110 protein-coding genes and 1 tRNA gene (2 of these 111 only partly in view) are annotated in these 115,343 nt (G+C 43.7%); 28 read left to right on the forward strand and 83 right to left on the reverse strand.

Annotation, left to right across the window (positions count from 1 at the left end; translation table 11 throughout):
* Nucleotides 1-1,005, reverse strand: partial view of a ComEC/Rec2 family competence protein gene (locus ACHUFM_RS02685; protein ID WP_394179307.1) — the 5' portion only. The gene continues 906 nt to the left of window position 1, outside the view; 1,005 of the gene's 1,911 nt are visible here — the first part of the coding sequence; the start codon lies at nucleotides 1,003-1,005; its stop codon lies off the left edge, out of view.
* Nucleotides 1,006-1,048: 43 nt separating this feature from the next.
* On the opposite strand from ACHUFM_RS02685, the gene ACHUFM_RS02690 reads away from it, so the two are divergent.
* A complete protein-coding gene (locus tag ACHUFM_RS02690; protein ID WP_394179309.1) occupies nucleotides 1,049-1,558 on the forward strand; it encodes a DUF2062 domain-containing protein in 510 nt (169 codons plus the stop codon).
* 154 nt (nucleotides 1,559-1,712) lie between these two features.
* On the opposite strand, the gene ACHUFM_RS02695 is transcribed toward ACHUFM_RS02690, so the two are convergent.
* From ACHUFM_RS02695 to dapA, 6 genes are all read right to left on the reverse strand, one after another.
* Nucleotides 1,713-2,696: a sugar phosphate isomerase/epimerase family protein gene (locus ACHUFM_RS02695; RefSeq protein ID WP_394179311.1), complete on the reverse strand. Its 984-nt coding sequence runs from the start codon at nucleotides 2,694-2,696 to the stop codon at nucleotides 1,713-1,715.
* Between the two features lie 328 nt (nucleotides 2,697-3,024).
* Entirely contained in the window at nucleotides 3,025-3,717 is a 693-nt protein-coding gene (locus ACHUFM_RS02700) for an ABC transporter ATP-binding protein (protein ID WP_394179313.1), read from the reverse strand.
* Complete coding sequence (locus ACHUFM_RS02705) at nucleotides 3,710-4,954, reverse strand: lipoprotein-releasing ABC transporter permease subunit (protein WP_394179315.1); 1,245 nt, start codon at nucleotides 4,952-4,954, stop codon at nucleotides 3,710-3,712. The genes ACHUFM_RS02700 and ACHUFM_RS02705 overlap by 8 nt, the downstream gene beginning before the upstream one ends.
* 63 nt (nucleotides 4,955-5,017) lie before the next feature.
* Nucleotides 5,018-5,734 (reverse strand): phosphoribosylaminoimidazolesuccinocarboxamide synthase, encoded by a 717-nt coding sequence (purC, locus tag ACHUFM_RS02710; protein WP_394179317.1) that lies wholly within the window; start codon nucleotides 5,732-5,734, stop codon nucleotides 5,018-5,020.
* A 39-nt stretch (nucleotides 5,735-5,773) separates the two neighbouring features.
* Nucleotides 5,774-6,856 carry a hypothetical protein gene (locus ACHUFM_RS02715; protein WP_394179319.1) on the reverse strand — a complete coding sequence of 361 codons (1,083 nt, stop codon included), beginning with the start codon at nucleotides 6,854-6,856 and terminating at the stop codon, nucleotides 5,774-5,776.
* Entirely contained in the window at nucleotides 6,853-7,734 is an 882-nt protein-coding gene (gene dapA / locus ACHUFM_RS02720; protein WP_394179321.1) for a 4-hydroxy-tetrahydrodipicolinate synthase, read from the reverse strand. Before dapA ends, ACHUFM_RS02715 begins: the two co-directional genes overlap by 4 nt.
* 183 nt (nucleotides 7,735-7,917) lie before the next feature.
* Here dapA and bcp point away from each other — a divergent pair, with 183 nt between their 5' ends.
* On the forward strand, nucleotides 7,918-8,367 hold the full coding sequence (gene bcp, locus ACHUFM_RS02725) for a thioredoxin-dependent thiol peroxidase (RefSeq protein ID WP_394179323.1): 450 nt from the start codon (nucleotides 7,918-7,920) through the stop codon (nucleotides 8,365-8,367).
* Nucleotides 8,368-8,422: 55 nt separating this feature from the next.
* On the opposite strand, the gene ACHUFM_RS02730 is transcribed toward bcp, so the two are convergent.
* Complete coding sequence (locus tag ACHUFM_RS02730; protein ID WP_394179325.1) at nucleotides 8,423-9,403, reverse strand: aldo/keto reductase; 981 nt, start codon at nucleotides 9,401-9,403, stop codon at nucleotides 8,423-8,425.
* Nucleotides 9,404-9,451: 48 nt separating this feature from the next.
* Between ACHUFM_RS02730 and ACHUFM_RS02735 the strand changes: the two genes are divergently transcribed.
* Nucleotides 9,452-10,333, forward strand: a complete 882-nt coding sequence (locus tag ACHUFM_RS02735) for an AEC family transporter (RefSeq protein WP_394179327.1) — start codon at nucleotides 9,452-9,454, stop codon at nucleotides 10,331-10,333.
* Between the two features lie 70 nt (nucleotides 10,334-10,403).
* On the opposite strand, the gene queF is transcribed toward ACHUFM_RS02735, so the two are convergent.
* Genes queF through ACHUFM_RS02750 form a run of 3 tightly spaced genes read right to left on the reverse strand, consistent with a single transcriptional unit; the run spans nucleotide 10,404 to nucleotide 12,923 of the window.
* Nucleotides 10,404-11,222 (reverse strand): NADPH-dependent 7-cyano-7-deazaguanine reductase QueF, encoded by an 819-nt coding sequence (gene queF / locus ACHUFM_RS02740; RefSeq protein ID WP_394179329.1) that lies wholly within the window; start codon nucleotides 11,220-11,222, stop codon nucleotides 10,404-10,406.
* Nucleotides 11,223-11,230: 8 nt separating this feature from the next.
* A complete protein-coding gene (locus ACHUFM_RS02745) occupies nucleotides 11,231-12,004 on the reverse strand; it encodes an ABC transporter permease (RefSeq protein WP_394179331.1) in 774 nt (257 codons plus the stop codon).
* Between the two features lie 4 nt (nucleotides 12,005-12,008).
* The gene (locus tag ACHUFM_RS02750; protein WP_394179333.1) at nucleotides 12,009-12,923 is read right to left on the reverse strand and encodes an ABC transporter ATP-binding protein; all 915 of its coding nucleotides are present in this window, start codon (nucleotides 12,921-12,923) and stop codon (nucleotides 12,009-12,011) included.
* Between the two features lie 60 nt (nucleotides 12,924-12,983).
* On the opposite strand from ACHUFM_RS02750, the gene ACHUFM_RS02755 reads away from it, so the two are divergent.
* Entirely contained in the window at nucleotides 12,984-13,391 is a 408-nt protein-coding gene (locus ACHUFM_RS02755; RefSeq protein WP_394179335.1) for a PA2817 family protein, read from the forward strand.
* 35 nt (nucleotides 13,392-13,426) lie between these two features.
* On the opposite strand, the gene fabF is transcribed toward ACHUFM_RS02755, so the two are convergent.
* The 7 genes from fabF to ACHUFM_RS02790 form a co-directional block, all read right to left on the reverse strand.
* Nucleotides 13,427-14,665: a beta-ketoacyl-ACP synthase II gene (fabF, locus tag ACHUFM_RS02760; RefSeq protein WP_394179337.1), complete on the reverse strand. Its 1,239-nt coding sequence runs from the start codon at nucleotides 14,663-14,665 to the stop codon at nucleotides 13,427-13,429.
* Nucleotides 14,666-14,771: 106 nt separating this feature from the next.
* Nucleotides 14,772-15,005: an acyl carrier protein gene (gene acpP / locus ACHUFM_RS02765; RefSeq protein WP_013796367.1), complete on the reverse strand. Its 234-nt coding sequence runs from the start codon at nucleotides 15,003-15,005 to the stop codon at nucleotides 14,772-14,774.
* Between the two features lie 130 nt (nucleotides 15,006-15,135).
* Nucleotides 15,136-15,870 (reverse strand): 3-oxoacyl-ACP reductase FabG, encoded by a 735-nt coding sequence (gene fabG / locus ACHUFM_RS02770; RefSeq protein ID WP_063334304.1) that lies wholly within the window; start codon nucleotides 15,868-15,870, stop codon nucleotides 15,136-15,138.
* Nucleotides 15,871-15,905: 35 nt separating this feature from the next.
* Entirely contained in the window at nucleotides 15,906-16,829 is a 924-nt protein-coding gene (fabD, locus tag ACHUFM_RS02775; protein ID WP_394179340.1) for an ACP S-malonyltransferase, read from the reverse strand.
* Nucleotides 16,829-17,773, reverse strand: coding sequence for a fatty acid synthesis protein (locus ACHUFM_RS02780; RefSeq protein WP_394179342.1), 945 nt, complete (start codon nucleotides 17,771-17,773; stop codon nucleotides 16,829-16,831). Before ACHUFM_RS02780 ends, fabD begins: the two co-directional genes overlap by 1 nt.
* 11 nt (nucleotides 17,774-17,784) lie before the next feature.
* Nucleotides 17,785-17,964, reverse strand: coding sequence for a 50S ribosomal protein L32 (gene rpmF, locus ACHUFM_RS02785; RefSeq protein WP_013796371.1), 180 nt, complete (start codon nucleotides 17,962-17,964; stop codon nucleotides 17,785-17,787).
* Nucleotides 17,965-17,981: 17 nt separating this feature from the next.
* Nucleotides 17,982-18,524 (reverse strand): YceD family protein, encoded by a 543-nt coding sequence (locus tag ACHUFM_RS02790; protein ID WP_394179345.1) that lies wholly within the window; start codon nucleotides 18,522-18,524, stop codon nucleotides 17,982-17,984.
* A gap of 117 nt (nucleotides 18,525-18,641) precedes the next feature.
* Between ACHUFM_RS02790 and ACHUFM_RS02795 the strand changes: the two genes are divergently transcribed.
* Nucleotides 18,642-19,274: a Maf family protein gene (locus tag ACHUFM_RS02795; protein ID WP_394179347.1), complete on the forward strand. Its 633-nt coding sequence runs from the start codon at nucleotides 18,642-18,644 to the stop codon at nucleotides 19,272-19,274.
* Here the strand turns inward: ACHUFM_RS02795 and ACHUFM_RS02800 are convergent.
* The 9 genes from ACHUFM_RS02800 to dinG all read right to left on the reverse strand — a co-directional run bounded on the left by ACHUFM_RS02800 (nucleotide 19,237) and on the right by dinG (nucleotide 28,752).
* A complete protein-coding gene (locus tag ACHUFM_RS02800) occupies nucleotides 19,237-20,169 on the reverse strand; it encodes a patatin-like phospholipase family protein (protein WP_394179349.1) in 933 nt (310 codons plus the stop codon). The genes ACHUFM_RS02795 and ACHUFM_RS02800 overlap by 38 nt on opposite strands.
* A 14-nt stretch (nucleotides 20,170-20,183) precedes the next feature.
* Nucleotides 20,184-20,978, reverse strand: a complete 795-nt coding sequence (locus ACHUFM_RS02805; RefSeq protein ID WP_394179351.1) for a DUF4892 domain-containing protein — start codon at nucleotides 20,976-20,978, stop codon at nucleotides 20,184-20,186.
* A 37-nt stretch (nucleotides 20,979-21,015) separates the two neighbouring features.
* Complete coding sequence (locus ACHUFM_RS02810; RefSeq protein ID WP_394179353.1) at nucleotides 21,016-21,879, reverse strand: alpha/beta fold hydrolase; 864 nt, start codon at nucleotides 21,877-21,879, stop codon at nucleotides 21,016-21,018.
* Nucleotides 21,880-21,913: 34 nt separating this feature from the next.
* Nucleotides 21,914-22,393: a phosphohistidine phosphatase SixA gene (gene sixA, locus ACHUFM_RS02815; protein WP_394179355.1), complete on the reverse strand. Its 480-nt coding sequence runs from the start codon at nucleotides 22,391-22,393 to the stop codon at nucleotides 21,914-21,916.
* On the reverse strand, nucleotides 22,380-22,664 hold the full coding sequence (locus tag ACHUFM_RS02820) for a DUF4389 domain-containing protein (protein WP_394179357.1): 285 nt from the start codon (nucleotides 22,662-22,664) through the stop codon (nucleotides 22,380-22,382). The genes sixA and ACHUFM_RS02820 overlap by 14 nt, the downstream gene beginning before the upstream one ends.
* Nucleotides 22,657-23,688: an NAD(P)H-dependent glycerol-3-phosphate dehydrogenase gene (locus tag ACHUFM_RS02825; RefSeq protein WP_394179359.1), complete on the reverse strand. Its 1,032-nt coding sequence runs from the start codon at nucleotides 23,686-23,688 to the stop codon at nucleotides 22,657-22,659. The genes ACHUFM_RS02820 and ACHUFM_RS02825 overlap by 8 nt, the downstream gene beginning before the upstream one ends.
* A 28-nt stretch (nucleotides 23,689-23,716) precedes the next feature.
* Nucleotides 23,717-25,138 carry a protein adenylyltransferase SelO gene (locus tag ACHUFM_RS02830; RefSeq protein WP_394179361.1) on the reverse strand — a complete coding sequence of 474 codons (1,422 nt, stop codon included), beginning with the start codon at nucleotides 25,136-25,138 and terminating at the stop codon, nucleotides 23,717-23,719.
* 23 nt (nucleotides 25,139-25,161) lie between these two features.
* Complete coding sequence (locus ACHUFM_RS02835; RefSeq protein ID WP_394179363.1) at nucleotides 25,162-26,493, reverse strand: DEAD/DEAH box helicase; 1,332 nt, start codon at nucleotides 26,491-26,493, stop codon at nucleotides 25,162-25,164.
* Between the two features lie 135 nt (nucleotides 26,494-26,628).
* A complete protein-coding gene (gene dinG, locus ACHUFM_RS02840) occupies nucleotides 26,629-28,752 on the reverse strand; it encodes an ATP-dependent DNA helicase DinG (RefSeq protein ID WP_394179365.1) in 2,124 nt (707 codons plus the stop codon).
* Between the two features lie 70 nt (nucleotides 28,753-28,822).
* Between dinG and lexA the strand changes: the two genes are divergently transcribed.
* On the forward strand, nucleotides 28,823-29,446 hold the full coding sequence (lexA, locus tag ACHUFM_RS02845; protein WP_394179367.1) for a transcriptional repressor LexA: 624 nt from the start codon (nucleotides 28,823-28,825) through the stop codon (nucleotides 29,444-29,446).
* A gap of 59 nt (nucleotides 29,447-29,505) precedes the next feature.
* On the opposite strand, the gene ACHUFM_RS02850 is transcribed toward lexA, so the two are convergent.
* Genes ACHUFM_RS02850 through topA form a run of 3 tightly spaced genes read right to left on the reverse strand, consistent with a single transcriptional unit; the run spans nucleotide 29,506 to nucleotide 32,862 of the window.
* Nucleotides 29,506-29,769 (reverse strand): hypothetical protein, encoded by a 264-nt coding sequence (locus ACHUFM_RS02850; RefSeq protein WP_394179369.1) that lies wholly within the window; start codon nucleotides 29,767-29,769, stop codon nucleotides 29,506-29,508.
* 1 nt (nucleotide 29,770) lies between these two features.
* Nucleotides 29,771-30,238 carry a DUF6586 family protein gene (locus ACHUFM_RS02855; RefSeq protein ID WP_394179371.1) on the reverse strand — a complete coding sequence of 156 codons (468 nt, stop codon included), beginning with the start codon at nucleotides 30,236-30,238 and terminating at the stop codon, nucleotides 29,771-29,773.
* Nucleotides 30,235-32,862: a type I DNA topoisomerase gene (gene topA, locus ACHUFM_RS02860; protein WP_394179373.1), complete on the reverse strand. Its 2,628-nt coding sequence runs from the start codon at nucleotides 32,860-32,862 to the stop codon at nucleotides 30,235-30,237. Before topA ends, ACHUFM_RS02855 begins: the two co-directional genes overlap by 4 nt.
* A 188-nt stretch (nucleotides 32,863-33,050) precedes the next feature.
* Between topA and ACHUFM_RS02865 the strand changes: the two genes are divergently transcribed.
* On the forward strand, nucleotides 33,051-33,815 hold the full coding sequence (locus ACHUFM_RS02865; RefSeq protein ID WP_394179375.1) for a DNA topoisomerase I: 765 nt from the start codon (nucleotides 33,051-33,053) through the stop codon (nucleotides 33,813-33,815).
* A 44-nt stretch (nucleotides 33,816-33,859) separates the two neighbouring features.
* Here ACHUFM_RS02865 and ACHUFM_RS02870 read toward each other — a convergent pair whose 3' ends face one another.
* Complete coding sequence (locus tag ACHUFM_RS02870; protein ID WP_394179377.1) at nucleotides 33,860-34,342, reverse strand: hypothetical protein; 483 nt, start codon at nucleotides 34,340-34,342, stop codon at nucleotides 33,860-33,862.
* A gap of 63 nt (nucleotides 34,343-34,405) precedes the next feature.
* Between ACHUFM_RS02870 and ACHUFM_RS02875 the strand changes: the two genes are divergently transcribed.
* Nucleotides 34,406-34,837, forward strand: coding sequence for a universal stress protein (locus ACHUFM_RS02875; RefSeq protein ID WP_063334285.1), 432 nt, complete (start codon nucleotides 34,406-34,408; stop codon nucleotides 34,835-34,837).
* Nucleotides 34,838-34,911: 74 nt separating this feature from the next.
* On the opposite strand, the gene cysS is transcribed toward ACHUFM_RS02875, so the two are convergent.
* The 5 genes from cysS to ACHUFM_RS02900 form a co-directional block, all read right to left on the reverse strand.
* Nucleotides 34,912-36,294, reverse strand: a complete 1,383-nt coding sequence (cysS, locus tag ACHUFM_RS02880; protein ID WP_394179775.1) for a cysteine--tRNA ligase — start codon at nucleotides 36,292-36,294, stop codon at nucleotides 34,912-34,914.
* Between the two features lie 5 nt (nucleotides 36,295-36,299).
* On the reverse strand, nucleotides 36,300-37,973 hold the full coding sequence (locus tag ACHUFM_RS02885; RefSeq protein WP_394179379.1) for a glutamine--tRNA ligase/YqeY domain fusion protein: 1,674 nt from the start codon (nucleotides 37,971-37,973) through the stop codon (nucleotides 36,300-36,302).
* A gap of 129 nt (nucleotides 37,974-38,102) precedes the next feature.
* Entirely contained in the window at nucleotides 38,103-38,426 is a 324-nt protein-coding gene (locus tag ACHUFM_RS02890; protein WP_394179381.1) for an AzlD domain-containing protein, read from the reverse strand.
* On the reverse strand, nucleotides 38,423-39,154 hold the full coding sequence (locus ACHUFM_RS02895) for an AzlC family ABC transporter permease (RefSeq protein ID WP_394179383.1): 732 nt from the start codon (nucleotides 39,152-39,154) through the stop codon (nucleotides 38,423-38,425). The genes ACHUFM_RS02890 and ACHUFM_RS02895 overlap by 4 nt, the downstream gene beginning before the upstream one ends.
* The gene (locus ACHUFM_RS02900; RefSeq protein WP_394179384.1) at nucleotides 39,151-40,107 is read right to left on the reverse strand and encodes a bifunctional helix-turn-helix transcriptional regulator/GNAT family N-acetyltransferase; all 957 of its coding nucleotides are present in this window, start codon (nucleotides 40,105-40,107) and stop codon (nucleotides 39,151-39,153) included. Before ACHUFM_RS02900 ends, ACHUFM_RS02895 begins: the two co-directional genes overlap by 4 nt.
* Before the next feature lie 183 nt (nucleotides 40,108-40,290).
* Between ACHUFM_RS02900 and queC the strand changes: the two genes are divergently transcribed.
* From queC to ACHUFM_RS02920, 4 genes are all read left to right on the forward strand, one after another.
* Nucleotides 40,291-40,953, forward strand: coding sequence for a 7-cyano-7-deazaguanine synthase QueC (gene queC / locus ACHUFM_RS02905; protein ID WP_394179386.1), 663 nt, complete (start codon nucleotides 40,291-40,293; stop codon nucleotides 40,951-40,953).
* A gap of 95 nt (nucleotides 40,954-41,048) precedes the next feature.
* The gene (gene queE, locus ACHUFM_RS02910) at nucleotides 41,049-41,699 is read left to right on the forward strand and encodes a 7-carboxy-7-deazaguanine synthase (RefSeq protein ID WP_394179388.1); all 651 of its coding nucleotides are present in this window, start codon (nucleotides 41,049-41,051) and stop codon (nucleotides 41,697-41,699) included.
* A gap of 39 nt (nucleotides 41,700-41,738) precedes the next feature.
* Nucleotides 41,739-42,242 (forward strand): peptidylprolyl isomerase, encoded by a 504-nt coding sequence (locus ACHUFM_RS02915; protein ID WP_394179390.1) that lies wholly within the window; start codon nucleotides 41,739-41,741, stop codon nucleotides 42,240-42,242.
* Nucleotides 42,242-43,021 carry a UDP-2,3-diacylglucosamine diphosphatase gene (locus ACHUFM_RS02920; RefSeq protein ID WP_394179392.1) on the forward strand — a complete coding sequence of 260 codons (780 nt, stop codon included), beginning with the start codon at nucleotides 42,242-42,244 and terminating at the stop codon, nucleotides 43,019-43,021. Before ACHUFM_RS02915 ends, ACHUFM_RS02920 begins: the two co-directional genes overlap by 1 nt.
* Nucleotides 43,022-43,076: 55 nt before the next feature.
* Here ACHUFM_RS02920 and ACHUFM_RS02925 read toward each other — a convergent pair whose 3' ends face one another.
* Both ACHUFM_RS02925 and ACHUFM_RS02930 read right to left on the reverse strand, forming a co-directional pair.
* Complete coding sequence (locus ACHUFM_RS02925) at nucleotides 43,077-43,388, reverse strand: hypothetical protein (RefSeq protein WP_394179394.1); 312 nt, start codon at nucleotides 43,386-43,388, stop codon at nucleotides 43,077-43,079.
* A 93-nt stretch (nucleotides 43,389-43,481) separates the two neighbouring features.
* A complete protein-coding gene (locus ACHUFM_RS02930; protein WP_394179396.1) occupies nucleotides 43,482-44,093 on the reverse strand; it encodes a MiaE family protein in 612 nt (203 codons plus the stop codon).
* 88 nt (nucleotides 44,094-44,181) lie between these two features.
* Here ACHUFM_RS02930 and ACHUFM_RS02935 point away from each other — a divergent pair, with 88 nt between their 5' ends.
* Entirely contained in the window at nucleotides 44,182-45,912 is a 1,731-nt protein-coding gene (locus ACHUFM_RS02935; protein WP_394179398.1) for an SUMF1/EgtB/PvdO family nonheme iron enzyme, read from the forward strand.
* Nucleotides 45,913-46,111: 199 nt separating this feature from the next.
* Nucleotides 46,112-48,913 (forward strand): bifunctional aconitate hydratase 2/2-methylisocitrate dehydratase, encoded by a 2,802-nt coding sequence (locus ACHUFM_RS02940; RefSeq protein WP_394179400.1) that lies wholly within the window; start codon nucleotides 46,112-46,114, stop codon nucleotides 48,911-48,913.
* A 285-nt stretch (nucleotides 48,914-49,198) separates the two neighbouring features.
* Here the strand turns inward: ACHUFM_RS02940 and hpf are convergent, their stop codons facing one another.
* From hpf to leuC, 5 genes are all read right to left on the reverse strand, one after another.
* On the reverse strand, nucleotides 49,199-49,591 hold the full coding sequence (hpf, locus tag ACHUFM_RS02945; protein ID WP_063334530.1) for a ribosome hibernation-promoting factor, HPF/YfiA family: 393 nt from the start codon (nucleotides 49,589-49,591) through the stop codon (nucleotides 49,199-49,201).
* 343 nt (nucleotides 49,592-49,934) lie between these two features.
* Nucleotides 49,935-51,053, reverse strand: a complete 1,119-nt coding sequence (asd, locus tag ACHUFM_RS02950; protein ID WP_394179405.1) for an aspartate-semialdehyde dehydrogenase — start codon at nucleotides 51,051-51,053, stop codon at nucleotides 49,935-49,937.
* A gap of 74 nt (nucleotides 51,054-51,127) precedes the next feature.
* Nucleotides 51,128-52,207, reverse strand: a complete 1,080-nt coding sequence (gene leuB / locus ACHUFM_RS02955; protein ID WP_394179406.1) for a 3-isopropylmalate dehydrogenase — start codon at nucleotides 52,205-52,207, stop codon at nucleotides 51,128-51,130.
* 21 nt (nucleotides 52,208-52,228) lie between these two features.
* The gene (gene leuD / locus ACHUFM_RS02960; RefSeq protein WP_394179408.1) at nucleotides 52,229-52,879 is read right to left on the reverse strand and encodes a 3-isopropylmalate dehydratase small subunit; all 651 of its coding nucleotides are present in this window, start codon (nucleotides 52,877-52,879) and stop codon (nucleotides 52,229-52,231) included.
* A gap of 8 nt (nucleotides 52,880-52,887) precedes the next feature.
* Nucleotides 52,888-54,315: a 3-isopropylmalate dehydratase large subunit gene (gene leuC, locus ACHUFM_RS02965; protein WP_394179410.1), complete on the reverse strand. Its 1,428-nt coding sequence runs from the start codon at nucleotides 54,313-54,315 to the stop codon at nucleotides 52,888-52,890.
* 93 nt (nucleotides 54,316-54,408) lie between these two features.
* Between leuC and ACHUFM_RS02970 the strand changes: the two genes are divergently transcribed.
* The gene (locus ACHUFM_RS02970; protein WP_394179412.1) at nucleotides 54,409-55,284 is read left to right on the forward strand and encodes a LysR family transcriptional regulator; all 876 of its coding nucleotides are present in this window, start codon (nucleotides 54,409-54,411) and stop codon (nucleotides 55,282-55,284) included.
* Between the two features lie 21 nt (nucleotides 55,285-55,305).
* Here the strand turns inward: ACHUFM_RS02970 and ACHUFM_RS02975 are convergent, their stop codons facing one another.
* Nucleotides 55,306-56,463, reverse strand: coding sequence for an MFS transporter (locus ACHUFM_RS02975; RefSeq protein ID WP_394179414.1), 1,158 nt, complete (start codon nucleotides 56,461-56,463; stop codon nucleotides 55,306-55,308).
* A 156-nt stretch (nucleotides 56,464-56,619) separates the two neighbouring features.
* Between ACHUFM_RS02975 and ACHUFM_RS02980 the strand changes: the two genes are divergently transcribed.
* On the forward strand, nucleotides 56,620-58,245 hold the full coding sequence (locus tag ACHUFM_RS02980; protein ID WP_394179416.1) for an alpha-glucosidase: 1,626 nt from the start codon (nucleotides 56,620-56,622) through the stop codon (nucleotides 58,243-58,245).
* A gap of 26 nt (nucleotides 58,246-58,271) precedes the next feature.
* Here the strand turns inward: ACHUFM_RS02980 and ACHUFM_RS02985 are convergent, their stop codons facing one another.
* Nucleotides 58,272-59,348 carry an AI-2E family transporter gene (locus tag ACHUFM_RS02985; protein WP_394179418.1) on the reverse strand — a complete coding sequence of 359 codons (1,077 nt, stop codon included), beginning with the start codon at nucleotides 59,346-59,348 and terminating at the stop codon, nucleotides 58,272-58,274.
* The gene (locus ACHUFM_RS02990) at nucleotides 59,342-59,602 is read right to left on the reverse strand and encodes a sulfurtransferase TusA family protein (RefSeq protein WP_394179420.1); all 261 of its coding nucleotides are present in this window, start codon (nucleotides 59,600-59,602) and stop codon (nucleotides 59,342-59,344) included. Before ACHUFM_RS02990 ends, ACHUFM_RS02985 begins: the two co-directional genes overlap by 7 nt.
* Before the next feature lie 33 nt (nucleotides 59,603-59,635).
* On the opposite strand from ACHUFM_RS02990, the gene ACHUFM_RS02995 reads away from it, so the two are divergent.
* A complete protein-coding gene (locus ACHUFM_RS02995) occupies nucleotides 59,636-61,054 on the forward strand; it encodes a M48 family metalloprotease (RefSeq protein ID WP_394179422.1) in 1,419 nt (472 codons plus the stop codon).
* A gap of 69 nt (nucleotides 61,055-61,123) precedes the next feature.
* On the opposite strand, the gene ACHUFM_RS03000 is transcribed toward ACHUFM_RS02995, so the two are convergent.
* Both ACHUFM_RS03000 and ACHUFM_RS03005 read right to left on the reverse strand, forming a co-directional pair.
* The gene (locus tag ACHUFM_RS03000) at nucleotides 61,124-61,396 is read right to left on the reverse strand and encodes a hypothetical protein (protein WP_394179424.1); all 273 of its coding nucleotides are present in this window, start codon (nucleotides 61,394-61,396) and stop codon (nucleotides 61,124-61,126) included.
* Nucleotides 61,397-61,452: 56 nt separating this feature from the next.
* Complete coding sequence (locus ACHUFM_RS03005) at nucleotides 61,453-61,731, reverse strand: hypothetical protein (protein WP_394179426.1); 279 nt, start codon at nucleotides 61,729-61,731, stop codon at nucleotides 61,453-61,455.
* 375 nt (nucleotides 61,732-62,106) lie between these two features.
* On the opposite strand from ACHUFM_RS03005, the gene ACHUFM_RS03010 reads away from it, so the two are divergent.
* Nucleotides 62,107-63,354: a tyrosine-type recombinase/integrase gene (locus ACHUFM_RS03010; protein WP_394179428.1), complete on the forward strand. Its 1,248-nt coding sequence runs from the start codon at nucleotides 62,107-62,109 to the stop codon at nucleotides 63,352-63,354.
* A 20-nt stretch (nucleotides 63,355-63,374) separates the two neighbouring features.
* Here ACHUFM_RS03010 and ACHUFM_RS03015 read toward each other — a convergent pair whose 3' ends face one another.
* Genes ACHUFM_RS03015 through moaC form a run of 3 tightly spaced genes read right to left on the reverse strand, consistent with a single transcriptional unit; the run spans nucleotide 63,375 to nucleotide 64,551 of the window.
* A complete protein-coding gene (locus ACHUFM_RS03015; protein ID WP_394179430.1) occupies nucleotides 63,375-63,821 on the reverse strand; it encodes a molybdenum cofactor biosynthesis protein MoaE in 447 nt (148 codons plus the stop codon).
* The gene (locus tag ACHUFM_RS03020; RefSeq protein ID WP_394179432.1) at nucleotides 63,822-64,076 is read right to left on the reverse strand and encodes a MoaD/ThiS family protein; all 255 of its coding nucleotides are present in this window, start codon (nucleotides 64,074-64,076) and stop codon (nucleotides 63,822-63,824) included.
* Entirely contained in the window at nucleotides 64,063-64,551 is a 489-nt protein-coding gene (gene moaC, locus ACHUFM_RS03025; RefSeq protein WP_394179434.1) for a cyclic pyranopterin monophosphate synthase MoaC, read from the reverse strand. Before moaC ends, ACHUFM_RS03020 begins: the two co-directional genes overlap by 14 nt.
* A gap of 114 nt (nucleotides 64,552-64,665) precedes the next feature.
* Here moaC and ACHUFM_RS03030 point away from each other — a divergent pair, with 114 nt between their 5' ends.
* The 3 genes from ACHUFM_RS03030 to trmJ all read left to right on the forward strand — a co-directional run bounded on the left by ACHUFM_RS03030 (nucleotide 64,666) and on the right by trmJ (nucleotide 69,311).
* Nucleotides 64,666-67,137: an EAL domain-containing protein gene (locus ACHUFM_RS03030; protein WP_394179437.1), complete on the forward strand. Its 2,472-nt coding sequence runs from the start codon at nucleotides 64,666-64,668 to the stop codon at nucleotides 67,135-67,137.
* A gap of 69 nt (nucleotides 67,138-67,206) precedes the next feature.
* Entirely contained in the window at nucleotides 67,207-68,493 is a 1,287-nt protein-coding gene (locus ACHUFM_RS03035; protein ID WP_394179439.1) for a DnaJ domain-containing protein, read from the forward strand.
* A gap of 38 nt (nucleotides 68,494-68,531) precedes the next feature.
* Nucleotides 68,532-69,311 carry a tRNA (cytosine(32)/uridine(32)-2'-O)-methyltransferase TrmJ gene (gene trmJ / locus ACHUFM_RS03040; protein ID WP_394179441.1) on the forward strand — a complete coding sequence of 260 codons (780 nt, stop codon included), beginning with the start codon at nucleotides 68,532-68,534 and terminating at the stop codon, nucleotides 69,309-69,311.
* A 150-nt stretch (nucleotides 69,312-69,461) separates the two neighbouring features.
* Here trmJ and efpL read toward each other — a convergent pair whose 3' ends face one another.
* On the reverse strand, nucleotides 69,462-70,034 hold the full coding sequence (gene efpL / locus ACHUFM_RS03045; protein ID WP_394179443.1) for an elongation factor P-like protein EfpL: 573 nt from the start codon (nucleotides 70,032-70,034) through the stop codon (nucleotides 69,462-69,464).
* A 36-nt stretch (nucleotides 70,035-70,070) separates the two neighbouring features.
* On the reverse strand, nucleotides 70,071-71,219 hold the full coding sequence (locus tag ACHUFM_RS03050) for a M14 family metallopeptidase (protein WP_394179445.1): 1,149 nt from the start codon (nucleotides 71,217-71,219) through the stop codon (nucleotides 70,071-70,073).
* 35 nt (nucleotides 71,220-71,254) lie between these two features.
* On the opposite strand from ACHUFM_RS03050, the gene ACHUFM_RS03055 reads away from it, so the two are divergent.
* Nucleotides 71,255-71,767, forward strand: coding sequence for a hypothetical protein (locus tag ACHUFM_RS03055; RefSeq protein WP_394179447.1), 513 nt, complete (start codon nucleotides 71,255-71,257; stop codon nucleotides 71,765-71,767).
* A 113-nt stretch (nucleotides 71,768-71,880) separates the two neighbouring features.
* Complete coding sequence (locus tag ACHUFM_RS03060; protein WP_394179449.1) at nucleotides 71,881-72,369, forward strand: putative 4-hydroxy-4-methyl-2-oxoglutarate aldolase; 489 nt, start codon at nucleotides 71,881-71,883, stop codon at nucleotides 72,367-72,369.
* Nucleotides 72,370-72,400: 31 nt separating this feature from the next.
* On the opposite strand, the gene ACHUFM_RS03065 is transcribed toward ACHUFM_RS03060, so the two are convergent.
* The 18 genes from ACHUFM_RS03065 to ACHUFM_RS03150 form a co-directional block, all read right to left on the reverse strand.
* Entirely contained in the window at nucleotides 72,401-73,012 is a 612-nt protein-coding gene (locus tag ACHUFM_RS03065) for a MarC family protein (protein WP_394179451.1), read from the reverse strand.
* Between the two features lie 56 nt (nucleotides 73,013-73,068).
* The gene (locus ACHUFM_RS03070) at nucleotides 73,069-73,989 is read right to left on the reverse strand and encodes a GGDEF domain-containing response regulator (protein ID WP_394179453.1); all 921 of its coding nucleotides are present in this window, start codon (nucleotides 73,987-73,989) and stop codon (nucleotides 73,069-73,071) included.
* Nucleotides 73,986-78,431: a PAS domain S-box protein gene (locus ACHUFM_RS03075; protein ID WP_394179455.1), complete on the reverse strand. Its 4,446-nt coding sequence runs from the start codon at nucleotides 78,429-78,431 to the stop codon at nucleotides 73,986-73,988. The genes ACHUFM_RS03070 and ACHUFM_RS03075 overlap by 4 nt, the downstream gene beginning before the upstream one ends.
* Before the next feature lie 191 nt (nucleotides 78,432-78,622).
* Nucleotides 78,623-78,874: a hypothetical protein gene (locus ACHUFM_RS03080; RefSeq protein ID WP_394179457.1), complete on the reverse strand. Its 252-nt coding sequence runs from the start codon at nucleotides 78,872-78,874 to the stop codon at nucleotides 78,623-78,625.
* Between the two features lie 151 nt (nucleotides 78,875-79,025).
* Nucleotides 79,026-80,402 carry an ABC transporter ATP-binding protein gene (locus ACHUFM_RS03085; protein ID WP_394179459.1) on the reverse strand — a complete coding sequence of 459 codons (1,377 nt, stop codon included), beginning with the start codon at nucleotides 80,400-80,402 and terminating at the stop codon, nucleotides 79,026-79,028.
* A gap of 5 nt (nucleotides 80,403-80,407) precedes the next feature.
* The gene (locus tag ACHUFM_RS03090) at nucleotides 80,408-81,190 is read right to left on the reverse strand and encodes an ABC transporter permease (RefSeq protein WP_394179461.1); all 783 of its coding nucleotides are present in this window, start codon (nucleotides 81,188-81,190) and stop codon (nucleotides 80,408-80,410) included.
* Nucleotides 81,187-82,119: an ABC transporter permease gene (locus ACHUFM_RS03095; RefSeq protein ID WP_394179463.1), complete on the reverse strand. Its 933-nt coding sequence runs from the start codon at nucleotides 82,117-82,119 to the stop codon at nucleotides 81,187-81,189. Before ACHUFM_RS03095 ends, ACHUFM_RS03090 begins: the two co-directional genes overlap by 4 nt.
* On the reverse strand, nucleotides 82,119-83,660 hold the full coding sequence (locus ACHUFM_RS03100; protein ID WP_394179465.1) for an ABC transporter substrate-binding protein: 1,542 nt from the start codon (nucleotides 83,658-83,660) through the stop codon (nucleotides 82,119-82,121). Before ACHUFM_RS03100 ends, ACHUFM_RS03095 begins: the two co-directional genes overlap by 1 nt.
* A gap of 205 nt (nucleotides 83,661-83,865) precedes the next feature.
* On the reverse strand, nucleotides 83,866-85,089 hold the full coding sequence (locus ACHUFM_RS03105; protein WP_394179467.1) for an ABC transporter substrate-binding protein: 1,224 nt from the start codon (nucleotides 85,087-85,089) through the stop codon (nucleotides 83,866-83,868).
* 112 nt (nucleotides 85,090-85,201) lie between these two features.
* The gene (locus ACHUFM_RS03110) at nucleotides 85,202-87,172 is read right to left on the reverse strand and encodes a beta-galactosidase (RefSeq protein WP_394179469.1); all 1,971 of its coding nucleotides are present in this window, start codon (nucleotides 87,170-87,172) and stop codon (nucleotides 85,202-85,204) included.
* A 1-nt stretch (nucleotide 87,173) separates the two neighbouring features.
* On the reverse strand, nucleotides 87,174-88,052 hold the full coding sequence (locus ACHUFM_RS03115) for an SMP-30/gluconolactonase/LRE family protein (RefSeq protein ID WP_394179470.1): 879 nt from the start codon (nucleotides 88,050-88,052) through the stop codon (nucleotides 87,174-87,176).
* A 1-nt stretch (nucleotide 88,053) separates the two neighbouring features.
* The gene (locus ACHUFM_RS03120; RefSeq protein WP_394179472.1) at nucleotides 88,054-88,695 is read right to left on the reverse strand and encodes a 2-dehydro-3-deoxy-6-phosphogalactonate aldolase; all 642 of its coding nucleotides are present in this window, start codon (nucleotides 88,693-88,695) and stop codon (nucleotides 88,054-88,056) included.
* Nucleotides 88,695-89,681 (reverse strand): 2-dehydro-3-deoxygalactonokinase, encoded by a 987-nt coding sequence (locus ACHUFM_RS03125; protein WP_394179474.1) that lies wholly within the window; start codon nucleotides 89,679-89,681, stop codon nucleotides 88,695-88,697. Before ACHUFM_RS03125 ends, ACHUFM_RS03120 begins: the two co-directional genes overlap by 1 nt.
* Complete coding sequence (locus ACHUFM_RS03130) at nucleotides 89,681-90,454, reverse strand: SDR family NAD(P)-dependent oxidoreductase (protein WP_394179476.1); 774 nt, start codon at nucleotides 90,452-90,454, stop codon at nucleotides 89,681-89,683. The genes ACHUFM_RS03125 and ACHUFM_RS03130 overlap by 1 nt, the downstream gene beginning before the upstream one ends.
* A complete protein-coding gene (locus tag ACHUFM_RS03135; protein ID WP_394179478.1) occupies nucleotides 90,454-92,187 on the reverse strand; it encodes an IlvD/Edd family dehydratase in 1,734 nt (577 codons plus the stop codon). Before ACHUFM_RS03135 ends, ACHUFM_RS03130 begins: the two co-directional genes overlap by 1 nt.
* On the reverse strand, nucleotides 92,184-94,328 hold the full coding sequence (locus tag ACHUFM_RS03140; protein ID WP_394179480.1) for an alpha-galactosidase: 2,145 nt from the start codon (nucleotides 94,326-94,328) through the stop codon (nucleotides 92,184-92,186). The genes ACHUFM_RS03135 and ACHUFM_RS03140 overlap by 4 nt, the downstream gene beginning before the upstream one ends.
* 5 nt (nucleotides 94,329-94,333) lie before the next feature.
* Nucleotides 94,334-95,185: a carbohydrate ABC transporter permease gene (locus ACHUFM_RS03145; RefSeq protein ID WP_063334011.1), complete on the reverse strand. Its 852-nt coding sequence runs from the start codon at nucleotides 95,183-95,185 to the stop codon at nucleotides 94,334-94,336.
* Nucleotides 95,185-96,060: a carbohydrate ABC transporter permease gene (locus ACHUFM_RS03150; protein ID WP_113874667.1), complete on the reverse strand. Its 876-nt coding sequence runs from the start codon at nucleotides 96,058-96,060 to the stop codon at nucleotides 95,185-95,187. The genes ACHUFM_RS03145 and ACHUFM_RS03150 overlap by 1 nt, the downstream gene beginning before the upstream one ends.
* A 174-nt stretch (nucleotides 96,061-96,234) precedes the next feature.
* Between ACHUFM_RS03150 and ACHUFM_RS03155 the strand changes: the two genes are divergently transcribed.
* Together ACHUFM_RS03155 and ACHUFM_RS03160 are read left to right on the forward strand one after the other, a co-directional pair.
* Nucleotides 96,235-97,017, forward strand: coding sequence for an IclR family transcriptional regulator (locus ACHUFM_RS03155; RefSeq protein WP_394179483.1), 783 nt, complete (start codon nucleotides 96,235-96,237; stop codon nucleotides 97,015-97,017).
* Nucleotides 97,018-97,034: 17 nt separating this feature from the next.
* Nucleotides 97,035-98,138 carry an ABC transporter ATP-binding protein gene (locus ACHUFM_RS03160; RefSeq protein ID WP_394179485.1) on the forward strand — a complete coding sequence of 368 codons (1,104 nt, stop codon included), beginning with the start codon at nucleotides 97,035-97,037 and terminating at the stop codon, nucleotides 98,136-98,138.
* Between the two features lie 98 nt (nucleotides 98,139-98,236).
* On the opposite strand, the gene ACHUFM_RS03165 is transcribed toward ACHUFM_RS03160, so the two are convergent.
* From ACHUFM_RS03165 to ACHUFM_RS03180, 4 genes are all read right to left on the reverse strand, one after another.
* Nucleotides 98,237-98,938 (reverse strand): dienelactone hydrolase family protein, encoded by a 702-nt coding sequence (locus ACHUFM_RS03165; protein ID WP_394179487.1) that lies wholly within the window; start codon nucleotides 98,936-98,938, stop codon nucleotides 98,237-98,239.
* Between the two features lie 175 nt (nucleotides 98,939-99,113).
* A complete protein-coding gene (gene htpG, locus ACHUFM_RS03170) occupies nucleotides 99,114-101,042 on the reverse strand; it encodes a molecular chaperone HtpG (RefSeq protein WP_394179489.1) in 1,929 nt (642 codons plus the stop codon).
* 164 nt (nucleotides 101,043-101,206) lie between these two features.
* The gene (locus ACHUFM_RS03175) at nucleotides 101,207-101,908 is read right to left on the reverse strand and encodes an O-methyltransferase (protein ID WP_394179491.1); all 702 of its coding nucleotides are present in this window, start codon (nucleotides 101,906-101,908) and stop codon (nucleotides 101,207-101,209) included.
* Complete coding sequence (locus tag ACHUFM_RS03180; protein WP_394179493.1) at nucleotides 101,898-102,629, reverse strand: DUF599 domain-containing protein; 732 nt, start codon at nucleotides 102,627-102,629, stop codon at nucleotides 101,898-101,900. The genes ACHUFM_RS03175 and ACHUFM_RS03180 overlap by 11 nt, the downstream gene beginning before the upstream one ends.
* Nucleotides 102,630-102,813: 184 nt before the next feature.
* On the opposite strand from ACHUFM_RS03180, the gene ACHUFM_RS03185 reads away from it, so the two are divergent.
* Nucleotides 102,814-102,898 (forward strand) — tRNA-Leu (locus tag ACHUFM_RS03185).
* A gap of 84 nt (nucleotides 102,899-102,982) precedes the next feature.
* On the opposite strand, the gene pyrC is transcribed toward ACHUFM_RS03185, so the two are convergent.
* The 4 genes from pyrC to sbcB form a co-directional block, all read right to left on the reverse strand.
* Entirely contained in the window at nucleotides 102,983-104,017 is a 1,035-nt protein-coding gene (pyrC, locus tag ACHUFM_RS03190) for a dihydroorotase (protein ID WP_394179495.1), read from the reverse strand.
* A 92-nt stretch (nucleotides 104,018-104,109) separates the two neighbouring features.
* Nucleotides 104,110-105,960, reverse strand: a complete 1,851-nt coding sequence (locus ACHUFM_RS03195) for a DEAD/DEAH box helicase (protein WP_113874659.1) — start codon at nucleotides 105,958-105,960, stop codon at nucleotides 104,110-104,112.
* A gap of 164 nt (nucleotides 105,961-106,124) precedes the next feature.
* Nucleotides 106,125-107,165 carry an AI-2E family transporter gene (locus tag ACHUFM_RS03200; protein WP_394179497.1) on the reverse strand — a complete coding sequence of 347 codons (1,041 nt, stop codon included), beginning with the start codon at nucleotides 107,163-107,165 and terminating at the stop codon, nucleotides 106,125-106,127.
* Between the two features lie 9 nt (nucleotides 107,166-107,174).
* Complete coding sequence (gene sbcB / locus ACHUFM_RS03205; RefSeq protein ID WP_394179499.1) at nucleotides 107,175-108,629, reverse strand: exodeoxyribonuclease I; 1,455 nt, start codon at nucleotides 108,627-108,629, stop codon at nucleotides 107,175-107,177.
* A gap of 80 nt (nucleotides 108,630-108,709) precedes the next feature.
* Here sbcB and ACHUFM_RS03210 point away from each other — a divergent pair, with 80 nt between their 5' ends.
* Nucleotides 108,710-109,219: a YchJ family protein gene (locus ACHUFM_RS03210; RefSeq protein WP_394179501.1), complete on the forward strand. Its 510-nt coding sequence runs from the start codon at nucleotides 108,710-108,712 to the stop codon at nucleotides 109,217-109,219.
* Nucleotides 109,220-109,270: 51 nt separating this feature from the next.
* Here ACHUFM_RS03210 and ACHUFM_RS03215 read toward each other — a convergent pair whose 3' ends face one another.
* The 4 genes from ACHUFM_RS03215 to ACHUFM_RS03230 form a co-directional block, all read right to left on the reverse strand.
* On the reverse strand, nucleotides 109,271-110,362 hold the full coding sequence (locus tag ACHUFM_RS03215) for a response regulator (RefSeq protein ID WP_394179503.1): 1,092 nt from the start codon (nucleotides 110,360-110,362) through the stop codon (nucleotides 109,271-109,273).
* The gene (locus ACHUFM_RS03220; RefSeq protein ID WP_394179505.1) at nucleotides 110,359-112,788 is read right to left on the reverse strand and encodes an ATP-binding protein; all 2,430 of its coding nucleotides are present in this window, start codon (nucleotides 112,786-112,788) and stop codon (nucleotides 110,359-110,361) included. Before ACHUFM_RS03220 ends, ACHUFM_RS03215 begins: the two co-directional genes overlap by 4 nt.
* Before the next feature lie 7 nt (nucleotides 112,789-112,795).
* The gene (locus tag ACHUFM_RS03225) at nucleotides 112,796-113,311 is read right to left on the reverse strand and encodes a putative pterin-binding protein (RefSeq protein ID WP_394179507.1); all 516 of its coding nucleotides are present in this window, start codon (nucleotides 113,309-113,311) and stop codon (nucleotides 112,796-112,798) included.
* Nucleotides 113,312-113,481: 170 nt separating this feature from the next.
* On the reverse strand, nucleotides 113,482-114,381 hold the full coding sequence (locus tag ACHUFM_RS03230) for an aldo/keto reductase (RefSeq protein ID WP_394179509.1): 900 nt from the start codon (nucleotides 114,379-114,381) through the stop codon (nucleotides 113,482-113,484).
* Nucleotides 114,382-114,531: 150 nt separating this feature from the next.
* On the opposite strand from ACHUFM_RS03230, the gene ACHUFM_RS03235 reads away from it, so the two are divergent.
* Nucleotides 114,532-115,343: the 5' portion of a heme/hemin ABC transporter substrate-binding protein gene (locus ACHUFM_RS03235; protein WP_394179511.1), read on the forward strand. The gene runs 103 nt beyond the window's last position; only the first 812 of its 915 coding nucleotides appear in the window; its start codon is at nucleotides 114,532-114,534; its stop codon lies beyond the right edge, outside the window.

Here is a 115,343-nt window from a genome sequence, read left to right on the forward strand (position 1 = left end):
AGGACTTAATATGCTTCTTGGGTTTACAAACAACACCAACCACAAGGTAAAACCAATCACCTGAAAAGCACTTAGCTTTACCATCAATACTCGGCTAATTAAGTACACACTGAGCATAATGGACGCCCTAACCACCGGCTCCCCCCAATCCGTCATAAAGCCATAAAGCATTAATAAGGGCACCACCAAAACACACTCTAACTGCCAACGAGTTAAACCGACTAATAAAAGCTTGGCGGGTAACAACCACCAAATCACACGAGCAAGAACGAAACCGATCACCGCCATAAATCCCGTGTGCAAACCCGATACTACGAATAAGTGTGCGAGCCCCAACGTCCTCACTATCCAAGTATCTCTTTGACTCCACAAATCATCCGCCCCGAGTAATAACGCTTTTGAAAAACGCCAGGACTCAAATGTATGAAAGCTTTCATCAAGCCGTTTCAATACTTCGTGTCGCCCCCCCATCGGTAATTGCTTTAGCCATTCACCTTGAACGTTAAATACCAGCTGAGCAGCTTGCCTTTGAATGTATAAATTCTTCAACCACCAAGGCCCCTCTTTATCCGCCAAAGCATATCGAACTAACTCAACTTTGTTAAAATGAGGTGGGATTTGACTGGCTTGCAACAACCGGAAGTCATTAAATTCGACAAAATTTGAACGAATTGATTGTTGATCTGGTAATCGCTGAAAGATCACTTTAACCTGCTTAGCTAGGCTTACAGGGCCCTCTTTGGGTAAAGCACTCAGCAATAAGATTTGCTTGTCCTCAACACTAATAAAATACGCATCCTCTTGACTTAGCAAGATAGTCAGTTCGTCTTCCACCTCTGAAAGCACCACTGACAATAGTGAAATAAAAGTTAAAAACAAAACTAATACGCGCTTTGTGTACATTAGGTAGAGACAGAGAAAGGTGATATGCGTAGAATACAGCCACAAATAATCACTCGGCACCAGAATGGCGCCCATCAAAGTGGACAAACTACTTAGTAACATAAGACCTCCATGTCTTAGATTGCTAAATGACTTTTATCTGATTATGCCTAAGAATTATCTAAAGAAGTACATCCCTGATCCAGAGAAGCTAAAGAAAAATAAAGCGCTCGCGATTCTTGGATCACAAATTTATGAAGCAAACTTATGGCATCTTAACCGTCGTTCTGTTGCGCGTGCTTTTTTTAATGGCTTGTTTTGGGCTTTCATTCCAATGCCATTTCAAATGCTGGCAGCAGCCCTGCTGTCCATTCCTCTAAGAGCCAACATCCCACTTTCTATTGCGCTTGTGTGGATAACCAATCCGATCACCATGCCGTTTGTCTTTTATTTCAATTACAAAGTTGGCACCCACATATTAGGCACACACCATACTAAAGAGTTCAAACTCTCTGTTGAATGGATTTGGGATAAGATGGAGCATATCTGGCTACCCTTATATACAGGTTCTATCGTTACGGGGCTCTTAGTTGGTGCGATAAGCTACATCGCCATCACCATCTTATGGCGTTTACACGTCGTCAAACGCTGGAAAGAACGCAAACAGCGCAAATAAACTTGCTTAGCCCGTTATCTTAAACAAGATAAACACCTTGTACTGAATCATATTTCCCTATGATTTAAACTAAAAAAACCACTGCTGGGTCAATCAAACAGTGGTTTATTGAACAAAACGATCCTAGTTGCTCCATTAAAGACTAAAACGCCGCTTATTTGAAGCCAAACAAGGCTTCTCGCGCAACGTTTAAAGCCGTCACAGCATCTTGTTTTTTCTGCGCGTTTTTTAGCGCCTCCCAATCCATTCGATCCAAGGCGGTATCAATGTGTTTTAGAAAAGAAATCGCACTATTGGCCGCAGCAACACAATCCTCTCTGAAAGGAAATTGATCAAGCTGCCAGACACCTTGCCAATTATTTTTCCTTAAAACATAAAAGAATTCCATCAACTCAATCGGATGAACTGAACCCGCAATCATGTCATCATCCCAGTTTCGCAGATTATCATTCACATCCATACCAAATAGACGCCCGTAATCAATCGCGAGTTGCGCTGAGTCCGCTGGTGATTCACCGCCATAAAGTGCATGACCAAAATCCAACAATACGCCAATATTGGGCAAGTTGATTTTCTCCAATGCTAGCAGTGTACGAGTCATGCTGTCATAACTCATATGATTTCTTGGTTCGCGAGGTTTGTATTCAACAACAAACTTTAAATCCGCATTTTTCTTAGCAACGTTTGTGAGACCTTCCATTGAAAGGTGCCACAATTCATGATGATCAACTTGAAATGGGTAATCCCAACCATCTTGGCCCGGCCAAAGTTTCACATACTCTGCACCTAACTCCCTTACCATCTCGGCCGCTTCATTAATCAGATGCTCAGCCAATTTACGAATTTCAGGATCAGGGTTGGTAAAAGCGCCTTTGGAAAATTGACGAGTATAAATCTCTGGCGTGATACCAATCACACTTAGGTTATTTTTCGCAAGCGCTGCTTTTACCTCTGCGACAGACACGTTACCACCGGGAAAGGGATAATTAATATCGACGACTGAGAGATCATCCACTTGACCCGCCAAATCAATCATTTCCAGTAAAGATCGTTTCGGTCCATAACCATCCGTTGCGTAACGATCTACGTAAGTTGCAAAGTGCCAAATACCAGCACCAAACTTTAGATTGCTAGACATATCCTACCTCATTGCTTTATTAATTTTATTTTTTACAAATTGAGTAAAAGAAACTTGTCACCAAGATTTATTGCTACCTCGAACAGATAATCACCATGGAAACTCATCTATTTATAAAGCGCATAGGATATATTGTCAATCAAGAATATTTATTCATACACTATCAAAACCATGACTTAGTAGATGACATTACCGCACTAAAAAGAAACATAGCTCAAGCTGAGCCATTGAACTTACTGTCATTTAACAATAAATGATGGTGAATGTACTTTGAATCTAGAAGAAGAGATTGCACTAATCTAATTTAGATTAGTGCAAGGATATTGGATCAACTATTGCCTTTAATCAGGCTCAGCTTTCCTTGTGACAACCGATAAGCTGAATCCATCCAACTCAGCATTTTCTCATCATGAGTCACGATGAGAAACGCCATATCGTATTTCACTTTCAGCTCATTGATGAGGTTTTGCACTTCCAAAGAGGTGGTTTCGTCGAGATTGCCAGTTGGCTCATCCATTAACACACAAGCTGGACGGTTAGCCAAAGCACGAGCGATGGCAACACGTTGACGCTCACCACCGGATAGCTGTGATGGCTTGTGATTCAATCGCTCACCAAGACCAACTTGAGTTAATAGTTCAGTACCTCTTGAGATCGCTTGGGATTTATTCATGCCAGCAATCCACATTGGCATCAACACATTTTCCAAGGCTGAGAACTCAGGCAATAAATGGTGAAACTGGTACACAAAGCCCATTTCTTGATTACGGATTTTGGCACGCTTGGCATCACTGAGACTGGACCAAGAAACTTGCGTCAGCTTTACATCACCTGAGCTGGCTAAATCCAGCCCAGCGAGTAGATTCAAAAGCGTTGTTTTACCCGAGCCGGATGCGCCGACAATGGCACAGGCTTGACCTTTATTGAGTGTAAAATCAATAGCCTGAAACACATCTACGGTTTGCTTTCCGTCTTGATATTGCTTTGACAGTGCCTGGCACTCTAATACTAGATCACTCATATCTTAATGCCTCCGCTGGCTCCACTCTTGAAGCTCGCCACGCTGGGTATATCGTCGCGACCACCGTCATAATAAAGGCCGATGTGACGATTAATTCCACATCCGACCACTCTAATTGCGAAGGCAAATAATTAATAAAATACACATCGGCACTGAGGAATTGGACCCCCAACAAAGTTTGTATACCAGCAATAATATCGCTTACGTTCAACGCCAAACTGACACCCAAAATGACACCAATGAGCGTTCCTAACATGCCAATAAACATGCCTTGAACAATAAACACCCACATAACTTGAGTGGAAGTCAGCCCCATTGTTCTTAAAATAGCAATGTCATTGCGTTTATCAGTCACCACCATGACTAAGGTAGAGACAATGTTAAACGCTGCCACTGCCACAATCAGCAGCAGCAACAAACCTATCATGGTTTTTTCCATCTTAATCGCTTGGAACAGATTACCATGAGTACGCGTCCAATCACTCACACGGTTCTGACCTGGCACCGCTCTTGCGATGTCCCAAATCTCGGTTGGTGCAACAAAGAGATCATTAAAAGAAATTCGCAATGCTTCGACACTACCAGGTTGATAGCGCTTTAGTTTTGCCGCATCCGTTATATTGATGTACGCCAAACTACTGTCTAATTCCGCCCCAACCTCAAAGGTTCCCACCAAGGTAAAACGCTTTAAAACAGGCGCGACACCGGCAATAGAGACGCTTGCTTTAGGCAAGATGGCCGTGACTTTATCGCCAATAGAAACTCGTAGTTGTCTTGCTAGCTGAGCGCCTAAAACAATGCCAAAGCGCTGATCTTTGAGTGCATCAAGCGAGCCGGACGCCATATTATCGTCAATAATCGATACTTTCTTTTCCATATCAGGGTTGATGCCATTCAGAATGGCACCGTGGACACTGTCCCCCGACTGAAACATTACTTGTGCTTGAATATGAGGGGCGACGGCGACCACATTTGGCATTGTTTCAACTAACTTCGCCGTTTCCTGCCAATCATCCAATATTGGGTTTCCCCATAGCGTTGCATGAGGCACCATCCCTAATATTCGCTCTCTGAGCTCACGATCAAAGCCATTCATCACAGAAAGAACGGTAATTAGCACCATTACACCAAGCGCTAAACCGGCAATCGATGAAAAGCTGATAAATGAAATGAAATGATTGGAACGCTTTGCTCTAGCGTAGCGTAGCCCAATGGTAACCGGAAGGAAGTTAATCAAAATATACCCTTACATGGCAAAATGGAGGACAAAGCCTCCATTAGTAAACATTGCCAAGACGAATTAAGCGTCGAAGTCGATGCCAATACGACGGCCAATGTCTTCGTATGACTCAATCACGTTACCTAAACCCTGACGGAAACGGTCTTTATCCAGTTTTTCTTTGGTTTCAGCGTCCCACAAGCGACAACCATCAGGTGAAAATTCGTCGCCTAACACAACCTCACCTTTGAAAAGACCAAATTCCAACTTGTAATCCACTAGGATCATGCCACCTTGGGCAAATAGCTCTTTTAGAACCTGGTTCACTTTATAAGTTAATTCTTTCGCTTTGGCTAAATCATCTGCTTTTGCCCAACCAAAAGATTCAACATGAGACTCATTGATCATCGGATCGCCAAGTTCATCGTTTTTCAAAAACAGTTCAAATGTTGGCGGTGTTAATGTCGTCCCCTCTTCAACACCTAAACGGCGGCACAAGCTACCAGCCGCCACATTACGTACCACACATTCTACAGGCATCATATCAAGACACTTTACCAAACACTCAGTGTCGCTGAGTAGTTTTTCAAAGTGAGTTGGAATGCCTGCTTCTTGTAACTTAGTCATGATGAAAGCATTAAACTTGTTATTGACCATGCCTTTGCGGTCTAACTGTTCAATTTTTTTACCATCAAAAGCTGAGGTATCATCACGAAATACTAGAACCATTTTGTCAGGATCATCTGTACGAAATACAGATTTTGCCTTACCTGCATATAGCTCTTGTCGTTTTTCCATTGGAGAGTCTCCGGTTTGATTACGAGGGGTTAGTCTTAGTTATTTTACAAATCTCTGTGCAATTCTAAAGGAAGCAATTTCTGGGTTTTCTAGGGCAGATACATCCACCACTAAGAAATTACCTGCTTTCTGCTGAGTAATTTGATAAGGGTATTCTCTTTCTTGCCAGCTAACATCATCTAGATCACGGCGATATACATTAAATAGCTTCTGCTTTTTACCATCGGTACCCAATGGCAAATTGAAATCAATAATGTCACCAACACGTGCCACTTTATCAGCAGGTACAGGTGCCAATAGTTTTTCTTCACCTGGCATTAAGTAAATTCCTGATGCCTTCAGTTTTGCCTCAAACTCCGCTTCAGAAAGATTTTTACCTAAATAAATAGCATACATCCCCTGATGGTCAACCCAAACAGGGAAGGCAGCAACACCATTTTTGCTATTTGAAAGATATGCAGAAGACTGATTTAGCTGACGACCAAACGTTCCCCAAAGACGAACCGCTACAGATTCAGCATCATGATTGGACATAGGCGATTGCCAATTGATCGTTTGCTCGTCGCCCTGCTCTACTTCTCGGTATTGCAAGGTCACGGTGGTGACACCATCTGTTTCATTAAACTGGAAGAAAAAGGCCGTCTTCGCAGGGTGCACGCGAGTAATATCGCTCCATAATGACGCCCACCAGCCCTGCGGATGGAAATCAAACGGAATAGAAGTGATGGTATCATCCGTTTGAGAAGCAACAGATTGTCCTGCACCATGCAGAGCAGTTAGAAAATCTACAACAATTTGCTTTGCGTCTGCAGCTTTTGTGTTGAGAGTATAAGTCACGGATGTGTCTTGTTCAGCAAAAGCGACTTTATCCATTGGATAATAGACAAATGGAGCACGAGGCGTTTCAAACGGCTCTGGATTGTTCAAATCCGCTATGTCATTTTCATTTGGGATAACCAAAGCATCTTTAGACTCTATCGAGCCCGCTGGCACCTCTAGAGTATGATGAGTACCTGCTTCCTGCTGGTAATCATTTGAATGATCGGTAAAAAAGCTACTACAAGCCGTTAATGACAATGCCACGCCTGTTGTACCAACAACTTTAATCAAACCCTTATTCATACTAATAACACTCCTGCTTCAACCATAGCTTGCCTAACCGCTGCATGATATTGTTCTGACAATGGCGTCAAAGGCAAACGAATACCGTCATGACATAATCCCAGCTGACTAGCAGCCCATTTAACTGGAATTGGATTAGATTCTAAAAATAAGTTTTTATGCAAAGATGAAATGGAACTGTCTAAACTGTGGGCTTTTTCAGCATTGCCTGCAATGGCAAACTCAGCAGCTTGAGCGACCACCTTAGGCGCCACATTGGCGGTCACAGAAATATTGCCTTTACCGCCCAACAACATCAGTGCCACAGCGGTTGGGTCATCACCTGAATACACAGCAAAATCAGCAGGAACGGCTTCTAGCAAGGCTTGACCACGTTCCAAATCACCGGTCGCATCTTTGATGCCCACAATGTTGCTCACACTGGCCAGACGAACCACGGTCTCATTCTGCATATCACAGCCAGTACGCCCTGGGACATTATAAAGGATTTGAGGAATGTCAACGGCTTCCGCAATGGCTTTGAAATGTTGATACAACCCTTCTTGAGTTGGCTTATTGTAATAAGGCGTCACTAACAAACAAGCGTCTGCACCAGCCTCTTTTGCACTCGCCGTAAGGTCAATGGCTTCATGTGTTGAATTCGCCCCAGTACCAGCAATGACGTGAACTCGTCCATTCACTTTTTTCACAACCTGGCGAATCACATTGGCATGCTCTTCATGGGTTAACGTAGACGACTCACCTGTTGTACCAACGGCGACAATACCGTGAGTTCCTTCATTAATATGAAACTCAATTAGATCATCCAACTTCTCAGTGTCTACAGCGCCATCGGGTAACATGGGAGTGATAAGCGCAACTAAACTACCTGTGATCATTTTTGAGTCTCCGATAAAATTATAAGCGCGCCTATAGTAACGCTCAGCCACAGGTTTAACAATAATTGACGGCTGTAAAGCCTGTGTAATTTTCGCTTAACAAGGTTTGTAGAAGATTTTTTTGCTTTGAATTGTTAAGCTAATAATATATCTATCATTTTTCATACAAGTTAGAGAGATTTTATGACCATTGAAGTAGGACAAGTCGCACCTGATTTTTCAGCCAAAGATCAAAATGGTGAAACCATTACCCTAAGCCAATTCAAAGGTAAAAAAGTGGTGCTGTACTTCTACCCAAAAGACAACACTCCTGGCTGTACAGCCCAAGCTTGTGATTTACGCGACAACTATAAAGCCTTATTAGACCAAGGTTATGTTGTATTAGGCATTAGCCCAGACACAGAGAAAAAACACCAGAACTTCATCGCTAAATACGAACTGCCTTTCCCACTGATCGCCGACACCGAGAAAGAAGTTCATGAACTTTATGGCACTTGGCAGCTGAAAAAATTCATGGGTAAAGAATACATGGGGACAGTGCGTACAACCTTCATCATTGATGAAAACGGTGTGATCGAAGAGATTATTGCAAAGGTAAAAACCAAAGCACACGCCGAACAAATCTTAAAATAACCGCATCACAATAAAAAATGCTCCTAAGCCACTGGTTTAGGAGCATTTTTCTTACCTAAATACCGCCACGAATATGCTGGCGAACCTTGGTCTGATAAAAACCTTTTAGCCTAGCATGAAGTTCGCCATCCAAGGCAGGCAACTCTGACGCTTGCGCATTGCGAATAACCTGACTGGACTGGCTAGCCCCAGCGATAATAGTTGAAACCTGTGGTTGATCAAGTATCCAACGTAAAGCTACATCTAATACATTCTGATTGGCTGTTAACTTCCCGCTTAGCTCACTAACCAAATCCACTCCTGTGTCGAATGGAATACCATTAAAGGTTTCACCGACATGGAACGCCGCCCCATCTTTATTATAAGAACGGTGATCCTGTTCACTAAATTGATAACCGTGATGCATTTTTCCTGTTAACAAACCACTGGCAAGGGGCAGGCGAACAATCACACCAACATTTTGCTGTTCAACGAGTGGAAAGATCTCTTCAACGGCGTCTTGACGAAAGACATTGAACAGCATTTGCAAACTAGCAAGCTTATCACTTTGACAACAGAACTTAGCTTCATCAAGCATCTCAACACTGGCTCCAAAATGCTCAATGACGCCCTCCTTCTGCAAGTCTTCCATCCAGGCCAATATGTCGCCCGCAAACAAAACGTCTCTCGGCACACAATGAAGCTGAGCGAGGTTGATGACATCAACGCCCAAGCGTTTAGCCGAGGCTTGAAGACTCTGTTTAACTTTTTCTTTGGTGTAACCATCGGGATAAAGAGCCGCGTCACGACCGACCTTTGTTGCTATTTTTGGCTTACTTGATGATGAGGCTAGCCAACGACCAATTCTCTCTTCGCTCAATCCTGCGCCATAGACATCGGCTGTATCAAAAAAATTAATACCTTGTTCCATAGCCGCCTCTAATACGGCTAATGCTTGTTTTTCTTCAACTGGCCCAAAATCATTACCTAATTGCCAACACCCCAAGCCTATTTCTGAGATCGTCCAGCCGGTTTTGCCTAGTATTCTTGTTTTCATCTGTTATCCTTATTTTTTCGATTTTAATCATGCAGTTAAGAGGCATTTGTGCTTTCCTCAATTACCCTCGCTCTCACCCCCATCATCCTGATTGCAGGTCTAGGATTTTTATTAGGTAAACGTACAGATTATTTAGATGCACCGCAAATCGGTAACCTAATATCCAATATTGGTATGCCTGCACTGCTTTTGACTTCCGTCTTATCGATGAACATGGAAATCTATTCCATGGCAAAAATCCTATTTGCCAGCATACTAATATTGTTCACTATGACACTTATCACTCTAGCTTTCCTTAAGCTAACAGGTCAATCCATTCGCTTTTACCTGTCACCATTAGTGAATCCAAATGCCGGTAATCTGGGCATTCCAATTGCTTACGCTCTATTTGGTGAATCTGGGCTAGCCGTCGCCGTTGTAGTATCGTCGGTCGTACAAATTAGCCATTTCACCCTAGGGGTGGGTCTGATGTCGGGTCAATACCACCCTAAACAGTTACTTAAGAATGGACCTGTGATTGCCCTGCTAATTGGTGTTATCGCCTTATCACTTTCCATTAAGCTGCCTGACGCCATCATGAATACCTTAACAATGGTCAGCCAAATCACCTTACCAATGATGCTCTTACTGCTGGGAAATTCTTTAAGCAAACTGACGTTCAAGGACAGCGGAAAGCTGAAAAGTGCTGTCCTTTTCTCTTTCTATCGACCTTTTATGGGCACTTTGGTAGCCCTAGGCATTACCAGTCTATTGCCTCTGACCCCAGTCGAGAAAAGTGTATTGATCATTTTGAATACCATGCCTGTGGCCGTTATCAGCTACATGTTAGCAACCAAATACAAGGGGCCAAAAGAAGAAATGGCGCTGATGATTTTAGTGTCATTACCGATTTCATTAGGCATCAGCGGAATGCTTGGCTGGCTCTCCTAACAGATTAAGAAGTGACTTTAATTAGCTATAAAAAAACCACACTATGTGTGGTTTTTTTATAGCTCTAACCCTACTGCCTACTCAGTCTATCATTACCTAAGACCAAGCCTTGCTGAGTTGAACGATATGGGTTGATGTCCAAACCACCTCGACGCACATATCTTGCATACACAGTCAAAAACTCTGGCTGACAAAGACGCATGATGTCGATAAAAATGCGCTCAACACACTGTTCATGAAAATCGGTATGTTCACGGAAAGAAACAATGTATTTCAACAAGCTTTCATGATGAATTTTCGGACCGCGATAATCAATAAACACCGACCCCCAATCAGGTTGATTGGTCACTGGGCAATTTGACTTGAGCAAATGACTCACTAAGCGCTCTTCAACCTGACCAGCCTCTTTATCAATTTGCAACAAGTCACTGTTGGGGTGATAGTTCTCAATGATCACATCCAAATCGTCAATACAATAGTCCGGCGTTAACACAACCAGCGAGGACATCGCATCAAGATCTCGAATGGCGACACTAACGCTCGCTCCCGCGGCGGCGGACAAGTCTTTCTCAAGGATGTCTTGAACCTGATCACGACTCTCATAACGCATTTGATTTAACGAGTTAAGGTATAATTTGAACGACTTAGACTCAATAATATTGGGCGACTCACATGGCAGACGAAATTCAGCCATAGCAACCATAGGCTTGCCATTCATATCCAACCAAGACAACTCATATGCATTCCAAATGTCTTCTCCATAAAAGGGTAAACGTTCAGACGCGATTCCCATCTCTGTCCATTTATCAACCCGTGCAATGGGATAAAGCAACCATGCATCGTATTCAGAAACATACTCCGTTTGCTGACCTAAGGGTAAAAAGCCCATAACTTACCTCAACTTCGAATGCCTTTGCCCTGATTGAGCAAACTCAAACCGTACCAAAACAAAACCACAATAAACACACTCACCATCACTAGGGCCCAATATATATTGATATCAGAGACACCTAAAATCCCGTAACGGAATGCATTCACCATATACAGAACTGGATTCAATAAAGATACCGACTGCCAAAAGTCAGACAGTAAATCAATCGAATAAAACACCCCACCCAAGTAGGTTAAAGGCGTCAAAATAAAAGTAGGAACAATGGAAACATCATCGAAACTACGAGCATAAATCGCGTTCACAAAGCCACCAAGCGAGAACATGATGGCGGTTAGGCAAACCACCAACACTGTTAAAAATAGGTTTTCTAGTGCTAAGTGAGTAAAGAAAAGCGACAAAATGGTTACAATAAAACCAACAAACAAGCCACGAGCAACCCCACCTAGCACATACCCTAGCAGAATAACCCAATTAGGCGTTGGCGAAACAAGTAACTCTTGAATGCTGTGCTGAAACTTCGCCGAAAAGAAAGAGGACGACACATTTGAATACGAGTTGGTAATTACCGACATCATAATCAAACCAGGCACAATGTATTGCATGTAACTAAAGCCGCCCATTTCACCAATACGGTCACCAATCAAATTACCAAAAATAGCAAAATACAAGGTCATGGTAATGGCTGGAGGTAACAGAGTTTGTGGCCAAATACGAGTAAAACGGCGAATCTCTCTCACCAAAATGGTATAGAATGCAATCCAAATTTCTGAGTTTTTCATCTACTTAGCCTTTAATCAATTTAACAAACAGCTCTTCCAATCGATTCGACTTATTGCGCATGCTAACCACATTCACATTCGCCTGATCTAAAGCACTGAATATACGATTTATCGATTGCCCTTTTACCACCTCTACTTCCAAACTGCTGCCGTCATTATTCAAAACGACATTAAAGCCTTCAATCGACCAGTCCAGCGGTAAAGCTTGATCCAAATCCAAAATAAAGGTTTCTTGATTCAGCGTTTTTAAGAGCGCTTTGACACTGGTGTTTTCAACAATTTCACCCGCATTGATAATGGCGATATTACGGCAGAGTTGTTCAGCCTCTTCAAGATAATGAGTCGTCAAAATAATGGTTGTGCCATCTTCGTTTAACCCTTTAATGAATTCCCACATAGAACGACGTAGCTCGATGTCCACGCCAGCCGTAGGTTCATCCAAAATCAAGACTTCAGGCTCATGAATTAACGCTCTGGCAATCATCAAACGTCGCTTCATTCCACCCGACAACATACGAGACTGAACGTCTTTTTTATCCCATAGGTCTAATTCTTTAAGATATTTTTCAGCACGCTCAGCAGCCACCTCTTTATCGATGCCATAGAAGCCGGCTTGAGTCACAACAACATTAAAGACCGTCTCAAACACATTAAAATTAAATTCTTGTGGCACGACCCCTAAATATTGCTTTGCTTTGGCAAAATTTTTATCAATGTCTTCCCCGAAAATGGCCACTTTACCTGAAGATTTATTGACCAAAGAACACAGAATGCCAATAGTGGTAGACTTACCCGCCCCGTTTGGGCCAAGTAAAGCGAAGAAATCGCCCTTCTCTACCGTTAGGTTTACGCCTTTTAATGCCTCAAAACCACTTTCATAACGCTTTTTGAGGTCACTAATTTCGATCGCATATGTCATAATTACCGCTCTCGTACGGCATCAGCCGACTCAATAGTTACTAATTAAATAGGGTTTTACGTGGAATCACGCACACAATACATACTGAGCGCCTTTGCAGACTTACGTCAGCGAATTGCCGAACATGATCCTTTTAACACAACAGATCTGGCAGAAGAAGAAATTGATTTTCTTGAAAAGTGGGATCAACTAATCGCTCGCATTGAATCAAATGCACCAGATTATACATTTGATGCCCAAGAAGTATTGTCTCGCTTTATTCGCTGCTACCCAAACCTCGTCCCCTTGATTAAACGTGAGTTACTTTGGTTTATGGGCGGTGAATGTTTGCATTTCTTAGGCGATGAAGAAATCAGTTTCTACCAACAGCTTGAAGATCAATTGTATGAATTAGACCGCCAGCAAATTGACTATAATTTGCAGGACGAAATCAACAAGCTAAGAGATACGTCAAAAAACTTGCATTAGAACAATGTAGGGCGGCGTAAACCGCCCTACATAGCCTAGAGTTTTTTAAACACTAAAGTGCCGTTGGTCCCACCAAAGCCAAACGAATTATTTAATACCACATCAATCTTTCGCTTCTGTGGCGTAATCGGCACGTAATTCAAGTCACAGCCCTCACCCACTTCTTCCAAATTAATGGTTGGTGGCGCTACTTGATCGCGAATCGCCAAAATAGAGAAAATGGACTCAACCGCGCCAGATGCACCTAACAAATGCCCAATCATAGATTTGGTTGAGCTAATCGCCACGTCAGAAGCATCTTCACCCATCACAGATTTCACGGCTTGAGTTTCAGCCAAATCCCCTGCCAAGGTGGAGGTGCCATGAGCATTGATGTAATCGATTTCCATTGCCGCCACACCAGCGTCATTCAGAGCGGCGGTCATAGCAGCCGCGGCCCCTTCACCACCCTCCGGTGGCGCTGTCATATGATGCGCATCATCACTCATACCGAATCCTGCCAATTCCGCATAAATGGTCGCACCACGTGCAACAGCATGCTCATATTCCTCTAGTACAAGAATGCCGGAACCGTCGCCCATAACAAAGCCATCGCGGTCTTTATCCCAAGGACGACTCGCGGTTTTGGGATCATCATTACGAGTTGACAAGGCTCTCGCTGCCCCGAAGCCCCCAATTCCTAATGGAGTGATCGCCATTTCAGCGCCACCTGCAATCATGACATCAGCATCTCCATAAGCAATCATTCGACCGGCCATACCGATGTTATGAGTCCCTGTGGTGCAAGCCGTCACAATTGAAATATTCGGTCCTTTAAAGCCAAAACGTATCGCTACGTGGCCAGAAATCATATTTATAATCGCGCCTGGAACAAAAAAAGGCGAAATACGTTTAGGGCCGGATTCATTCAATAGCTCTAGATTTTTTTCAATCATTGGCAAACCACCAATGCCCGAACCTATTGCACAACCAACGCGAGCCAGATCCACTGTCTCATCACGAATGTCAGCATCCTCCAGTGCCTGAACAGCAGCGGCGATACCATATTGAATAAAAAGATCCATTTTGCGTGCTTCTTTAACGCTCATATATTGAGTCGCATCAAAGTCACTTACTTGAGCCGCAAAACGCGTGGAGAATTGATTAGTATCGAAAGAGGTAATGTCTGACACACCACTTTTGCCTTCTAATATATTATCCCACGTATCTTTCACATTATTGCCAAGGGGTGTCACCATTCCCATACCAGTGACTACAACCCGACGACGAGACATAAGATTCCTCCAGAAATCCACCACCACTACTTGAGATGGCTATTAATAAGAAAAGCCGCTGTAACGAATACAAGCGGCTTTTCGGGAAACTCAGTTCACCAATAGATTACAAGTTAGCGTTGATGTAGTCGTTCGCTGCTTGTACTGTAGTGATTTTTTCAGCTTCTTCATCAGGAATTTCAGTATCAAATTCCTCTTCAAGCGCCATAACCAACTCAACTGTGTCTAGGGAATCTGCACCTAGGTCATCAACAAAAGATGCTGAAGCGACAACCTCTTCCTCTTTAACACCTAGTTGTTCACAAACAATTTTTTTAACGCGTTCTTCAATGCTACTCATTAGAAGTTCCTACTCTACTCATTAACAGCTCATTGTGAGCATATTATAATATTCGATCGCCTTACGGCATGATTCTCAACATGAACCGGAGACGTATTTTCGTTGAATTAAAACTAAAATTCAACTCAAATTACGACATATACATGCCACCGTTGACATGTAAGGTCTCACCGGTGATGTAAGCAGCGCCTTGCGACGCCAAAAATGCGACAGCTGCCGCAATTTCTTCAGGTTGACCAAGACGAGCGGAAGGCACTTTTTCAACCAATTTGGCTTTGTGCTCTTCTGGCAACACCTTAGTCATATCTGTTTCAATAAAGCCTGGGGCAACACAGTTAATCGTAATGCCACGCGAAGCAATTTCAGCTGCCAAGGAGCGACTAAACCCTTCTAGACCTGCTTTCGCTGCAGAATAGTTAGTTTGTCCACCATTCCCCATAGAGCCAACTACTGAACTAATGCTAATCACTCGACCAAATTTTGCCTTGGTCATGCCGCGCAAGCAAGCTTTTGTCACACGGAAGACAGATGTCAAGTTGGTGTTTACCACTTGCTCCCACTCATCTTCCTTCATGCGCATCATTAAGTTATCGCGAGTAATACCCGCGTTATTCACCAAAATCGTTGGCGCACCGAACTCAGCTGTAATTTCTTTAACAACCGCATCGACTGAATCACTGGATGACACATCCAAAACCCAACCCTTACCATTTTCACCTAGGTATTCGCTAATACTTTGCGCACCAGATTCACTAGTAGCTGTTCCGATTACCGTTGCACCCTGCTCTGCAAGAACGGTTGCGATGGCTTTACCTATGCCGCGTGTCGCTCCTGTCACTAGGGCAATTTTTCCTTCAAGACTCATGCCTGTCTCCAATATTTACAAATTAAACTGAATATTTATCCAGCCAATGTTGACTCAAAGCCAGCCAAATCTCCAATAGAAGACGCAGCTAGTCCTTTGACAATTCGTTTGTTCAATCCACTCAACACCTTGCCAGGACCACACTCAATCGTTGTGGTCACACCCAGCTCAGACAGCAATAACACAGACTGTGTCCACAACACTGGTTCACTCAGCTGTGCCACCAAGTTGGCTTTGATAACCTGTGGATCGGAAACGGCCTGACCAGTCACATTTTGCACCAAAGTACAGGTCGGCTCTTTGAATTCAATCGAATTTAACTTAACCGCCAGTTTTTCACCAGCTGGAATCATTAATTCACAGTGCGATGGTACACTAACAGGTAAAGGCAAAGCACGTTTAGCTCCGGCCTCTTTTGCGTTTTCCATTGCCGCTTCAACGGCTGCAACATGACCTGCAATAACGACTTGACCAGGGGAGTTGAAGTTTACGGCACTAACAATTCCGTCTTCCGCTTCACAGGCTGCGACGACTTTAGCATCATCTAGACCAATGATCGCCGCCATTGCACCTTCACCAGCAGGCACAGCCTGCTGCATATATTCACCACGCAACTTAACCAGCGCCACAGCGTCAGCAAAAGCCATCACACCAGAACACACTAAAGCAGAATATTCGCCTAAGCTATGACCTGCGACATAAGCAGGCTTTTCACCACCCTGCTGTTCCCATAAACGCCACAAAGCAACACTTGCCGTAAGAAGCGCTGGCTGAGTTTTATCGGTTTGACTGAGTTTCTCGGCATCATTCTGCACAAGATCCCACAAATCATAACCAAGTACTTCAGACGCTTCAGCAAAAGTTTGCTGAATAATGTCGTGTTTTTCAGCTAAATCAGCCAACATCCCCAATTGTTGAGAACCTTGCCCAGGAAAAACAAACGCAGTTGTTGTGCTCATCACATCTCCTCTTTACTAAGTCGCGACTCAATGGCTTTACTTAAATTAGCCCGCGCAATATCCATTCCATATTCAATCGCCCCAATCATAGCAGGCAGATCAGAGCGACCATGACCTTTTACCAAATTGCCACGCACACCCACTAAACAAGCACCATGGCGACGTTCAGTTTGGTAAAAAGTCTCAAAAACAGGCACTACTTGTTTTGAATCACCAAATTTATTCATTAAAAAAGACAACAGACCTTCCGAAGCTTTTAGGACAGCATTGCCCACCATACCATCACAAACAATGACATTTTTTTCACCTTCAAATAAATCTGTACCTTCAGCATACCCTAAATAATTAGGCCAACTCTTATCAATTAAAAGGCCATCCGCCTCTTTTATTACCACACTGCCCTTTGAACTCTCTACACCAACGTTGAGCAAGCCTACGTTGGGAATCTCATCACTTAACGCTTCGACGTACGCCGCCCCTAGCTCAGCAAAACCAACCAACATAGACGCAGGACAATGCACATTGGCACCCAAGTCCACCAAACATCTAAGCGGGTTTGAATACAATTCACGAATCAAGGCCGGATACAATTTAGGACGAATAACACCCAATAAATGCCTCGCCAAAGCCACCATGACACCTGTATTCCCCAGCGTTACGACAACATCAGCTGCGCCCGATGACAAAGCGTTAATGGATTGATAGAGAGAAGTGTCGTGTCGACGAAATAAGGATAAAACAATGTCTTCATCCGCTTTAATTACATCGCGGCAAGCGATCAATGTTAAGCGATCATGATGTGCAGGCAGATCAAGCCCATCAACTGGAGTGTAGTAAAGAGTGATGACGACACCCGGATATTGAGCCAATATCGAGACCGCACCCTCAAAAGCAATGCGGGGACCTAAGTCCCCGCCCATAGCGTCTAAAGCTACCCTGATCATGGGTATCTTAGTTACTCACCTTTAGGGGCGATAACTTGACGGCCACGGTAAAAGCCGTCTGCAGAAATGTGGTGACGGCGGTGAAGTTCACCAGTTGTCTTTTCTACAGATAGTGTTGCGCTAGTCAAAGCATCGTGTGAACGACGCTGGCCGCGACGTGAACGAGTTACTTTACTTTTTTGTACTGCCATTTTTGGAGCTCCTAACTTTACTTAGCCTTTAATTGGGCCAATATACTAAATGGATTCGGTTTTTCGTCATCCGCTGCGTCATCGGTAGACGATGCATACTTTTGAGTTGTTGGGTTGCAACCACTTTCGTCGTGATAAGCGACTATAGGTAAAGCGAGTATAATTTCTTGCTCAACCATGTCTGCCAGAATTACTTCACCATCGGTCATGACAACAGGATCGTAATTCGCTGGTAGATTTTTCGCATGGTCTTCGTCATAGACGAACCCCAATGCAAGATCAACCTCCAAATCATGATCAACCGCACCCATACAACGCTGACAAACAACCTGTACATTTGCAGTTAATGATCCGGTAGCAATATATCGCCTATCCTCATCAACTCTAAAGTCTAAATGTATAAATGCATTACCCTCATCAGAGGCTAAAATAGCACACAACTCCTTAAATTGATTAAGGGGCATGTTCCCTTCAAATGCCAACTCATTGTTAGCATATTTACGAGGGTCAAAATATTTAGGTAATGTGTCATTTAACATGGCGGCAAATGATATTGCCAAGGGGCGCCATTGTCAAAGTCTAAGTACGCTTTAAACGCTTTTTTTCACTTTATTTTGAAACAGATAGGCAAAAAAAAGTAAAATTCATTCACTCCACTACAATCTGGTTAAATTAACATGCAAAAAACCATCATTCTAGGCTCGTCCTCTCCATATCGAAAGGCGTTACTAGAACGCTTACAGCTCACATTTGAATGCCTATCACCAAACATAGACGAACAAGTTCACCCAGCAGAAACACCGCAACAGCTAGTAGCACGACTCAGTATCGAAAAAGCCAAAGCCGTTGCCAAACAACTAACACAACAAAAGACATCAAAAAATGACGTTTGCTATATCATCATTGCATCAGATCAAGTCGCTGTTTTAGACGATGCCATTCTTGGCAAACCACATACCAGCCACAGAGCCATTCAACAACTTAAAGAATTCAGTGGACGTAAAGTCAGCTTTTTAACTGGGCTATGTGTTTACAACAGCATCACCAACAATTATGAATACAGCTTGAGTCAGTATGATGTGCATTTTCGCACCTTAAGTGATACGGAAATAAAGCACTATATTGAGATTGAACAACCACTTGATTGTGCAGGCAGTTTCAAGTGTGAAGGGTTAGGGGTCACCCTGTTTGAGAAAATGGCAGGCAATGACCCAAATTCATTGATCGGCCTACCATTGATTGAGTTGTGTCGATTACTTAGAAACCAGGGCATTAACCCTTTGGAAATGAGTGATAAACCGATTGATTAGACTCGAGATCGGTGATCGCCTTACGAGCAACCTCATAACCAAATTCAACTAACTCTTCAGCTCGCCAAAATTCATAGAAGCCTGAAATGTCTTTCGGTATGGATATCAACAAATCTGGTGGATAACCTGCCAGTTTGTATTGCGTTAGCGACTCCTGCATGGTTTCAAACATCATGTTAATGGTTTGCAATCGCCCCCAGCTTTCAGCGTCATAATTTGCCTCCACTTCGTCTTGCTTGTGCTTAGAAAATAAGCTTTTTGCACTGCTCCACCAAGCAGGACCATCACCTTCAGCTTCTTCCTCTTTTTCTGCCATACGAGCAAGATTATCAGCAGGCCCATTTAAATCCACAGCAATAATATAATCAGCTCCAACCGGCACAGACGGAATAATTGGCAGTGGATTCAATACACCACCATCGACATACTTACGACCATTAATCGAAACAGGAGACACAATAGACGGAATGGCAGATGATGCACGCATTGCACTGATTAAATCACCACGCTGAAACCAAAATTCCTTTTGGTACAGCAGATCAACCGCAACCGCGGTGTAATCTATTGGTAATTCCTCTATTGAGGGAGTACCAATAATTTCTTCAATCCTCTCAAAAAATTTATCACCCTTAATATAGCCGCCATTGAAAATGGACATATCCAGAAGTCTGAGCACGCTCACTTTATCTAAAGACAATGCCCATTCTTTATATTCATCAAAGCATCCCGCGGCATAGGCGCCACCGACAATAGCCCCAATGGAACAACCTGAAATACTAACAATATCGTAACCTTGTTCTTCAATTGCCTGTATCACGCCAATATGTGCATGACCACGCGCCGCGCCACTTCCCAAAACCAAAGAAACCGTTTTTTTCCTTTCAACTTTTTCCATGTTACTTCCTAAAACTATGGCCTAGCCACCACAAAACTCACTCGATCCACACCAAGAGACACTCGCCCCATATCGGCTACATTAATAAAACGCACTTTTTCCGCCAAACGCACTCCCAGTCCAGAAATCAAATCTTCAATATAACGATCTCCAACATTCACCGCGGACTCTCTATCTTGTTGCTGACTGGTGACAAAACCAATGACTGATTGCCCAGCAGGCAAGTCAGTTAAAAAACGACGGATACGTGGTATGTCTTTTATATCATGTTGCGCCATGACATTAGCAACCGCCATATCTTCGTTAGGCATAGCCACTTGATCTAAACGCACCATGACATCACCCGCACCACGACGGTTTACATACAATATTTGATATAAACCGCTGGCCGTTTTCACCACCAATAAAGACTGACTTTGATCTGAGCCATATAACAAGTAATCGTCAAAAAAGTTATTTGCCCAAGCATTACTGCTACCACAACTACGACTCTGACATTCAAACAAGACCTGATGATTATTTTTCGTTAATTCAGCGTAATAGTGTTGATAAACATCGGTTAAAAGCGCGTTACGATCAATTTTATACAAGGAAGTCACAAGGTTTCCAGTTAAACGCTCAACCTTCTCAGGCTCCCAACCACGCCCCGATCGTTGAATTTTTGCTAATGGCACTTCAACCGACACTGCCTGCTCGGAACGGCTTTTGACCAACTGCGCATCTCGGTAACTCTCTATCCCCAATGAATCAGCAAACGTAAAGCTCGCCCATGAAAGACCTAACAATGCAAAAAGACTGAGCTTCACCATAATTTTTTTACCCTTACACAAGCTAGCCTGTGGCAAATTAATTTTGATCAATAAATTGCTTAATTTCAGCGGCCACCTCAAAACTACTTTCAGGCTCCAAATGGAAATGATGATTCCCATCAAGCCACTTCATTTTCACCCAAGGAAACTGTTTTATACGCTGATCGACCGCTTCTGGATGGCTTTGATATATGCCGTCTTTTGCCAACAAGACCAAGGTTGGGCACTTAATTTCTTGAATAAACGCTTCAACACCGGCTTCATCCATACGAAACGGTGACGGAAACGTCAGTTTTATATCATGACGCCAAACCCAGCGTTGTGATGCCGCCAATCTAGCCCCTCGATCCACCAAACTTTGCGAAGCGGATTTAGAAAGTTTAGTAAACCCTTCCATTCTCGCCAGCACCATCGCCTCTTCTGATGGATAGCCCGTTTCTCTACCTTGCTTTAGTTTGGCCATTTTATTTACAGCTCGCTGCAAATGACCGACTCGCTCAGAAGCCGTCCCACTCATTGGCCCAACATTATCCAAGACAATCAAACCGCGAACTTTATCCGGAGCGATTGCGGCCACCAACATAGCAACAGCGCCACCCATGCTGTGTCCTATCAACCACACACTTTGTTTAGATTGATTTAATACCGACACCACATCCAGAACATAATCCCATAAATGATAAAAGCTACCCACCGAACGATGATTCGATAATCCGTGCCCCGCCAAATCTAATGCGGTATGAGAATAATCAGACAAATAAGGAGCAAGTTGACTAAAGCTGGCGGCGTTATCTAACCAGCCATGGAGGGATAAAATTTTAATGTCAGAAGTATCTTTAGATAGCCATTGGATGGCTGCTAGCTCGGTATGCGCCAGCTTATATACGATGTCATGCCCCATAATACGTACTACCAATCTATGAGCGTTATTATCATTACCTAGGGGAAGTATACCAACGAAATTGACAGCACGCTGGTGCTAAAAAATCCCCTTCTAAAGCCGCCATGGTGGCCGTTGTCATAGCAAATTGAAGCGGTAATGGCTCATCACTTAAATATTCCACAAGCTGTTGCGCAAAGGGCTGATGTGTCACCAACAAAATAGACTCGCTATCCTGCTGCTGCAACCAGTCCACCACATCAGCCGGATGGCCGGATGGCGTTATCTTCGACGCCGTATCAAAAGACACGCTTACATCTAACTGAGCCAAAAAAGTTTTCGCCGTCTGTTGAGCCCGAACATACGGACTAACAAACACGCGATCAAACACCTCAGATTTTGCTATGAAAGCTTGCGCCGCAGATTTTACCTCTGCTACCCCAAGATCGGTTAACTCCCTTAACTCATCTCCACCACGACAATAAGGCGCAGCGTTACCATGACGCAAAACATAAAGGCGCTTAGGCTTCATCATCAGAGTTTACTGGCGGCCAAGGCTGAAAAGGAAACGGCTTTTCCTCATCCGCATAAGACAAATAAGCAAATATTTGACCGATAAAGGCTGAGGCATTTGTTAACCAATAAGCCAAAGTAACAGGCTCATGCTTTGAACCTAACTTTACCAAGCTGACCAACACCACTAAGATGCCAAATACCGTTAGCGCCAAGTTTAGAACAAACCAATAAAACACCATAAAGATCAAACGAAACCAAAAGTCTTGTTTAGCATAACCTGGTTTAGACATGTTTATTCTCCTCATTCGTCGCAAATTCAACATCCCACTTCTGCTCACCTGTCATCATAGAACCGATAAGAGAGTCCAAAGTAGCACCGTCAAAAATCAATTTAAACAAACCTTCTGCAAGCGGCATATAAAGACCATGTTTATGAGCTTCTTCTACCACCATTTTCAGTGTATTAACCCCTTCTGCCACTTCGCCAATCGAGCCAATCGCTTCTTCTAAGTTTTGGCCAGACCCAATCGCAAAACCAACTCGATAGTTACGACTTAATGGAGAGGTACAAGTCGCGATCAAATCGCCCATGCCAGCTAGACCTAAAAAAGTCATCGGATTGGCACCGAAGTGCACAGCGAAGCGACTCATTTCAGCCAAACTACGCGTCATGATCATCGACATGGTATTTTCGCCCACTTTAAGCGCTTTTGCCAAACCACAAACAATCGCATAAATGTTTTTTAATGCACCGGCTAATTCCACACCCTTGCTGTCAGCATTTTCATATACACGAAAGGTTGGCGATTTAAGTAACTCTATCACTCGATGACGAACTAAGTCATCAGAACTGGCAATAACCGACCCTGTAATCTGACCAGCCGCAATCTCTTTGGCTAAATTAGGGCCACTTAACACCCCAATTTTTTGCGTTACAGCATTTCGCTTCAGCACATCGCTCATCAATTCAAAGCGATTCGGGTTGAATCCCTTAGTCGTGCTAATCAGGATCTTATCTGCTGTCAGCAGAGGCTCTATACGCTCAACCACTTGCTCAAAAGATTTAGAAGGAATGGACACAAATACGGTATCACTGTCACGTATCGCTTGCTCCAAATTACTGGTAGCCAACAGCTCTCGATGCAAAGGAGCATTAGGAAGATAGCGACTGTTCAGCCCAGTTAAATTAATTTCTTCTACTTGCTGCTCGTTACGCATCCACTGACTGACTTGGTGACCATTCGTTGCCATAATATTGGCTAATGCGGTACCAAAACTTCCGCCACCTAAAACACATACTGAATGCTTAATCATGATCGGTTCCTTTCTTGTCATCTTAACATTAGGATGAACAACTGACTTCTAAGGATTTCCCCCACTCCGGCGACCTCTGAGCAAGCTCATCAGACTCCGGATGTTCTTCGAATGGAGAATTTAAAACATTTAACAAACGCCTGAAGGGCAAATAATCCCCCTGCTCAGCCGCTTGAATGGCGCTGTGCGCCAAGTAATTTCGCAGTACAAATTTGGGATTTACACCCAGCATTCTCTCTGACATGTCAGCCCAAGATAGTGCATTCGATTGTCGAGCGGCCTGATATCGCTGCAACCATGCTGATAAAGCCTGACGATCCACGACTTCATCCAACAACAGATCAAATTCAGCCTCTTCTAACTGTGCCAACAATCGGAAGAACACACTGTAATCCATTTTTTCTTTAGCCAATAACTGAAACATTGAAGGCAACAAATCATGAAGATCTGTGTTTTTTTCCAGTCCCATTTTCGCCAGCATCAAGTCGTCATAATGTTGCTGTAGCTCGGCTTCATAGGTTTGTAAAATCGATACTAATTGATCTCGCTCTAAATGCTTCGAAAAGCAACGCATCAAACAATTTAAATTCCACAATCCGACACCCGGCTGACGTGAGAAGGCATAACGCCCTTCGTGGTCCGAATGATTACACACCCATGAGTCGTCATAATCTTCCATAAAGCCATATGGACCATAATCTATGGTTTCACCGGTAATGGAGAAGTTATCCGTATTCATAACACCATGCTGAAAGCCGACGGCTTGCCACTTAGCAATCATCTGCGCCGTTCGCTTTACCACCGCCAACAACATTGCGACGATAGGCTGCTCTGCTTGACGACACTCAGGGTAGTAATACGCCAAACAATGCTCAATCAGCTGGTCTAATTCAGCCTGTTTACCTTGATAAAAGAAATACTCAAAATGACCGAAACGAATGTGCCCATTTGCTGTTCGCAACAGCATAGCACCAGGCTCAGGTCTTTCTCTGTAAACCGCTTCTCGACTATCGAATAGCGCCAACGCTCTAGAACTTGGAATAGACAACGCCGACATGGCTTCACTGGCCAAATATTCACGAATACAGGATCTTAATACCGCACGACCATCCCCTCGTCGAGAATAAGGTGTCGGCCCTGCCCCTTTCATATGTAAATCGTATAAAAGACCATCCTGACCACGAACTTCACCCAGCAACACCCCCCGCCCATCACCAAGCTGAGGCGAAAAACCACCAAATTGATGACCTGCGTAAACCATACTTAAACTTTGTGGCAAAGGATCTTCGCCCATCAGTAAAGCTTTAGTGTGAGGAGATTTAATATCAATGGATAAAGAAGCGGCGAGCGCTTGGTTAAATTCAACCAAACGCTGCTCATGAAGTGGCTGAATCGCCACATGCGTGTAAAAAGCGTCACCCAGAGTTGCATAATGATGTTCTAAGTTCATCCTAGCCTACTCGTTAGCGTTACTTATTTAGACATGTCTACCATGTACTCACAACGAATGCTTTCCCCTACCGTTTTTTCAATTTCAGGAATCATAAACGCATCGTCTTCACTGGCAAAACTAACCGATTTGCCGCTTTCACCACCTCGACCAGTACGACCAATACGGTGTACATAATCTTCAGGGTCTTCAGGCAAAGCGTAGTTCACCACTAATTCAACATTATCAACGTGAATACCACGACCTGCAACATCCGTCGCTACCAACACTTGGATGCTGCCTTCCTTGAAATTTTTCAGGGTTTTTACTCGCTTGTCTTGCGCGACTTCGCCTGACAAAATAGCGCAATTGATTTTTTCCATTTTCAAACGTTCATACAGATCACGAGTTTCATCACGACGGTTGGCAAAAATAATGGTTCGTTGACTGCCATTTTCTTCGATCAACTGTTTTAACACAGGCCATTTCTGATCGGCTTCAACGGTATAAATCACTTGCTCAATGTTTTGGTTAGTTGCTTCTTTTGGCACAACGGACACTTCTTTCGGAAAATACGTCCACTGCTTAGCCAGAGCTTGAATGTCTTTCGGGAAGGTGGCACTGAATAGCATGGTTTGACGTGTTTCTTTGTGCGGTGTCATACGAATGATGCTCTTCACATCTGGAATAAAGCCCATAGACAACATACGGTCAGCTTCATCCAAAACCAAACACTCTACTTTGTTTAGTAAGACTTTACGACTGCGTGCAAAATCCAACAATCGACCTGGCGTAGCAACAAGAATGTCCACATTTTCAGTTTGCAAAGCCTGCTTCTGCTTTTCATAGCTTAACCCACCAACCAACGCCACAACATTCAAATGACAGTTAGCGGTGAGTTTTACCGCTTCATCTGCTATCTGTAATGCCAATTCACGGGTTGGCGCAATAATCAAACCTCGAGCAAGGTTGTTCGCTCGCTCTTCTTCCAGTGGGTAATCAAGAAAATCTGTGATCATGGCAATCAAAAAAGCCGCCGTTTTGCCTGTACCCGTTTGAGCCTGACCTATGATGTCATAACCTTGCAATGTGGTTGGCAAGGTTTCTGCCTGTATCTCACTGCAGTATTCAAATCCCATTTCAGCAATAGATTTTAACACTCGATCCGGCAAATTCAGATCATGAAAGCGCAGTTTGCCTTCCACTTCTGGCACCTGAAAATCATCAATAGACCAAACACCTTCACTGAATGTCTCTTCATCCATTTTTACCTCACTCGTCTTCCCTTGGGCTTTTCTAGGTCGTTTATTCTGACGACGAGTTCGTTTTGGTTTCGGGTTACTTTCTGGTGCTACGTCTTGATTTTGGTTTTCCATATCGGAATCTATACACTTCTTCGGTTAGAGGTTAATTATCTGAGCATGGAGTGTACCTAATTGATCCAGCTTTATCATCTTTTCCTTTAAAACAGACTCAAATTTGAAGAGATAATATGAGGCTATTTTTTACCACTAACCTAATCGATAAGGTGGTAAACTTTGCACCAATTGGTTTCCATAACGCTTCGTTTTAAGACGTTTATCCAATATATGAATGGTTCCAGAGTCTTTTTCACTTCTCAGTAAACGCCCCGTAGCTTGCACCAAACGCAAAGAAGCATCTGGAATGGTTATTTCCATAAAGGGATTACCACCTCGCTTTTGAATCCATTCCGCTAAAGTCGCATCCACTGGGTCATCAGGCACAGCAAACGGGATTTTGGCTATAAACACCGAGGTTAGATAATCACCAGGCAAATCCACCCCTTCAGCAAAACTGGCCAAGCCAAACAACAAGCTACCTTTACCCTCATCAATTCGAGTTTTATGAGATTCCAAGATAATGCGTTTTGATTGTTCGCCCTGTATAAGCAAAATGTCTTTCAAGGACTCCTGTAAAGATTGCGCCACCTCTTCCATTTGACGACGAGATGAAAACAACACCAAACTGGCTTTATCTTGATCCACTTTTTTATTTAAATAATCAACAATTTCAGCTGTATGAAGCTCAACTTGATTTGGCTCAGACTTCATATCAGGAATCACCAACACACCGTTATTCTGAAAATCAAAAGGACTTAATACACGCAAATATTCACTCTCTCTCGGCACACCCGAGCGCATATTAAAACGATGAAATTGATTTAACGCAGTCAGTGTTGCAGAGGTCACCACTGCACCAAAACACTTATCCCATAATTGCTGACGTAAAGTATTGGCCGCTAGAATAGGTGAAGCCCCCAGCTCAATATCTTGCTCCATACCTTGACCAGATAAAATCAGCCAACGGGCATTGGGGGGATATTGCTGATCATCCGTTGTGGAATACAACTGCCACAGACCAACACTTTGTTCGATACGCCCTAATATTGCGCCCAAAATGGGCTGCCAAGTTTCAGCCATTTCAGGTGTGACACCCATACCCTCATTTTGCTTGGCCTTTTTGCATTCATCCTGAATACTTTCAATACTGTTAAATAATTTTTGATAACTGGTCGACAAACTGTACGCCAACTGCTTTAACTCATCCGGCACAACACCAAATTCAAAACGATGTTGATTATTGTCCTGATCTAAACCCAAGCCATTAATATAGGGCGATAAACCTTGCTGAGCATATTGTATGAAATTCACAATGGTCTGGATTTGTTGCGGTATTTTGATCAGCAACTGTCCCGTCAAACTCACTTCATCGGTCAGTTCCTGTTTCAAATTCACCAAATTCTTTTCCAACTGTCGAAGCCAGCTAATGCTTTGCTGCAAGCGGACCTCATGACGAAAGTGCCCAATCGCTTTATCTGGCAGATGATGACCTTCATCAAACACATAAATGGTTTCTTTTGGGGCAGTCAGGATAGCGCCGCCACCTAGAGATAAATCTGCCAGCACAAGGTCATGGTTCGCAACAATGACATCTGCCACCTCTATCTCAGAACGGGCCTTGAAAAATGGACACGCCGAATAATTGGCACAGTTACGGTTTGTACATTGTTGATGGTCAGTGGTTAAACGACGCCAATCTTGCTCTCGAACAATGCCTTCCCAATTATCTTTATCGCCGTCCCATTTTCCTTTACTCAGTGCTTCATCCATTTCCTGATATAGCACAGTATTCACATCATCGGATTGCAAATGTTGTTCGAACAGGCCAGCAAACATATCGTCCATGGCCTGCTCTTCCGTACCTAGAAAGGCTTCCAGATTATTAAGACAGAGATAGCGACCACGACCTTTGGCTAAGGTATATTTAAAATTAACCTCGGTATTAGACAAGATATCAGGCAAGTCTTTATGGAGAATTTGCTCTTGCAACGCCACGGTTGCCGTCGAGATAACAAGTTTTAGCCCTCTTGCCTTAGCAATAGGAATAACAGCAAGACAATAGGACAAGGTTTTACCTGTCCCCGTCCCCGCTTCGATGACCGCCACATGTTTTTCCTCGAGCCGTTCCCCCTCGGAGCCTTGTTTAATATTCCCCAAAGTACGAGCAATCGCGCCTATCATTTGGCGTTGACCAACTCTTGGCTTATGGGATTTAGCATCCAACATATCGCGATAGGCTGATTGGATTTTATTTTTTAATTCGTCTGAAAGCATTTATTTTATTGAGAATCGTTAAGAATGCTGTATATAATAACAGTTACTGTATAAACAACCAGATAGTGCCATGATTAAATTAACTAAAAGACAATCTGATGTACTCGATACCATTCGCGAGTTTATTAGTGAAACCGGATTCCCACCTACTCGCGCGGAAATTGCGAAACGCCTTGGCTTTAAATCTCCAAATGCAGCAGAAGAGCACTTAAAAGCCCTGTGTAAAAAAGGTGCGATTGAAATGCTTTCTGGCGCCTCTCGCGGCATCCGCTTGGTTGAGTCTTCCGAAAATAATGCTCCAGAAGACGATTTAGGTTTGCCTGTTATTGGTAAAGTGGCCGCAGGATACCCTATATTAGCCCAAGAGAACATAGACACTCACGTCAGCGTACCTGGCAATATGTTCTCACCAAAAGCAGACTATTTCCTGTCAGTCTCAGGCACCAGCATGAAAAACATTGGCATTATGGAAGGCGATCTACTTGCCGTTCATAAAACCAATACGGTTCGCAATGGGCAAATTGTCGTTGCACGTATTGGTGACGAAGTCACTGTTAAACGCTTCGAGCAAAAAGGCCGCATTGTTCGCCTAATCCCTGAAAATGAAGACTATCAAGACATTGTGGTCGACCTTGAAAGCGAAGAGTTTGCTATCGAAGGTTTGTCTGTTGGCGTCATCCGACAAGGTCTGTAAACAATACAAATCCAAAAAAAGGTGGCCTAAGCCACCTTTTTTTAACTTTTTAAAATTCTTTAATGAAGAATTTTTGGACGAAAATCATCGTCCATGTAATCCAACCCTTCATCAGCCATAGACTCATCCGAATACACAAAATCAATGCCTGCATGGAACATGCATTTTGCCAATTCAAAGTAACGATCCTGTAGATAGGAACGTGTTGTGTCCGATATTTTCAGGGTCGCCAACGGCTCTGCTTCCTCGCCACTGTCATTGGCTGGGCGCAATACAATATCGCCGTTTTCCAGCTCAACAATTTCAAGGTATGACTCTTTCATATTAATACTCAGATGACTCTTCTCTAAAACGTAACACCAAGTCAGTTAGCTTGGTCAAATACAACTGCATTGAAGCCCCATCATCCCCACCAGAACCGATAAGATCCGCTCGGTCAAAGGATGATTGAACCAAATGACACTCTAGCTGTTGCTGATAAGCACTCAAAAGCTGGCAACACCAAGACTTAGGCTGAGCCATTAAATCCTTAAGCTCTGACAGCACAGGGACAATAGATTGTTTGGCTTCTGCCTCATTTGCCAAGGCAACCACATCCAAACAATCAGACAAAGCATAGGATTGCGCTACTTCTTGCAACAAACCATTGAAGGCGCTTCGCAACTGAAACAAAGCCGAACCTTCAAAGCCGCTAACCAACCAAGTCTCTTCGCTAGATTGAGCAAGAGCCAGCAAGCGCTTAGCGGCATCAAGCCTTTGATTGGTTGCGCTGGCGTAACTGACGCTGATCATTTTTTCTTTTTACCTTCTTCGATGACCCATTTACCGCCATCGTAAAACGCTTTCCAACCCGTTGGCTTCCCTTCGTTCTCCGTCATAATGTATTGCTCTTTCGTTTTACGACTATAACGAATCAAGGTAGGACGCCCTTCAGAGTCCGCAACGGGTGCATCCGCAAAAAAATGATACTTAGGATCAATTTGATCCATGTAAGGCAACAACTCTTTTACATAAGGTGCACGGGTTTCTCGCTTACGAGGGAATTGACTGGCCGCCAAGAACAAGCCGGTCGCACCATCTCGCAGTACATAATGATCTTCCACTTTTTGGCAGGCTAAATCAGGCATTGGCACTGGGTCCATTTTCGGCGGTGCCACCTCACCACTTTTCAGCAGCTTACGAGTGTTCTTACACTCTTCATTAGTACAGCCGAAATACTTACCAAATCGTCCTGTTTTAAGTTGCATCTCAGATGAACATTTATCACATTCGATAACAGGTCCATCATAACCTTTGATCTTGAAACTCCCTGCCTCAACTTCATAGCCAGGGCAAGAAGGATTATTGCCACATACATGTAATTTGCGGTGCTCATCCATCAAGTAACTGTCCATGGCTGAACCACAAATCTTACAACGATGCTTATTAATCAGCGCCTTAGACTCACCTTCTTCGTCGTCGACAGCAACCGCTTCATCACCACGAATAAGGTTAATAGTAGCCTTACAGCGTTCTTTTGGCGGCAAAGCATAGCCAGAGCAAGACATGAACACCCCTGTACTGGCCGTACGAATCTGCATCGGTCGGCCACAGGTTGGGCATTCAACATCGGTCGGTGTCGGTTCATTTGGCATCATACCGTCATCCGGTGACTCCGCTTTTGCCAGCACATTACTGAAATCAAGATAGAAAGCATTCAAAGTCTGAATCCAATCTTTATCGCCTTCAGCAATCTCATCCAATCGCTCTTCCATTTGTGCGGTAAAACTAAAGTCCATCAAAGATGAAAAGCTACCAACCAAACGGTCAGTCACAATATCACCCATTTTTTCTGCATAAAAACGGCGATTTTCAACTCGAACATAACCACGGTCTTGAATGGTGGAAATAATCGACGCGTAAGTAGAGGGACGACCAATGCCACGCTTTTCCAACTCTTTTACTAAACTGGCTTCACTGAATCGAGCCACAGGCTTAGTAAAATGCTGTTCAGGCAATAGCTCTTTAAGCTCTAAAAATTCACCCTGAGCGACATCAGGCAAGATGTTATCTTCCCCTTTCTTGACAACGGTTTGCATGGCTCTGGTGTAACCATCAAAGCGTAAGATACGACCTTTGGCTTTGAACTCATACTCATCAGCGGCCACCGTAATGGTCGTAGATGTGTACTCAGCTGGCGTCATTTGACAGGCCATAAACTGACTGCGAATCAAGTCATAAAGACGATGCGCATCTTTTTCCATGCCTAGCAAATCATCCACGCGGACATTCACATCAGAAGGTCGAATGGCTTCGTGGGCCTCTTGCGCACCTTCTTTGCTGGAATAGCGAATGGGGTCGGCTGGTAAATAGGCCTCACCAAATGAACTTAGAATGTATTGACGCAATGACTCTACCGCTTCCGCACTCAGGTTTGTCGAGTCGGTACGCATATAGGTGATGTAACCCGCTTCGTACAAACGCTGAGCCAACATCATGGTCTTCTTAACACCATAACCTAAACGCGTACTGGCTGCCTGTTGCAACGTTGAGGTAATAAAAGGCGCAGAAGGCTTGCTCTTAGTCGGTTTATCTTCACGACTTTGAACAAGGTATTTAGCCACCTGTAAGCGAGCCACATATTCATCCGACTGCTGCTGGTTAACTGGTCGGTATTCTTTACCCTGATATTTTGCCGCCTCAAATTTAATGATGTCACTAGAAGTTGACAACATCGCGTCCAACTCCCAAAACTCTTCGGGAACAAACGCACGAATCTCTTTTTCACGCTCAACAATCAAACGCACTGCTACCGATTGAACTCGCCCAGCAGACAAACCTCGCGCTACTTTCGCCCACAACAAAGGCGATACCATGAAGCCCACTACGCGATCAAGAAAACGACGCGCCTGTTGAGCATTAACACGATTTAAATCCAGTTCAGATGGCGTTTCAAAAGCGGATTGAATGGCTTTCTTGGTAATTTCGTTAAACACCACACGCTTATAACGGCTGTCATCACCACCAATGGCTTCGCGCAAATGCCACGCTATCGCTTCCCCTTCTCTATCCAAATCGGTCGCGAGATAGATGGTGTCAGCATTTTTGGCTAATCGCTTAAGTTCATCAACGACTTTCTCTTTACCAGGCAGAACCTCATAATTGGCATGCCAATTATTTTCAGGATCTACCCCCATACGCGCAATTAACTGCTTACGAGACTTACGGCTTTTATACTCGAGCTTTTCTTCAGGACTCATCTTGCGCGTCAAAGCCGCTTGCTTAGCTCGCTCTTGAGGCGTCGAAGTCGCGGTTTTACCCGACGGAAGGTCGCGAATATGACCAACACTCGACTTAACGACAAAGTCATTGCCTAAGTATTTATTAATAGTTTTCGCCTTGGCTGGCGATTCCACGATTACCAGTGATTTTCCCATTGAACTGTGTAAGCCTTTTATAAAGTCGATCTGCAAATACTAATTGCACGAAGTTTAATCTCTCGGGGCGCTGATATTAAGCAAACACCTTTTATATGACAAGCGATCCCTGTATTGTTTCAATAATAATTCTTGCTGAACTTGGTATTTCTTATTTAACATACTGAATTCATTGCTAAAGGACAATCATGGCTACGCTGCAAATTTTAACCATCGCGTTTTTAATTATCATAGTACTGTTATCAGTCATCATTGGATCACGCGCCCATCAAAAAGAAAAAGAAATCACTGAACGTCGAGTTAAGCAACTTCAACTGTCTAATCGCGCCGACCGAGTAGAACAACATATCCGTGGTTTAAAGGACATCAACACTGACACCATTGCCTCAGATGTTCTATATGACTTCTATCTAGACACACTTCGAGAGCTTCTGCAATATTCTGACGATCCAGAAAAAATTGAAATTCGCATCGCGACCGCCGAAGAAGGCCGCAATACAGAACCGGTTGAATTTAGCCCAGAACCTGAATTGTTCAGCTTTCAAGAAAAAAGCAATTATAAAGAAAGGCTGACCAAATTAGCCAAAATGTTACTTTATTTACGTCGTAAAGGTCGCATTAGTAATGCCCACTATCAAGCCTGCTATGACTATTTACGCTGGTTAAATTTGTGGATTCAGCTTAATCGTCAAATTGTCCAAGCCAATAAAAACTTTGATAGCGGTGATAATCGTGTCGCGCAAACCCTCTACGGTGTAATTTTGTCACACCTTAAGTCTGACGCCATTGAAAGACCCGAAAAAAACACCTTAAAGAACTTTGTTACAGACCGCATGAAAGAAATTTTATCGCCACAAATTGAAGCTATGAAAGACAGCAACAACCCTGAAGAGGCACTGGCCAAACTGATGCAAAGTGTCGAGTCTCCAGATGCACCATTGAAACCTAAATAGCACAGTAAGCAGCTCATTAATAACCAACAAAGCCCCCAACTCGCTTATGCTGGCTGCCATGAGCTTAAGCTTTTCAACAGCTCAGCAATCGCCTCGACACAGGCTTCATCTCCCTGCTCCTGCCAAAAAAAGTCGATACTGCCAGCGTGTATTTTAATGCCCTCTATTCGACCCTCAAATTCTGACAAAATACCCTTATCACGCTCAGTTAAAGTCATTGACTGACTAACCCAAAAACTGGCAGAAATTGAATCGTATTTCCACACTTCATAAGGCAAAATCCACACAGGCTTACTGAGTGAGGCCAATGGCTTGGCACGATATAAAGAATAACTAACCACTTTTTTACGTATCATTGACTTATCCCACTTGTCAGGAAGGTCAATTGATGTAAGCTGGACAGTGAGATTTAGCTGTCGCGCCTGCATACGCAGAGCCATACGCTGACGCTCTTTTTTGGGTGGCATGATCCACAACGCAGATCCCATTAAAGATAGAACAATACAAATAACAATAAGAGCAGTCATATTAGTGTCTCTTTGATTTTAAACTACAATAAATATATCAAGCCAACTCTGGAGGTATTCTAGATGTATAACAGAATTCTACTCGCTGTTGATCTAACGGATGAAAGTATCAAGGTGGCCAATAAAGCAGTTGGTTTATGCAAAGCAACTGGCGCCAAGTTAACCGTCCTGCATGTTATTGAGTCACTCAACTACGCTTATGGTGGTGATGTCCCTATTGATATCACTGACATCCAAGCACAACTTCAAGACACAGCAAAAGAGCGCATTGCTATCCTTGAAGATCAAATTGATGTACCCGTTGATGAATGCTGTATCACTCAAGGTGGCATCGAAAGTGAAATTCACCGCATCGCAGAAGAGAAGCAAGTTGACTTGATCGTCGTTGGCAGCCATTGCCGTCACGGTTTAGCCCTTTTACTTGGCTCTACGGCAAATGGTGTCCTTCATGGCGCACCTTGTGATGTGCTCGCGGTAAAAGTCGTCAAAGATTAAGCTACTTGCAATCAGAACAAGAAAGGCGATGCATCCATCGCCTTTCTCAATTCCCCACTATCAATGACAATGATTCAGTTTCTTGTCCAGGTAGTGCCTTCGCGACTGTCTAAAAGCTCGATTCCTTGAGCCGCCAACTCATCACGAATTTCATCACTGCGGGCAAAGTTTTTATCCTTACGTGCTTGAGTTCGCTCGTCAATTAATACCTGAATCGCTTTCTCATCTAAACCATCGCTTAGGGTACTGTTCTGCAAAAAGAACTCTGGCTCTTGATTAAGAAGACCCAACAACGCCGCCAAATCTTTCAGCTCCGCTGCCAAGGCTTCCGCTTTAGCTGGCGCATCTGTTTTAGCTTTATTTAACTCACGGACCAACTCAAACAATACAGACACGGCAACAGGCGTATTGAAATCATCACTCATGGCCTCTTCGAAACGTTGTGTATACGCTGTCGCTTGGTAAGACTTAGCAACAGATTGTTGACGTAAAGCCGTATACAAACGCTCCAAGCCCACTTTTGCCTCGTTCAAGCTTTGATCTGAGTAATCAATCGGACTGCGATATTGACTAGACACCATCAAGTAGCGAATTACTTCCGCATTGTATTTTTCCAATACATCACGCACCGTGAAAAAATTGCCCAATGATTTAGACATTTTTTCATTGTTAACGCGAACAGCACCACAATGCATCCAATAGTTCACATACTCTTTACCCGTCGCCGCTTCAGATTGCGCGATTTCGTTTTCATGATGCGGAAACTTAAGATCAGGACCACCTCCATGAATATCAAAATGACTGCCTAAGCAGTTCGTTGACATGGCCGAACACTCAATATGCCAACCTGGACGACCTAACCCCCAAGGAGACGGCCAAGCCACCTCACCGCCTTTTGCCTGCTTCCACAAAACAAAATCCGCAGGATGCTCTTTTGCTGTTTCTACATCAATACGAGCCCCAGCCAACATGTCTTCCAACTTGCGATTGTTAAGCTTGCCATACTCTTTAAAGGCAGTGGCGCGATAATACACATCACCAGACGAACCTTGATATGCAAACCCCTTATCAATCAGGGTTTGCACCATATCAATGATTTCTTGCATGAACTCTGTCGCTTTCGGCTCACGATCAGGCATTTTATTACCTAAACGCAATTCATCTTCACGCTGAGCGGCAATCATACGCTCCGTTAGAGCTTGCGTACTTTCATTGTTTTCTTCTGCACGCTTAATGATCTTGTCATCTACGTCCGTGATATTTCGGACATAATTTAATTCGTAACCGAGATGACGAATAAAACGTGAAATCACGTCAAAAGAAATCATGGCACGAGCATGACCAATATGGCAGAAGTCATATACCGTGTTACCACACACGTACATACCCACTTTGCCTTCTTCAATTGGTTTGAAAATTTCTTTCTTCCCACTTAGGGTGTTGTAAATCTTCAACATCGCCATTATTTTCCTTTTGCTTCAATTTTCGCCCACGAATCACGCAAGGTCACGGTGCGATTGAATACCAAACCGTCTTCTTTTAAATCACGGCAGAAATAGCCTTCACGTTCAAACTGGAAGCCTCGGCCTTTCTCTGCTTCTAACAAAGAAGGTTCAACTTTCGCACCCGTTAATACAGTGAGAGAGTCTGGGTTAATAAAGTCTAAGAACATCTTATCTTCGTAATTCGCATCTGGTGCTTCGTTATCAAATAAGCGATCGTATAGGTTCACACTGGCGTCAACAGCATGCTTCGCACTTACCCAATGAATCACCCCTTTCGGCTTATAACCTTCTGGATTCACGCCGAGAGTGTTTTCATCATAACGACAACGTAGCTCAACCACCTCGCCTGCTTCATTTTTGATCGCTTCATCGCAAATAATCACGTAACCACCTCGAAGACGAACAGCGCCTTCCAACGTTAAGCGTTTCCATTTACGAGGTGGCACTTCAGCAAAGTCAGCAGCATCAATGTACAGCTCACGACTGAATGGCACTTGACGCTGACCGGCATCTTCATTTTTTGGGTGATTGCTTACCGTGAAGATCTCTTCTTTGTCTTCAGGGTAATTAGTTAATACCACCTTGATTGGATTTAGAACGGCCATAGCTCGATTGGCATTTGCATCCAGATCTTCGCGAATCGCGTGCTCCAACATCCCAACATCCACCACACTGTCCGACTTGGTCACACCAATTCGTTCACAGAAGTTTCGGATAGACAAGGAAGTGTACCCACGGCGACGTAAGCCCGAAATAGTCGGCATACGAGGATCATCCCAACCTGAAACATGCTGCTCATCCACCAGCTGTTTTAACTTACGCTTACTGGTCACCGTATAATTCAGATTCAAGCGTGCAAATTCTATTTGCTGCGGATGGACCGTACCCAGTGCCTCCAATACCCAATCATACAGTGGGCGGTGATCCTGAAACTCCAAAGTACAAACAGAGTGGGTAACGCCTTCAATCGCATCAGACAAACAATGAGTGAAATCATACATTGGATAAACACACCATTGATCACCGGTTTGATGGTGATGAACATGGCGAACACGATAGATAATAGGGTCACGTAAATTGATATTGGGGCTCGCCATATCAATCTTCGCGCGCAGTACCACTGCTCCATCAGCATATTTGCCATTTTTCATGTCTTCAAAAATCGCCAAATTCTCTTCAATAGAACGGTCACGATATGGACTGTTTTTACCTGGCTCTTTCAACGTACCGCGATACTCACGCATTTGTTCGGCATTTAACTCACAAACATATGCCTTACCTGCTTTGATTAGCTGTACAGCAAAGTCATAAAGCTGACCAAAATAATCAGAAGCAAATTTAGGCTCGCCCTGCCATTCGTAACCAAGCCATTCAACATCACGTTTAATAGACTCAATATATTCAACACTTTCCTTTTCAGGGTTCGTATCGTCAAAACGCAAGTTACACTGACCTTGGTAACGCTGGGCCAAACCAAAATTCAAGCAAATGGACTTGGCATGCCCTATGTGAAGGTAGCCATTTGGTTCAGGTGGAAAACGAGTCAGCACTTTACCGCCGTGCTTGCCTGTTTCATTATCTTTATCAATGATTTGGGTAATAAAATTACCTGGTTTTGACGTTTCTGACATGTTTGATGTAAGTCCCGATAAATATTCGTCTAACTGAGAAAAATTTTTCAACGTGCAAGTATATAGTATTTAAGTTTGTATGGGAGATGGCTCAGCAAATTTCTTTTTACGTCATGCTGATTTCTGCGTTCACAAAGCATATCGAGCGACAAAAAACACCAAAACCCCAGTAACGATAGTCAACAACTGTTGCTGTCGAAAAATGCCCACTAAAAATGCCGCCATTGCCCCAAGTAACCAAGGGTTGTCAAGCGACACTTCCATTTCCCCACTGGGCATTAATACCATAGGAGTGATAATGGCTGTTAGCACCGCCACAGGCACATATTTTAAGCCCTGTTCGACATAACTCGGCATAGTCACCTTATGTGCACGCGCCAATAATACGAAGCGAACGCCAAAAGTAACAATGAACATACCCAAAATAATCATGACAGACTGCAAAACGCTCATGAATCCACTCCTTCAAACTGAGTCACACTCTCGTGACGTTTCTTTTTCTGCTCGGCAAAAAAGCCAACCAACACACCTATGACAGCTGAGCTCAATAGACCTAAATTATTGGGTAAATCCGCTAATAAAATAGAAGATACCGCTGCACTAAAAAGACACAGCCAAAAAGGTTGATTTTTTAAGTAAGGTGTAATAATCCCGATAAAGGTTGCCACCATTGCAAACTCCAAGCCCCACTCACTCATACCAGGAATCAATTCACCAGACAGTATGCCCAGCACCGTAGTGATATTCCACATGATATAAAACGCTAAAAACGATCCGAGATAGGCCTTATGTCCTGTTTTATCATTTAAAGTACCTACCGTATAAAGTGGCCTTACAGCCGCATAAGTTTCATCAATGAGCCCAAAGCCCATAATGAGTCGTGTTGAGAAAGGCAGATGTTTAACGTATTTGACCATATCTGCGGCATACAAAAGATGGCGCAGATTAACAATAAAAGTAGTGGACACAATTACCCATATCGGCGCATTAAGCGCAATTAACCCTAATGCAACAAACTGAGCAGAGCCAGCAAAAACAATGGCAGACATGGCAATGGCAAACCAAGGACTTAAACCATAACTTGACGCCAAGGAACCAAATAAAATCCCAAAAGGTATACCGCCAACGATCATAGGAATGGACGCCACAATACCAGTCTTGATGGATGCGAATGTGTTCAACTGTTTTCTCCCAATGTTTTTTCCATATATAAATCCGCTCTTTCGTATAAAGAGGTAAAGGGAACAGGCTTTACCACAAAACCATTTTTTTCATACAAAGACTTGGCCGCTAATAAGCAACTGGCCGTTTCCAAACACAGGGTCTTAACGCCTTGTTTATGAGCGGTTTGCAGACAATGACTTAACAAGCGCTGAGCAATCCCCATGCCCTGACAATGATCAGCAACAGCAAGTTTTAAAATCTCACCGACATTGTCTGAATGAGGCCTGAAAGCAAGACAACCTAACACAGACTCTTCTCCCTCTCGATCACACACAGCCAACCATATTCGTCCGTTATGTTCAGCCATCCACTGCATAGGCGATTGCAATAAAGCAAGATCATGCTGATTGATTTGCTCTGGAAAATAGCGCTGAAGCCAACGCATATTTAAATCACAGAAAGCCAACTGGTGCGTTTTAGATTGCAATTCCACCAATTTGATAGCGGACAACCGATCCAATACCTTTTTCGCCACACCGTCCGTTAAAACTTGCTGCTCCAAATTTACTAAAGCGGTCATAAAATCATCGCTTGAAAAGGACAGCATGCGTTCTAATACTTGCTGCATCTCTAATAAAATTGGCTCAACCTTCTCCATTGCTTGCTTCCCAATTGGCGACAAGGTCAACATGGCCCGACGCTGATCATGTGGATCCTGAACTTTTTCCAATAAAGATTCCCCCAGCATTTTACTGATCTGCTTACTTACCGCGGGGTGACTCAAATGAAGACGATCTGCTATATCTGTGACAGACAAGGCCCCTTCCACTTGCAACAAACGCAATATTGGAAAATAGGTCGATGAAATTGGGATCTCACAATACCCATAAATTTCTTGGACTTGCGCAAATAGATAATCACTTAAACGCTTTAATCGACTGCCCAATGTCAGTACACCAAACTGCTCCATATACACTTCCTCACATCCAAAAACAGCCGCCTCGAAACGGAATCATAACAAGCTTTTTCATTTTGCGTAACCGGTTACGCATATTTCATGGGAAAGATTAATTTAAAGCCTCGTAAGCTCTCGTTTGATGTCCGCAACCTCTGCTATACTCCGCCACCCATTTACTCACACTGGAGACACAAAATGTCAGAAAAAGCCGTCGTGGTATATTCAGGCGGAATGGACTCATTCACTGTGCTAAATACCGCTATACAAGAAGGACTAGAAGTCTATGCACTATCCTTTAACTATGGCCAAAAGCATAATAAAGAGCTTGAGGTCGCTGCTCAGGTTTGCCAAAACTTAAACATTCCACATAAAATCGTTGATATCACCGCAATCAACAGCTTGATGGCAAATTCATCACTTACCAGTGACGAAGACATTCCTGAAGGCCACTATGAAAGCGACAGCATGAAGTCTACTGTCGTACCAAATCGCAACATGGTGCTGCTGTCTATGGCCATCGCTTATGCGGTATCGTTAGAAGCCGGTAAGGTTTATTACGGTGCCCATTCCGGCGACCACCACATTTACCCAGATTGCCGACCAGAATTTGTCGACGCCATGAATGCCGTCGCACAAATAGCCAATTATCAGGCAGTCGATATTGTCACGCCTTTCTTACATTCATCGAAAGGTGACATTTTGAAAGCGGGTTTAGACATGGGATTAAATTACGGTAACACTTGGACTTGCTATAATGGTCGCGAAAAATCGTGCGGTAAATGCGGAGCTTGCCATGAGCGCTTAGAAGCCTTTGCCGAACAAGGTAAAACTGACCCTCTAGAATACGAATTAAACTAAACCTGCTCTAACACTTGGCTTTTGTTCCACAAACGTCCAAGTCATTAGGTGATAACCCTACCTCGACTGTTTTTCGAGGCGCATAAGGTAAACACATGTACTCTATAAAAGAAGCCTTTTACTCACTGCAAGGAGAAGGCGCACATGCTGGACGCCCAGCATTATTCTGCCGTTTTACGGGCTGCAACCTATGGTCAGGCCTAGAAAAAACACGCGTCCAATCCGACTGCCAATTCTGTGATACAGACTTCATCGGCACCGATGGACAAAATGGTGGTAAATTTCGTTCTGCTGAATTATTGCTCAAACACCTCAACTTATTATGGCCCGCCCAGCAAGAACACAAATACGTAGTGTTCACTGGCGGCGAACCCGCGCTGCAATTAGACGAGACATTAATTAATACCATGAAACTGGCAGGCTATACGATCGCCATTGAGACCAATGGCACTCTACCTTTACCGAAAGGGATTGATTGGATTTGCGTCAGTCCTAAAACCAATAAACCTTTAGTGGTTAACAAAGGGAATGAGCTAAAGCTTGTCTATCCACAGCATCATTTGCAACCAAGTCTATTTGAAACCCTAGCCTTTGATCATTTTTACCTTCAGCCCATGGATCAAAGCCACTTAGCTGAGGGACAAATTCCATTACAAGACACGCAAGCGGCCACTTTAAATTATTGTTTAGCACATCCAAGGTGGCGTCTAAGCCTACAAACACATAAAATGCTCAACATCGATTAGCTGTCCAAATTTAGACTGATATAAAATAAGGAATAAAACATGATTATTTTACACACCAACCACGGCGATATTCAGATTGAACTTGATTACGAAAAAGCGCCTAAGACAGCAAAAAACTTTGAAGAATACGTGACTTCTGGTTTTTATGACGGCGTCATTTTCCACCGCGTTATCAATGGTTTCATGGTACAAGGCGGTGGTTTTGAGCCTGGCATGACCCAGAAAGAAACTCGTGCTCCGATTGAAAACGAAGCCGATAATGGTCTGACGAACGACGTCGGCACACTGGCAATGGCTCGTACAATGGACCCACATTCTGCTTCCGCTCAGTTCTTCATCAATGTTGCGGATAACAGTTTCCTAAATCACCGCAGCAAAACACCTGATGGCTGGGGTTACGCTGTTTTTGGTAAAGTAGCGGCTGGCATGGATGTGGTAAACAAAATCAAAGAAGTGAGCACAACCGTTAAAGCTGGCCACCAAGACGTGCCAACTGACGATGTCATCATTGAGTCCGCTGAGTTGGTAAAAAGCGAAGGCTAATGACTCGATTCTTTATTTCAGATTTGCATCTGAGTGACAAACGCCCGGACCTTATCCGGGCGTTTGTTCAAATGATGGATGAACTTAAGACGCATAAAACGCCTTCTGAGCTGTACCTTCTGGGGGATTTTTATGAGGCGTGGATTGGTGATGATTATCAGCCTGAATGGAATCAACCCATTGAACTTGCCTTAGCCGAATTATCTCAAGCGGGTTGGCAAATATACTTCCTACACGGCAATCGCGATTTTTTAATTGGACAAGCTTGGTTAGCACGTATTGGGGCGACACTGCTTGATGAACAGAGTGAACTCACTCTTGAAAAGGGTAAGCTACTCTTGTCTCATGGGGATGAATACTGTTTAGCCGACACGGAATATCAAGCCTTTCGTCGCACTGTGCGCTCAAGCGCTTGGCAGGAACAAATCCTAAGCTTACCGATCGAGCAGCGCATTGCATTAGCTGCACAGTTACGCAATGACAGCCAAGCCATGGCGACAGAAAAAACCATGAGTATTATGGATGTAACGGAACAAGCTGTGATCGATTCATTGCAACAGCATAGGTGCACGGCCATTATTCATGGCCACACACACCGACCAGACATTCACTTTAATGGCCAATATGTACGCTGCGTACTTGGTGACTGGGACAGCAAAGTCTGGTTTGCCGAGCTAAAGCAAGATCAATTTACTCAATCTAATGCAAGTGTTGAGGTCTTTTTAAAACAAGGTCTCAATGCTCTGCAAATGGTTCATCAACAAACGCTTTTTCATTAGCGCACAAAAAAACCAGTAAGCAAGCTTACTGGTTTTTTATTAAGTCTGTTTGCACTCATCGCCCTAATAATTCTTTCACCCAAGCCGTCTCCTGTGTTTGACGCGAGCGGTCAAACTCAAGGTTACGATGATGCAACATGGCAATCGCTCTGAAGAAGGCATTATTTACCATCACTGGTGACAACTTAACACCATGCTCTTGCCACCAATAATGCTGCGCCTTACTGGTTAACACTTGATATAAATAATCCAACTCCATTGAGCCGCGGTACATCACATCCAAATCAACTACCGGATCGACTTTTGCGATTTCCAGCGCCAACCAATAGGTCACGTCGGGTAAGGTTTCACTTTTTTGCGAGCTCATAAGCCACTCTCCTAACGAGATTACATTATGAGTTTAGCAGCTCACTTCCTTGCCAATGTTAAAAACCGAAATGGCTTTGTGCTAATTTGTAATTTATGCGGCACCCGGCGGACCACTGTGTACACGGAACTCAAGGTCAGGTTCGGTAATCAATTGATGCTCCAACTCACGGAAAAACGCGACTCGCTCATCAATGGATTCATTCGCGTATTCTTCAGCTAAGGCAAGATAATCTTCAAAATGACGTGCCTCAGATTTCAGCAAGGAAATATAGAACTTGGACAACTCCTCATCTAGATGAGGGGCAAGTGCAGCGAAACGCTCACAAGAGCGGGCTTCCACAAACGCACCAATAATTAAAGTGTCAACCAAACGAGCCGGCTCATGGGTGCGAATATGCTTCCGCAATCCATCAGCATAACGAGATGCCGTTAGATGCTCATAAGCCACACCACGATTTCGCATGAGTTTATGAACTTGCTCAAAATGCAATAACTCCTCACGAGCCAATCGAGACATCTTATGCAAAAGATTATCGCGATCCACATAGCGATACATTAAGCTCATGGCCGTTGAAGCCGCTTTTTTCTCACAATGAGCGTGATCATTTAAAAGTAAGCTTTGGTTTTCTAAGGCCCATTTCACCCAAGCTTCAGGCGATTGGCATGGAAGAAACGCGACAAGCTCAGGGTACGCGGATAACATTAGTCTACCTTTTTGTGTTAAAAAACGAGATTATACTAGGTATTCGCCATTTAGGCAGCAACGTCTTGATTTGGAAATCAATTTCGTAATGAATGAATTTTATCAACCGACAAAATTAAAAATTGGCCAACATGTTGGCGTTGAGCTAGACCCTTACATTTTGAACTACCCTATGGACAGCCAAAAAACCACTTGGGTGGCCGATCAGGGTGGCCGTCCATTTGTGCTGCGCTTTTATCAATCAGACAAAGGCAAGGTAGAAGACTTCTTACAAAATGCTCGCAAATATACCAGCATAAAGCATCCAGCAATCACACCTAACTACCCACCTTTTTATTCAAATTTATGGGTATTTTCTTGCTCGGCTGTCTGTGGCGGTGAAAATCTTTACAGCTTTCTAGGCAAGTACCCAGATGGCGCACCGCTCAATGTGGTAATTGGTCTATTAGATGGTATAGCAAAAGCATTAGATCAAGCTCACAACAACAACTTATTTCATGGTCATCTTGACCTGTCGTCTGTTCAAGTCGTCAATGGCATTGGCATTATGACGGGGTTTGGTGCGCATAATTGGATGCAGCAAATCGATGACAAAGACATGGATGCTCGCTTTATTCCACCGGAATACCACAAACAAGACCAAAAAAAATCTCCTGCGGCGGATCGCTACGCTTTCATACGCCTTTTAATGGCAGCATTGTTGGGAGAATCCATACTCGATAAAAACCTTCCCTCCGACCTGCCAGAGTCACATCCGCTATTAAGCGATAACACTTGGCAAAAGCTACTCAAATGGTCACGCGAAAGCGAACAGGCCAGACCTAAAAATCTCACTGAAGTGATACGTCTGATTCGGGCAAATCTCTACAAACCAGACACTCAAGGAGAGTCGGCTTTCAAGACCTTCATCCGACGCCAGGCAAAAAAGATCAACAAAAAACGGATCGCGTTTTGCGCTGCCACTCTTGCCAGCCTACTGTTAGCGCTAGTCTTTTGGCCAGAACCAACTCAAGACAAAAAACTAATTCAACCAGCGCCAGCTAAAACGGTAAAACAAGAAACCCCTTTTGAAAAACTTCCGAAGGTACTTGAGGAACCACTGGCAACTGGCGGCACCGCTCCCAAGGTTGAGAAAATCCCTCCTGCTACTTTTTTAATGGGCGATCAAAACCGCTTTGGAGATGACAATGAAAAACCGGTTCACGAAGTGGATATTCCTAATGGTTTTTACATTAGCAAATACGAAGTAACCTTCGCTCAATATGACAAATTTGCTCAGGCCACTGACCGCCCTCTTCCCCCCGATAATGGTTGGGGGCGTGGCACAAGACCTGTGATTAATGTCAGTTGGTACGATGCTAAAGCCTATGCTGCATGGCTATCAGAGCAAACAAGTCAAGAGTATCGACTACCGACGGAAATCGAATGGGAATACTCAGCACGAGCCGATTCTAATACCGCATTCTGGTACGGAAATGAGGTGAAACCGGGTTATAGTGTTTGCGATAGCTGTGGCAGTCAATGGGATGCCGTTTCTACTGGCCCAGTAGGTAGCCAAGCTAGCAATCCTCTGGGGCTGTTCGACATGCATGGCAATGTCGCTGAATGGATCGAAGACTGTTACCACGATTCTTATGAAGGCGCACCAACGAGCAATCAAGTCTGGTTAGACAATCAATGTGATAATCGCGTCTTACGTGGCGGCTCATGGTTCGACATTCCAAGAGTTGGTAGAAGCGCAACACGCTATCGCGCACAACCAGATTTAAAGGCCAGCAACTGGGGATTTCGGGTGGTGAGAGTGATTCGAACCCTCTAAAAATACATGTTTGCTAAATCAGAATAATTCCACTAAATGTCACCTATTCGAAATTGTTATGGCCCCGCCGCACTCTTATCAGGGTTTTTCCTATAATATAAGTAGGGTTAAACGTATAGAGTTGTTTTACTTCATGGTCTGGCAGCGGGCCATTTATAAATACGTAATATTTTCGCGAATTAAAGTCCAGAGGTGTTATATGAGCCTGTATCAAGCATACTTGCAAGAAATTGAAGACCGTAAGGGTGAAGGGTTACACCCAAAACCAATCGACGGCGGTGAATTATTGTCTGAAATCATCGCTCAAATCAAAGATACTAAAAACGAACACCGAGAAGACTCTCTCAACTTCTTTATTTACAATACCTTACCAGGCACCACCAGCGCCGCTGTTGTGAAAGCCAAATTCCTAAAAGAAATCATTCTTGGTGAAGAGTCTGTTGCAGAAATCTCTGTAGAACAAGCATTTGAATTTCTTTCACACATGAAAGGCGGACCATCTGTTGAAGTACTGATCGACCTTGCTCTTGCCGATGATGCTGAAATAGCGACGGCATCTGCTGAAGTATTGAAGACACAAGTTTTCTTGTACGAAGCGGACATGGAACGACTTGAAACAGCTTACAAAGCTGGCAACAGCATCGCAAAAGACATCTTAGAAAGCTACGCCAAAGCTGAATTTTTTACTAAATTGCCTGAAATCGAAGAGAAAATCGAAGTCGTCACCTACATCGCAGGTGAAGGCGATATCTCTACCGATCTATTATCTCCGGGCAACCAAGCTCACTCTCGTGCCGATCGTGAATTACACGGTAAATGCATGATCTCTCCAGAAGGCCAACAAGAAATTGTTGCCCTAAAAGAGAAGCATCCGAACGCTAAAGTCATGTTGATTGCTGAAAAAGGCACCATGGGTGTTGGTTCTTCACGTATGTCTGGCGTTAACAACGTCGCGCTATGGGCCGGTGAACAAGCAAGTCCTTATGTACCATTTGTTAACTTTGCACCAGTGGTTGCGGGTACGAATGGCATTTCTCCCATTTTCTTAACAACCGTTGGTGTGACCGGTGGTATCGGCATCGACCTTAAAAACTGGGTTAAGAAAGTAGATGAGAATGGCAAGACTGTCGTTGATGCGAATGGCGACCCGATTCTAGAAGAAGCTTACTCTGTTGCAACTGGCACTGTTCTTACGATCGATACGAAGAAGAAGAAGTTGTACAACGGTGACAAAGAGCTAGTAGACATCTCTGATTCTTTCAGCCCTCAAAAAGTTGAATTCATGCGTGCTGGCGGCTCTTACGCTGTTGTCTTCGGTAAGAAACTACAAACGTTTGCAGCTGAAACCCTAGGCATTGAAGCGCCGCAGGTTTATGCACCTTCTAAAGAAATTTCCGTTGAAGGCCAAGGCTTAACCGCTGTTGAGAAAATCTTCAACAATAACGCTGTTGGTGTTAACTCAGAAACGCCACTACATGCAGGCTCTGACGTTCGCGTTAAAGTAAACATTGTTGGCTCTCAGGATACGACTGGCCCAATGACAGCCCAAGAGCTGGAATCTATGGCAGCGTCTGTTATCTCTCCTATCGTGGACGGCGCTTACCAATCTGGTTGTCACACCGCATCGGTTTGGGACAGCAAAGCACAAGCCAACATTCCTAAGCTAATGAGCTTCATGAGCAACTTCGGTTTGATCACGGCACGCGATCCAAAAGGTGTTTACCCACCAATGACCGACGTTATCCATAAAGTATTGAATGACATCACAGTGGATGATCGTGCCATCATCATCGGCGGTGACTCTCACACCCGTATGTCTAAAGGTGTGGCGTTCGGTGCTGACTCAGGTACGGTAGCACTTGCTCTAGCAACAGGTGAAGCAGCAATGCCGATCCCTGATTCTGTTAAAGTAACTTTTAAAGGCCACATGAAGAGCCATATGGACTTCCGTGATGTGGTACACGCCACTCAGGCGCAAATGCTTAAGCAATTTGGCGGCGAGAACGTGTTCCAAGGTCGCATCATCGAAGTACACATTGGTACGCTACTGGCTGACCAAGCCTTCACTTTCACAGACTGGACTGCAGAGATGAAAGCGAAAGCGTCAATCTGTATTTCCACTGACGACACACTTGTTCAATCACTTGAATTGGCGAAGAGCCGTATTCAAATCATGATTAACAAAGGCATGGAAAACGAAGCAAAAACCCTTCATGGTTTGATCGCGTTGGCTGACAAGCGCATTGCAGGCATCAAGTCTGGCGAACAACCAGCCCTAGCCCCTGACAACAATGCAAAATATTTTGCAGAAGTAGTAGTGGACCTAGACGAAATATCTGAGCCAATGATCGCTGACCCAGATGTAAACAACGATGATGTATCTAAACGCTACACTCATGACGTGATTCGTCCTGTGTCTTTCTACAAAGACAAGCCTGTCGACTTAGGCTTCGTTGGCTCTTGTATGGTTCATAAAGGTGACATGCAAATCATCGCACAAATGCTTCGTAACATTGAAGCGAAGCAAGGCAGCGTCTCTTTTAAAGCGCCACTTGTCGTTGCTCCACCTACCTATAACATCGTTGATGAGTTAAAAGCAGAAGGCGATTGGGATATTCTTAAAAAATATGCTGGCTTTGAGTTCGATGATAGCAAACCCAAATCCGTTGCCCGTACTAAGTATGAAAACATTTTGTACTTAGAGCGTCCTGGATGTAATTTGTGTATGGGTAACCAAGAGAAAGCAGAACCAGGTGATACCGTTATTGCCACTTCTACTCGCTTATTCCAAGGTCGTGTAGTCGCTGACTCTAACGAGAAGAAAGGTGAATCTCTACTGGGCTCTACTCCACTGGTCGTACTATCAACTGTGTTGGGCCGCTTCCCATCAATGGATGAATACCTATCTGCCGTGGACGGAATCAATCTGACAGATTTTGCGCCACCATTAGAAGATATGACGACCGCTCCAGCGGAATTAATTGCTGTTAGCAGCAACTAGGTCAACCTTCTACATTTGTTCATTTTGAACAAATTTAAAAAGCCGATACTGGAGAACAGTATCGGCTTTTCTGTTATGTCACCACCGCAAAATCGAATTCATTAACGTTCACGTTAACAGTGCATTACCCCATTATTCATTCTCACCATATTATGATCATAGGCGGCATTCTATCCACCTTAAGAAAGAAGCCTGATGGAGACCTCTAAGGATGAGTCGAAGCCCATCAAAGAGACATTAAAAAGCCCCGCAAAAGCGAGGCTAAGTCTGATGTGAATGGGTTAATTAAATTACTTCTCGTTCCACGAGCTCGTCAAATTCGGCTTGCATTTGCCTTTCTGTATGACTCTCTACATCCTTAGCATTGATGTGATGCTGTCGGCCAGAGTGTTTCGCTTTGTGTTTAATTAACTGTTTTTCCAATTTACCAACTAAAAGGTCTAAGGCGGGTTTAAGTTGCTTATCTGTCTTAACGGTTGCAAATAAGTCATGGCCAGGAATATGAACACTGGCTTCTACAATAAGTTCATGGATCTCATGCTTTTCAGTATTTAAAATCACTTTGATGCTGGTTATCTGATTGTTGATTCGCCCCAAGTGATCCATTTTTTCTTTGACTACTTGTTGTACTTCTTCACCAGATTGGACATGGTGACCGCTGATATTCAATGTATACATATAGCATTTTCCTTCTGTTTTAGTCAGACGTTTAGTTTGTTTATTATCAATCCTCCTCTTGCCTTCCTATTATTAATCTAGGGATGATTGCATCTAATTTCAATCCCAATAATGTAAATACTTGCTCAAGATCATGTAGACAAAGGGTGAATGTTCATCTGCGGCAAATCCTCTATGCCTTTAAGAGAACAGTTTCTAACGCTATCGTTTCAGTTTAGCAGGACAAGCCTCAGTCATCACAAATTTATGTAATTTAATTTTAATGAAAGGATGCTAAAGCAAAACTAATAGGCAAAAAAAAGCACAGCTCAAAAGCTGTGCTTTTCGTAATCATTCTGCAGAACTAGTTGTCAAGCAAGATACGCAGCATGCGACGAAGTGGCTCTGCCGCTCCCCACAATAGCTGATCCCCTACAGAGAAAGCACTGATGTATTCAGGCCCCATGTTCAGTTTACGAATACGTCCTACTGGAATGTCTAACGTACCGGTTGCCACTGTTGGCGTTAATTGTTCCATTGTTGCTTGCTTATCATTGGCTACGACACGTACCCAATCATTATGCTCAGCCAACAAACCTTCAATATCTGTAACAGGAATGTCCTGGTTAAGCTTGATGGTAAAGGCTTGACTATGGCAACGCATGGCACCGATACGAACGCACAAACCGTCTACTGGAATAATATTTGACGTATTGCCAAGAATTTTATTCGTCTCAGCTTGCGCCTTCCACTCTTCACGACTTTGACCGTTATCTAACTGTGCATCGATATAAGGTATCAAGCTACCCGCCAATGGCACACCAAATTGATCGACAGGCATATCCGCTGAACGCATTTTTTCTGCGACTTTACGGTCAATGTCGAGGATCGCACTCGCTGGGTCAGCTAACTCACTGGCGACGGCACCTTGTAACATGCCCATTTGGTTGATCAATTCACGCATATGACGAGCACCGCCACCAGAAGCTGCCTGATAGGTCATGGATGTCATCCATTCGATATGACCTTTTTCAAACAACCCACCAAGGGCCAATAACATCAAACTAACGGTACAGTTGCCACCAACAAAGGTTTTTACGCCATCCTGCAAACCTTGCTTGATGACATTTTGGTTCACTGGATCCAATACGATGATGGCATCTTTGTCCATACGTAATGAAGAAGCCGCATCAATCCAGTACCCCTTCCAACCAGCATTACGCAACTGAGGGTAAATCTCCTTGGTATAATCACCACCCTGACAGGTGATAATAATGTCCATTTTCTTCAAAGACTCGATGTCTTTTGCATCTTGAAGTAATGGAATATCTTTACCAATTTCTGGCCCTTTCTGCCCCGTTTGTGACGTGGTGAAAAAAACTGGATCAATGTGATCAAAGTCATTTTCAGCCAACATACGTTGCATCAGTACGGAACCAACCATTCCGCGCCAACCGACTAAACCTACAGTGTTTTTTGACATGGTTTTCTACCTTTTTTTTGTGGGGTCACTCATACCAAGAGCAATATCCCGAATGAATGCTTAACGGTCTATTGTTAAGCCTTTAATGCTGCCAGAACCGCATCACCCATGGCTTGCGTACTAACAGTTGTACAGCCTTCAGACGCAATGTCTGACGTTCTCAACCCTTGGTCAAGAACCTTACTAACGGCCGCTTCAATCGCATCTGCAGCGGGTTTAGCCGCCAAAGAATAGCGCAACATCATAGCAACAGACAAAATCGTTGCCAATGGATTCGCAACGCCCTGTCCAGCAATATCTGGTGCAGATCCATGGCATGGCTCATACATGCCTCGTCCTTCTGCATTAAGAGAGGCAGACGGTAACATACCGATCGAACCTGTCAACATGGCTGCAGCGTCAGAAAGGATATCACCAAACATGTTGCCAGTAACCATTACATCAAACTGTTTTGGCGCCTTAACCAACTGCATAGCAGCATTATCTACTAACATATGCGTTAATTCGACATCCGGATACTCTTTGGCCACTTCTTCCATGACTTCTTTCCATAAGACAGTGACTTCAAGCACGTTGGATTTATCAATGGAGCAGACACGTTTACCGCGTTGACGAGCCGCTTCGAATGCTGAACGAGCAATACGACGAATCTCGGATTCACTGTATACATAAGTATTAAAGCCTTCACGCTCACCATTCTCTAAAGTGCGAATGCCTCGTGGTTGGCCAAAATAAATACCGCCCGTTAACTCACGTACAATCAAGATATCCAAACCCGCGACAATCTCTGGCTTCAAACTGGAAGCATCGGCCAACTGTGGGTATAAAATAGCAGGACGCAAATTAGAAAAAAGTTCTAAATTAGAACGTAATCCTAAAAGACCTTTTTCGGGACGCACAGCCATGTCTAAACCATCCCACTTGGGTCCACCAACAGCACCCAGTAGAATTGCATCAGCAGCTTTCGCCTTTGCTAATGTTGCTTCAGGTAACGGCGAGCCCGTTTCGTCGTATGCAGAACCACCTACTAAAGCACTTTCGTGCTCAATACCCAATGAAAAGGCATCATTAACCGCATCTAAAACGCGAACAGCTTGCTCAACGATTTCTGGACCAATGCCGTCACCAGGCAAGACCAATACTTTTTTTGTCATTACGAATCCTTATTAATTGAATTACTGTTCACGGCTTAAAAATAACCAAGGAGCGTCATTCATTCGCTTCTCTTCATAGCGACGAATGCTTTCTTCCTGCTGTAGTGTTAGACCAATATCATCCAAACCATTTAACAAACAATGTTTACGAAATTGATCTACCACAAATTCAAACTTAGCGCCTGATGGTGAGGTCACTGTTTGATTTTCAAGATCGACGTCAATTTGAGCACCTTCTTTCGCATCGACTTCAGCAAACAGTTGATCAACTTCTTCTGCATCTAAAACAATGGGTAATAGACCATTTTTAAAACAGTTATTGTAAAAAATATCGGCAAAACTTGGCGCTATAATAGAACGAATTCCATAATCATCCAGCGCCCAAGGTGCGTGTTCACGGCTCGAACCACAGCCGAAGTTCTGACGCGCCAATAAAACACTGGCACCGGCATATCTAGGTTGATTTAACACAAAGTCATGGCGCAATGGACGACCTTCACACGATTGGTCTGGTTGCCCTTCGTCTTCATAGCGCAATTCATCAAATAAGTTTTTACCGAATCCCGTGCGCTTGATGGACTTCAAAAACTGCTTCGGAATGATCATGTCAGTGTCAACGTTTGCCAAATCCAAAGGAGCCGCCAAACCTGTGTGTTTTGTAAAGGGACGCATATTCTCTCCTAGTGTTTCACAAATTCGCTAACGTCAACGAAATGGCCCGCTATCGCCGCAGCGGCCGCCATGGCAGGACTGACTAAATGGGTACGTCCACCAAAACCTTGTCGACCTTCAAAATTACGATTAGAAGTAGAGGCACAATGTTCGCCGTTACCTAATTTATCTGCGTTCATCGCCAAACACATTGAACATCCAGGCTCACGCCACTCAAGACCCGCCGCTTCGAAAATCTCATGCAGACCTTCCTTTTCAGCTTGGGCCTTCACTAAGCCAGAGCCAGGAACGACAATCGCTTGTTTCAAGCTAGAAGCGACTTTACGCCCTTTCACAACTTCCGCAGCGATACGCAGATCTTCTATACGAGAATTTGTGCAAGAACCGATAAACACGCGATCCAAGGTCACATCTGCTAAAGTTGTTTTACCTTCTAGCCCCATGTATTTCCAAGCACGGGCATAACCTTCTTTTTTCACTGGATCCACTTGGTCTTCAGGACGAGGAATCGCCTCATCAATGGCAATGACCATTTCAGGTGAGGTTCCCCAAGTCACTTGAGGCTTGATGTCTTCCGACTTAATGACCACTACCTCATCAAACTGAGCGTCTTTGTCTGACACTAAATCTTGCCATGCTGCCACAGCCATATCCCAATGCTCACCCTTTGGCGAATAAGGACGATTTTTAACGTATTCGATCGTAGTATCATCGACCGCAATTAGGCCAACACGAGCCCCAGCTTCAATGGCCATATTACAGACGGTCATACGACCTTCCATCGACAAAGACTGAATTCCTGTACCACCAAACTCAATGGCATACCCTGTACCACCAGCAGTACCAATCGCACCAATAATAGCAAGTACCACGTCTTTCGCAGATACCCAAGGTGACAATTCACCGTCAACGCGAACCAACATATTACGGCTTTTCTTTTGCACCAAACACTGAGTCGCTAACACATGTTCAACTTCAGACGTCCCGATACCATGGGCCAACGCCCCAAATGCACCGTGTGTCGACGTATGGGAGTCACCACAGACAACCGTCATACCTGGTAAAGTAGCACCTTGCTCTGGCCCAACAACGTGCACAATGCCCTGACGAATGTCTTTCATATTGAATTCAGTAATACCAAATTCGTTACAGTTTTCATCCAGTGTCGTCACTTGGATCTTCGACACAGGGTCTTCAATACCATCAACGCCTGAAATACGCTCATGCTTGGTTGTTGGTACATTATGATCCGGTGTCGCCAAACTGGCTGAGGTACGCCATGGTTTACGACCCGCCAAACGCAAGCCTTCAAATGCTTGTGGTGATGTCACTTCGTGTAGTAACTGTAAGTCGATATAAATCAACGCACTACCGTCATCTCGTTGTTGGACAAGGTGGGTATCCCACAATTTGTCGTAAAGGGTTTTACCAGCCATAAGTTCTCTCCTAAAAATCTTATTGCGCTATCCTAAAACTTTGGCTTAAATTACTCAAATTCATATTTTTCATGTTTTGGATTATTTTTTGGAATGCTAGATATTGCCGAGTTACTCACCTTTATAAAAGTCGCTGAAACGCACTCCTTTTCGGATGCCGCAGCGCGTTTATTTGTTACCCAACCGGCGATCAGTAAACGCATTGCCGCATTGGAATCTAACCTTGGCGTGAAACTATTTGATCGTATTGGCAGACAGGTCCAGCTAACAGAAGCTGGAATTCGTTTGTTACCTAAAGCAAGGAAAATGGCGGAGGACCTCGAAGACATCAAACGCAGCATGACACTACAAATGGAGGACGTGAGTGGTGAGCTTCGACTGTCAACCAGTCATCACGTAGGCTTACATCGACTACCAGACTCACTGAAACGTTTCCAACAAGACTACCCTAGCGCGCAATTGGAAATTGAATTTACTCAATCAGAAGAAGCGTATCAGCACGTACTAAAAGGTCACGCTGAACTGGCTGTCATTACTTTGTCTAATAAAGAAAACAGCTTATTAGAATCCATTCCAATTTGGTCAGACCCCTTAACTTGTGTGGTCAGTAAAGATCACCCTTTAACACACCTAGCGCAGATAAGTTTAGTAGATCTCGCTCAATACCCTTGTGTCTTGCCCAATAAAAACACCTTCACACGTCAGATAGCCGAGCAAGTATTTGGTAAGCAAGGCCTGAAACCACAAGTTCGCATGAACACCAACAACCTAGAAACCTTAGCAATGTTAGTGAGTATTGGCTGGGGCTGGTCTTTACTGCCCTCCACGCTAGTAGATGATAGGCTGACAGTATTAAATTTTCCGGAACTCAATGTAGAGAGGAAATTGGGAGTGTTACATCATAAGCATAAAACACTTAGCCGAGCGGCCAATGCGTTTATCTCTTTGTTAAAACAGGCCTCACATTGAGACCTGTTTTAACATTAAGACTCATCTATCTTTCTGACTAACGATCAAGATCACCAAGGCGAGTCCGCTCACCATAGCAGCGGCGGTAAACGCCCAAGCACCGCCAGCCCATTCCCAAAGGTAGCCAGTCACCACCATACCTAAGCCGCCACCTAAACCTATGGCAAAAGCACTGTACATTGCTTGGCCTTGTCCAGCATAACGCTCTGGAAACAAACGTCTAATTTGCTCGATGGATACCATATGAAACAGTGCAAACGTTATACAATGAAGCATTTGCGTGAACATTAAAATCCACACATTTGAAGTAAACCAGCCAACGAGAAGCCAGCGAACCACACCACAAACAAAACACAGCATGACCAAATGCACAACATCAAATCGCTTAACGGTATTGCCAAAAAATAAAAATAGGATGATTTCAATGATCACACCAAATGCCATTAAAAGACCAATGGCTTCACCGCTGTAGCCATAGTTCGATAGGTGGACCGCAAAAAACACATTGAAGGGGGCATGCGCCATGAAGGCCAAAAATGCCAAACCAAAAAACAACAAAGACTCAGGCTCTTTTAACAACGAAGTAAACGACACCTGCTCTTTATGATTGCTGGCTTCGTATTCCTGCTCTTTGACAAAGAAAATGGTGACCACGGCTAATGCGAGAAAGACGCACATGGTAGGTATGACGACCCAAGCACCAAACTGCCCTATCAAAAAGCCGCCGGCAGCGACGGCAACCACATAGCCAATCGACCCACCCACTCTCAAGCGTGTATAGGGTACGTCCAGCCGACGAATACTGCGCACAGCGAGAGAATCTGTCATGGGTAGTAAGGCAGAGTAGAACAACGCCATACAACAGGTCAGCAACCAGAGACTTTCGAATTCTTTATTCCAATTAAAAGGTAAAACGGCGATAAAACAGCCGAGAACAGCACATTGCAGGATCCGCTTTGGCAAGCCTATTTTTGCCGTTAACCAGCCCCAAAAATGCGGAATGACGATGCCTGATAAGGTGAAAGTTGACATGAGTCGACCGATTTCAGACGCAGACAAGCCAATCGATTTATAATAAACCGAGATATAAGGCATCATCACACCAATTAAACAACAAAAGAAAAAGTAGAAGAAAAACAATGGCCAAGCCACTGACCGAGCCTTTGGTGAAAACATCATAGCTCCAAAGATTACATCCATTGGTAATCATTATTATGCAAAAATCGATTTCTTTGAGTATGCTGGAAATATCATGAAAAAGCACGATTCAACTAATAATAACAATCCGCACAATCTTGCCAAAACCTTTATACTCAACCAACGAAGGAACTCGACATGACAACCAATCAAGCATGGTGGCGCGGTGCCGTTATTTATCAGGTGTATCCTCGCAGCTTTTTTGATGCCAATAATGACGGCATTGGTGACCTCGCCGGCGTGACACACAAAATGGATTACATTGCGAATCTAGGCGTAGACGCCATTTGGCTATCACCCTTTTTTACCTCGCCGATGAAAGATTTTGGTTATGATGTTTCAAACTACTGCGATGTCGATCCTATTTTTGGCAACCTAGACGACTTTGATCAGTTAATTCAAGCCGCACATGAACACGGATTAAAGGTCATTATAGATCAGGTACTCAATCATTCCTCAGATCAACACCCTTGGTTCATAGAGTCTCGGCAAAGTCATGATAACGATAAAGCAGACTGGTATATCTGGGCTGACGCTCAAGCTGATGGAACAGTGCCAAACAATTGGCTATCGGTATTTGGCGGGCCAGCGTGGCATTGGGACAGTCGACGTCGTCAGTATTATTTACATAATTTCCTCGACAGCCAGCCCGATTTAAACTTTCATAATCCTGACGTTGTCGACGCATTATTAGAGACCGTGGAGTTTTGGTTAAAGCGCGGCGTAGATGGTTTTCGTTTGGATACTGCGAATTACTATTATCATGACCTAGAACTCAGAAATAACCCTCCAAAAGAAGAAGTAGTGGAAGGCAGTATTGGCGTTCGACCAGACAATCCCTACGCATACCAACTTCACTTATACGACAAATCGCAACCTGAAAACATTGCCTTTCTACAGCGTTTGAGACAGTTACTTGATCAATATCCAGGAACGACGACCGTGGGTGAAGTTGGGTGTGATTTTTCCCTCAAAACTATGGCCGATTACACGCAAGGTAATGACAAACTCCATATGTGCTATTCGTTCGATCTACTAACTCACGATAACAGTATGCAACACATACGAGACACCATGGAGACGATCGAAAATGGTCTTGGGGATGGCTGGCCGTGTTGGTCAATAGGCAATCATGATGTGGAACGTGTAGCGACTCGTTGGGGGAAAAATCAAGACAATATCGCCAAGAGTAAAATCTACATGCTGATGCTACTTAGCCTGCGTGGTAGCGTTTGTTTGTATCAAGGAGAAGAACTGGCGCTAACAGAAGCTGAATTAAACTTTGAAGAATTGGTTGACCCATTTGGTATTGCCTTTTGGCCTGAATTTAAAGGACGAGATGGCTGTCGCACGCCTATGCCTTGGGACACAAACGAACAGGCTGGATTCAGCCAACAATCATCCGTTTGGTTACCCGTTCCTACTCAACACTACCCTCTTGCCGTCAATAATCAAGAACAAGACCCAAACTCGTGTTTGAACGCTTATCGAGATTTCCTCGCTTTTAGAAAAAACAGATTGGCGTTAAAAGTAGGCGACATCACATTTCTATTCAATGACGAGCATAGATTGATCTTCATTCGGCGATATCAAAACCAGAGTTGCTTAATTGCGATTAATACTAGCCAAGATGAGTTTCAATACCAGAGTCGACATAGTTTAAAAGCCATCGAGTTACCCAATAGCTTACCAGTAGGAAAAATTGCAGCGGGTTTGATTATCTTACCCGCTTACAGTGTTGTGATCGCCGATTTAATTGAATAATAAGATCGTGACAAGCTGTTTAGGAATTACTCGGCTGTTGTTTGGTCGAGTAAATCTTCTTCCCCAGGCCAAGCGTTAATAATAGCTTTCACCAGCGTAGCCAAAGGAATCGCAAAAAAGATCCCCCAGAATCCCCAAATACCGCCAAAAAACAACACGGCAATAATGATGGCTAACGGATGCAAGTTAACGGCTTCCGAAAACAGCAGCGGCACTAAAACATTGCCATCCAAAGCTTGAACAACCAAATAAGCGACAACGACATAGATAAATTCATTTTGTGCGCCAAATTGATAAAACGCCACTAGCACAACAGGAATGGTAACCGCTGCGGCGCCGATGTATGGAATAAGCACAGACAAACCAACCAATAAGGCAAGCAACTCAGCGTACCTAAGCCCAAACATGAGAAAGACCAGATAAGTCACTACACCAACCACTAACATCTCAATAAACTTGCCACGAATGTAGTTAGCGATTTGATCGTTCATTTCATGTGAGATGCGGCGCATCATTTTTCTTTCTTTTGGTAACCAGGACGTCAGATAGCTCAGAATCGATCTTTGATCTTTCAGCAAAAAGAAAATGACCAAGGGCACAAGCACCAAATAGATGACTAAGGAAAATAAAGAAGGAATGCTAGAAATAGAGAAAGAGACAATCCATTGACCTAAATTCGTTGATTCATTTGCCAAGGAATTAATCACCTCATCAATTGCGGTTTGGCTGACTATTTCACTGTGCCCTTCTGCAAAACGTTGCACAACATCTCTAAGATCAGTAAACATTCTGGGCGCATCTTTAAAAAACCGGTCTGCTTGACGCCATATAATCGGCACCATAACACTGATGAAAACCACACAACTGGTCATAAAACCAATAAACACCACTAGGACTGAAGAAGTGTGACCTAAGCCCATACGTTGTAAACGTTCAACCAAGCCTTGCAACAAAAAAGCCAACACAATCGCAATTAATACTGGCGCTAAGATGCCTCCCCAGAATGCTAGAACACCAATGCAGGCCAGCAATAATAGTAGAAAAACCACCACTTCTTCATTGGAGAAATAACGCTTAATTAACCCATCAACAATTTTTAACATGGCGTTTCTATTGAATCCTTTTGAATAATGAAACAAAACTCGTTCTTATCGTCTGATAGGGACAACAGTGAATATCCTTGTAGATCGAGATATTGAGGTATGTCTTTCAAGGATCCTGAGTCACAGGTAGTCATACTCAAAATTTGACCTGATTGCATCTTACTCAATGCTAGCTTTACTTTAAGTAAAGGCATTGGACACCGATCTTCTCTTGCATCTAAGATTACGTCATACTGACGACTGTGTTCGATCATACATTCTTTATCTGCTTATTTGACCGCCTTATTATGAGACTATTTTCCGTCGTTACAACCAAATTAACCCGCATAATCATGGTTTTTTCGCTTTCTATCAGCCATTTTAGCTATGCTAGCATTCCGGACCTAGAAGCCAACAAAGATGAAAGAGCACTATCAAACCCGTCCTATGTCTTAGGCCAGTATTGGTTTCGAAAGCTCAATGGAAGCCGTGCACTAATTGACTTCCCCCCTGCCTATGATTATTTTAAAGACACCCTATCCATCTTACTACCACAAACAGATTTGTATAACAAAACTGTCGAAATGACCTTTTTAAACAGCTCCCAAAGCAATGCTTTTGTCATTCCTGGCAATCACATGTTTCTGTATTCTGACATTATGGAAGTGATTACCAATGAAGACATGCTACTCGGTTTGCTTGCACATGAATTAGCTCATTTAGACTTACAACATTATGAAAGACAACGTCAAAATTCAGGCGAAGAATTGCAAAAAACCTTGGTAATGCTTGGCGCGGGTATTGCGGCGGCGCTCGCAGGAGCAGGTTCCGATGCCACAACGGCTTTATGGTTGGGTGGCATTGCCAATCAAGCAGAAAACACGCTTACCTATAGCCGTAATCAAGAGCAAGAAGCCGATCGACGTGGTCGAGAATATCTTGTTAAAGCAGGCATTAACCCTGATGGTATGACTCAGCTATTCCAAGCCTTTTTCAAAAAAGCCTTAGGTCGTCCCAAGATGGAGTTTTTATCCACCCATCCGTCACCAGATACCCGAATGTCTGACTCCTTTAGTACAGATACAAAAAAGAGTATTTTAAATCAGCGTGATGGCCAGGATTTTGAGTTTTTCAGAGCCAGCTTACTCGCCTACAGAGCAGGTCTGGAAGACCAGCCTTATCAATACCTGTCTCAACACATCCACAGCAATGATCCAAGCCGTTTTGCAAAAGCCTTATTTGCATATTTAGTACAATCCCCACAGCGTGCAATTCATTATTTAGAACAAATACAGTCACACAATCGTTATACTCATTATTTGCTTGCTTTAAGCTATGCTTCCTTGAAACAAAATAATCAAGCAATAAAAACCTTAAATAAAGAACTCAACTTAGCACCAGATAATATTTATTTTTCCTCACTCAATGCACAATTAGCCAATCAAAAACCGAACATTGTTAAAGCAAACTACCTTTATCAGAAAAGAATGGTTTGGAGAGCGTACATCCAATATTATAAGAACTTAAATAATAAGGGTATGGCTCTTTATTACCGGTCACTTCTTGACTTTAATAGAGGAAAGGGAAAAACAGCATCCGTATTATTAAAGAGAGCCATTAACTCTTCAGACATAGTTAACATCGAGAAATTAAAAAATACAGAAAAAGAGTTTGAAAGAATTATTAAAGCTGAAAAAGATGAAGATTTAGAGACAGAAAAAGATTAAAAACAAAAACACTCAAAACAAAAAAAGCCAGATGAAAAATTTCATCCGGCTTTTTTATCATCACCATGATTATTCAGCGTGAAGCGCATCAAATTGAGCTTGCAATTCATCATGCTTCTGTACATAAACAGCTGTTTTTTGAGCTGGAGTATAAGCACCATTTAAATCGACACTTGCATCAACATTTGCACCCATGTTTTCAAGCGTTGTAGCAAGCGCTTCAACACTACCACGAGCACTCATTAGACGATCGCTAACACTGTCGTCAGATGATGCCATTGCTGCTGTTGAAAAAACAGAGGCTGTTACTAGAGCTAGAATTGTTTTGTTTAGATTTTTCATAATAATGTCCTTTTAAAATTCATTTATAAAATAATGATTAAAGTTAGCGTTAAATATTATTCAGCTGATTGAGCATGAAGCGCATCAAATTGATCTTGTAAGTTTGAGTATTTTTCAGCATAAACAGCTTCTTTTTGGCTAGGAGTATAAGCACCGTTTAAATCGACACTGGCATCAACGGTAGCACCCATATTTTCCAATGTGTTTGATAATGCTTCGATACCTGCTTTCGTACTTTGAATTCGATCTGAGTAATTATCATCAGAAGAAGCAAATGCAGATGTCATTGCGGTAGCAGTTAAAACAGTTAGAGCGGCTTTAGTTAAAGTTTTCATATATATCTCCTAAAAGGATTTAATTTAAATTAGTATTCATAAAGCTGTTTCGCTTCGGTAGATATATAGTAGTCTTTTTCGACTAATAAAAAAGCTTTTCACCCTCGCTTCCACGCTTTTTCCAAATACGAATTAAACAACGCAAGATTGAAGCAAATTCACATAAATACACTCTTTAAATCAGAAAATAAGGAATAAAAAAACAAAATCATATTTTATTGAACTTTTTTATAATACTTGTGAACAAGATCAACTTACCCGAGAATAGAAGCCTAGGAAGGGTTCGTGTAGCTGAGCAAGATCCACAGGCTAAAGTCTGTGAATTGGTCATTTCCATTCCGATTAACATAAAAAGACTGAAGCAGAAGACAACACATGGCACCGTTAGCACTGATTGATAATTTAGAACACCTCCCCAACCCTTTTACACAGTTTGAAGCCATTGCAACATCGCTTATACCAAATGCTCCATACTTAAACAAAGCGGAATACCGTCGAGATTTACAATTGGCCTTATGTTTCATTTATAGCTACAACGGTTCACAAGCCACTTTTAATTCTTATCGAAGAGAAGTAGAGCGCCTTCTACTTTGGTCATGGAATATTGCCAAGACTCCAACCAATGAATTGCGTCGAGAGCAGATCGAAGCGTTCATCCATTTTTGCATTGAACCGCCAGAAAGCTGGATAGGCACTAAAAATGTCGCACGCTTTAAATTGCATATGGGACAAAGGACACCAAACAAATCGTGGCGACCTTTCGTTGCCCATGTGAGTAAATTAGCTTTCAAGAACGGCGACATTCCAAAAACCAAGACCCATGCGTTGTCTCAAGCCGCCATTCGAGCCACCTTTTCTATTTTATCCTCGTATTTCGGGTTTCTTATGCAAGAAGACGCTGTGCAGCAGAACCCTGTGGCCCTGATTCGACAAAAAAGTAAATTTGTTAAAAAAGAAGTCACTCGTAAACAAGTCCGACGCATTTCGAATTTACAATGGGACTATGTCATTGAAACCGCTGAATTACTCGCAGATGAAGACCCAGCAACCCATGAAAGAACCCTGTTCATAATGAATGCTCTATTGGGTATGTATTTACGAATTTCAGAGTTAGTTGCTGATGAACGATCTGCCCCTGTAATGGGGGATTTTACTAAAGACTCAGATGGTCACTGGTGGTTTAAAGTATTATCTAAAGGAAATAAAGAACGGCTCGTGGCGGTTTCGGATGAAATGCTGAATGCCTTAATACGTTATCGTCAGTTCCGTGACTTACCTAGCTTACCAACGGTTGCAGAAGACACGCCTTTGATTCCAAAAAATCGCGGCCAAGGCGCAATGACCAGTACACGACAAGTCCGTAACATTGTTCAATCGTGTTTTGATCAAGCTTACTTACGCATGTGTGAAGACGGCATGCAAACAGACGCCGAAGATTTACGCGTCGCTACGGTTCACTGGCTTCGCCATACCGGCATCTCTGAAGATGTGAAAATTAGACCCAAAGAACACGTAAGAGAAGATGCAGGCCATGCGAGTATGGCCACCACAGATAAGTACATTGATACTGAATATCGTGAGCGTCATGCCAGTGGCCGTAAAAAAAGTCTACGACCACATTAATACACGCATGAGTAAAAACGTTAAGACCAACGTTTTAGACTTAACTCATCTTTTTCAGCGGCCGAAACCCACTGGCTATTATCGCCTTGGGTTTCTTTCTTCCAAAAAGCAGCCCGACTCTTTAAATAATCCATAATGAAGTCACAGGCAGCAAACGCTTCTGCTCGGTGCACTGCACTCACCCCAACAAATACAATTTGATCATTAATGGACAATCGGCCAACCCTATGTACTACGGTGACATCGAGTAAAGGCCACTTCTCTTTCGCTTCATGCACAATACTTTTTAAGTTGTGCTCTGTCATGCCAGGATAATGTTCTAGCTCAAAACCACAGTCTTCGACTGGCAAATCCGAAAAATGCCTAACCAAACCGACAAACATCGCCACCGCCCCCGTCACGTTCGCTTCCAGTAAGTTCTGATATAGCTCTTGTACGTGGAAGTCTTGCTCTTGCACCTGAATCATCTAGCCTCCGGTGACCGCTGGAAAAAAAGCGATTTCATGGGCTGAACTCGGTATCATGTCATGATCTCGAGTGAATTCGAAATCCACTGATGAATGCACCGTTTTCTCCAATAAATGATGACCTGTGTCTATTTCTTTGGCTAAAACTTGCTTCAAATCAGCAACACTTAACGGCAACTCAACCTCAAGTTGATACTCCGCCATGGCCAGTTTTTCTCTTAATGAAGCAAAAAAGACCACGTTAATCCGACTCATTTGTTGCGCTCCAATCACCACTCTTGCCACCTGTTTTCTGTAGCAACTGCACATTCTCAATAACAATGCCTTTGTCTACCGCTTTACACATATCATACAAGGTTAACGCAGCCACACTGACACCGGTTAAGGCTTCCATCTCCACCCCTGTTTTACCTGACAATGCACAAGTACAAAGAACTTCTAATTGGCGTTCATTTAATTGTGTAATATCAACGCTGATCTTAGTGAGCATCAAGGGATGACAAAGAGGGATTAAGTCTGAGGTTTTCTTTGCGGCTTGTATCCCCGCGATTCTCGCTGTCGCCAACACATCGCCTTTCGCCAAACCACCCGCCAATATTTTAGTTAGGGTATCTGGCTTCATCGTCAACACACCACGAGCTGTCGCCGTACGTTTTGATGAGGATTTATCAGAAACATCCACCATGTGAGCATGTCCAAGTTGATCTAAATGCGTTAACGAGTCACTCATATATATCCTAAACAAATCAACATAATTGAAAATTTCACCTATATTTTAAGAAAGCCGAACGGATTGCAAGCCAAAACTGGGAGAAGTTTCAAATTGAAATGGGACATTTGGAGAATGAACTCTTGTATAAAATTATTTTACCTATTTTTAGCCTTGTTCATCTCACCGGCTTCTTGGTCTTATGACATACAAAATGGCACTAACGCCTTTCCAACGTTCACTGAAATAAAACCCTTAACACCAAAAGAAGCGCTATACCAAGATTACAGCACAGATTTGTACGAAGACTCACAGGACTTCTCAAATCACGCCTATTGGCACAAGATTACGTTTCCCAAGGCCTACCCTTTTTCAAAACAGACATTGTATTTGGAGTTGGATTATTACGTTATTGAAGAGTTGGATTTTTATGTTTTCCATGATGCTCAATTAGTAGAGCATTTAAGTCGAGGCGCTTTACAGGACTGGAACAAACTTAGCGCAGTCTATGATGGCATTCTTATCCCAATCACCTTATCACCATTCAATGAGACCCATTTACTTATTCGCAAAGCAGGTAACAGTCCTTTACTAACCCCTATGCGTATTCTTAACAGTAGCGAAGCGGAATTTAATCGCCAACAAAAGCTCATTTTCTGGACTGCCATCATCAGTTGCCTTGTTATTTTATTGGCTCACAATGCCTTACTCTTCACTATGTTGAGACAAGCTGGGTTTATTTATTATCTAGGCTTAAATGCTCTTGTATTCATTGCTCTTTCCATTATTACAGGATTTAGCCGTTGGCTGTTTAATGAAACCATCAGTCAATGGTTGCTAGCTAATATTTTTCTCATTTTTGGTATTGGTGCTTGGTTACTGTTCCGTTTTAGTCTGCATTTTCTCCGAGAAGTAAACGTACCTTCACCTAACAGCTTTATTGCACGTTATGGTGATTGGGTGTTCATTCTCTTTCTGCTGAGCATCGCTTTTTTCCAAGTAAAAACCGTCGCAATGTTATTCGCCGGAATAGAAGTATTTCTATTTATTAGCTGTACTTATTGGGGCGTCGAAGCTTTCTTACGTGGCTTTATTGCTGTTAGGTTTTATCTGTTTTCATGGTTCTTTCTGATCTTAGGCAGTCTCATCAACACATTATTGTTCTGGAAATTGATACCAATTAACGATTTCACTGAAGCCATTTTCCCAGCTTTTAGCATTATTCAACTACTAGGCTTTTCCTTTGCTTTGGCAGATAAAGCTAAGCAAAGTGAGCGTAGCCGCCAGCTACAGCTGTTAACAGATCAATCAACCGGCTTACCTAATCGATCATTTTATTTTGATGAGTTACCAAACCAGCTTCAATCTCGCATAAAAAACCAAGAGCCGATGGCTCTAGTGATCATAGACATCATCAACCATCATGCACTAAGTCAAGCTTTCGGCCCCGCTAAAGCCGATGCAGTAATGTGTGAATTAATGCAAGACATTCATCTTCACCTGCAAACCATTGAAGGACTGCAGGCGTTTCATTTACCCAATAAAACCCATACAAAACTGATTAGAATGACCGCTAAGAATTTGGCTTTTATCAGCACCACGCCAAACACATTAGAAACGCAAATTAGGCAAGTTCAACAAGTGTTGGAACACCCAACGTTACTCAACAAAATACAATTTCGTCATCAGTATAAAATGGGCAGTGCCCTTTTCCCAAGTCAAGCAAACAACCTAGATAAACTCTATCAAAATGCCCTTATTGCCCATAATTCGGTTACCTTTTCTTCTGGCAATTGGGCTCCCTTCACCGATGAGCTAAAAAGTGATCATGCGCAACAACTTACCATTATTACCCTACTACGAGAAGACATTCAAAACGGTAAGCTTCATTACCACATCCAACCTCAAGTCTGTTTACGAACCAATAAAATAATTGGTGGTGAAGTGTTATTACGCTGGCACAACGAACAATTAGGAGCGATTTCACCTGCCGAATTTGTTCCATTAGCGGAACAAGCAGGTTTAATTTATCCATTAACTGAAATGTTATTTGAAAAAGTGTTTGCTTGGGCAAGTCAGCATCAAGCGATTCTCAAGACATGCAGTTTGTCTTTAAATATTTCCGCCTTGGATTTACTGCAAGCGAATTTTGCACAAAAGGTCAACGCTGGCATCAAGATGCATCAGTTAACCCCAGAGCAATTTACCATCGAGATTACGGAAACCAGCATGTTTCATAATAACGACATCGTAAACAATAATGTTGAAGAACTGTATGAAGCAGGCTTTAAACTATCCATCGATGATTTTGGTATCGGTTATAGCTCTATGTTGAATTTAGTGGCACTAAAAACTAATGAACTTAAAATCGATCAGTTTTTTGTCATGGGACTGTTTAATCAAAAATCCAATCAATATCTTTGTCAAAATATGATTCGTCTATGCCAACAATTAAACATCACTAGTGTGGCTGAAGGCATTGAAGACCAGCAAACATTACAGACTCTCAAAGACTGGAATTGTGAAATTGGGCAGGGCTATTACCTATACAAACCCATGACACCTAATGACTATTTAAGGCTACTGGAGAACAGCATTTTTGAATAGTTTGTACCTCTCTCGAATTCAGGCATAATGAACCTCATCGCTAGTTGAAGACACATTATATAGAACATCATGAGCCTAATAGACGACTATCAGCTGCTGGAAATCCCGACGAATGCAAGTGAGCAAGAAGCCAAGAGTGCTTTTAGACGTCTAGCTAGGAAGTATCATCCAGATAAAAACCCAGATACGGATACCACTGAACATTTCCAGCGCTTACAAGCGGCTTATGAAAATGTCCAAAACGCCATTCGTCAGGGAGCTCAAACCGCTGACTGGAAACCTTTTTCTTTTACCCAATCTGATCCATTCCAAGCAACTGGCTTCCGTCATCACCATTCCGATAACGCAAGCGATAAAGAACAAGAAGCGTTTATTCGCGAACGACAACGAGCTTATGAAGAAATGAAGCGCAATAACGCGCATCAGGAAAAAGCTCGCAATGAAGCCATCAAAGCGGCTCGAAATACACTTAATGAAAAGCGCATTAAGGCACTTTACGAAGAAGCTTTCAAAGCATCAGAAAACTTCACTTCGGAAGGTTATAAAGGGTCTAGTAACCAACAACAAAATTACGACATTCCACCTTATCAAAGTTTTATTGACGATGATGTAGAACAACCTACAGTGGAAAGTCCAAGGGTACAGGCGGTGAAACTGGATGCGGCCAAAGCAGCTTTTCGGGCAGCCACTTACATTGCCTGTTTTGCTGCGGGTATTTACGCCACCCTATACTGGCAAGATCAAACGTCAGCATCACAACAGGATGAACCCAGCCCAGGATTTGTGGCTGGTTTATACCCTCAATTTCGAATTGGGACGAATCACACCTTACAAGCAAGCTCACTTTATGCTGAACCAGACCGCACGAGTAAGGTATTAGAAAACTTACCAGCACAAGTGGACATTCAGGTATTTAAGCAGCAAGGCAATTGGTTAAGCATTCGCTATCAAAGTAAAAATGGCTGGTTACCTGCACAATCTAGCGGCTTTGGCAGTATCAGTAATGCAAGAAAAACAGGCTGTTTCGGTTATCCTGGCATTGCCCCCGATCACGGCGAGCTCATCGGATCCGCCCAAGGCAATAGCCGCTTACGTATTTTAAATCAGCTACCAACTCAAAGTTTATTAACCTTTCAGTCGTTCGATGGTAAACCGCCTTTTTCAATCTATCTGAATAAAAAACAAGCTTTTGCCGCCAACTTCATCCCTAGGGGCCAATATCGATTGGTGCTAGAAACAGGATCCCTGTATCATCATGCCTGCCAGCAATTTCTCTTCAATGATAAGCAACGCATCATCCTTGATAAAGTGGACTTTGCCAGCACAGAACAAACCCTTACCCTGAGTAACTTATAAACTCCTTGTAAAGCCAATTTATCGAGTAATTCATATCCATGCTAAGCAACATTCGTATCGTTTTAATCAATACTTTTCACCCAGGTAATGTAGGGGCGATTGCCCGTGCAATGAAAAACATGGGATTAACCAATCTTTATTTGGTCGATCCGAATGACTACCCTTCTGAAGAAGCCACCAGTCGCGCCGCAGGTGCAGTGGACTTACTCGAGAATGCCACTATCGTCCCTACCTTTGAAGAAGCCATTGCTGACTGCAGCTTGGTGATTGGTACCAGTGCTCGGCACAGGACCTTCCAGTTACCCATAATGAATGCTCGTGAATGCGCTGAGAGTGTGATTCCTGAAGCGACGAGTCATCAAGTCGCTATAGTCTTTGGTCGTGAAACCACCGGATTGTTAAACGAAGAAATTGCTCAGTGTCATCGCCAAGTTTACATTGATGCAAATGATGAATACCCAGTATTGAATATTTCCCAAGCCGTACAAATTGTCGCTTATGAAATTTGGATGGCCAATCAAAACAAAGATTTTGTAGCGAAAGAAACACCTGAGTACCCACATAAAAAGGATATGGATCTTTTTTATGACCACCTTGAAGAGACGCTTTACGGTATCAATTTCATTATCCGTAACCACCCTGGAAAAGTGTTGGATAAATTACACCGTTTCTTCAATCGCTCACGCCCTGAAAAGCAAGAACTTGGCATTTTACGTGGAGTGTTAGCTGCGGTACAAAGAGAAGCAGGCTTGGTAGAAGCAAATAACCATCAAGAGAAAACAACGGACAAACCTGCGGATAGCAAATCCGATAAATAACAACTTGTTTGGCCCTTCAACAAGACGGACACGAATAACGGGCCATAATGGCCCGTTATTCAACATTCACTTATATCAACAGTCGCTTTACCCCTTTATGCAGTCTATTCAGCGTTAATCACAATGCCCTTGAAAAGGGTCAGATCCCCGTTATTTTTCTGCACGACCAGCAAATTTACGCTCTTCAACATTCACTCTGATACGATCGCCCGTTGAAATATGTTCTGGTACTTGAACCACGGCACCCGTTGATAATACCGCCGGTTTGGTACGTGATGTTGCAGACGCGCCTTTTATAGACGGGTCCGTCTCGATTACCTCTAACTCAACATTGGTTGGCATATCTAAAGCCACTGGTTCATCATTGACCAAAACAACTTGAATACCGTTCGTTTCTTCATTCAAGAATAATGTTTCATCTTCGATAGCCGCTTTGTTTAAGTTATAGGGTGTATAGTCTTCATTGTCCATGAAGACATATTCTTCACCATCCAGATAAGAAAACATCGCCGGACGACGAATTAAATCTGCCATATTAATCATATCTGAATCTTTAAAAGTTTCATCCAGTTTTCGGCCTGATACCACATCGTACATACGCATCCGATATAAACTACCGCCCGCTCTGCCTTGAGGAACAGAACGCTCAATGTCTTTTACGATGTAAGTTTTGCCATCGAATTCAATGGCGGCATTTTTTTTAATCTCACTTGCCTTAGGCATACTGTTCTTCCTAACAAAAAATTAAACAAAACTGGCTTACGCCTTCATATAAGTACTTTGAATCACTTGATATATTGGATAAAGAACGTCTGCGCCTAATATTTTCGCACGTTCAGGCGACCAGCCTACCGTGTCATCGGGCAGATTCTGATTATCTTTAAATGGCATTTCTAATGTAAAAGACAAACAGCGGTAGGTTTCCCCGACCCATTTGGTGGCCACAGTTAAATTCGCCTCCCCAAACTGATCCGGTGTGTAACCTATGTCAGTCTGAAAGTCAGGACTCACCACTTTAAACACATCTTTAAATAAAGTTTCCATGCCCTGCATACGCTCATCAAAAGACGGTACACCTTGGCAACCATCGACAAAGTTAACAGGTAAGGCTTCATCTCCATGAATGTCGAGGAAAAGATCGACTCCTGTTTCTGCCATTTTCTTCTGTACGGCTAAAACTTCGGGGCTAAACTCCTGGGTCGGATTTTTCCATTCACGATTCAAATTCACACCCTTTGAATTAACGCGCAAATTACCGTGCACTGCACCGTCTGGATTCATATGAGGCACCACATAGAAGCGACAGTTTTGCAATAAACTACGAGCCACAGGGTGAGATTCATCAAAGAGTCGTTCCAGTAAGCCTTCTACGAACCACTCAGCCATGGTTTCGCCTGGGTGCTGTCGTGCTATGATCCAAATATTCTTCGCCAGACCTTGCGTTTTACTGACCTCAAGCAAAGTAATATCACGACCTTCAGCGGTTTCGCCTAAATGATCCGTTATACAATCCTCATGACTTGCTGCCCATGCGATCATGTCTAAATGGCGCTCGTAACTATAAGGGGCAAAATAAGCGTAATAGATACTGTCCTGCTCTGGTTGATGACGAATCACTAATTTACCGTCCAGGTACTCGGTTGGTACACGAAACCATTCTTCGCGGTCATAAGACGCCACGGCTTGATAATCTACCCAACCGTCAGGGTAAGCCGCTTCACTAGCGTTTTCGAAATAGATCACACATTCTTCACCCATGCCGCCTTGAAGACGAAAATAAAACCACTGCAAAAATTTAGAGTTTGTATCATGGGGGATCTTTACTCTAATATTGTCCGGCTCTAACGCATTAACAACGGAAATATTTCCACCATCAAATGCACTGCTGATCTTGATTCGGCTGGTCATGTTTCTTCCTTAACAAGCAACATTGGTTCTAAATTATGGCAAGTTTACCTATATTCATCACCGCTGTCGCCAACTCTTCTGACGACCCGGCCTTCCCACTCCTTTTTACTTGGTCAACCCTCGAAGCACAGGTAAAAGAAGTCCTCGTTATTCCTGATGATGAGTGGCTAGAGCAACATAGCATCGAACAAAATCCACACGATTTAGATGAACAACAGCTTTACGAATTTGGTTTTGAAGGCAGTGATATTTTAGCGGAATGGACAAATGAATTTGATACCGATGTTATCTATGCCCTAGACCCAGAATTGATCACCACATTAGTTGATGCAACTTACGATATTAAAGGCTTGGACCCAAGCTTTGAGGTTCAAAGCATTCACCACTGGTTTGAAGAACAAGGAATTAATTTAAGTGAAGCATTTGAAGAACAAGGTCGTCATACGCCTTTGCATTTATTAGCACCGGATGAGCTAATTATTCAACTACTGCAAATCGCAGCGGAACATGGTTTGATTGACCCTAGTGATTTGATAACCGAAGAATAAATAGGAATATCAAGTTGATCAATATTCAACATGATGATTTAAAACTGGCCGCTAAATGCTTCCTATTTTAGAGTTGGCTATGAATTTCCCTTCATGACTAAAGAGACGACGTGATGAAAGACTTATTACCTGACTTGTGCGACTTATACTCTGAACAGATTCAAATTGCCGAGCCTGTTTTTCAGTCCTACGGGAAACGTGCCTGCTTTTATGGACAAGTTGTCACCGTATCGTGTTTTGAAGACAACAGTCGAGTAAGAGAATTGGTCAATGAAAATGGCCAAGGTAAAGTCATGGTCGTCGATGGTGGTGGCAGCAAAAGACGAGCACTGTTAGGGGATATGCTAGCAGAGAAAGCAGCAAAAAATGGTTGGGAAGGGTTTGTTATTCACGGTGCAATTCGAGACGTGAACGCTCAATCAAAACTAGACATAGGTATTCACGCTCTGTGTGCTCACCCTTTACCAACAGAGAAAAAAGGCCTCGGGGAACTCGGTCAAACTGTGTCTTTTGCTGGCATTCAAATAGCAGAAGGTGATTATATCTATTGTGATTTAAACGGTACGCTGGTCTCCAAACAAGCACTCCCCCTGCCAGAGTAGTGCTAGCGCGCTTGGCCCCCTCATAAACGAACTACAAAGACGCCATGGTGTGGGTAAACAAACTTCTTACACCATTTACTAACATTTGTACGGCCATCATCAGCAATAGCATGCCCATCAGACGCTCTAATGCCGCCAAGCCTTTTTCTTTTAAGATGCGATTCAGTAACGGGGCAAGCGCTAAAATCACCACAGAAATCCCCCAAGCCGCAAAAACAGAAATCAGCAAGCCAATTTCATCCCCTGGGTAACTTTTTACCATCACCAACAAGGTTGCTAACGTCGAAGGCCCGGCCAACATAGGAATTGAAATGGGCACGATAAAAGGTTCAATAGGCTGATGTTTATCCGCCTGAATCACACTGGGAAAGATCATTTTCAATGCAATCACAAACAGCACCACGCCACCAGCGATCGAAATAGACTCAGTTTCTAAATGAAGTAACGCCAGAAACTCGGCACCAAAAAACAAGAAACTGACTAATATCAGTAGACCAATTAAACCATCTCTTAACACAATTTTAGATTGGCGTTTCTGTGGCACGCCCTTCATCGCGGACAACAAAATGGGAATATTACCAAACGGATCAATAACGAAGAGAAACAGCAAAGTGGCCGATAAAATAGAAAAATCAATATTCATGAACTACTCAAACAGATAAAAATCGCCCGCATTTTAATCAAAATACGAGACAGGGTCTATACATCAAAACAGACTCGATTCCGACCCGAGGTTTTGGCTTCGTACAACAATTCATCTGCCCGCTTTAAAAGCTGGTTTCGAGTCTTACAGCCATCTGAAACCGCGACAACACCAATGCTGGTAGTAATGTCAATTAGCTGCTCTTTGATCCTAAATTGATAATTTTCGATCAATTGACGAATCTCTTCGAACCTTTGCATTAACCCCTCTCGGCTATCTGACATCAGTAACAAACCAAACTCTTCCCCACCTAAGCGGCCAAACAAGTCATGTTCTGTCATATGCTGTTGAATCAAATTTGATACATCAATTAATACTTTATCACCTATATCATGCCCAAAGCTGTCATTAATATTTTTGAACTTGTCCAGATCCAAAATACCGCAAGCCATACAACTAGAGCTTTCAGCAGTATGAGTACCCAGTTTATTTCCCAAACTCACTTCAAAAAAGCGGCGATTGGCGATGCCAGTGAGATAATCTGTAGACGCCAAACTTTCCAACATCTTGTTTGACTCGACTAAACGACTTCGCATATCTGAAATGCGTTTCATCGCATGCATCTTTGCCGCCAATATTTTTTGACTAATAGGCTTAATCAAATAATCATCGCCCCCTGCCATAATGCCATTTTCAACATCCATTTCATTACCACTGGCACTTAAGAAAATGACTGGAAACCACTCCTGTTTATTTTGTTGTTGCAACTCCCGAATCGCTTTTACGGCTTCAAAACCATTTAGGGTAGGCATTTGCACATCAATTAAAATGAGATCAATCTCATCTAAATGGGCTAAATACTGAGACACTGCCTCTTGTCCATTTTTAGCTTCAATGACCTGGCAGCCAAGTTTTGCAAGATGTAATTTCAATAATAAACGGTCAGTATTTGTATCATCCGCAATTAATACTTTCATAAGTTCGCCATGACTCGTTGTAATTCATTTTTCACTTTTTGATAAGTGATTGTCATATTTTTGACGTCTTTATCAAAATTAACGAGCTGCCCTAATCGGCTTTCAACCTCTAGCTTAGCCGCCATTTCAGACAAAGACATAGCACCAACATTTTGACTGACAGACTTAAGACTATGAGACAAATGAGTAATATTTTCAAACTCATTCTCAGGATAAAGGATTTTACCGAACTCCTCCATGATCTGATCCACATCAGCGTAAAAAGCATTCACCAGTAAATGCACGTCATCCCCTAATGCCTGTTTTAATTCCTTAAGGACAGAAACATCAATAAAACCAGAATGATCAGATCTCACTTCGGTTTCGGCAGGTTCAATGATCTCTTCAGTTATAAAAGAAGAATTGTTTTTATTTGGTAACCATTCTTCAAATACTTGTGTTAGATGAATTTGTTTAAATGGCTTTGGTACAACACCATCCCCCCCTGCTCGAAAGACTTCAGCAGAGGTTTCCGGCATAATGTCTGCGGTTAAAGCAAAGATTGGTACTCGCTTTAATTGTTCTATTTTTTCTGCTTGGCGTATGTGTCTCATTGCTGTCAAACCATCCATAACTGGCATATGCAGATCCATTAATATTAAATCAGGTTGGTGCTGTTGCCAGCTTTCCACCCCCTGTTCGCCATTTGTTGCCTCTATAACATCAAAGCCCATTCGAGACAAAACACCATTAGCAACCGCCATGTTTGCTTTCATGTCTTCTACTACCAAAATGCGACCGCGTTTTCCATTCTCTTCAGCATGGGTTTGATCGATACTATTTTGATCTAAATTATCCGTGTCATCAGTTGATACCTGATACGCTAAGACATCTTTTGATATGCAATAGGCTAGGCCTTTCTTCAAACTCAACGCCCCCATGGGTTTTGCAATACACAAATTGATCCCAGCATCCGTTAATTCTTGATGGGATAACAAGCCCGCTGAGGAAGTAATCAAGATGGTTGGTTGATATAACGAGCCACAAAACTCTCGAATTTTCTTAGATAACATCAAGCCATCCAATTCTGGCATCATGTAATCCAACACAATAATTTCGTATGGCTGTTGATTTTCATAAGCCCAGTGAATGCGAGACAAACCTTTGCGGGGTTGAGATTCTGTATCGGCATTAACTCTAAAAGAGGCCAACTGATTCTTCAAAATAGTCAGGTTGGTTTCATTATCATCAATGACAATGGTTTTTTTACCGATCAGTAAGGCTTCATCGGCAACAGTTTCAATTCTTGGCTTGGCATGGCTTTCAGCTAGGGTTAAAGACACACTAAAGCAGGACCCTTCATTTAGTTTACTTTCTAAGGTGACTTGACCATTCATCAAGCTGACTAATTGTTTGGTAATAGCCAAACCTAAGCCCGTACCGCCAAACTTCCTCGTAGTTGAACTATCAGCTTGAACAAAAGCACTAAACAAATGAGGTTGCACATCACTAGCAATGCCCACACCTGTATCTTGCACATTCATTGTCAGTGCGACTTGTCCCTGATGATCAACCAGCCCTTTGACAGAAACCAAAACATGGCCGACTGACGTAAATTTAATCGCATTACTCACTAGATTCGTAATGACTTGTTTGATTCTAAAAACATCCCCAACCAAATATCGAGGGCACGAATCCTCATATTCAACTAAGAGATCAATGCCTTTTTCTTCGGCCTTAATCATCAACAATCGTACAACATCGAAAATGGCTTTTTCTAAATCGAAATCGACCCTTTCAATGGATAAATGGCCCGCTTCAATTTTAGAAAAATCAAGAATGCCATCGATTAATTCAAGCAAGCTTTCACCAGAATCTCGTAATACTCTTAACTGCTCTCCTTGCTCTCTGTCTAGTTTAGTACCAGACAGCAACTCAGCCATACCAAGCACACCATTTAATGGTGTTCTAATTTCATGACTCATGGTCGCTAGAAAGTCACTTTTCGCTTTGCTCGCGGCAACGGCTTGCTCACTGGCTGAACGTAACAATTCTTCGGTTTCTTTACGGGATGTGATGTCCATATTAACGCCAACCAATCTTGTTGCCACACCATCGTCATCAAACAACACCGCAGCATTTGATTTAAGAAAGCGAGTTTGTCCATCGTAGCGAGTAATGCGAAAATCAAAATCCAAGTCTTCTGAAATGGCTGTCGCATCTTCTTCTGGCTGTACAGTGAAGCCAAAACTTTCAATCCGTTCAAATGTGTCTTTTAGTCTCAACTTGTCTTCCAGATGAACACAGTCCTCCCAGACCTTTAAAGGGGCTTTTTCATGGTCACTCGGCATACCGTAAAGACGATACATCCAATCGTCCCAGTGTAAACTCCGGTCCTTTAAGTCAAGCTCCCATACCCCAATACCAGCGGCATCCGCAGCAATAGAAAGCCGCAAATTGGTATTGATCATCTTTTGTTCGACAGCCATTCGTTCACTGACATCGCGAACATGTGCAATGTACCCAACCAGCGAACCGTCCTCAGCATCAATGCGACTGCCAATCGTTTCCGAATGAAAAACATTACCTTGCTTATTGCGATACGACACATGAAAACGGTTTAGTACTTTTTGCTCTTCACCGTAATACTCCTGCCCTTTTTTGATGAAATCGGTCTCATCAGCATAAAGTTGCTCAGTCGTTTTCCCTAACAATTCGACTTCTTGATAACCAAACAGTTCGCAAAACGCTGAATTTGCCATTTTAATTTGTCGCTCTTTATTAACAAATACAATGGCTTCAGGCGCATTCACAAAGAGTGATTCAAACATTTTTTTCTGTTCGCGTAAGTCCTGTTCTGCACGAATCTGTTCCGTTCTATCTTGGAAGGAAAGCACAGCGCCAGTGACCACATTCTGCTCGTCACGCACGGCCATACAAGAATATTCGCACACAAAAGCATGACCATTCGAGGACAAAAGCTCTGCCCTAGCATAAGTTTGTTTGCCCGTGTCTAAAGTGGTTCTTATCGACTCAATCACAGGCTGACAAGACTGATACTTTTTCTCTGCGCTGCCCAATAGGCCTAACACATTCTTACCTAATACATCGCTTAGTTGATAACCCAAAATCTGACAAGAGGCTGTATTGGCAAACGTGATCTCACCGCTGCGACTAATGCCAAAAATGCCTTCGTGAATGGCCTCTAAAATGAGGTGCTTTTGATGCTCTGCCAGTTGCAAATTTAATTCATCTTGATGACGACTGATAGCATTTCCTACCCACTGAGCAAAGAGCTTAATGAGTTCATAATCGTCTTCACCAAAGGCTTCATTTTTAGGATGAGGGCTGGAGAAATTCAAAGTACCATAACGCTGATCACCAATATAAATCACGACGCCTATGTAGGCTTCAAGGCCAAACGTTTGGTAACAAGGGTGATTTTGAATATCACTGATTGCAGTATGGTGATAGGAGGTTGGTAAATCATTTTGTAGAGTGTGAACACAATATGTATTGTCAACTTGAAACTGAGCACCGACTTCCACTTCACCATTCGGCGTCACGGCATACTTTATTTCATAGTTTGACCCTTCGATATGGCTTATAATCCCAAAGGGTAAGGCAAACTGCTGGCAACCAACGTTTAAAATGCGCTCCAACTTATCTTCTAAAGGCAAAGCATTATCTGCCGTCACCGCATGAAGAGATTTTAAGGTATTAATCATACGCCGTTGTGACGTAATATCTTGCATGCATAAGTACAATCCAGTGACTTCACCAGCTTCAAATCTCGGCACATAAGACGACTTTATATAACGTGTTTCTTGCTCTTCACCAACCCTCACCTGATAGTCATACTGTACTGATCTTCCAAGCAAAGCCTCTTTTAGTTTGCCCTCAATTTGGACATAAAACTCAGCAGGAATAAGCTCATGAATACATGTCCCGACAATCTCGTGACGCGAAAGAGAAAAACGTCGTTCATAAGTATCATTTACAAATTCGTACCTAAGATCTCGATCCACTAAGGCAACATACGCTGGAATATTGTCGTGTAAATTAAGCAAGTCTTGCTGACTTACTCGCACCTCATCCTCTTGTCCAATGGCAGAAAGCAAGGCCGCTACAGACGCAATATCGGCTTCTGTTTGCTCCATTGTTTTAGAGGATGTAAGGTGACCGATACAAACCAAGCTCGCCTGGATTGATCTAATCGGCTCAACAAAGCAGAAACTCAGATTGGGCACATCTTTTAAGATAGGTGTCAGATCATCAACAACACTGACATCGCTATAGCGACACGCGCCTTGCATCGCCATATTAATAGCTAATGCTTCAGGATAAGTAACCTTGTCTAAGGTGCCGACTGAAACTGTCTTACTCTGTCGATACACCAACGCCACATAAGAAGCCCCCATTAACCCCTGGACTACTTTTAATGTCGCCTCTATTTTTGACATTTACCTTCTCCATTACAACGAGTCTAAACAAAATACTAGCTGACACAATCACCCATAAACATAACAGAAATTTATAAGTCTGTTATGACTGAGAGAAAATTTTAGTTTAAAAGACAATGCCGTATCTGATAATCAAGCCATTGTCTGCTCATTTCAATGGCCCTATCATCACGATGCAAAAAGACAAAATATTAAGGAAGCAACTTATCAATCAACACACAGTCTTCAGTGTCATTACGACTGTTTTTCACTTTGTCTAAAATCTTTTGTGCGACGTCTTTTTGTCGGCTGGAGATGTACTTTGAATCTACTGTTTTTTGTACATTATCAAGGTACTTATTCAACTTTGGTGTGCAATAGTCATCAAAAGCGAACAGGCTTGTTGAAGACAGCCCTAGAAGGGCAGTAAAAACGGGGAAAAGAATAACTTTTTTAAATGACATGCTTGCGTCCTAAAGAATCAATTTTTCAGCAAAAAATTAGACCACAGGCAGGCATAAATATAAAGCCAGCAAGGTATGTTCTAAGATACAAAAAAAACACCCAAATACTTATTCGGGTGTTTATAATACTCATAATAACGATCACAGACCCTTAGCTTAATCTAATCACTTGATCACACGTCTTGCTGACTAAATCAGGGTCATGACTGACCAATAAGACAGCGCAACCTGTTTCCCTTGCCAACTCAACCAACAATTCAGTCACTTCTTGAGCCGTAATAGGATCCAGTCGAGAGGTTGGCTCATCTGCAAACAAAAACACCGGATCTAATAATAGGGCTCTCAAAATGGCAAAACGCTGCAGTTCACCGCCCGACACGGATAAACAATTACGTTCAAGTATCCCTTCAGGCAAACTTAACCTTGCCATCAGCGGCGCAATGCGGGATCGATCAAGTTCATGAAGCCGTACCAGATCATCAAGTAACTGCTGTAAACTAACACTAGACGTGAATGCCGAAGGTGGATCCTGATACAGTTTTAACCATTGGTGAGGCTTTGATGCGCTCGACAATCGCTTTAATTGGCCTTGCTGCAATGGCAACAAGCCTAGCAAAGCATCGCCTAATGATGATTTACCACAACCACTGTCACCCACAACCCCGACAACTTCTCCTTGATGAACAGAAAACGAAATATCTTTAAACAAAATGCGGCCACCTCGCTCTATGGACAGCTTGTCAGCCTGTAACACCAAAGTATTGCCAACTTCTGCAAGTCTAGGCTCAGGCCATTGTTTTGGCTCAGCTGCGATCAAGGCTTTGGTATAATCATCCTTTGGCTGATTCAAAATTTGCTGGGCATCGCCTTCTTCCACTAAGGCGCCGCCCTTAATCACCATCAAACGCCCAGCCAATTGACGAGCAATCGCTACATCATGAGTGATGGTTAACAGACTGCCACCTTCTGCCCGCGCTTGTAATAAACGCACAATATCGTTACGGCGAGTAACATCCAGTCCCTTAGTTGGCTCATCCGCCAAAATCAGATTCGCCCCTGCCGCCGTGGCAGCAGCAATGGCCAAACGCTGCGCCATACCTCCCGACAATTGACCCGGACGCTTATGGCCATTTTCCGTTAAACCAACATGAGCTAAATCCAATCGGGTTTTGTACTCTGCGCTGGTTTTACTCTCTCCCTGAACCAACCGATAAACTTCTTTTACTTGCTCTTGCCCTTTCATCAAAGGGTCAAGTGCATGCCAAGGCTCTTGAGGTAGCATCACCATCTCACGTCCCCATAAAGCGCGACGTTCTGCAAGCGATAAAATATTACCCAATACCTCTACCTGTCCTACCAAGCGTAATTCATCCGGCAATAACCCCATAATCGCTTGCGCCAAGAGACTCTTCCCTGATCCTGTTTGACCTAGAATAGTCAGCGGCTCACCTTCTCTCAAGCGAAATGAAATCGGCTCTAATAAACAAACATCATCAATGTAAACAGCCAGATTCGTAACGTTTAACATATCCCTCATGTGCGCTTACCTGCTAATAGATGAAAACCAAACACCATCAAAGCGATGACAACTAAAGGTTGAGCCAATAACCAAGGCGCTTCGCTGTAAAAAGGAAACAATTCCACTGTCATCAAACCAAGCTCCGCTAGAGGTGGTTGAATACCGACATAAACAAAACCTAATGACGCCATGGTAAGAATCGCATTCGCGCCACCAAACGCGGCCAACGTAAACACCGAAGGCGCAATAGCAGGCCAGATGTGACGTTTAAACTGATACCAAGTGCCAAAGCCCATCATATTAGAGGATTGACGTGCAGGACTTTGAATGACTCCTTGTGTAATAGCACGGGTCACGCGGAAATATTCCACCCATTGAACAAGGGAGATGGCAATATACAAAACCCAAAATGAGCCCGGTGCGATGGCCGCAAATAACAACACAATCACCAAACCAGGTAACGCTAATAAGATATTCACCACAATTGCTAACGCTTGATCCACGCGCTTACCGGCCCACACCGCCGTGACGCCAAGTGCTGTCCCCAGCAGTGCTGATGTCACAACGCATAAGATGCCAAGGGCAAACGACAAACCAATTGCATGCGCCATACGCGACAACATACTGCGTCCAAAATGGTCTGTGCCTAGCCAGTGGTCGGCATTTGGTGGAACCAAAATCGCATTCAAATCTTGCTCAGAAATACTGTAAGGCGATAGCGTAATACCCAATAAAGAAAACAGCAGTAAGCCGAGTAACAAAGACAAACCAGCCCATTGAGATGTTCTTAATATCATTGCTCGACTCCTCGTGGATCTATCCACAAACACAACAAGTCAACAAGCGTATTCAATAAGACAAACACCACACCCATGGCCAAAGCCGCGCCCTGAATAACAGGAATATCACGAGCAAAAATAGCGTGAGCCAAGCCATGACCAATACCCGGCCACGAGAACAAGGACTCAATCATCACAATCCCTTCAATCATACTAACCAATTGAATACCGAAGAACGCCACAACCGGCACAGCGATATTACGCACGCCATGACGATGAAACGTCTGCCAGGCAGAGAGGCCTTTTACCTTCGAAAATTGATAAAAAGCCGCACGAAATGTCTGTTTTGCAGAATCGCGGACGACACGATTTGACACGGCTGCCAAACTTAATGCGAGTGTCACCGCAGGCAGAATTAAATGAGCAAAGGTGCCGTAACCTGCTACCGGAAACCACCCCAGATGCAAAGCAAATAAGAGCACAAACAGCACCCCAACCACGAACACTGGCATGGCTCGAATAGCACTCGACAACCCCATCAAAACAGAATCCAACGGATTGCCTCGCCAAGCAGACAATAAGCCTAATGGAATGGCGATGAGAATGGACACCATTAAACCCGCAAACGCCAACAACATAGAATGACCCAACATATGCTGCACTGATTCAATAACGGGTAAACCACTCACCATGGAATTGCCCAAGTTAAACTGCAGCAAGTCTGTTAACCAGTGCCAATACGCTTCAAGAGGGTGTTGATTCAGCCCTAATTCTTTGCGCACTAAAGCCGCAGCCTCCGAGTTGACATTGTCTTGTCCATAACGACTAGCAGCAATACGATACGCCATATCACCGGGTAAAGAGCGCATCAGCACAAAAGTTAATGTGCCAACGCCCCAAACCACAGTGATCATTTGTAACAGCCGCTTTAAAAGCAAAGCCTTCATTAACGAATAAACTCCATGTCATTCAATAAAAAGCTGCGTTCAAACGGATCGAAACGGAAGCCCTTAACACGCTTACTTACCGACGTTTGTTGTACATAAGACGTCACAGGAACAACAGGACGCTCATTGTAAATATACTGCGCCACTTTTTGAGCTTTTTGACGGTATAGCTGAGGATCGGTTGTTTTCTCAAGCTCTGACAATAACGAGCTAACCCCGTCATTATACCAATTCATCGCGCCCCAATCACCGCCGCCATTTTGGCCATAGTCTGCTAATAAAACCGCTAATGGATCAGCAATGAAGCCATAGTTACGAGCAATCAAAGCCGCTTGCAAAGAACCATCTTGATGACCCATTGGAATCGCACTGGAGTTTGTCACGTCCACTTTAGTCTTCACACCAATGGCTTCCCATTGTGCCTGAATCGCTGTGGCCACTGTAGTGAGCTCTGGACGATCAGCGTATGTGATCAAACGCATGGTGAAGACTTCACCTTGTTTCTCCAAGTAGCCATCTGCATTTTTCTGCCAGCCAAGTTCTGCCAATAACGCTTCTGCTTTGGCCTTACCGTCAGAAACCTTATTCGGAACATCTAGATGCCAATTCGACATAGACGCTGGCATAATTTGTTCCGTTTCCGCGCCAGGCGTACGCAGTACACCACGAGCAATACCAACGCGATTAATAGCGTTACTCAAGGCCTGACGAGCACGAATATCCTTTAAAAAAGCGTATTCACTGTTTAATTTGATCACAATGGTTCGAGGGATTGCATTTGAGTGCAACGTCAGATTGGGGAGGCGTTTCAAAATTGGCAGACTAGCTGGGTCTAAACCAAACACAATGTCTGCTTGCCCACTGCGAGCTTGTAAAACACGACTTTCCGCACGGTGCCCTGTCAAATAACTGGCATAAGGGATGCTCGCTTTTTTGCCCCAGTAGTCATCAAACTTCTCAACCACTAATTTGTGCGGTGGCGAAAATTGATACAACTGATACGGCCCAGTTGAAGACAGAGCCAATACTTCACCGTCTTGCGCATAAGCGCTAGGCGATAAAATGGCATTGGCATAATTGGCTAACACCGCTCCCAGAACGACATATGGACTTGATAATCGAATAACGACTTTATGATCGCTCAAGACTTCGATCTGCTCAATTGGTGCTTTTCGCAACGCACCGTGTTTTTGCAAAGCAATGTTTAGACTGTTTACAACCGCAGCGGCATCAAGCAAAGAACCATCGTGAAAATGAACACCTTGGCGAATATCAAAGGTCCAAGTTTTCGCATCTTTACTCACAGACCAATGACTGGCTAACGCTGGCTTCAAGACACCATTTTCGTCAACGTCTAACAAGGTTTCAAGAATTTGCATACGGCTAAAAATATAGCCATTTTTAGAGGGATCTAAACTAGTGAACTCGAAAGCCGCACTAATAGAAAGGGTGTTCTCTGGCGAGGGCTTGGCCATACTTTGACCACTAAGTACAACACTCAGAGCACTGATTAATACGATAAATAGCCTTGTCACAGACATGTTTTCCTATCCAACCTAAAAAGAAAGGTTATAATATAACATATTTTATGAGAATCACACTTATTTAAGTTGAAAGAAATCTAATTTGGCTTGAAAAACATTTGTGGATACAAGAGGTTAATAAGGACTTGGTGATTTCGATCGGAACAAAAAAAGCCAGCTTCAACGATTTGAAACTGGCTTTCTGTAACGATTCTTTAAAGCATTAACGGAACGCGCGTTTTCTGGCTCTTTCTAGACGCTTCAAAATTGCATCCAAACGCTCAGGTTTCACCATGAATTCTTGGAAACCTTTCATCCCTTCTTGCGCCATACTTGGTTCAGTATCACGGTCGTAAAACTGTGCTGTACCAGAGGCATTGTTCAGCATATCGACGCCTTTATTTAAGAAGTAATTATCAGGTGCTTGAGCTTTAACATTAGGTGGAATCTGGATCAAAGCCGCATTCACCAAGGTTTGATTATCGGCACGAGACATAAATTCTAAGAACTTACGAGCATCGGCCTTATTCGCCGCTTTGGCTGGAATGTGAATGGTGTCCATTGGCGCGTCTTCTGCCATACCCACACTTGGATCAATTTGTGGGAACTGGAAGAAACCAATTTTACCGTCTAACTCTTTTGGAAAATTTGGTGTGATAAAGTTACCAATCAAGTACATTGCCGCCTTACCATTGTAAAGGAAAGGCTGTGCTTCTTGCCAAGAGTATGAAGCGTGATTTTTCAGGAAGTAACCGTTATCAACCAATACTTTCCAATTTTCAAATGTCTTACGAACACGCGGGTCAGTGTAAGGAATCTTGCCGTCCATTAAATCAATGTGGAATTGCAAACCGTTCGTGCGCATGTTCAAGTAATCAAACCAACCCGCTGCCGTCCAAAGATATTTGGTACCAATGGTGACCGGCGTGACATCGTTTGCTTTCAGTTTAGCATTTACCGCCAGAAACTCGTCCCAAGTTTTTGGCTCAGACAGACCTAGGTTTTCGAAAATGTCTTTACGGTAGTAAATACCCCATTGGTAGTAAGTGTAAGGCATACCCCATTGTTTACCATCAATGGTCATGGCTGGTGCGGCAGACGCCATATCTTTCTTCAGGCCATTGTTATCCCAAAGGTCACTCACGTCTTCAAACAACCCTCGGTCTACAAAAGCTTTCATACGATTACCCGCATACCAAAACACTACATCTGGTGGTGAAGTCGATAACCAGTTACGAATCGCCGTTTTATACGCTTCTTTATCATAAAGATTGTATTTCACCGTGATATCTGGGTTTTCTTGTTCGAACTTTTGAATGATTTCGGCGAAGGCTTTTTTGGGTGCCGGATCAGCCTGATCCGAGTTAATGACCAAGGTGCCCGCACTGGCGAGTGAAGCGGCCGTTAATGCCATTGCTCCGACCAACATGGATTGGATTTTTTTCATGATAAGCAAGTCCTCTTTTTCTTTTTATTTACTGGAACCAAGTTTCAGTATTAAACAATTTTACAGAATATTCAATAAAAGAAACTCAGTTCCACTTTATTTTTTTGCTTTATTAGCACTTTTTCCAAATAGCAATATTTGCCGCTTCCAAACAGCGACTACCGATCACCAATTCCGCCCCTTCAGGCGCAAAATCGATTGCTTGAGAAGCATAATTCATCACAAAAATGAGCTCACCTCTCTCACGGATTCGTAAGCCTTTCGGCAAGTAATAGGTTAATAGCCCTGCTTTTTCTGCCAATTTAGCCAAACTGGCTTTTAGCGCACCGTTATCTAGACAGGATCCTAAGTAATAATGTTGACCTTGACCGACCAGCACAGGATTGCCCGCATTGTCTTTTAACAAGCAAGGTAAGTCTGTCGTAATTTGTTCATGCCAATGCTTAAGTAAACCTTCACCCCAAACACCAGAGACAGCCAATTGGGTATGATTTGGCAAAGCGTCAACACGCTCAACTTGCAGCGGCATTAACTTAGCCAACTTACCAGGCGCTAGGTTATCTGGAATCTGATAAGTTGACGTTTTACTGCCCGTTCTTGGGCCAGCTAGTAACACACCATCAAATGACACTAAACGCTTTTGTAGATCGTCACTGATATGAGCCTGCGCAGGCAGTACCAGCATTTGATAGGTATCTAACGACGCATTGGCTGGAATGATATCAACCGACAAGCCCAATTCACGCAGTGCTTCATACATGCGGTAACACCAGAATAGATAACGATAAGCACGTGATTGCGGCTGAATATCCAACGACCAACAAGCATCATAGTCAAACATCAAGGCCACTTTACCAGCACTCGGTAAAGACATAAGTTCATCAGCATCCATCCCCAACGAAGCTGATAATTCCGCAACTTCCTGCGCGACTTGTGCCGCCTCTTTTGCGGCTTCGGCTTCTTCCGCATCGGGTCGTAATAGACCGGCATGCATTTGCTCTTGGGCAAAAGGCGCCTGACGCCAACGGAAATACGACACCAACTCAGCACCATGAGAAAAGGCTTCCCATGTCCATAAACGCACCGCACCATCCGCAGGCGTCGGATTATGAGGCGCCCAGTTTACTGGGCCGGGTTGCTGCTCCATGATCCACAAGCGACCTTTGCCACAACCACGATACAAATCATGATGAAAAGCGCCGAAGTCAGGATGGCCAACACGCAAATACGTCTTTTTTTCTTCTTCGCTGTAAATGGCTTCTTGATCCAGAAACCCAAGTGGATAGGTATCCCAGCTGGCGACATCCAGATCCTGACCGACTTTGTGATGATCAAACGCAGTGAAAAATCCCATGTAGTTATGAACCAAATCACGACCAGCAGAATGCTCACGTAAAATGTCCACCTGCAACTTATTGTAGGCCACCACTTGATCCGAACAACAACGCTGAAAGTCTAAGCGATGAGAAGGATTGGCTTCGGTCACCGTCAAATTTGGCAACTCGATTTCATCAAAGCTTCGGTATTCCATACTCCAAAACACATTCCCCCAAGCCTGATTTAACGCTTCAATACTGCCGTATTTCTCTTTTAACCAAATACGAAATGCTGCTAAGTCGGCTTCGGCATAACTCAAAATAGTGTCGTGACAACCGAACTCATTGTCGGTTTGCCAAGAAGCAACCGCTGGATGCTGACCATAACGCTGCGCCATCAAACGGGTGATACGGCGGCATTCTTCTCGATACTCCAAACTGGCAAAAGTGTAGTGACGACGCGAACCAAAACCACGCACACGACCCTGTTCATCTTTCGCCAACATGGCAGGATAACGATCAACCAGCCACTTAGGTGGCGTCGCAGTCGGTGTACCAAGGATCACTTTCAAACCGTATTCGTGCAAAATATCCAGTGACTCATCCAGCCATTGCCAATGCAGTTCACCCGATGTTGGCTCAATCGTGCTCCAACTGAATTCCCCAACACGAACGTATTCTATGCCTATTTTCTTCATATGCTCGGCATCGGCTCGCCAACGACTTTTTGGCCAATGCTCTGGGTAATAACAAACGCCTAATTTCATTTTATGCTCCAGCAAACGGCTGACTTGGCTCACCCGCCACGTCAATGCCGTACTCTGCTTTAAGATCAATTGCCACCACATGACCTGCTAATGGCTGATTCGCCAGTTCTTCTTCACTGCTTGCCACACTGGCAGAAGTGATAAACAAAGTATTGCCATCGACACCACCAAAGACGCAACTGGTCGGCTTTTTAAATGGCAACTCAATGGTCTGCAACACCTCGCCTTCAGGGCTATAACGCACCATACGAGATCCGTCCCAGTTGGCATTCCACAAACAGGCTTGTTGATCAATGCAAGAACCGTCAGCGCCTATGCCTTCTTTCACTTCGAAAAAAGCTTTCTGAGAACGAATATCGTAGAATTCTGGATAAGGAAAAGCGTGTACTTTGCGAGTCATGGAATCGCCAAAGTAAAAACGACCACGAGACAAGTCCCACGCCAAGGTGTTGGAAATACCAATGTCTTCTAACATCAGCGTTTTCTTACCCTCAGCCGTTACCTTCCACAAACGACCACTGGCTTTTTGTTCCGCATCGTCCATGGTTCCAACCCACAAAATACCCTCTGGGTCACACTTAGCATCGTTACTGCGATTGCCAGGAATGTCCGTATCCAGCTCACAAAGGTATTCCAGCTCACCTGTTTGCTTATCCAAATAAGCAACGCCGTCTGCTAAGGTCACCAACAAGCGTTCACCTTGCGTGGTAAATACGGCCGAGACTTTTTTCGGCAAGGTCCAATGCTGAGTTTGGTTACTTACCTGATGCCAACACCACACCTGACAAGCTGGAATGTCTACCCAATACAAAGTTTGCTGCTGTGCACACCAAAACGGCCCTTCTGCCAATTGATGACGCTGTACACTGATTTGTTGCATCTTAGTTTGCTCCCTGCCATGCTTGCCACGCGTTAGCAAAGGCCTGTGCATTGGCTTTCGTTGTGGCAACCGATTGACCTTTTTTGTATAAGGCCGAACCCAAACCAAAGCCTTTTGCACCGGCGGTAAAATACTCAGCCACATTATCTGGCGTAACGCCGCCGACCGGGCAAATCCAAGTATCACTCGGAATCACCGCCCCTAATGCTTTAATCACTTTGAGTGACGGCAAGGCTTCTGCGGGAAAGAGTTTTAACCCGTCAGCCCCAGCCTGTAAGGCGGCAAAGGCTTCACTGGCAGTGAAGAACCCAGGTAAGGCAAACAGTCCAGCTTTTTTGGCGGTTTTAATTAGCTCCACATCAGTATGTGGACACACCATCAGACCGGCACCAGTGGCAATGAGTTTCGCCAAGTCTTGCTGGGTTAATACAGTGCCCGCACCAATCAGTGCCTGCTCACCAAAGGTGTCTTGTAAAAGACGAATACTGTTAAAAGGATCTGGGGAATTTAGAGGGACCTCAATCATTTTAAAACCAGCGTCTAATAAGACTTGCGTATGCTCAACCACTTCATCGAACTGCACACCACGTAAAATGGCAACCATAGGAAATTCTTGCATTAATGCATCAAAGGAATGCGTCATTATTCTTTTCCTTCTGCTAAGTTAGGCGTATCAGACATTAAATTCGCCAAACGCTTTAAACCACGAATACTGGCTTCACCTGCTTCCATAAAATCCACATTCATCCCTTGTTCAGCTAAAGCTAATTGATAGCGCTCATTTAACGCTTTACTGCCAATAATCAAGACTCTTTTCACTTCATAAGCTAGGTCTGACAAGATGTCATTCACATCGTGACCTATTACGATACCAGACAAATAGTCACGCACTTCTTCAGCCGCCAATTCACCGCACACATAACGGCTACGCGCACTGAATAATTGATGCATGATGCCACCCGCTTGTTGACTAGCTTGAAGTCCTTTTTGAAACGCCTGCACGTGCAATTCGTCAGAGTGTGGCAAACCTTTTACTAAGCTGGATTCATCATTCAGGCGAGCAAACAGTTCACCAGTAATGGCCGTTGAAAAACCGGTCACTGTTCCTTTTTCCATCTGCACCCATTTACAATGGGTGCCAGGCAAACAAAACACTCGATCTTCACTGCTTAGATTGTGACTTTCCAACCAATCCAATGCCCCTAACAACTGAGTTTCTTCACCGCGCATAACATCCGCCATGCCTGCAATACCCTGACTTTGTAAACCAGGCACGATGGCAACTTGATTGGGTAAAGAAGTCTCTAGCCAATGCAGATGATTGGCTAAGTCCGTTAGTCGCATGGGACAACTTTGATAAGGCACTTCTTGCCAACCACCACGACTGCCAACCATGCCTGCCATGTATATGGGAAGACCTGATTCCAGCCAATCGTCAAGCAGATCGGCTAAAACGGCTTCAAACTCATCACTCGACAGCGTTAACATCCCCTTAGCACTGCTTCGCTGAGCTTGGATTTGACCATGCTGATTCATCATAAAAGCACGCAGATTAGTGGTACCCCAATCCACTGCAATGAAGTTTGCTGAAGATCTTGATAACGACGAAACAGATTTCACAGAGGTCATTACAAACGCCCCCCGTCAACAACTAAGCTCTGACCTGAAATCATACGACTGTCATCGGCGCTCAAGAACAGCACCAGATCCGCCACATCTTCAGGCTCAATCTTTTCTTTCAAGGCTTGTTGCGTCATTAATTCGGCTTCCGCTTCAGGCGTCAGCCATAGACGTTTCTGTTTCTCTGTCATGACCCAACCTGGCAACACAGTATTCACACGGATTTTGTCCGCACCTAACTCACGAGCCAAACCTTTGGTCAAACCAGAAATACCCGCTTTGGCGGTGACATAACCTGGGTAACCAGACAAACCCAACATCCACGAATTGGAACTCATGTTAATGATGCTGCCACCACCTGCGGCGGCCATGCCCGGAGCAACCACCTGAGCGGCAAAGAAATGATGCTTTAGATTCACCGCCATGCATTGATCAAATTGCTCTGAGGTCAGCTCTTGCAAACTGTGTCGATGATCATTGGCCGCGTTATTGACCAAAATACGCACCGCACCCCAAGCATCCATTCGCGCCGCGATGGTGGTTTTTAACCGATCAATTTGCGTCAGATCTACCAAGTCAAAATGCGCCTGATGACCTTGTTGCTGCAATTCACTTGCTAGGGCATCTCCTGCACTCTGATCAATATCGAAAAAGCTAACCTTACAACCTTGTGCTGCTAAGGCACGAACTAAGGCCTCGCCTATGCCAGATGCTCCGCCACTGACTAAAGCATGTCGCCCTGCTAAGCTTGGGTAAGAGGTTTTATTGTTATTATTCGTCATTAATGAGACTCCCTACTCACTTTTGAGCCACTTTTGCCCACCAAGAAATCAAGATCAGCGCCGCGATCTGCCTGCATCACATGATCGATATAAAGTTTGGCGTAACCACGGTGATACTCACTTTCTTCCGCTTGCCAGCTCGCTTGACGCTCCGCCATCTCCTCATCCGAAATGTGCAAATGCAAACCACGTCCAGCCACATCCAAGGTAATTTCATCCCCATTTTTCACTAAGGCTAATGGCCCACCCATGGTGGCTTCGGGCGCCACATGCAAGACCACAGTACCAAAGGCGGTACCACTCATGCGGGCATCGCTGATGCGAACCATGTCGGTAATACCTTGCTCTAGCAATTTACTTGGCAGAGCCATGTTGCCCACTTCCGGCATGCCTGGGTAACCTTTAGGACCACAACCTTTCAGCACTAAAATAGAGTCTTTATCCACCTTCAATTCTGGCGAATCGATACGCGCCTTGTAATCTTCAATGTTTTCAAACACCACGGCTTTGCCTGTGTGTTGTAACAAGACTGGCGTGGCGGCACTGGGTTTGATAATGGCACCTTGTGGACATAGGTTGCCTTTCAGTACCGCAATACCGGCCTTTTCGCGCAGTGGTTTGTCTAGCGGTCGAATAACCTCGTCGTTAAAGCATTCTGCTTCTTTGGTGGAATCGGCAAGACTGAAACCCGATACCGTCATCGCCTGCATATCAAATTCATCTTGAAGGCGTTGGATCAGGGCAGGAAAACCGCCGGCATAGTGAAAATCTTCCATTAGGAAACGCCCTGACGGCATAAGATCCACCAAACATGGAATTTCAGCACCGATGCGATCCCAATCGTCTAACGTCAGTTCCACACCAACACGACCCGCAATCGCCAATAAATGCACCACAGCATTGGTCGAACCACCAATGGCAGCGTTGGCTCGAATGGCATTTTCAAACGCAGATTGGGTCAGTATGTCCGATGGTTTTAGGTCTTCTTTGACCATTTCTACAATGCGCATACCGGTCAAATGAGCCAACGCCTGACGGCGAGCATCTACCGCTGGAAGCGTACCGTTTTCTGGCAAAGACATACCCAAAGCTTCGGTCAGGCAAGACATGGTGGACGCGGTTCCCATGGTCATACAGGTACCACGAGAGCGTGACATACCAGATTCAGCGCGCATAAATTCATCTAGGCTCATTTTTCCGCCACGCACCGCTTCACTGAATTTCCATACATCGGTACCCGAGCCTATGTCTTTACCACGATATTTGCCGTTCAACATGGGACCAGAGCTGACAACGATAGCGGGTAAATCCACTGAACAAGCGCCCATTAATTGCGCGGGCGTGGTTTTATCACAGCCACCCAACAAAACCACGCCATCCATACCATAGGCACGAATGGATTCTTCAACGTCCATGCTCATCAGATTTCGAAACAGCATGGCCGTAGGTTTCATTTGGGTTTCACCCAAGGACATAACAGGAAACTCAAGCGGCACACCGCCCGATTCCCACACACCACGTTTCACGTATTCGGCCAATTCGCGTAAGTGCGCATTACAAGGCGTTAATTCACTCCAAGAGTTACAAATACCAATAATAGGCCGACCATCAAAACTGTGATCAGGTAAGCCTTGATTTTTCATCCAACTGCGATGAATAAAGCCGTCCTTATCAAGTTTTCCGTACCATTCTTGGCTACGTAACGGCTTTTTGCTTTTGTTATCATCACTCATGCGTTTTTCTCCGAACTGGGCACAGCTTTGATTTCCAATAAGACAATGGACTCTGGATCCAAGATGGGAAGTTGCACTCCGATCTGCATCAAGCTGGCACCGTTTAAATGTAATTCTGTGTCCCACCAAGCCGGTTTGGCTTTCATTAAATGACCTGGTAAAGGGCTGTGTTCTAATACTGTGACTTGGTAATTCTGCTCAGGAATTAAGCCTGGTAAGCGAATCGGCAGGGGTTGCGCTTGCTTTGGCATGGCAAGCTGACAGTAAGCCGCGACCCCTTGCTGCGCGTCTTGACTAAGCGCCCACTGCGTTTGCGCTCGACCATCCGCGCTCGGCAAACGCCAATTATTCCCCTGATGTAGACAACCACGAATGCGCTTATATTGTTTAATCCAATTGGCAATGGTGGCTTTTTGTTGAGCATTGGCTTCCAACAAATTCCACTCAATACCAAGATGCCCCAACATGGCCGTGCCTGCACGAAACGCCACATCGTGAATACGACTGGTGGTGTGACTCTTGTCTGGCCCTATGTGTGAGCCCATCACTTCCGGTGGGAAAAAGTAACTAAAGCCACGCTGTATACTCTGACGTTCCAAGGCATCATTACAATCCGATGCCCAAAAGCGTTTGGTAAAATTCAAAATCCCAAAATCCACTCGTGCGCCGCCCGAAGAGCAACTTTCAATTTCCATATCAGGGAAAGCTTGATTGATCTCCGCCAATAAGCGATATAAGGCAAGTACTTGGGCTTGAGCTTGTGGCGCAATGGCCCCACCTGGCTGTGAGTAATCTCGATTCATATCCCATTTCACATAATCGATGGGATAGGCATTGAAAAGCGCAAACAAACGTTCACGTAAATAATCGTAAGCCTCTGGTAGGGCTAGATTCAACACCAACTGATTGCGTCCTAAGCAGGCACTGTATTGCGGTAACTGTAAAGCCCATTCAGGATGAGCACGATACAAATCGGAATCTGGATTCACCATTTCTGGTTCAAACCAAAGGCCAAACTCCATACCCAGCCCTTTCACATGGCGAATTAACGGCATGAGACCCTCAGGGTATTTGGCTTCATCAACAAACCAATCACCTAGGGCGGCATGATCATCATTACGCCCTTTGAACCAGCCATCATCCAATATGTAGCGTTCCACCCCGACCTCAGCCGCCGCGGATGCTAACGCTTTTAACTTGGTTATATCATGATCAAAATAAAACGCTTCCCAGGTATTTAGATGGACTGGTCGAGGTTTATCTAATTGCAATCGCGCTCGGGCTTCACGATGGAACGCCTGACTCATCAGATTCGCCCCGCCAGCACTGTGACTGACCAACATTGGCGGTGTGGTTAAACTGGCATTTGCCTCAAGCACTATTTCACCTGGTAGATACAAGGCTTCGGCCTGTAAATAGCGATGCCCTTCAATGCTGTAGTCGGCTTTTAATCTGTGATTACCGCTCCAGGCCAAATGCATGCCTACTACTTGACCTTGTTGCTCACCAAAGCCAGATTCGCCCACTATCACACTTGGGAAATTAGCGTGGCCATTGCGACCATGGCGGTTTTCTTGTAACCACGTGCTTTGCCAAGGCTCTCTGGCTTGTTGGAATTCTTGACACCAACGACCATAAAAACTAATGCGTTCTGTCAATTCGACACTCACCGGCATGGTACAAGCCAAACGTTGCACTTGGACATGCGTTGACCCCAAGTTGGTCAGTGTCACTTGCTGACGCAACACCCCTGAAGACAACAAGCCAATTTGTAAGGTCAGCGCCAACTGGGCAATCGGGTCTTCAAGCGCTATAAATAGGTCCTGACTTTGCTGGTCCACTCGAACCTGTTGCCAGCGCATGGCCCATACCGGACGATCAAGGGCTTGCGCTTCCACTGCTGGCGATTGCAACCAACCACGACCCGCTTCTGGAATAAGGCTCATCGCTGCAGGCTGATCCAGCATGGCTTGCGGGATACCTGCTTGTTGTGACAAATACACACTCTCTAGTGACGTCTCTTTTGGCAAAGCATCACCAAAATACACCAACTCGGGGGACGCCTTCTGATGACACGCAATCACCAGTGTTTTGTCATCTTGATCGACACGATACAAGCTAGTTTGTTGTGATATAGACATAGCGATTACCCTTTTGTGGCGCCCAGAGTCAGACCTGCAATGAAATGACGCTGCATGGCGAAGAACAGGATAACTGGCGGTAATGCCGCCACAATGGAACCCGCTGCGATCAACTGCCAAGATGCCATCCACTGGCCTTTCAACGCACTGATGCCAGCAGTAATAGGTCGAACTTCATCACTTTGCACCAAGACCAATGCCCAGAAGTAATCATTCCAGATAAAGGTAAATATCAATACCGACAAAGCCGCTAAAGCGGGCCTTACCAAAGGTAAGACCACATACCAGAATATCTTCCATTCGCTGACACCTTCTACACGAGCAGCTTCAATTAATTCATCCGGCAAACCGACGATAAAGTTACGCATAAACAAGGTACAAAAACCGGTTTGGAAGGCAATGTGGAAAATAATCAGCCCCGTCGCGGTGTCGTACAACCCCATGCCAATGGTTAAATCACGCACCGGGATCATCAAAATTTGAAACGGTACAAAGTTACCCGCAATAAAGGTGGCAAACATGGCCACGTTCCCGCGAAATTTAAACTTAGCAAGGGCATAACCAGCTAAAGTTGACAAAGCCACCGCACCAAATACTGCCGGCAAAGTGATCAACACCGAATTCAGCAAATAACGAAACATGGGGGTTTGAGTAAATACCAGTGTGTAGTTTTCTAGCAGCATCCACTCAGAAGGAATGCCCCAGTAATTACCGGCATTGATGTCCGCAGTAGATCGAGCGGAGGTCAACATAACCGCAATTAATGGCAACAACCACAACAACAACGATAACCAAATCGCGACGCGATAACTTAAATTAAAGGGTAAAGATCGTTTTTCAATGGGGGTAGGAAACATTAGGCTTTCTCACTCTTCAGCATGCGCCACAAGAAGTAGGCAATATAAATATCCATAATCAAGAACAACACAGTCGCAATCGCCGCACCGTAACCAGCACGATAATTGAAAATTGACTGTTCATACATGAAGTAAGCCAGCACACTTGAAGAACCAAACGGCCCACCACTGGTCATCGTTGCCACCAAGTCAAAACTGCGTAACGCACCAATTACCGTTACCACCACAGCGATAAAGGTCGCTGGACGCAACTGAGGCAAAATTACGTGCCAAAGCATTTTCCAACCATGAGCGCCATCCAAACGAGCCGCTTCGATTTGATCTGGATTGAGGTTATTTAAGCCTGTGAGATACAAGATCATGCAGTAAGCGATTTGCGGCCATAGCCCAGCGACTATGATGCCGAACGTCACCCAATTCTCATCAGATAAAATGGCCACAGGCTCCATGCCAAATAGGCCAATGGCCTTATTAAATAAACCAAATGAAGGGTCGTAAAACCAAGAGAAAACAAGGCCAACAACGACTTGAGAAATAACAAAAGGAAAAAAGAACATGGATTTAACGGCTCGGATCCCCATGACCTTTTGATTAAGGAACAGCGCTATGGCCAAGCCAATGGGTGGTGCCAACATGAAGAACACCATCCAATACACATTATTTTTTAATGCCACCCAGAATTGATAATCATCGAATAACTCGATGTAATTATCAAAACCAACAAATACCTTTTCTCCGATACCGTCCCATTCATAAAAGCTTAACCAAATACTTTGAAGAATTGGAAAGACAACGTAGACCACAAACAAAATGACTGCTGGCGCTAAAAACAATACCGGCATCCATTGCTGCTGCTTGCTATGCAACTTCTGCATGGCTCACACACCTCTTTATTTTTATTAAATAATGAATCGTCAAACTTGACAGATCACTCACCTGATAAAATAATGGAATAAAGTTCCATTTTTTGCAATACTGATTTCAGAACATTTTTTAAGACAACTTTTTAATGCGATCTTGATCGCTATAAAAATAACAAAGGAAACACAATGTCAGCGCCTGAAAATAAAAACGGAGGTTCGTCTCTTGATAAAGCGCTAAGCCTGCTGCAAGAAGTATGCATGACACCTGTGCCACTGCGTTTTGCCGAATTGGTTAATAAAACTGACCTACCGAAAGCCACAGCCCATCGAACTCTTACGTCATTGACAGATAAAGGTTTAGTGCGATTTGACGAAGAAAGCCAACTTTACTATCCAGGTTACGGTTTATTGGAATTAGCTCATCAGGCTTGGGCCAGCATGGATGTTCGTGACATCGCTGCAGACCAAATGAAAGCCCTATGGCAAGAAACAGGGGAAACCATTCACTTGGCTGTCTTGGATCGGGGTGACGTCATTTACATAGATAAGTTAGAGAGCCAAAAAAGTCTGCGCTTATTTTCTGCAGTGGGTAAAAAAGGCCCAGCTTATTGCACTGGGGTAGGCAAAGCCATGTTAGCGTTTTTAGACGAAGACAGCTTGACACAAGCCATCCAAGATCAAAGCTTTATTCAGCACACCGAAACCACATTGAAAAACGAGACTGAATTACGAACGGCCCTAAGCCAAATTCGTAGCAGTCGCGTTTCTTTGGATTTAGAAGAACACGAAGACGGCATTCAATGTGCCGCCTCAGTGATTCTAAATCACAATCATGAACCCATTGCCGCGATGAGCATCACCGCTCCGAAATTTCGCGTCGATGATGCTCGCTTTCAACACTTTCAAACACTGGTCAAAGACGCCTGTACGAAAGTATCCATTCGAATGGGGGCCTCGGCCTCTAACTAGCATAGGAAAAGTCCATTATGGCGACGATAAAACTAACAAACGTCATCAAACGATTTAATGACATAGAAACCATTCATGGCGTCAACCTTGACCTAAAAGACGGTGAATTTGTAGTCTTTGTTGGTCCATCAGGCTGTGGTAAATCGACTCTTTTACGGCTTATTGCCGGTCTTGAGGACATTACCGAAGGCAGCCTAGAGATCAACGACGTTAACATGAATAACATTGCACCAGCGGATCGCGGTGTGGCCATGGTGTTCCAATCTTATGCTCTCTACCCACACATGACAGTGGAAGAAAACATGAGCTTTGGCTTAAGAATGAATGGCGTGGCGCCGGAAAAAATCAAAGAGCAAGTAGCCAACGCTGCGAATATTTTGCAATTAAACGAATTGCTTGACCGCAAACCCAAGCAACTTTCTGGCGGTCAACGTCAGCGTGTCGCCATTGGTCGTGCTATTGTGCGTCAACCCGAGGTTTTCTTATTTGATGAGCCTTTATCCAACTTGGATGCCGAATTACGTGTTGATATGCGCATCCAGATTGCTCAACTGCATAATCGCCTCAAATCCACCATGATTTACGTTACCCATGACCAAGTGGAAGCCATGACCTTGGCGGATAAAATCGTCGTATTGCGTGCCGGTAACGTGGAGCAAGTTGGTTCGCCATTAGAGCTTTACCATAACCCTAGCAATGAATTTGTCGCTGGCTTTATCGGTTCACCTAAAATGAATTTCTTAGTCGCTAGCGTCACCAGTATTGACGCAGATAATATGGCAACCATTGCCGTCGCGGGACAAAGTGTTCAATTACCCGTTGATACCAACAAGGTATCGGTTAACAGCCAGATCAAACTGGGCGTTCGCCCTGAACACATCACTGAAGACACAGATGCCGCAGACTTTACACTCAATCTCGACATCGATGTGGCGGAACACCTTGGTGGCTTAACTTACCTGTACGGTCAATACGATAATGAAAAACTGACCATTGAGGTCAACGGTGGCAACTTAACGCGTCATGGTGAGAACATTACTGTCGGCATTAAGAAGCAGGATTGCTACTTATTCAATGCACAAGGTGAGTCTATTATCCAACGCCCTGTTCCAAAAAGATAAGCGCTAGCATTGTCTCGTTCTAAAAATACCAAAAAGCCACTTCACCGAATGAAGTGGCTTTTGTGTATTTGCCCAATTTCACTTAAACAACGGGAAACTTAAGACAATTCTGCTAAAAAATCAGTGAGGTAAGCAAAACCTCGCTGCGCAACTAATGGATTGTATAAGCTGCCATGATCAGGGTTATTGGCACTGGGCAACATAAAGGAGTGCACCGTGTTACCAAAATCGAAAAACTGAAAATCAATCCCCAAACCGGACCAATATTGTTTAGCAGATTGGGCGTCTTCATCGTTTACCAAAGGGTCTTGATAACCATTCATGATCATCAATTTCACATCTTGATTGGCAAGCTCCGCAGACTGAGCACGGTAAAAGGACATTAATCCGTGAAAACTTGCCGCGCCTAGGGTTTCTTTGAAATGCAGACCCGCCTCAAGCGCCAAGCGACCACCTAAACAAAAACCAATGTGCACAATGGGTGAATCTCCCTGTAATGCTTGCTGAGTTAATTCCTGTTGCAAGCCATGCAAAGACTCCGCTTCAGCCAGCAAGGCTCCCATTTTGGCTTGTTTTTCGGGTAAGTCTTGAGGATTTTGCCCCTGACCGTATAAATCAATCGCCGTTACCGCGTAACCTTGTTCTGCTAAACGATCTGCAAACTGCTTTTCAAAATCACTCAAACCGGAGAAGGTTGGCCAAATGATTATCTGTAAAGGAGTAGAATTCGCCTCTGCACCTATTTGATAATGCTGTCGCTCGATATTGTGTTTAAACAAAGAATCAAAATCTTGGTTCATAGATCACCTCCATTCATAAAGTTCATCCAGTCTAGCCCTGAGCTTTTTAGCAGTGCAACGCCGCAAGCCCACTTTGCCTTTTAATTGTCATAACACTGGCGCTCTACATTATAAAAGACACAAAAAAACCGGTATGGCCTAATGACCACACCGGCTTTTCAGAGAACAAGTTATCTTATTGGCTTAATTGCACAATCAGCTTATTCATACGAGAAACAAATGTCGCAGGGTCTTCCAATTGACCACCTTCAGACAAAGTCGCCTGCTCGAACAACAACCAAGCCATATCAGCGAAACGCTCTTCATCGGCTTCTGCATCCATTTTCACCACAATAGGGTGATCTGGATTCACTTCCAATGTTGGCTTAGAGTCTGGTAGTTTTTGACCCGCTTGCTCAAGCAAACGACGCATTTGCAAACCCATGTCGTATTCACCTACCACCAAACAAGCTGGTGAGTTGGTTAGACGATCCGTTGAGTTCACATCAGCAACCTGATCTTCCAAGACTTTTTTCATGCGCTCTAGAAGAGGTTTAATTTGCTCCGCTTTTTCTTCCTTCTCTTTTTTAGCTTCTTCGCTCTCGTCTTCCGCGATATCAAGTTTGCCTTTGGTCACGTCTTGGAAAGACTTACCTTCAAATTCTTGTAGAGACGACATCATCCATTCATCAATACGATCACTTAACAACAAGACTTCGAAACCTTTCTTACGCAAGATTTCTAGGTGTGGGCTGTTTTTCGCCGTGTTGTGATTTTCCGCGTAGATGTAGTAGATTTTATCTTGACCTTCGCTCATACGAGCAACGTAGTCAGCCAAAGATTCTGTCTGATCGGCACTGTCTGTATGAGTCGAGCTGAAACGCAACAAAGCAGCGATCTTGTCTTTGTTGCCCATGTCGTCCGCTGGGCCTTCTTTCAATACATTACCGAACTCATTCCAGAAAGATTGGTAAGTTTCTGGATCGTTTTTGGCCATTTTAGACAACATGTCCAAAACACGCTTGGTCAATGCAGAACGCATTGAATCCACTGCGCTGTCGTTTTGTAGAATTTCACGAGACACATTCAAAGAAAGGTCGTTAGAATCGACAACCCCTTTCACGAAGCGCATGTAGGGTGGAAGGAACGCTTCCGCTTCATCCATAATGAAAACACGCTGAACATACAATTTCAGACCGCGCTGCATGTCACGATTCCAAAGGTCGTATGGCGCTTTAGAAGGAATGTAAAGCAAGCTCGTGTATTCCAGCTTACCCTCAACCTTGTTGTGCGACCATTTCAACGGCTCTTGGAAATCGTGCGAAATGTGCTTGTAGAACTCTTTGTATTCTTCGTCTTTTACGTCGTTACGAGGACGAGTCCACAACGCTTTTGCCGAGTTTACGGCTTCAAACTCAGGGGCTTTGCTTTCATCGACAGGTTTTGGGTTGCCCTCTTCATCCATTTCTGGATAAACCACTTTTTCCATTTCCACTGGAATGGAAATGTGATCAGAATACTTAGTAACAAGCGTACGCAAACGGTAGTTATCAGCAAACTCTTTTTCGTCACCTTTTAGGTGCAAAGTAATGCGTGTACCACGAGTGGCTTTTTCGATGTTTTCAATAGTGAATTCACCTGAACCGTCAGACACCCAGCGTACTGCTTCACCTTCTATTGCCCCTGCACGACGAGTCTCAACCGTTACCTTGTCGGCCACAATAAAAGCAGAATAGAAGCCCACACCAAATTGGCCGATCAATTGGCTGTCTTTTTTCTGATCGCCACTAAGCTGCTCTAGAAATGCCGAAGTACCGGATTTGGCGATGGTACCCAAGTTGGTGATGGCCTCTTCACGAGACATGCCAATACCATTGTCATCAATAATGACCGTGCCTGCGTCTTTATCAAACTCAACACGGACACGTAGATTTGGGTCATCAGATAAGAGATCGGCGTTCGCGACAGACTCAAAGCGAAGCTTATCCACCGCATCAGACGCATTTGAAATAAGTTCACGTAGAAAGATTTCTTTGTTTGAGTACAAAGAATGGATCATCAAATGAAGTAGTTGTTTTACTTCCGTCTGAAACCCTAACGTTTCTTTTTGAGTATCAGTTGACATGTTTTTACTTGCTCCTATTTGAATGAACCTTTGGTCTCACCAAAGGCGTAACACTTACTGCATGTGCAACATAGATAAAGCCTCTTGAATGGATTTCAAGAGGCTTAGACACAATTTTTTTGTGGAAATTCAAATTGCTAGGACAGATGAAATGAACAGGCTCATTAATTTAATCGCACGATGGTTAAACCATCGCCAATTGGCAACTGTGAAAGTGTGACGGTTGGATCTTGGTGAATGGTATCATTGAGATGGCGAACGATTTGCGTGTCCTTGTCATCAAAACAGTCGTCGGCGACATTACCCCACCACAGAGTATTATCAATCACCATACAGCCACCAGGTCGTAATAATTTTTTGCCCAGGGCGTAGTAATTGAGTAAATTGGCTTTATCCGCATCGATAAACAAGAAGTCATAACTGGCACTTTCTTGTTGCACTTTATCTTGCATGACTTGCAATGCATTCGCACACAGAGTGTTTACCTCTGCCGATAAGTCCGCTTTGGCCAGATATTTGTCAGCAATGTCTAACCACATTTGCTTTTTATCAATGGCTAACATGCTGGCGTTTTCTTCCAAACCACGAGCAATGGAGATAGTGCTGTATCCTGTAAAGACTCCTATTTCCATCACTTTTTGAGGATTTAGTAGGCTTACCAAGAGTGTTAAAAACTGCCCTACTTCTGGAGAAAGCGCCATACGAGCCATATGATATTGTGCGGTTTCGCGGCGTAAATCCTCCAACACTTGAGGTTCACGCACAGAGTGGTCAATCAGATAGTCATACAGTCTATCATCCACTTTTACCGTGCGATTGATTGGACGGTTCTCTTCGGAAACGGGCTTGGGGAAATTAGGCAGCATTTGAGTTCATCACCAATCCTCGGCTTAAGGTTTTGAAGGTTTTTGATCGAAACTCTCGACGATACAACACAGCAACCACCATGACACTAGCCGCCATACAAAAATACGGCCCCAAAAACCAACCACAAAATGCCATCGCAAAATAATAGGCTCTCAAACCGTAATTAAACTGATTGGCCGCCAAACTGCAAATTTGCGCCATATGGTTGGCATACAATTCTCGCTCACTGTCTTCAATGCCTCGCTCTGTTGCCAAAGGTGCGCTGCCTACTAACACAGAGCAAAAATTATACTGTCGAACAGACCAAGTAAAGGTAAAAAAAGCATAGGAGAAAATCACCACTAGCACGATAATTTTCAATTCCCATTCCTGTTGACTCATTGGCGCCAACAAGTAGAAATCCGAGATGATGCCCAAGGCTTTTTCTGAATAATTAAAGGCCGTGAACAAGCCAGCAATGATCAACAAACTGCTGGACGCAAAAAACAAGCTACTGCGTTCAAGGTTTGCCATCACGGACGCATCAGCAATGCGGTTATCTCGCCTTAACAAACGCGACATCCATGCCAAACGAAATTGATGCAATACACTAACCAGACAAGAACGTCGCTTAGAATTGTATTGCGCGTACAAAGCGTACCCCCACCAACAGGCAAAGAACACAAACAAGGTTGTTAGATCTAAAGGATTCAATAACAAGGAAACTGAACGACTTTCCATACAATAAGACTCAACTATAACAATGGCTTAAGCTAGTGTAATTAAAGCATTTTTACAACTTCCTGTGTAAGTTTATAGTCGATATAAATTCACCTTATCGATGAGTATATTTACAAACAAAGCCTGATGAAAAAACTTGCATCCGCTAAAAATATCGGTAATATGCCAGCTCTCTACACGACATGCGGATGTGGTGGAATTGGTAGACACGCTGGATTTAGGTTCCAGTGCTTCACGGCGTGAGAGTTCGAGTCTCTCCATCCGCACCACTCTTAGATATTTCTCTTTTCTTCTAGCACAAAAACCGAACCCATTTCTGAATTCGGCTTTATGCGTTTGTCTGTATAAAGTGCTTAAGCTTTTAGCTTCCAGGACACCTCTTGGCCAGAATAAAAAGGCACAATAGGCTCACCATTCGCTAAGTCGATGCTATCTGGCACTTGCCATTCTTCTTTGATGAGCGTCACTGTGTCGGTATTACGTGGCAGACCGTAAAAATCTGGGCCATGCAAACTAGCAAAACCTTCCAACTTATCCAAGGCACCAAGCTCTTCAAAGACTTGAGTGTAAAGCTCTAACGCTGACCAAGCACTGTAACAACCAGCACAACCACAGGCATTTTCTTTTTTATGACGCGCATGTGGCGCTGAATCCGTTCCAAGGAAGAAACGATTCGAACCCGATGCCACCACCTCACGCAAAGCTTGCTGATGCGTTGAACGCTTTAGCACTGGTAAGCAATAGTTATGCGGACGAACACCGCCCACTAGCATATCGTTTCGGTTCATCATTAAATGTTGCGGAGTAATGGTTGCTGCCACTCCCTCACGAGCAGAGAGCACAAAATCAGCCGCATCCTTTGTAGTGATGTGTTCAAATACCACTTTTAGATTCGGTACGCTCTCAACAATTTTTGTCATGTGCTGATCAATGAACTCTTTTTCACGGTCAAAAATATCAACGTGGTTATGCGTCACTTCACCATGAATCAACAACAACATATCGTTTGCTGCCAGGGCTTCGAAAACAGGGTAGCGAGATTCAACCGATGTAACACCAGAATCTGAGTTAGTGGTGGCGCCAGCAGGGTACATTTTTACGGCCACAACACCCGCTTGCTTCGCTGCTTGAATGTCTTCAACCGTGGTTTTATCCGTCAAATACAAGGTCATCAGAGGCATGAAATCACTGCCTTCTGGACGAGACGCTAAAATACGCTCTTTATACAAGACCGCCATCTCTGCATTAACCACTGGCGGCACTAAATTCGGCATCACAATAGCACGAGAGAAACAACGTGCTGTCGCTGGAACCGTCTCTAATAACATGTCGTCATCACGAAAATGTAAGTGCCAATCGTCTGGTTTAATGATGGTAATTTCGTTCATCTTCTGCCCTTTAAGATAAATAAAAAAATGTACTGTGAAAGTGTATTGCTTAGCCCAAAAAAAAGCCGCTGGTTAGCGGCTTTTTAAATTACTTAACTGTCTTTACGAGGAGCACGTGGACGGCGCTCACCACGGTCACGTCCGCCGTTTGAACGACGACGCTCACGATCACCGTAACCACGACGCTCGCCACCACCAGAACGACGACGTCCAGATGGCGATGCTGCGCGTTTGTTCAACTCGTCAGCATTTTCTAATTTAGCGATGTCAGTACGTTGACCACAGATACGCATTTTGCTCAATTTACCTAACGCACCTGATTCCAAGTTTGAAGGTAAATCAACAGTCGCAAAATCTTCATAGATTTCGATGTGACCAATATAACGGCTTTCAATAGACGCTTCGTTTGCTATCGCACCAACAATGTTACCTGGCTTAACACCAGCACTGTAACCGACTTGAACAACGTAACGTGTCATCGCAGTATTTGGATCATCCTTGAGCGGCATCGCATCAGCCGTTACTGGACGAACTTTACGCTCACGTGGTGCTCGGTCTTCACGACCATCGCGGCTGTCACGACCTTCGCGACGTTCACGACGCTCTTGACGAACTTCCATTTCAGACAACAACAAAGGCGTTTTACCTTGTGCCATATGCGCTAATGCGGCCGCCATTTTAAGAGGATCAACTTCGTTCTCTTTTTGGTAGCTTTGTACAAGCTCCAAGAAGAAATCCAGATTCTCATTATCCATGGTGTCAGTGATACGTTGTTTAAAACGACTCACACGTTGCTCATTGATGTCAGATGCAGTTGGCAAATTCATCTTTTCGATTGGCTGACGCGTAGCACGCTCAATGGCTTGCAACATACGACGCTCACGATGAGCAACAAACAAAATAGCCGTACCAGAACGACCCGCACGACCTGTACGACCAATACGGTGAACGTAAGATTCAGTATCGTATGGGATGTCATAGTTAACAACGTGACTAACACGTTCAACATCCAAACCACGAGCTACCACGTCAGTCGCGACAAGAATGTCGATTTGACCTTTCTTAATACGATCAACGGTACGCTCACGCAAATTCTGACTAATATCACCATTCAATGCTTCACAAGCATGACCACGAGCGGTTAGTTTTTCAGCCAGCTCGACTGTCGCCGCTTTAGTACGAACAAAGATGATCATGCCATCGTGTTCGTTCATCTCAAGAATACGTGTCAAAGCATCTAGCTTATGCAGACCGCTTACTTGCCAATATTTTTGAGAAATGGTGGTCGCTGTTGATGTTTTAGTGACAATTTTTACTTCTTTAGGATTGTTCAGGTGACGGTTAGCCACTTGACGAATCACAGACGGCATTGTCGCCGAGAACAAAGCAATTTGGCGATCTGAAGGCGTTTGCTCCAGAATCCATTCAACATCATCAATGAACCCCATGCGCAGCATTTCGTCGGCTTCATCCAACACAAGTGCTTTTAGAGTATCAAGTTTTAGAGTCTTACGACGGATATGATCCATCACACGACCCGGTGTACCAACGACCACTTGCACGCCACGTCGAAGTTGACGTAGTTGCGAGTCATAAGACATACCGCCATAAATGGGCAATACGTGGAAGTCAGGAATATTACGAGCGTAACTTTGAAATGCTTCAGATACCTGAATAGCAAGTTCACGAGTTGGAGCCAATACAAGTAATTGTGTCGTTTTATCTGTCACGTCAATGCGAGACAAGAGCGGAAGCGCAAATGCTGCCGTCTTACCAGTACCCGTCTGCGCTTGCCCCAAAAGGTCGTGACCTTCTAATAGATATGGAATACTTTGCGCTTGGATAGCAGAGGGTTGCTCGTAACCGAGGTCAGCAACCGCTTTTAGAACAGGGGCAATTAAGCCCAACGAATCAAATGTAGGCTGAATATCAGCATCAGACATGTAAATGTGTACCTTTTTTTGGTGGGAGTAAGGCCTGTAACAATTTACATGCCTCAACGAAACTTCTCAGGGATTTCTCTAGAGGAAAATCTAAGTGCGGTATTATATACAATTAATCTAAAATGCGCTAGCAAGATTTGAAATAATATACCAGTCTTTTGATTTTATTTTTCTACCTCTGATATCCCTTTGTCAGAATCCAACATGATGGCCAACCAACGCATCTTGGGGTTCGCCTCAAATGCCAGTTTTACAATAATAGTCAATGGAATGGATAATAGCATACCTACCGGACCAAAAACCCAACCCCACAAGAGTAAAGATAAGAAAACCACTAAGGTAGACAAGCCTAGTCCCTTACCCATATACCTTGGCTCAATGATATTACCAACAACCAAATTCACAACCACAAAACCAAGTGCCGTTAGACCAGCCGATAGACTGCCCAACTGAACAAACGCTAACAACACAGCGGGGATAGCGGCGATAATAGACCCTATGTTTGGCACAAAATTAAGCAAGAAGGCACACACACCCCAAAGAATTGGAAAATCAATGCCCAATACCCATAACCAAGTGGTAATTAACACTCCCGTTAAGATACTCACCAAGGTTTTAATCACCAAATATCGGTTAACCGAGTTAATAAAGTCTTCAAAACGCCCCATCGACTCTGATGCATCATTTAATGCACGAGACAATTTATGAGGCAACTCAACCGCCTCAAACAAAATGAAGATCACGATCATCACCACCAAAACCAGATTGGTTAAGGCGCTGCCCAAGCCTCGTAACGCATTAGCAACCATCTGCATCAACGAAGACGGATCTATGTAGCCTTTTACCTGATCATAAGACACTTGAATACCAACGTTATTTAACAATTGAATAACGCCGGACATCTCTTCGGCAAAACGCTGCTTATAATTGGGCAACTGACTGGAAAAACTATCGAGTGATGCCCCAACTAATAACGCAATGGAACCTATCCCTATCAAAATCAAGAAAACCACCAGCACAATGGATAGCCAAGTGGGCACTTTACGTTGTCGTAAACTCGACATAGCGGGTGCACAAATGATGGCTATAAACACTGACAACATAAAAGGCACGACAATTTGTGAGGCGGCTTTTAACCCCGCGATAATAATGATAAACGCCGCAAAGCCGACTAACCACTGAATACCTTTATGCTGTTCACTCATTTTTCTGCCTTACATATCCATTGGGTAAATACTTTGTGCATAGTCTGCTAAATCTTGCAGCATGATTTGTTGCTGACTCGACAAATCGGGTGTTTGGGCGATGGCATTTAGACGATCAAAATACTGCGCCATGGTTATGGAGCCACCACCATCTGCCTCTAACAATCGAATTTGACGATATTCTTCCCATTCCTGTCGTTGTTGTTCAGTTAACTGTTCCGGGTAATTACGACCAATGTAACGCGTCAACATTTCAGGTAAACGTCGATCATCAAAGGACAAACTCAACTCCGCTAACTGTGCTGCTGGTGTTGATCGTATGGTGTCCATTCTGGTTTTATCTTCTCGAGAAAAGAAACCACCTGAATACAACATTAAATCTGGATCTTTATCAATCTTACGCTCTTCTTGAATAAACACATCACTTAGCTTGGCAGCCAAACCAGTATGCTGTTTTATCATGGCAAGATTGTGACGACATTTATCGCCATCTAATCCAAGGCGAGTCACGACCTGTTCGTCTTTTAAGAAGGTCGCAGGCGCTACCGCGGGCGCACGATTGTAATGAATCACCTTTAGCGGTAAGCGAGACACCTCGCCAAGTTCATCTTGTCGGGTAAATACACGATGGCGAATCTCTTCTACATTTAACTCTAATAAAGGTTGAGCATCTGCCATTAAATCCCACACAATCACGCCATTTTTGTTTGTTGGATGGGGGGCAATAGGCACCACAAACGCCGCATAATGTCGTGCCTGTCCAAACATGCCAGAAATATGAAGAAAGGGCTTCATACGAACAGGATCAATGAACTGTTGAAGTTCATGCTTTTGGCGCATTTTAAAATAGTACGAAAATAATTTAGGCTGTTTTTCTTGGATCAATTTTGCTATTTCAATGGTGCCGTACACATCAGACAAGGCATCGTGCGCTTGCTCATGAGCAATGTTGTTTGCCTTAGTCAGATCCTCTAACTTCATGGACACCTGACCATCGTCTTTCTTTGGCCAGACAATACCATCTGGTCGCATGGCATAGGTCATACGAACTAAATCAATCATGTCCCAACGGGAACAATTATTTTGCCATTCACGAGCGTATGGGTCGATGAAGTTACGATAAAAACCGTGTCGCACCACTTCGTCATCAAAACGTATGGTGTTATAACCGAGCGCACAAGTTCCAGGAAGGGATAACTCCGCTTCGACTGCCTGCATAAATTCCGCTTCACACAAACCTTCACGATTCGCATCTTGCGGACTAATACCTGTCAATAAACAAGCTTCCGGTTGAGGCAATGTATCTTCTGCCAAACGGCAGTAAAACATAACAGGCTCACCAATAGGATTAAAATTGAGATCGGTTCTAATGCCGGCGAATTGCATAGGACGATCTCTCGCTGGGTCCGTTCCTGTTGTTTCAAAATCAAACCAAAAAAATGACGTTGGGCCCGCTGCAGTCACAAATAATTCCTGTTAGCCGTTAAAGAAAAACCGTATTATACGCATCTTAAAGTGTTTTTGGCGATGAGAGGAGCTGTTCTATGCCAATCCCGGTGAATTGCCCATGTGGAACGGGCAATCCTTACGAAATGTGCTGTGGAATGTACCATAACAACCCAGGTACCGCGCCAACAGCGGAAATTTTAATGCGGTCACGGTATACCGCATTCGCGATTGGCGACTTTGAGTACATTGCGGCTACTCAAAAGCTCAAAGAAGACCCAAAGCAAAATGCGAATGACATAGAAGAAAGCAATCAACACACCCAATGGATTAAACTCGAAATCAACGACACAGAAGAGGGTTTAGAAAAAGACAAAACTGGCATGGTGTCTTTTTCAGCTCATTTCAAAGAAGGGAAACACATAGGGCGCCTCAGTGAACGCTCTCTGTTCAAAAAAGTAAAAGGTCAATGGTTTTACCTTTCTGGTGAGCATGAGGTAGAAAAGAACACGCCTTTGATCAAATCCGATGAAATGAAGATAGGTCGCAATGACCCATGCTCCTGTGGATCTGGTAAAAAATTCAAAAAGTGTTGTGCATTAACTTAGCACCAACCTAATCTTCCCTCTCTTCCACGAACTAAGGTTCTATTAACAGCCTTAGTTCGTTTGCTCTAATTCTCGTAGATACCATTTTTTCTGAATGCTAATCAGCTCGTCTTCGATGGATAAAAATATACGCACCAATTCTGGATCAAAATGAGAGCCTGCCGAACGCTCAATGTGCGCCAACGCTTCCTCAACTGTCCAACTCTTTTTATAGGAGCGTTCCATAGTCAGCGCATCGAAGACATCCGCCATTCCCACGATTCGAGCCGATTGAGGTATGGCCTCCTCTGCCAAACCATAAGGATAACCAGATCCATCCCATTTTTCATGATGACCAAGTGCCGCCTGTGCAGCCAATTGAAATAATGGCGCATTACTTTTACTTAAAATATTAAAACCTGCCACCGTATGCGACTTCATGATCTCCATTTCTTCATCCGTTAGCTTATTAGGCGATTTTAAAATCGAATGAGGTATGGCGACCTTGCCAGTATCGTGCATGGGTGCGGCTAAGCGTAACAACTCCACTTGCGCTTCATCCCAGCCTGCCGCTCTGGCTAACGCCGCACTGTAATCTGCCATTCGCCACATGTGAATACCAGTATCGGAATCATTCAAATGCCCCACTTCCCCCAGCATGGTTACTGCCGATTCAAGAGCTTCATCTAACTGCTGAGTACGGGCAGCAATGATGGCTTTATTTTGCTTATCATTTTCCGATAATTTCAGATGAGTTGACACTCTAGACAAAGTCGTCATGGGTGAAATAGGTTTAGTAATGAAGTCCACAGCCCCTACCCTGAAACCTTCAATTTCATTTTGAGCATCGGTTGCTGCCGTTAAAAAAATCACTGGAATATCTGCCGTTTTCTCTTGGTTTTTCAGCCTGTTACATACTTCAAAACCACTCATCCCAGGCATCATGACATCCAACAAGATTATATCTGGTACACTGGCCGCAATAACGCTCAACGCGGCTTCCCCACTTTTTGCGACCTGAACCTGATAATGCTCTGCCAGAATGTCTTTAAGCAAGTCAATGTTTCTTGGCACATCGTCCACGATCAATACTTTTTTCTTGTCTGTGAGCATATCAATGCCTTCTGCCATCATATTCATTGGCTTTTGTCCGTGTAAACTCATGATAAATATAACCTTTTCAATTCTTTCAAAACCCTGATAGCATCTTGAAAGTCATAGTCCTTAATATAGGACAATACTTGCTGAAGTGTTTCCTGCTGACTTTTGTCTGTCAGCTTAATTATCAGGTCTTCCACTTTGCCCTCAGAAGACACATCCCCCACCTTTAAAAGTTGTTCAATGACTTCGACTTCTGCCAATCTTTCTTTTTGATCAGGCAATTTGAAACCATTTGGAAGGACTGTCTGCTCATGACGAATCGCTTCTTTAGACGTAAGTAACGATATTGTTTTCTTCATTAACATATGATGATCTAGCGGTTTATACATGACATCATCAAATAATGCGCCCACCTTTTCAGCACCGTCAACGTTCACAACGTCTGCGGTTAAACACAAAATAATCGGGGATTTGTCGCCCAATTTACCTCGTATCAACTGAGTGGCTTGATAGCCATCCATAATTGGCATCCGAATATCCATTAAAATCAAATCATAATGAGTCTCTATAGCCTTAGCATAAGCTTGTTCACCATTCTCTGCCCAATCAAGTGTTATCCCCATTTTGTTGTAGATCGCCTTCACTATATTGGCATTCACTACATTATCTTCTGCCAATAGAATGCGTTTATCCTTCATGAAGTGGGACTCTAGAGAGCCACTTTGTAGCGATGCGTCATCACAATCATGAGCAAACAATAAAACCCTGCTCTTATTTTTTAATTCATCAACTTGTTTTGGTGTTACCAAGACCGAACACGATTCAGTGCGCCAAGGCCTATCTTGTTTGCAATAAATTGCCGCCTGGCTCTTCAGTATATGGTACAAATTCGGGTGTTCTTGCTTAGATTGAGAAAAATAGTCGTAACTCACTAAAATAGTACGATCACTTACTCTTTTTGAATGACTGGAAAAATCCTTAACGACCTCAGCAGCCTCACTCAAAAGAATATTTTTCATGCCGCTTTCAAGAAAAAATTCAACCAGATAAGCGTCTTCTTTAAGCAAAACCAATTGAGATGATTTCTGGCGATCAACATCTGCAGGTCGATATGGCAAAACAACTTTAAACAAAGTCCCCGCCCCGTCACCGCTAACATAAGTGAGTGCACCACCAAATAAATCCACTAGTTGACGTGTAATACTTAAGCCTAAGCCAGTACCACCAAACAAACGTGTCGTACTACTGTCCGCTTGCTTAAAGGGTTCGAACACATCCACATTGTTCGCAATACCAACACCAGTATCTTGTACTTCAATAAGCAGATGACCTGCGTCAGCCAACCCTACTCGCAAATCGACTCGCCCTTCATGGGTAAATTTAATGGCGTTACTTAGCAAATTAATCATAATTTGCTGTAGTCGTGTTTGATCACCAATCAAACGATTAGATAACTCAAAATCCCGGCTAACACTAAAATGAAGGTTCTTCTTACCAGCCATCTCTGCATTGACTTGATAAACGTATTCCAAGACGTTATCTAGACTAAACTCTGCTTCTTCTAACTCAACTCCGTCTGACTCCAGTTTTGAAAACTCCAATATGCCATTGATAATATGGAGCAAGGCATCGGCAGAAGTTTGGATTTTTTTTACCCTGTCATGAACCTTATCATCTAACGCCTCTTCTAAAAGTAGATGACTAAAGCCGATAATGGCATTCATTGGGGTTCGAATTTCATGACTCATTGTTGCCATGAACTCTGATTTCACTTTTAGAGCTTCTTCGGCTGACTGAACAGCCAGCCCCAGTTCATCGGTAAGCTCTATGGATTTTAGATAGGATTCCGTCGCAATTCTTAATTGCCTGAACAACATATAGATAATGAACATCACGGTCATCGCCAACACTAAAATCAAACTGGTCAACTTGATGAACAAATCATAAGATGCGGCTCTTCGCTCAACTTTTTCAGCCGATCTTAAAGTAAGCGTATCTAATACGATGGATTCGGTTGCTTTTAGAATGTTATTACTTTCCTTAAGTGCACTTTTTACATCAACCTGTTCACCATCAACAAACAATAGTGAATCCAGATACATTAATTTATTAGAGATAACGTCGGTCACCTGATCAGCACTCGGCAATCGTTGAAACACTTGCTTAAGCTGACCAAACTTCACAATATTTAAGCGACTATATAGAATATCAAAACGATCTCTCGCTTCCTGTAAACGCTCTTCGTTCGGTTGATCTTCCAGCAATTTCAACGCATTTCTTAGCTTTAGTGCTTCTCTGTCCAGTTGATAAGACGCCCACAAAGCATCTTCTTCAACAGCAGACATAATTACTTTTTGCCGCTCGACCAACTCATAAAAAATGCCCGCCGTTACTGCTAAAAATATGACCGCCGCACTCACCAATAAATATATTGATGAACGTTTTTCTGCAACAGAACGCAGCGGTCTTAGTAGCGACAAAGCCTTCATCAGTCAATTACTCGACTAGCATGGCTTTAATTTGCCAAACTGAGCGATTGTGAATGATCTCGTTATTCAGCTCTGGCATGTCGCTGAAAGGATAGAGAACAAACAGCGGACCTTTATCACGAATCGACATAGGCTTTCCGTTCATGTCCATTGCCAATAAAACATCATAGTCAAATGCATCAGAAACCGGCATCTTTGCACTGTAGTCATTTAGAGCAGACACTTTCAAAGTGTCGCCCATGGCGCCAACAACTTGTAAAACGGAACTTAACATTGCTCCCTGATACAAGTCAGAACCTTCCGTCCAAGGAGTGACCGTTTCTACATCAAATACGCCCAAAGACAACAGCATCTCACGATCAAATTCGGCCGTATTATGGTCGGTATTGGTGTGAGTAATTTTCCCTGAAACCGTTAAGATCACCTTGCCAGTTGGCTCTGGTAAGCTGGCCGCTGTAGCAGTGATACTTATAACCGCAGACAAAATGTAAGTGACGCACGCTAGAACTCTGGATGTAGTCATACTCTACCTCATGAATTGAAATTACTAAGCAGTATAAATAAACCAAACCGGCTTTTATCTAGGCGATTACGAAACGCTACGCTTTCTCAACCTAGCAAAACAAAGGGCTATAACACGAGATACAAAAAAGGCCGCTTTTGGCGGCCTTTAATGCATTTAACTACTTGCTTCTACGGCACATCATGACCTTGTGATGCAATAAGGACGCGAAACCAATCGTCGTCACTTAAACGAATCTGACAAGCCTCAACGGCACTTTGTAATCGCTCAATGTTTCCGGATCCCATCACAGGGCAAATACCTGCAGGGTGCCTTAACAACCAAGCGACGACAACTTGGTCGACGGATGCTTCCAACGCTTCAGCCAGTTCGTTTAGTACATTACGCACACGCAAGGTTCGCTCAGTTTGTCCACTAAACAAATCACCACCGGCAAAAGGCGACCAAGCCATTGGGGTAACCGCATGCTGCTGCATATGATCCAAAGTACCATCCTGAAAATGCTGTAAAGCCAGTGGCGATAACTCAACCTGATTAACAATTAACGGGGCATCGGTACGAGACTGCAGTAAATCAAACTGTTGCGGAGTGAAATTAGACACACCAAAATGCTTCACCTTGCCCAAGGTAAACAAGTGATCAAATGCCTGCGCCACTTCATCGGCATCCATCAAAGGGCTTGGGCGATGCAACAACAAAGTATCAATGTATTCACATTGTAGATTGTCCAATGAACGATCCACACTCGCTAAAATGTGCTCACGACGATAGTCGTAACGATGGACTTTTATCTCCGGACGTTGCTCGGAAGGCAATAAAATACTGCATTTAGTGACTATTTCCATCTTGTCACGAAGTTCAGGTTTGCGCTTTAATGCCTCACCAAATAAGCCTTCACACTGATAGTCACCATAAATGTCCGCATGATCAAATGTGGTCACGCCAAGCGCCACACATTGTTCAACAAAAGCCAATGTATCTTGTGCAGACCAACCCCATTCTTGTAAACGCCAAAAACCTTGAGCAATGCGAGATCCCTCAAAACCTAATGGATGATATTGATGTCTCATTCATTTTATCCTTTTATTTGAGTGCGCCCATTCTAAATAAGATACAAAGAAACTCAATCCACAATCACAATAGAGCCAAAGGCAATATAGAATTGACTTTCATTTACAAGTAATTATCATTTGCATTACAATAATTACGTGAGATATTCTATGAAGCGCTTCTCCTCTTACCTTACTGGTTGCTTACTAACCTTGATAATAACACCTCCCCTGCATGCTGCCGAACGCATTGCCGTCGCTGGAGGCTCGATAACTGAAATCATATATCGACTAGGAGAACAAGACAAAATCGTTGGCGTTGACTCCACCAGCACATACCAAGCCGCCGATAAAACGCACCCATTACTGGGCTATGTAAGAAACATTTCGGTAGAAGGCTTACTCTCCTTACAACCAGACTTGTTAATTGGCGAGAGTGATACCGGTCCAAGTAAAGCATTAGAACAAGTTCGTGCAGTTGGCTTAAACACCGTCATCATTGAAGAAGATGACTCAATTGACGCCATAAAAAGCAAAATCCGCACAGTAGGTAGACTATTACAAGTTGAGAACAAAGCAGAACATTTAATTAATGAGATTCAACTGGACATCGACGCTCTTGCCTATGCCAATGACAAACTTAATAAGCAGTCAAAACACAAACCAAAAGTGTTATTCCTACTTACCTTACAAAATGGTGCCCCTATTGCCGCTGGCCAACATACTTCTGCCCACACTACGATCACGGCAGCAGGCGGCAACAATGCACTAGAAAACGAAAAGGGTTGGGTAAAGCTCTCCCCTGAAGCCGCTCTTGAGCTTAACCCAGATGTCATAGTAGTCATGAATCGTCCTGATGCAACGTTAGAGGCTGTCGCTCAATTGGCCCATTTCAAATACACTGAGGCCGTTAAAAATAACGCTGTATACAGCATCGACGGTGGCTATTTATTGGGATTCGGGCCAAGAACACCGCAGGCCAT

This window comes from Marinomonas posidonica (genome assembly GCF_043643765.1).
GTDB classification, from domain to species: Bacteria; Pseudomonadota; Gammaproteobacteria; order Pseudomonadales; family Marinomonadaceae; genus Marinomonas; species Marinomonas posidonica_A.

Coding starts and splice junctions, on each gene's coding strand:
- ACHUFM_RS02730 (WP_394179325.1), bottom strand. CDS start 9,403: ATGAAAACAAGAATACTAGGCAAAACCGGCTGGACGATCTCAGAAATA.
- ACHUFM_RS03140 (WP_394179480.1), bottom strand. CDS start 94,328: ATGTCTATATCACAACAAACTAGCTTGTATCGTGTCGATCAAGATGAC.
- topA (WP_394179373.1), bottom strand. CDS start 32,862: ATGGGAAAATCACTGGTAATCGTGGAATCGCCAGCCAAGGCGAAAACT.
- ACHUFM_RS02800 (WP_394179349.1), bottom strand. CDS start 20,169: ATGGAAAAAGTTGAAAGGAAAAAAACGGTTTCTTTGGTTTTGGGAAGT.
- ACHUFM_RS03225 (WP_394179507.1), bottom strand. CDS start 113,311: ATGACTACATCCAGAGTTCTAGCGTGCGTCACTTACATTTTGTCTGCG.
- ACHUFM_RS02930 (WP_394179396.1), bottom strand. CDS start 44,093: ATGTTATCCGCGTACCCTGAGCTTGTCGCGTTTCTTCCATGCCAATCG.
- ACHUFM_RS03165 (WP_394179487.1), bottom strand. CDS start 98,938: ATGAACCAAGATTTTGATTCTTTGTTTAAACACAATATCGAGCGACAG.
- ACHUFM_RS03105 (WP_394179467.1), bottom strand. CDS start 85,089: ATGAAAAAAATCCAATCCATGTTGGTCGGAGCAATGGCATTAACGGCC.
- ACHUFM_RS03060 (WP_394179449.1), top strand. CDS start 71,881: ATGAAAGACTTATTACCTGACTTGTGCGACTTATACTCTGAACAGATT.
- ACHUFM_RS03075 (WP_394179455.1), bottom strand. CDS start 78,431: ATGTCAAAAATAGAGGCGACATTAAAAGTAGTCCAGGGGTTAATGGGG.
- hpf (WP_063334530.1), bottom strand. CDS start 49,591: ATGTATACATTGAATATCAGCGGTCACCATGTCCAATCTGGTGAAGAA.
- sixA (WP_394179355.1), bottom strand. CDS start 22,393: ATGATGAAGCCTAAGCGCCTTTATGTTTTGCGTCATGGTAACGCTGCG.
- ACHUFM_RS03100 (WP_394179465.1), bottom strand. CDS start 83,660: ATGTCTGTGACAAGGCTATTTATCGTATTAATCAGTGCTCTGAGTGTT.
- queF (WP_394179329.1), bottom strand. CDS start 11,222: ATGGGCTTTTTACCCTTAGGTCAGCAAACGGAGTATGTTTCTGAATAC.
- fabF (WP_394179337.1), bottom strand. CDS start 14,665: ATGTCTCGTCGTCGGGTTGTAGTCACTGGTATGGGAATGGTGACACCC.
- ACHUFM_RS02920 (WP_394179392.1), top strand. CDS start 42,242: ATGACTCGATTCTTTATTTCAGATTTGCATCTGAGTGACAAACGCCCG.
- ACHUFM_RS03115 (WP_394179470.1), bottom strand. CDS start 88,052: ATGCAACAAATCAGTGTACAGCGTCATCAATTGGCAGAAGGGCCGTTT.
- efpL (WP_394179443.1), bottom strand. CDS start 70,034: ATGCCTAAGGCAAGTGAGATTAAAAAAAATGCCGCCATTGAATTCGAT.
- trmJ (WP_394179441.1), top strand. CDS start 68,532: ATGCTAAGCAACATTCGTATCGTTTTAATCAATACTTTTCACCCAGGT.
- ACHUFM_RS02825 (WP_394179359.1), bottom strand. CDS start 23,688: ATGATTAAGCATTCAGTATGTGTTTTAGGTGGCGGAAGTTTTGGTACC.
- ACHUFM_RS02810 (WP_394179353.1), bottom strand. CDS start 21,879: ATGGGGCATGACATCGTATATAAGCTGGCGCATACCGAGCTAGCAGCC.
- ACHUFM_RS03035 (WP_394179439.1), top strand. CDS start 67,207: ATGAGCCTAATAGACGACTATCAGCTGCTGGAAATCCCGACGAATGCA.
- ACHUFM_RS02750 (WP_394179333.1), bottom strand. CDS start 12,923: ATGACATATGCGATCGAAATTAGTGACCTCAAAAAGCGTTATGAAAGT.
- ACHUFM_RS03020 (WP_394179432.1), bottom strand. CDS start 64,076: ATGAGTCGGATTAACGTGGTCTTTTTTGCTTCATTAAGAGAAAAACTG.
- ACHUFM_RS03150 (WP_113874667.1), bottom strand. CDS start 96,060: ATGCAGAAGTTGCATAGCAAGCAGCAGCAATGGATGCCGGTATTGTTT.
- leuD (WP_394179408.1), bottom strand. CDS start 52,879: ATGCGTCCCTTTACAAAACACACAGGTTTGGCGGCTCCTTTGGATTTG.
- ACHUFM_RS02875 (WP_063334285.1), top strand. CDS start 34,406: ATGTATAACAGAATTCTACTCGCTGTTGATCTAACGGATGAAAGTATC.
- ACHUFM_RS02745 (WP_394179331.1), bottom strand. CDS start 12,004: ATGAAAAACTCAGAAATTTGGATTGCATTCTATACCATTTTGGTGAGA.
- ACHUFM_RS03000 (WP_394179424.1), bottom strand. CDS start 61,396: ATGAAAAATCTAAACAAAACAATTCTAGCTCTAGTAACAGCCTCTGTT.
- leuB (WP_394179406.1), bottom strand. CDS start 52,207: ATGACAAAAAAAGTATTGGTCTTGCCTGGTGACGGCATTGGTCCAGAA.
- ACHUFM_RS03080 (WP_394179457.1), bottom strand. CDS start 78,874: ATGTCATTTAAAAAAGTTATTCTTTTCCCCGTTTTTACTGCCCTTCTA.
- ACHUFM_RS03175 (WP_394179491.1), bottom strand. CDS start 101,908: ATGCTGCCTAATTTCCCCAAGCCCGTTTCCGAAGAGAACCGTCCAATC.
- acpP (WP_013796367.1), bottom strand. CDS start 15,005: ATGAGTAGCATTGAAGAACGCGTTAAAAAAATTGTTTGTGAACAACTA.
- ACHUFM_RS03160 (WP_394179485.1), top strand. CDS start 97,035: ATGGCGACGATAAAACTAACAAACGTCATCAAACGATTTAATGACATA.
- dapA (WP_394179321.1), bottom strand. CDS start 7,734: ATGATCACAGGTAGTTTAGTTGCGCTTATCACTCCCATGTTACCCGAT.
- ACHUFM_RS02690 (WP_394179309.1), top strand. CDS start 1,049: ATGCCTAAGAATTATCTAAAGAAGTACATCCCTGATCCAGAGAAGCTA.
- ACHUFM_RS02700 (WP_394179313.1), bottom strand. CDS start 3,717: ATGAGTGATCTAGTATTAGAGTGCCAGGCACTGTCAAAGCAATATCAA.
- asd (WP_394179405.1), bottom strand. CDS start 51,053: ATGTCAAAAAACACTGTAGGTTTAGTCGGTTGGCGCGGAATGGTTGGT.
- ACHUFM_RS03110 (WP_394179469.1), bottom strand. CDS start 87,172: ATGAAATTAGGCGTTTGTTATTACCCAGAGCATTGGCCAAAAAGTCGT.
- queC (WP_394179386.1), top strand. CDS start 40,291: ATGTCAGAAAAAGCCGTCGTGGTATATTCAGGCGGAATGGACTCATTC.
- ACHUFM_RS03010 (WP_394179428.1), top strand. CDS start 62,107: ATGGCACCGTTAGCACTGATTGATAATTTAGAACACCTCCCCAACCCT.
- ACHUFM_RS02850 (WP_394179369.1), bottom strand. CDS start 29,769: ATGAAAGAGTCATACCTTGAAATTGTTGAGCTGGAAAACGGCGATATT.
- ACHUFM_RS03220 (WP_394179505.1), bottom strand. CDS start 112,788: ATGAAGGCTTTGTCGCTACTAAGACCGCTGCGTTCTGTTGCAGAAAAA.
- rpmF (WP_013796371.1), bottom strand. CDS start 17,964: ATGGCAGTACAAAAAAGTAAAGTAACTCGTTCACGTCGCGGCCAGCGT.
- ACHUFM_RS02940 (WP_394179400.1), top strand. CDS start 46,112: ATGAGCCTGTATCAAGCATACTTGCAAGAAATTGAAGACCGTAAGGGT.
- ACHUFM_RS03145 (WP_063334011.1), bottom strand. CDS start 95,185: ATGTTTCCTACCCCCATTGAAAAACGATCTTTACCCTTTAATTTAAGT.
- ACHUFM_RS03200 (WP_394179497.1), bottom strand. CDS start 107,165: ATGAGTGAACAGCATAAAGGTATTCAGTGGTTAGTCGGCTTTGCGGCG.
- ACHUFM_RS03155 (WP_394179483.1), top strand. CDS start 96,235: ATGTCAGCGCCTGAAAATAAAAACGGAGGTTCGTCTCTTGATAAAGCG.
- ACHUFM_RS02935 (WP_394179398.1), top strand. CDS start 44,182: ATGAATGAATTTTATCAACCGACAAAATTAAAAATTGGCCAACATGTT.
- ACHUFM_RS02900 (WP_394179384.1), bottom strand. CDS start 40,107: ATGGAGCAGTTTGGTGTACTGACATTGGGCAGTCGATTAAAGCGTTTA.
- moaC (WP_394179434.1), bottom strand. CDS start 64,551: ATGAGTGACTCGTTAACGCATTTAGATCAACTTGGACATGCTCACATG.
- ACHUFM_RS02885 (WP_394179379.1), bottom strand. CDS start 37,973: ATGTCAGAAACGTCAAAACCAGGTAATTTTATTACCCAAATCATTGAT.
- ACHUFM_RS03055 (WP_394179447.1), top strand. CDS start 71,255: ATGGCAAGTTTACCTATATTCATCACCGCTGTCGCCAACTCTTCTGAC.
- leuC (WP_394179410.1), bottom strand. CDS start 54,315: ATGGCTGGTAAAACCCTTTACGACAAATTGTGGGATACCCACCTTGTC.
- ACHUFM_RS03230 (WP_394179509.1), bottom strand. CDS start 114,381: ATGAGACATCAATATCATCCATTAGGTTTTGAGGGATCTCGCATTGCT.
- ACHUFM_RS02980 (WP_394179416.1), top strand. CDS start 56,620: ATGACAACCAATCAAGCATGGTGGCGCGGTGCCGTTATTTATCAGGTG.
- ACHUFM_RS03130 (WP_394179476.1), bottom strand. CDS start 90,454: ATGACGAATAATAACAATAAAACCTCTTACCCAAGCTTAGCAGGGCGA.
- ACHUFM_RS03195 (WP_113874659.1), bottom strand. CDS start 105,960: ATGTCTGATGCTGATATTCAGCCTACATTTGATTCGTTGGGCTTAATT.
- ACHUFM_RS03180 (WP_394179493.1), bottom strand. CDS start 102,629: ATGGAAAGTCGTTCAGTTTCCTTGTTATTGAATCCTTTAGATCTAACA.
- ACHUFM_RS03215 (WP_394179503.1), bottom strand. CDS start 110,362: ATGAGTTTACACGGACAAAAGCCAATGAATATGATGGCAGAAGGCATT.
- ACHUFM_RS02805 (WP_394179351.1), bottom strand. CDS start 20,978: ATGGTGAAGCTCAGTCTTTTTGCATTGTTAGGTCTTTCATGGGCGAGC.
- pyrC (WP_394179495.1), bottom strand. CDS start 104,017: ATGAACGAAATTACCATCATTAAACCAGACGATTGGCACTTACATTTT.
- fabD (WP_394179340.1), bottom strand. CDS start 16,829: ATGAGCACAACAACTGCGTTTGTTTTTCCTGGGCAAGGTTCTCAACAA.
- ACHUFM_RS02990 (WP_394179420.1), bottom strand. CDS start 59,602: ATGATCGAACACAGTCGTCAGTATGACGTAATCTTAGATGCAAGAGAA.
- ACHUFM_RS03125 (WP_394179474.1), bottom strand. CDS start 89,681: ATGACCTCTGTGAAATCTGTTTCGTCGTTATCAAGATCTTCAGCAAAC.
- ACHUFM_RS02715 (WP_394179319.1), bottom strand. CDS start 6,856: ATGAATAAGGGTTTGATTAAAGTTGTTGGTACAACAGGCGTGGCATTG.
- ACHUFM_RS02820 (WP_394179357.1), bottom strand. CDS start 22,664: ATGTCTAAACCAGGTTATGCTAAACAAGACTTTTGGTTTCGTTTGATC.
- ACHUFM_RS02925 (WP_394179394.1), bottom strand. CDS start 43,388: ATGAGCTCGCAAAAAAGTGAAACCTTACCCGACGTGACCTATTGGTTG.
- ACHUFM_RS02835 (WP_394179363.1), bottom strand. CDS start 26,493: ATGGAAAACCAAAATCAAGACGTAGCACCAGAAAGTAACCCGAAACCA.
- cysS (WP_394179775.1), bottom strand. CDS start 36,294: ATGTTGAAGATTTACAACACCCTAAGTGGGAAGAAAGAAATTTTCAAA.
- ACHUFM_RS02870 (WP_394179377.1), bottom strand. CDS start 34,342: ATGACTGCTCTTATTGTTATTTGTATTGTTCTATCTTTAATGGGATCT.
- ACHUFM_RS02995 (WP_394179422.1), top strand. CDS start 59,636: ATGAGACTATTTTCCGTCGTTACAACCAAATTAACCCGCATAATCATG.
- htpG (WP_394179489.1), bottom strand. CDS start 101,042: ATGTCAACTGATACTCAAAAAGAAACGTTAGGGTTTCAGACGGAAGTA.
- ACHUFM_RS03120 (WP_394179472.1), bottom strand. CDS start 88,695: ATGACGCATTCCTTTGATGCATTAATGCAAGAATTTCCTATGGTTGCC.
- ACHUFM_RS03030 (WP_394179437.1), top strand. CDS start 64,666: ATGAACTCTTGTATAAAATTATTTTACCTATTTTTAGCCTTGTTCATC.
- ACHUFM_RS03050 (WP_394179445.1), bottom strand. CDS start 71,219: ATGACCAGCCGAATCAAGATCAGCAGTGCATTTGATGGTGGAAATATT.
- bcp (WP_394179323.1), top strand. CDS start 7,918: ATGACCATTGAAGTAGGACAAGTCGCACCTGATTTTTCAGCCAAAGAT.
- ACHUFM_RS02915 (WP_394179390.1), top strand. CDS start 41,739: ATGATTATTTTACACACCAACCACGGCGATATTCAGATTGAACTTGAT.
- queE (WP_394179388.1), top strand. CDS start 41,049: ATGTACTCTATAAAAGAAGCCTTTTACTCACTGCAAGGAGAAGGCGCA.
- ACHUFM_RS03210 (WP_394179501.1), top strand. CDS start 108,710: ATGCCAATCCCGGTGAATTGCCCATGTGGAACGGGCAATCCTTACGAA.
- ACHUFM_RS02695 (WP_394179311.1), bottom strand. CDS start 2,696: ATGTCTAGCAATCTAAAGTTTGGTGCTGGTATTTGGCACTTTGCAACT.
- fabG (WP_063334304.1), bottom strand. CDS start 15,870: ATGAGTCTTGAAGGAAAAATTGCCCTAGTGACAGGAGCGACACGCGGC.
- ACHUFM_RS02780 (WP_394179342.1), bottom strand. CDS start 17,773: ATGATCAGGGTAGCTTTAGACGCTATGGGCGGGGACTTAGGTCCCCGC.
- ACHUFM_RS03090 (WP_394179461.1), bottom strand. CDS start 81,190: ATGATATTAAGAACATCTCAATGGGCTGGTTTGTCTTTGTTACTCGGC.
- ACHUFM_RS02830 (WP_394179361.1), bottom strand. CDS start 25,138: ATGAACTTAGAACATCATTATGCAACTCTGGGTGACGCTTTTTACACG.
- ACHUFM_RS02970 (WP_394179412.1), top strand. CDS start 54,409: ATGCTAGATATTGCCGAGTTACTCACCTTTATAAAAGTCGCTGAAACG.
- ACHUFM_RS02865 (WP_394179375.1), top strand. CDS start 33,051: ATGGCTACGCTGCAAATTTTAACCATCGCGTTTTTAATTATCATAGTA.
- ACHUFM_RS03095 (WP_394179463.1), bottom strand. CDS start 82,119: ATGAAGGCTTTGCTTTTAAAGCGGCTGTTACAAATGATCACTGTGGTT.
- ACHUFM_RS03135 (WP_394179478.1), bottom strand. CDS start 92,187: ATGAGTGATGATAACAAAAGCAAAAAGCCGTTACGTAGCCAAGAATGG.
- ACHUFM_RS03085 (WP_394179459.1), bottom strand. CDS start 80,402: ATGTTAAACGTTACGAATCTGGCTGTTTACATTGATGATGTTTGTTTA.
- ACHUFM_RS02985 (WP_394179418.1), bottom strand. CDS start 59,348: ATGTTAAAAATTGTTGATGGGTTAATTAAGCGTTATTTCTCCAATGAA.
- ACHUFM_RS03070 (WP_394179453.1), bottom strand. CDS start 73,989: ATGAAAGTATTAATTGCGGATGATACAAATACTGACCGTTTATTATTG.
- ACHUFM_RS02855 (WP_394179371.1), bottom strand. CDS start 30,238: ATGATCAGCGTCAGTTACGCCAGCGCAACCAATCAAAGGCTTGATGCC.
- ACHUFM_RS02890 (WP_394179381.1), bottom strand. CDS start 38,426: ATGAGCGTTTTGCAGTCTGTCATGATTATTTTGGGTATGTTCATTGTT.
- ACHUFM_RS03005 (WP_394179426.1), bottom strand. CDS start 61,731: ATGAAAACTTTAACTAAAGCCGCTCTAACTGTTTTAACTGCTACCGCA.
- ACHUFM_RS03015 (WP_394179430.1), bottom strand. CDS start 63,821: ATGATTCAGGTGCAAGAGCAAGACTTCCACGTACAAGAGCTATATCAG.
- purC (WP_394179317.1), bottom strand. CDS start 5,734: ATGGAAAAACGACAAGAGCTATATGCAGGTAAGGCAAAATCTGTATTT.
- ACHUFM_RS03065 (WP_394179451.1), bottom strand. CDS start 73,012: ATGAATATTGATTTTTCTATTTTATCGGCCACTTTGCTGTTTCTCTTC.
- dinG (WP_394179365.1), bottom strand. CDS start 28,752: ATGCTTTCAGACGAATTAAAAAATAAAATCCAATCAGCCTATCGCGAT.
- ACHUFM_RS02795 (WP_394179347.1), top strand. CDS start 18,642: ATGCAAAAAACCATCATTCTAGGCTCGTCCTCTCCATATCGAAAGGCG.
- lexA (WP_394179367.1), top strand. CDS start 28,823: ATGATTAAATTAACTAAAAGACAATCTGATGTACTCGATACCATTCGC.
- ACHUFM_RS02975 (WP_394179414.1), bottom strand. CDS start 56,463: ATGATGTTTTCACCAAAGGCTCGGTCAGTGGCTTGGCCATTGTTTTTC.